Source organism: Microbulbifer sp. CnH-101-G, from assembly GCF_052466775.1.
In genome coordinates this window covers 3,626,483-3,710,000 of the sequence record NZ_CP174292.1, presented here as the reverse complement: position 1 = coordinate 3,710,000, position 83,518 = coordinate 3,626,483, and the positions used below count along the sequence as shown (strand labels likewise).

76 protein-coding genes and 2 rRNA genes (2 of these 78 cut by a window edge) are annotated in these 83,518 nt (G+C 53.3%); 36 read left to right on the top strand and 42 right to left on the bottom strand.

The genetic code is table 11. From position 1 onward, the window contains the following. Both ACJJID_RS16400 and rrf read left to right on the top strand, forming a co-directional pair. Positions 1-1,901 (top strand): 23S ribosomal RNA (locus ACJJID_RS16400) (it extends 981 nt beyond the left edge of the window). A 204-nt stretch (positions 1,902-2,105) separates the two neighbouring features. Continuing rightward, positions 2,106-2,221 (top strand): 5S ribosomal RNA (gene rrf, locus ACJJID_RS16395). 2 nt (positions 2,222-2,223) lie between these two features. Here rrf and ACJJID_RS16390 read toward each other — a convergent pair. Further along, a complete protein-coding gene (locus ACJJID_RS16390; protein ID WP_444920409.1) occupies positions 2,224-2,475 on the bottom strand; it encodes a hypothetical protein in 252 nt (83 codons plus the stop codon). A 571-nt stretch (positions 2,476-3,046) separates the two neighbouring features. On the opposite strand from ACJJID_RS16390, the gene ACJJID_RS16385 reads away from it, so the two are divergent. Further along, positions 3,047-4,045, top strand: a complete 999-nt coding sequence (locus ACJJID_RS16385) for a YVTN family beta-propeller repeat protein (protein WP_444920408.1) — start codon at positions 3,047-3,049, stop codon at positions 4,043-4,045. Between the two features lie 33 nt (positions 4,046-4,078). Here the strand turns inward: ACJJID_RS16385 and ACJJID_RS16380 are convergent, their stop codons facing one another. Then, positions 4,079-4,600, bottom strand: a complete 522-nt coding sequence (locus ACJJID_RS16380; protein ID WP_444920407.1) for a GNAT family N-acetyltransferase — start codon at positions 4,598-4,600, stop codon at positions 4,079-4,081. A gap of 128 nt (positions 4,601-4,728) precedes the next feature. Continuing rightward, entirely contained in the window at positions 4,729-5,166 is a 438-nt protein-coding gene (dtd, locus tag ACJJID_RS16375) for a D-aminoacyl-tRNA deacylase (RefSeq protein ID WP_444920406.1), read from the bottom strand. An 86-nt stretch (positions 5,167-5,252) separates the two neighbouring features. Between dtd and ACJJID_RS16370 the strand changes: the two genes are divergently transcribed. From ACJJID_RS16370 to ACJJID_RS16335, 8 genes are all read left to right on the top strand, one after another. Next, positions 5,253-7,361, top strand: a complete 2,109-nt coding sequence (locus ACJJID_RS16370; protein WP_444920405.1) for a prolyl oligopeptidase family serine peptidase — start codon at positions 5,253-5,255, stop codon at positions 7,359-7,361. 225 nt (positions 7,362-7,586) lie between these two features. After that, positions 7,587-8,576, top strand: coding sequence for an SDR family oxidoreductase (locus tag ACJJID_RS16365; protein ID WP_444920404.1), 990 nt, complete (start codon positions 7,587-7,589; stop codon positions 8,574-8,576). 181 nt (positions 8,577-8,757) lie between these two features. Beyond that, a complete protein-coding gene (locus ACJJID_RS16360; protein ID WP_444920403.1) occupies positions 8,758-9,351 on the top strand; it encodes a DNA-3-methyladenine glycosylase I in 594 nt (197 codons plus the stop codon). Positions 9,352-9,452: 101 nt separating this feature from the next. Beyond that, entirely contained in the window at positions 9,453-10,334 is an 882-nt protein-coding gene (locus ACJJID_RS16355; protein WP_444920402.1) for a mechanosensitive ion channel family protein, read from the top strand. Positions 10,335-10,465: 131 nt separating this feature from the next. Next, positions 10,466-12,358, top strand: a complete 1,893-nt coding sequence (locus tag ACJJID_RS16350; protein WP_444920401.1) for a DUF885 domain-containing protein — start codon at positions 10,466-10,468, stop codon at positions 12,356-12,358. A gap of 80 nt (positions 12,359-12,438) precedes the next feature. Further along, entirely contained in the window at positions 12,439-13,059 is a 621-nt protein-coding gene (locus tag ACJJID_RS16345; RefSeq protein WP_444920400.1) for a hypothetical protein, read from the top strand. A 13-nt stretch (positions 13,060-13,072) separates the two neighbouring features. After that, positions 13,073-13,852 carry a hypothetical protein gene (locus ACJJID_RS16340; protein ID WP_444920399.1) on the top strand — a complete coding sequence of 260 codons (780 nt, stop codon included), beginning with the start codon at positions 13,073-13,075 and terminating at the stop codon, positions 13,850-13,852. Between the two features lie 155 nt (positions 13,853-14,007). Next, positions 14,008-14,778 carry a VIT1/CCC1 transporter family protein gene (locus ACJJID_RS16335; protein WP_444920398.1) on the top strand — a complete coding sequence of 257 codons (771 nt, stop codon included), beginning with the start codon at positions 14,008-14,010 and terminating at the stop codon, positions 14,776-14,778. A gap of 1 nt (position 14,779) precedes the next feature. On the opposite strand, the gene ACJJID_RS16330 is transcribed toward ACJJID_RS16335, so the two are convergent. After that, positions 14,780-15,856 carry a diguanylate cyclase gene (locus ACJJID_RS16330; protein WP_444920397.1) on the bottom strand — a complete coding sequence of 359 codons (1,077 nt, stop codon included), beginning with the start codon at positions 15,854-15,856 and terminating at the stop codon, positions 14,780-14,782. 167 nt (positions 15,857-16,023) lie between these two features. Here ACJJID_RS16330 and ACJJID_RS16325 point away from each other — a divergent pair, with 167 nt between their 5' ends. The 3 genes from ACJJID_RS16325 (at position 16,024) to ACJJID_RS16315 (ending at position 18,428) form a co-directional block, all read left to right on the top strand. Continuing rightward, on the top strand, positions 16,024-16,542 hold the full coding sequence (locus ACJJID_RS16325) for a macro domain-containing protein (RefSeq protein WP_444920396.1): 519 nt from the start codon (positions 16,024-16,026) through the stop codon (positions 16,540-16,542). Positions 16,543-16,747: 205 nt separating this feature from the next. Beyond that, positions 16,748-17,722 carry a phenylacetaldoxime dehydratase family protein gene (locus ACJJID_RS16320; protein WP_444920395.1) on the top strand — a complete coding sequence of 325 codons (975 nt, stop codon included), beginning with the start codon at positions 16,748-16,750 and terminating at the stop codon, positions 17,720-17,722. A gap of 79 nt (positions 17,723-17,801) precedes the next feature. Further along, positions 17,802-18,428, top strand: coding sequence for a class I SAM-dependent methyltransferase (locus ACJJID_RS16315; protein ID WP_444920394.1), 627 nt, complete (start codon positions 17,802-17,804; stop codon positions 18,426-18,428). A 17-nt stretch (positions 18,429-18,445) separates the two neighbouring features. Here ACJJID_RS16315 and ACJJID_RS16310 read toward each other — a convergent pair whose 3' ends face one another. Beyond that, on the bottom strand, positions 18,446-18,766 hold the full coding sequence (locus tag ACJJID_RS16310) for a hypothetical protein (RefSeq protein ID WP_444920393.1): 321 nt from the start codon (positions 18,764-18,766) through the stop codon (positions 18,446-18,448). A gap of 77 nt (positions 18,767-18,843) precedes the next feature. Here ACJJID_RS16310 and ACJJID_RS16305 point away from each other — a divergent pair, with 77 nt between their 5' ends. Beyond that, a complete protein-coding gene (locus ACJJID_RS16305; RefSeq protein WP_444920392.1) occupies positions 18,844-19,404 on the top strand; it encodes a hypothetical protein in 561 nt (186 codons plus the stop codon). A gap of 143 nt (positions 19,405-19,547) precedes the next feature. Here ACJJID_RS16305 and ACJJID_RS16300 read toward each other — a convergent pair whose 3' ends face one another. Together ACJJID_RS16300 and typA are read right to left on the bottom strand one after the other, a co-directional pair. Beyond that, entirely contained in the window at positions 19,548-21,569 is a 2,022-nt protein-coding gene (locus ACJJID_RS16300) for a glycosyl hydrolase family 18 protein (RefSeq protein WP_444920391.1), read from the bottom strand. A gap of 511 nt (positions 21,570-22,080) precedes the next feature. Then, positions 22,081-23,889 (bottom strand): translational GTPase TypA, encoded by a 1,809-nt coding sequence (gene typA, locus ACJJID_RS16295; protein ID WP_444920390.1) that lies wholly within the window; start codon positions 23,887-23,889, stop codon positions 22,081-22,083. A gap of 279 nt (positions 23,890-24,168) precedes the next feature. Here typA and ACJJID_RS16290 point away from each other — a divergent pair, with 279 nt between their 5' ends. The 3 genes from ACJJID_RS16290 to ACJJID_RS16280 are packed head-to-tail and all read left to right on the top strand — an operon-like array spanning position 24,169 to position 26,785. Then, on the top strand, positions 24,169-24,978 hold the full coding sequence (locus ACJJID_RS16290) for a TonB-dependent receptor plug domain-containing protein (protein WP_444920389.1): 810 nt from the start codon (positions 24,169-24,171) through the stop codon (positions 24,976-24,978). Then, entirely contained in the window at positions 24,906-26,288 is a 1,383-nt protein-coding gene (locus tag ACJJID_RS16285; protein WP_444920388.1) for a TonB-dependent receptor plug domain-containing protein, read from the top strand. The genes ACJJID_RS16290 and ACJJID_RS16285 overlap by 73 nt, the downstream gene beginning before the upstream one ends. A gap of 2 nt (positions 26,289-26,290) precedes the next feature. Next, positions 26,291-26,785 (top strand): TlpA family protein disulfide reductase, encoded by a 495-nt coding sequence (locus ACJJID_RS16280; protein WP_444920387.1) that lies wholly within the window; start codon positions 26,291-26,293, stop codon positions 26,783-26,785. A gap of 320 nt (positions 26,786-27,105) precedes the next feature. On the opposite strand, the gene thiI is transcribed toward ACJJID_RS16280, so the two are convergent. Continuing rightward, positions 27,106-28,590, bottom strand: coding sequence for a tRNA uracil 4-sulfurtransferase ThiI (thiI, locus tag ACJJID_RS16275; RefSeq protein WP_444920386.1), 1,485 nt, complete (start codon positions 28,588-28,590; stop codon positions 27,106-27,108). Between the two features lie 319 nt (positions 28,591-28,909). On the opposite strand from thiI, the gene glnA reads away from it, so the two are divergent. From glnA to ACJJID_RS16250, 5 genes are all read left to right on the top strand, one after another. Next, positions 28,910-30,316: a glutamate--ammonia ligase gene (glnA, locus tag ACJJID_RS16270; protein ID WP_152456470.1), complete on the top strand. Its 1,407-nt coding sequence runs from the start codon at positions 28,910-28,912 to the stop codon at positions 30,314-30,316. 218 nt (positions 30,317-30,534) lie between these two features. Beyond that, a complete protein-coding gene (locus ACJJID_RS16265) occupies positions 30,535-31,185 on the top strand; it encodes a DUF4124 domain-containing protein (RefSeq protein ID WP_444920385.1) in 651 nt (216 codons plus the stop codon). A 350-nt stretch (positions 31,186-31,535) separates the two neighbouring features. Beyond that, positions 31,536-32,618 carry a nitrogen regulation protein NR(II) gene (gene glnL, locus ACJJID_RS16260; RefSeq protein ID WP_444920384.1) on the top strand — a complete coding sequence of 361 codons (1,083 nt, stop codon included), beginning with the start codon at positions 31,536-31,538 and terminating at the stop codon, positions 32,616-32,618. Between the two features lie 3 nt (positions 32,619-32,621). Then, positions 32,622-34,028 (top strand): nitrogen regulation protein NR(I), encoded by a 1,407-nt coding sequence (gene ntrC, locus ACJJID_RS16255; RefSeq protein WP_444920383.1) that lies wholly within the window; start codon positions 32,622-32,624, stop codon positions 34,026-34,028. 124 nt (positions 34,029-34,152) lie between these two features. Next, positions 34,153-34,485, top strand: a complete 333-nt coding sequence (locus ACJJID_RS16250; RefSeq protein WP_444920382.1) for a PAS domain-containing protein — start codon at positions 34,153-34,155, stop codon at positions 34,483-34,485. A 60-nt stretch (positions 34,486-34,545) separates the two neighbouring features. Here ACJJID_RS16250 and ACJJID_RS16245 read toward each other — a convergent pair whose 3' ends face one another. From ACJJID_RS16245 to ACJJID_RS16195, 11 genes are all read right to left on the bottom strand, one after another. Further along, complete coding sequence (locus ACJJID_RS16245) at positions 34,546-35,085, bottom strand: peroxiredoxin (protein ID WP_444920381.1); 540 nt, start codon at positions 35,083-35,085, stop codon at positions 34,546-34,548. 233 nt (positions 35,086-35,318) lie between these two features. Continuing rightward, positions 35,319-36,431, bottom strand: coding sequence for an AI-2E family transporter (locus ACJJID_RS16240; RefSeq protein WP_152455593.1), 1,113 nt, complete (start codon positions 36,429-36,431; stop codon positions 35,319-35,321). Positions 36,432-36,511: 80 nt separating this feature from the next. Beyond that, positions 36,512-37,222 (bottom strand): D-Ala-D-Ala carboxypeptidase family metallohydrolase, encoded by a 711-nt coding sequence (locus ACJJID_RS16235; RefSeq protein ID WP_444920380.1) that lies wholly within the window; start codon positions 37,220-37,222, stop codon positions 36,512-36,514. A gap of 3 nt (positions 37,223-37,225) precedes the next feature. Beyond that, positions 37,226-37,918: a hypothetical protein gene (locus tag ACJJID_RS16230; protein ID WP_444920379.1), complete on the bottom strand. Its 693-nt coding sequence runs from the start codon at positions 37,916-37,918 to the stop codon at positions 37,226-37,228. A 211-nt stretch (positions 37,919-38,129) separates the two neighbouring features. Beyond that, positions 38,130-39,677, bottom strand: coding sequence for a phosphoenolpyruvate carboxykinase (locus ACJJID_RS16225; protein ID WP_444920378.1), 1,548 nt, complete (start codon positions 39,675-39,677; stop codon positions 38,130-38,132). A gap of 280 nt (positions 39,678-39,957) precedes the next feature. Further along, on the bottom strand, positions 39,958-40,836 hold the full coding sequence (hslO, locus tag ACJJID_RS16220; RefSeq protein ID WP_444920377.1) for an Hsp33 family molecular chaperone HslO: 879 nt from the start codon (positions 40,834-40,836) through the stop codon (positions 39,958-39,960). A 121-nt stretch (positions 40,837-40,957) separates the two neighbouring features. Then, complete coding sequence (locus ACJJID_RS16215; protein ID WP_444920376.1) at positions 40,958-41,395, bottom strand: DUF4124 domain-containing protein; 438 nt, start codon at positions 41,393-41,395, stop codon at positions 40,958-40,960. Positions 41,396-41,423: 28 nt separating this feature from the next. After that, entirely contained in the window at positions 41,424-42,914 is a 1,491-nt protein-coding gene (locus ACJJID_RS16210; RefSeq protein ID WP_152455581.1) for a S1C family serine protease, read from the bottom strand. An 88-nt stretch (positions 42,915-43,002) separates the two neighbouring features. Continuing rightward, complete coding sequence (locus tag ACJJID_RS16205; protein ID WP_444920375.1) at positions 43,003-43,380, bottom strand: RNA-binding S4 domain-containing protein; 378 nt, start codon at positions 43,378-43,380, stop codon at positions 43,003-43,005. Positions 43,381-43,428: 48 nt separating this feature from the next. Further along, positions 43,429-44,106 (bottom strand): GMP/IMP nucleotidase, encoded by a 678-nt coding sequence (yrfG, locus tag ACJJID_RS16200; protein ID WP_444920374.1) that lies wholly within the window; start codon positions 44,104-44,106, stop codon positions 43,429-43,431. Positions 44,107-44,186: 80 nt separating this feature from the next. Then, positions 44,187-44,861, bottom strand: coding sequence for a lysoplasmalogenase (locus tag ACJJID_RS16195; protein WP_444920373.1), 675 nt, complete (start codon positions 44,859-44,861; stop codon positions 44,187-44,189). Positions 44,862-45,172: 311 nt separating this feature from the next. Between ACJJID_RS16195 and cysK the strand changes: the two genes are divergently transcribed. The 5 genes from cysK to ACJJID_RS16170 all read left to right on the top strand — a co-directional run bounded on the left by cysK (position 45,173) and on the right by ACJJID_RS16170 (position 48,605). Continuing rightward, positions 45,173-46,090: a cysteine synthase A gene (gene cysK / locus ACJJID_RS16190; protein ID WP_444920372.1), complete on the top strand. Its 918-nt coding sequence runs from the start codon at positions 45,173-45,175 to the stop codon at positions 46,088-46,090. A gap of 37 nt (positions 46,091-46,127) precedes the next feature. Beyond that, entirely contained in the window at positions 46,128-46,967 is an 840-nt protein-coding gene (cysQ, locus tag ACJJID_RS16185) for a 3'(2'),5'-bisphosphate nucleotidase CysQ (protein ID WP_444920371.1), read from the top strand. Between the two features lie 90 nt (positions 46,968-47,057). Continuing rightward, complete coding sequence (locus tag ACJJID_RS16180; protein ID WP_444920370.1) at positions 47,058-47,261, top strand: hypothetical protein; 204 nt, start codon at positions 47,058-47,060, stop codon at positions 47,259-47,261. A 298-nt stretch (positions 47,262-47,559) separates the two neighbouring features. Next, the gene (locus tag ACJJID_RS16175) at positions 47,560-47,817 is read left to right on the top strand and encodes a type II toxin-antitoxin system HicB family antitoxin (RefSeq protein WP_152455569.1); all 258 of its coding nucleotides are present in this window, start codon (positions 47,560-47,562) and stop codon (positions 47,815-47,817) included. A gap of 149 nt (positions 47,818-47,966) precedes the next feature. Further along, positions 47,967-48,605, top strand: a complete 639-nt coding sequence (locus ACJJID_RS16170; protein WP_444920369.1) for an outer membrane beta-barrel protein — start codon at positions 47,967-47,969, stop codon at positions 48,603-48,605. A 90-nt stretch (positions 48,606-48,695) separates the two neighbouring features. On the opposite strand, the gene ACJJID_RS16165 is transcribed toward ACJJID_RS16170, so the two are convergent. From ACJJID_RS16165 to ACJJID_RS16120, 10 genes are all read right to left on the bottom strand, one after another. Beyond that, complete coding sequence (locus tag ACJJID_RS16165; protein ID WP_444920368.1) at positions 48,696-50,852, bottom strand: TonB-dependent copper receptor; 2,157 nt, start codon at positions 50,850-50,852, stop codon at positions 48,696-48,698. Positions 50,853-51,084: 232 nt separating this feature from the next. Then, complete coding sequence (locus ACJJID_RS16160; RefSeq protein ID WP_444920367.1) at positions 51,085-51,525, bottom strand: hypothetical protein; 441 nt, start codon at positions 51,523-51,525, stop codon at positions 51,085-51,087. Positions 51,526-51,709: 184 nt separating this feature from the next. Further along, the gene (locus tag ACJJID_RS16155; RefSeq protein WP_444920366.1) at positions 51,710-52,327 is read right to left on the bottom strand and encodes a 2OG-Fe(II) oxygenase; all 618 of its coding nucleotides are present in this window, start codon (positions 52,325-52,327) and stop codon (positions 51,710-51,712) included. A 110-nt stretch (positions 52,328-52,437) separates the two neighbouring features. Continuing rightward, on the bottom strand, positions 52,438-53,835 hold the full coding sequence (locus ACJJID_RS16150) for a DUF58 domain-containing protein (RefSeq protein ID WP_444920365.1): 1,398 nt from the start codon (positions 53,833-53,835) through the stop codon (positions 52,438-52,440). Then, positions 53,832-54,836 (bottom strand): AAA family ATPase, encoded by a 1,005-nt coding sequence (locus ACJJID_RS16145; protein WP_444920364.1) that lies wholly within the window; start codon positions 54,834-54,836, stop codon positions 53,832-53,834. The genes ACJJID_RS16150 and ACJJID_RS16145 overlap by 4 nt, the downstream gene beginning before the upstream one ends. Next, positions 54,833-56,146, bottom strand: coding sequence for a DUF4350 domain-containing protein (locus ACJJID_RS16140; protein ID WP_444920363.1), 1,314 nt, complete (start codon positions 56,144-56,146; stop codon positions 54,833-54,835). Before ACJJID_RS16140 ends, ACJJID_RS16145 begins: the two co-directional genes overlap by 4 nt. After that, positions 56,136-57,734, bottom strand: a complete 1,599-nt coding sequence (locus tag ACJJID_RS16135) for a DUF4129 domain-containing protein (protein WP_444920362.1) — start codon at positions 57,732-57,734, stop codon at positions 56,136-56,138. The genes ACJJID_RS16140 and ACJJID_RS16135 overlap by 11 nt, the downstream gene beginning before the upstream one ends. Then, the gene (locus ACJJID_RS16130) at positions 57,724-58,695 is read right to left on the bottom strand and encodes a stage II sporulation protein M (RefSeq protein ID WP_444920361.1); all 972 of its coding nucleotides are present in this window, start codon (positions 58,693-58,695) and stop codon (positions 57,724-57,726) included. The genes ACJJID_RS16135 and ACJJID_RS16130 overlap by 11 nt, the downstream gene beginning before the upstream one ends. A gap of 6 nt (positions 58,696-58,701) precedes the next feature. Beyond that, entirely contained in the window at positions 58,702-59,385 is a 684-nt protein-coding gene (locus tag ACJJID_RS16125; protein ID WP_444920360.1) for an RDD family protein, read from the bottom strand. A 35-nt stretch (positions 59,386-59,420) separates the two neighbouring features. After that, entirely contained in the window at positions 59,421-60,179 is a 759-nt protein-coding gene (locus ACJJID_RS16120) for a hypothetical protein (protein ID WP_444920359.1), read from the bottom strand. 168 nt (positions 60,180-60,347) lie between these two features. Between ACJJID_RS16120 and ACJJID_RS16115 the strand changes: the two genes are divergently transcribed. Then, positions 60,348-60,965: a DUF2939 domain-containing protein gene (locus ACJJID_RS16115; protein WP_444920358.1), complete on the top strand. Its 618-nt coding sequence runs from the start codon at positions 60,348-60,350 to the stop codon at positions 60,963-60,965. Positions 60,966-60,967: 2 nt separating this feature from the next. Further along, positions 60,968-61,345: a DUF2237 family protein gene (locus tag ACJJID_RS16110; protein ID WP_444920357.1), complete on the top strand. Its 378-nt coding sequence runs from the start codon at positions 60,968-60,970 to the stop codon at positions 61,343-61,345. 83 nt (positions 61,346-61,428) lie between these two features. Here ACJJID_RS16110 and ACJJID_RS16105 read toward each other — a convergent pair whose 3' ends face one another. From ACJJID_RS16105 to ACJJID_RS16045, 13 genes are all read right to left on the bottom strand, one after another. Further along, complete coding sequence (locus tag ACJJID_RS16105; protein ID WP_444920356.1) at positions 61,429-62,445, bottom strand: AgmX/PglI C-terminal domain-containing protein; 1,017 nt, start codon at positions 62,443-62,445, stop codon at positions 61,429-61,431. 1 nt (position 62,446) lies between these two features. After that, on the bottom strand, positions 62,447-62,968 hold the full coding sequence (locus ACJJID_RS16100) for an ExbD/TolR family protein (RefSeq protein ID WP_444920355.1): 522 nt from the start codon (positions 62,966-62,968) through the stop codon (positions 62,447-62,449). A 1-nt stretch (position 62,969) separates the two neighbouring features. Next, the gene (locus ACJJID_RS16095; protein ID WP_444920354.1) at positions 62,970-63,497 is read right to left on the bottom strand and encodes an ExbD/TolR family protein; all 528 of its coding nucleotides are present in this window, start codon (positions 63,495-63,497) and stop codon (positions 62,970-62,972) included. An 11-nt stretch (positions 63,498-63,508) separates the two neighbouring features. Continuing rightward, entirely contained in the window at positions 63,509-64,177 is a 669-nt protein-coding gene (locus ACJJID_RS16090) for a MotA/TolQ/ExbB proton channel family protein (protein ID WP_152455539.1), read from the bottom strand. 235 nt (positions 64,178-64,412) lie between these two features. Then, positions 64,413-64,691, bottom strand: a complete 279-nt coding sequence (locus ACJJID_RS16085; protein ID WP_444920353.1) for a hypothetical protein — start codon at positions 64,689-64,691, stop codon at positions 64,413-64,415. Next, complete coding sequence (locus ACJJID_RS16080) at positions 64,691-65,341, bottom strand: tetratricopeptide repeat protein (protein WP_444920352.1); 651 nt, start codon at positions 65,339-65,341, stop codon at positions 64,691-64,693. Before ACJJID_RS16080 ends, ACJJID_RS16085 begins: the two co-directional genes overlap by 1 nt. Continuing rightward, positions 65,328-68,195 carry a tetratricopeptide repeat protein gene (locus tag ACJJID_RS16075; protein WP_444920351.1) on the bottom strand — a complete coding sequence of 956 codons (2,868 nt, stop codon included), beginning with the start codon at positions 68,193-68,195 and terminating at the stop codon, positions 65,328-65,330. Before ACJJID_RS16075 ends, ACJJID_RS16080 begins: the two co-directional genes overlap by 14 nt. Continuing rightward, a complete protein-coding gene (locus ACJJID_RS16070) occupies positions 68,188-70,284 on the bottom strand; it encodes a hypothetical protein (RefSeq protein ID WP_444920350.1) in 2,097 nt (698 codons plus the stop codon). Before ACJJID_RS16070 ends, ACJJID_RS16075 begins: the two co-directional genes overlap by 8 nt. A 6-nt stretch (positions 70,285-70,290) precedes the next feature. Further along, positions 70,291-70,815: an AraC family transcriptional regulator gene (locus ACJJID_RS16065; protein ID WP_444920349.1), complete on the bottom strand. Its 525-nt coding sequence runs from the start codon at positions 70,813-70,815 to the stop codon at positions 70,291-70,293. 113 nt (positions 70,816-70,928) lie between these two features. After that, positions 70,929-71,927 carry an FAD:protein FMN transferase gene (locus tag ACJJID_RS16060; protein WP_444920348.1) on the bottom strand — a complete coding sequence of 333 codons (999 nt, stop codon included), beginning with the start codon at positions 71,925-71,927 and terminating at the stop codon, positions 70,929-70,931. Positions 71,928-71,939: 12 nt separating this feature from the next. Next, a complete protein-coding gene (locus tag ACJJID_RS16055) occupies positions 71,940-73,511 on the bottom strand; it encodes a hypothetical protein (protein WP_444920347.1) in 1,572 nt (523 codons plus the stop codon). Between the two features lie 155 nt (positions 73,512-73,666). Beyond that, complete coding sequence (locus tag ACJJID_RS16050; protein ID WP_444920346.1) at positions 73,667-76,189, bottom strand: LamG domain-containing protein; 2,523 nt, start codon at positions 76,187-76,189, stop codon at positions 73,667-73,669. Positions 76,190-76,194: 5 nt separating this feature from the next. Next, positions 76,195-77,421, bottom strand: coding sequence for a hypothetical protein (locus ACJJID_RS16045; RefSeq protein ID WP_444920345.1), 1,227 nt, complete (start codon positions 77,419-77,421; stop codon positions 76,195-76,197). Between the two features lie 226 nt (positions 77,422-77,647). Between ACJJID_RS16045 and ACJJID_RS16040 the strand changes: the two genes are divergently transcribed. The 6 genes in view from ACJJID_RS16040 to ACJJID_RS16015 are tightly spaced (at most 33 nt apart) and all read left to right on the top strand, a layout consistent with a single transcriptional unit that may run on beyond the window. Then, positions 77,648-80,260, top strand: coding sequence for an HzsA-related protein (locus ACJJID_RS16040; RefSeq protein WP_444920344.1), 2,613 nt, complete (start codon positions 77,648-77,650; stop codon positions 80,258-80,260). Between the two features lie 3 nt (positions 80,261-80,263). Next, positions 80,264-81,160, top strand: coding sequence for an SH3 domain-containing protein (locus ACJJID_RS16035; protein ID WP_444920343.1), 897 nt, complete (start codon positions 80,264-80,266; stop codon positions 81,158-81,160). Beyond that, a complete protein-coding gene (locus ACJJID_RS16030) occupies positions 81,130-81,783 on the top strand; it encodes an outer membrane beta-barrel domain-containing protein (protein ID WP_444920342.1) in 654 nt (217 codons plus the stop codon). The genes ACJJID_RS16035 and ACJJID_RS16030 overlap by 31 nt, the downstream gene beginning before the upstream one ends. 33 nt (positions 81,784-81,816) lie before the next feature. Further along, positions 81,817-82,293: a TlpA family protein disulfide reductase gene (locus ACJJID_RS16025; RefSeq protein WP_444920341.1), complete on the top strand. Its 477-nt coding sequence runs from the start codon at positions 81,817-81,819 to the stop codon at positions 82,291-82,293. 5 nt (positions 82,294-82,298) lie between these two features. Beyond that, positions 82,299-82,517 carry a DUF4266 domain-containing protein gene (locus ACJJID_RS16020; RefSeq protein WP_152455513.1) on the top strand — a complete coding sequence of 73 codons (219 nt, stop codon included), beginning with the start codon at positions 82,299-82,301 and terminating at the stop codon, positions 82,515-82,517. Next, positions 82,504-83,518, top strand: the 5' portion of a protein-coding gene (locus tag ACJJID_RS16015) for a DUF3570 domain-containing protein (RefSeq protein WP_444920340.1). It continues 146 nt past the right edge of the window; the window shows 1,015 of its 1,161 coding nt (coding positions 1-1,015); its start codon is at positions 82,504-82,506; the stop codon falls past the right edge of the window. Before ACJJID_RS16020 ends, ACJJID_RS16015 begins: the two co-directional genes overlap by 14 nt.

Genomic DNA, 83,518 nt, shown 5'->3' with positions numbered 1-83,518 from the left:
TAAGGTCCCAAATACCAGTTAAGTGGGAAACGATGTGGGAAGGCCCAGACAGCTAGGAGGTTGGCTTAGAAGCAGCCATCCTTTAAAGAAAGCGTAATAGCTCACTAGTCGAGTCGGCCTGCGCGGAAGATATACCGGGGCTAAAACTGGTAACCGAAGCTGCGGATGCTCTTAGGAGCATGGTAGAGGAGCGTTGTGTAAGCCGTTGAAGGTGGATCGGGAGGTCTGCTGGAGGTATCACAAGTGCGAATGCTGACATGAGTAACGACAAGGGAGGTGAAAAACCTCCCCGCCGGAAGACCAAGGGTTCCTGTCCAACGCTAATCGGGACAGGGTTAGTCGACCCCTAAGGCGAGGGCGAAAGCCGTAGTCGATGGGAAACAGGTTAATATTCCTGTACTCGCTATTACTGCGACGGAGTGACGGAGAAGGCTAGGCCAGCATGGCGATTGGTTGTCCATGTTTAAGGTTGTAGGCTGGGGACTTAGGCAAATCCGGGTCCCTAAGGCTGAGAACTGATGACGAAGCCCACTTAGTGGGTGAAGTGGTTGATGCCCTGCTTCCAGGAAAAACTTCTAAGCTTCAGGTAATAGTGAATCGTACTCTAAACCGACACAGGTGGTCAGGTAGAGAATACCAAGGCGCTTGAGAGAACTCTGGTGAAGGAACTAGGCAAAATGGTACCGTAACTTCGGGAGAAGGTACGCCGGTTTTGGTGATGGGACTTGCTCCCTAAGCTGAGGCCGGTCGAAGTGACCAGGTGGCTGCGACTGTTTATTAAAAACATAGCACTCTGCAAACTCGTAAGAGGACGTATAGGGTGTGACGCCTGCCCGGTGCCGGAAGGTTAATTGATGGGGTTAGCTTCGGCGAAGCTCTTGATCGAAGCCCCGGTAAACGGCGGCCGTAACTATAACGGTCCTAAGGTAGCGAAATTCCTTGTCGGGTAAGTTCCGACCTGCACGAATGGCGTAACGATGGCCACGCTGTCTCCACCAGAGACTCAGTGAAATTGAAATCGCTGTTAAGATGCAGTGTACCCGCGGCTAGACGGAAAGACCCCGTGAACCTTTACTACAGCTTTGCACTGAACTTTGAGCCTACTTGTGTAGGATAGGTGGGAGGCTTTGAAGCAGTAACGCTAGTTACTGTGGAGCCGTCCTTGAAATACCACCCTGGTATGTTTGAGGTTCTAACTCTGGTCCGTTATCCGGATCGAGGACAGTGTATGGTGGGTAGTTTGACTGGGGCGGTCTCCTCCCAAAGAGTAACGGAGGAGTACGAAGGTGCACTCAGCATGGTCGGAAATCATGCAATGAGCATAATGGTATAAGTGCGCTTGACTGCGAGTCAGACATGACGAGCAGGTACGAAAGTAGGTCATAGTGATCCGGTGGTTCTGTATGGAAGGGCCATCGCTCAACGGATAAAAGGTACTCCGGGGATAACAGGCTGATACCGCCCAAGAGTTCACATCGACGGCGGTGTTTGGCACCTCGATGTCGGCTCATCACATCCTGGGGCTGAAGCCGGTCCCAAGGGTATGGCTGTTCGCCATTTAAAGTGGTACGCGAGCTGGGTTTAGAACGTCGTGAGACAGTTCGGTCCCTATCTGCCGTGGGCGTTGGAGATTTGAGAAGAGTTGCTCCTAGTACGAGAGGACCGGAGTGAACGAACCTCTGGTGTTCCGGTTGTCACGCCAGTGGCATTGCCGGGTAGCTATGTTCGGACGGGATAACCGCTGAAAGCATCTAAGCGGGAAGCCTCCTTCAAGATAAGATCTCCCTGACTCCTTGAGAGTCCTAAAGGGCCGTGGAAGACTACCACGTTGATAGGCTGGATGTGGAAGCGCTGTGAGGCGTTGAGCTAACCAGTACTAATTGCCCGTGCGGCTTGACCATACAACAGAGATGGTTACTAACGACTAGCTAAGCTAGCGGATTGTGAGTTAGAGACATACAATCGCTTGCGGTGTATTACTACAGATTGTTTCACCGAATTATTTGGGTTGATTGTTAACTGAGAAAAACTCAGTGGCAAACGAACAGTCAAACGGCAGCGCAGGGCAAACGCCCATAAGACCAACGCCAACCCAAGCCAGTTTGCCTGACGACAATAGAGTTGTGGAACCACCTGATCCCTTGCCGAACTCAGAAGTGAAACGCAACATCGCCGATGGTAGTGTGGGGTCTCCCCATGTGAGAGTAGGTCATCGTCAGGCTTCTAATCCGAAAGGGCCACCCATTGGGTGGCCCTTTTTTTATGTGTGAAAAAATAGTTAATAAAAATAATAAAAACAGAAAATAAAAAAAGAGTTGGAAGAAAAATGTGCTCTGGAGAAAAATAAAAACTCCGTTCAAACCCCAACCGAATTTTTACTCGCAATACTTCCGCCGAAAAATCCAGCTCGACAAAAACCCCAGAAAAATACAAAGTCTCTGAAAAAGTCCGAACGGCTTCCAGCCCTTTAAACAAAGCATTTTTCTCAATATTTACGTCAAGCAAAAAATAAGAAATACAGAAAAATACGCCACGTTATTTAATCCGCATCTCACATACCGCAAAAAAATCCTCCGAAATGAAAAAATGATATCCAGTACAAAAAAGTCATTGCACTAAAAAACTGACCAGAAATATCAATAAAAAGTTCGGTGATTTTTTGCACGTTTTGGTGAGCCTGAGCAACCACGGGCCCTGGCGCGGATATACCGCAGTTATGCACAAGTCTATCCAGGCTTTCTGTTAGTAAAGCCAGCCTGTGGAAAGTGGATAAATGGCTGGTGCTTTTTTACCCGCTGAAAAGGGCCCCACGTAAACAGGGGCCTGAGCGTGGATATCCCGGAGTTATACACAGCTCTATCCATGGATTCTGTTAGTAATTAGCTCAAATAACACTAGAGCTTATAAAACTATACAGTCAGAGCCTGTTTCTAGGCCCTGGCCAGAGGGTGTCTTGCACTTTTAACTATACTGACAGGTCATAGGCGCCTAAATAGTTGTGCCATGTGAATAACTTGCAGTTGGGACCAAGTGGTGAGGTGCTCTAATGCGCTGGTCGATTCTTTCTAGCTTGATTCTCCTGAGCCTGTTTCTGGGTAGTTTTACATTTGCCAGTACCCTAATCGTGGGTAACAAATATGAAGGTACAGTCAGCTTTATTGATTTGGAAAATGGGAAGGAAATCAAGCGAAGGGAAACTGGTGGCTCTCCACACGAACTTGTTTTGTCCCCAGATAAATCAAAGGTTGTGGTGGTTTCCTATTTGGAAGATGGCTACGTTGGCGAAGAGTTAAATGTCTTTGATGTGGCTACGGGCAAACGCTTAAGTATTATCGATATTAGCCCGCATATGGGCCCTCATGGTATTGCTTGGCTGGGAAGTGGTGATGACCTTATCGTGACCACTGAAGAAACTCATGATGTGATTAAGGTTGATACTGTCGCAGGCAAGGTGCTCGGTTCTGTATCAACGGACCAGATAGGTAGTCACCTACTGGCTTTATCTCCAGATAATAAAACCGCTTACGTCACTAGCCGTGGCTCGGATACCTTCAGCGTGATCGATACGGACACTATGACTTTAAAAAAGACTCTGCCTGCCGGTGATGGTCCTGAGGCGGTATGGGTCAGTCCCGATGGGAAAGAGCTATGGATAGGTAATAATCGCTCAAAAAATATTTTCATCTTTGACACGGCTAGTTTAAAAAAGAAGGATGTCATTGATGTTGGTTACCTTCCCATTCGCATAAGTTTCCATCCCAAAGGGAAGCTGGTTGCAGTTGCGGATCTACAGGGAAACCGGGTGGTGATTTACGATGCGGCAACCCGCAAAGAGCTTAAGAGTATTGACTTAGGCACTGCCGCTGCACGGGAACCGGCTTCACTACTCTTTACTCCCGATGGTAAGTTTCTATATGCCGGATCACAGAGAGACGGGAAGGTGGTCGAAATAGATACCGACAAGTGGGAAATCAAAAGAATTTTTAGGGCTGGTCAGGGGGCTGATGGCTTGGAGTGGAGTCCGGTAACGATTCAGCCCGAGTAAATTCTATATAATATATTTTAATGGTGGATGTTGTTAGAGGGCGACGGTGTAGATCATTAGATCCTGGGACTTTCCATCGATCGTAAGGTATGCGGGGATGGTACTACTGTGGATTCCACCGGCCCGTCTTGCAACCGCAATGCTAGCGGTATTTTCAGAAAGGCAGTGTATTTTTATCTGGGCTACACCAGCTTGTCTTTTTAGTTCTTCGCAAATCCTCGCCACAACTTTCGCCATTACACCTTTGCCCTGGCAGTGAGCCGATAGCCAGTAGCCAATTTCGGCACTCTTGTTTTTCTGATCAATTTCTTTGACACCGATTATTCCAGAGAGTTGGTCATTAAAAATGATCTTGTACCAGGCAGAGCCATTGTGTTTACTATAAATACGCTGGCAAATATATTGTTTGGTCGACTCCATATCCTGTACTGACTTTGCCCAGTACAAATATTTTTCCAAAAGTGGGCGGTTATCTTCTATTAGATCAAAAAGCTCCTGGGAATCTTTCTCCTGTAGAAATTCCAGATAAATATCTTCTGTTACCGTTAACCGCATGCGGTTTTTCTCCTTGGTGGTGGAATCTCTCAAGTGAGACGATGTTATAAAAATGCAGTTTTTACTTAATAAGTTTACGAGGATTTGCCCCGGCACTTCAGACTTAGCGAATGAAACTCTTAAGGACTTTAGGTTTCCAGCAGAAAGGTAACCGGGCCGTCATTGAGAAGAGACACTTGCATATCTGCGGCGAAGATTCCGCTGGCTACCGGTGTAAATTGGGCATTAGCGCGCTCAAGAAAATAATCGTACAGGCCCTCGGCATGCTGTGGGCTGGCGCCTCGGCTAAAACTGGGACGAAGGCCGCGTTCTGTTTCAGCTACCAGGGTAAACTGGCTCACGACAAGAAGCCCACCGCCGGCTTGTTGCACGTTATGGTTCATACGGCCGTTTTCATCGGGAAAAATCCGATAATTCAACACCTTATGTAGTAATTTGTCTGCGCTTTCACGGTTGTCTTTAGACTCCACTCCCAACAGCAAGAGTATGCCGTGCTCAATAGCCCCCACCGACTGGCCGGCCACCTCTACGCGGGCGTGGCTGACCCGTTGGATTAATCCTTTCATCTCAGACCTCTCTGTCTCTCTGGAACCCTGCCAGTAAATCGCCTAGATTAGCGGACTGATTCATGCAGAGAAACCGAGAATACCGTATGAAGAAACAGTTAATGGCACTTCTGGCTGGGGCCCTGGCCACAGCCGGTGTGCAGGCGGTGGAGACTTACCCAAAGAGTCAGTCCATTGAGCATGTGGATGAATACTTCGGTGTCGAGGTATCCGACCCCTATCGCTGGATGGAGGATATGTCTAGCGAGGAGGTGAAAGAGTGGGTCAAGGCACAAAACAAGCATGCGTTACCACGCCTGAAGGACTTGCCAGGTTGGCAGAAGATCAACGATCGCCTTACGGAGCTATGGCGCTACGAGCGCTATGGCGTGCCCTATAAGAAAGGCGATAGTTACTACTACGACTACAACAACGGTGACTGGGACCAGAATATTTTCTATCGCACCGGGGAGCTTGCCCAGGAAGGTAAGCCCATGCTGGACCCGCGCAGTCTGAGTGAGGACGGCACCATCGCTGCCAAAAGACTCAAGGTCAGTCCCAAGGGACGTTACCTAGCCTACGGTATCTCCGATGGCGGCACTGACTGGACAGACTATCGCATTCGCAACCTAAAGACCGGCAAGGACCTGGAAGAGCAACTCACCGGCATCAAGTTTAGTGATGCCAGCTGGGCACCGGACGAATCGGGCTTCTATTACAGCCGCTACCCGTTCAACAAGGATGGCGGTGCCGATGATAGCAAGCAGGTAGCGGTCTATTTCCATCGCCTGGGAGACCCCCAGGAGCGCGACCAATTGGTATACCGCATTACCGACCATCCCACCCGCAACCCCGATGCCGAGGTGAGCGATGATGGTAATTATCTGCTGTTCAGCATTTTCGATGGATACGACTCCAACGGCTTCTACTACCGCGATCTGCGCAATGATAGCGGCAAGGTCATCAAGCTGCTGGATGACTGGGATGGCCTCTATCAGTTTCTCGGTAATAAGGGCAGTACCTTCTTCTTCGAGACCAGTGCGGGTGCGCCGCTGGGCCGGGTAATCGCTATTGACCTGGCGAAGCCGCAGCGCAAACACTGGCGTGATCTGGTGCCGCAGGCAGACAGCGCCCTGCAGAGTGCCAGCTATATTGGCGACCGGTTCGTGCTGCACTACTTGAAAGATGCCAAGTCGCGGGTCCTGGTAACCGATACCAATGGTAAGAAGCAGTACGAGCTGAAATTGCCCGGCGTGGGTTCTGTGAAGGGCTTTTACGGTGAGCCGGATGAGGTGGAGACCTTTTATTCTTTTTCCAATTTCATTACCCCGCCGAGTATCTATCACCTGAATGTGCAGACCGGTGAAACCAAATTATTTAAACAGCCAAAATACGCGGCGGACTTTTCCGACCTGACTGTGAGCCAGCACTTCTACAAGAGCAAGGACGGTACCCGTGTGCCTTTGTTCCTGGTGCATAAGAAGGGTATGAAGCGCGATGGCTCCAACCCCACGCTGTTGTATGGATATGGTGGATTTAATTCTGCCCAGCTGCCGCGCTTCTACAATCGTTTCGTGGGCTGGTTGGATATGGGGGGCACCCTGGCACTGGCCAACCTGCGCGGTGGCAGTGAGTACGGTAATGCCTGGCATCAGGCGGGCACCAAGACTCAAAAGCAGAATGTCTTCGATGACTTTATCGCCGCTGCCGAGTGGCTGATCGAGGAGAAAGTTACCTCTCCGGAGAAGCTGGGTATCAGTGGGCGCTCCAATGGCGGATTACTCGCAGGCGCGACCCTGGTGCAGCGTCCGGACTTGTTTGCCGCGGCACTGCCGGTGGTGGGCGTGCTCGACATGCTGCGCTACCACACCGCTTCCGCCAACGCGCGCCAGTGGTCTAGTGACTACGGCCTGAGTGAAAACCGTGAGGAATTTAAGGCGTTGCACGCTTACTCTCCGGTACACAATACCCGCGAGGGCACTTGCTACCCGGCTACCCTGATCACCACCGCCGACCGCGATGACCGTGTGGTGCCCTGGCACAGCTACAAGTTTGCCGCCGCCCTGCAGCGGGATCAGGCCTGTGACAAGCCGGTATGGCTTGCGGTGGAGACACGGGCAGGCCATGGTGCTGGCAAGCCAGTGTGGATGCAGGTGGAAGACTTTGCCAACCAGTGGAGCTTCCTCGCCTACCAGCTGGGCATGAAAATCGAGTAGCCTCGCGAATTAAACCAATTTATGGGATACCGGGGGCAATTAAAGGCTCCCGGTGAATACTCTCAGATTGGCTTTAATTAAGGGCTGTTTCATCATTAATGTTGGTGCGCAGCCCACTCTGCCGAAACTGTAGTACTGCCTGCGGTTTGCCCTACCGGGGAGCGGAAGTCTTGGTGGAGGCTATCACTGGGTATGAATAACAAATAATAATCATCCGGTGGATCTATGAAACATGCATTTGTAACCGGAGGAAGTGGTTTCCTCGGGTCCAATCTGATCGAGCAACTGAAAGCCGATGGCTGGCACGTAACCGCCATGCACCGCAAGACCTCTAAAACCGACAGGCTGCGCTCCATGGGAGCAGATCTGGTTGAGGCCTCACTGCACGACCCTGACTCACTGCGCGCGGCTATTCCGAACGATGTCGATGCTCTTTTCCATATGGCGGCCAACACCAGTATGTGGCGCGGTGGCAATGCTCAGCAATGGAAGGATAATGTCGAGGGCGCGGCGAATATTGCACTGGTCGCGAGAGAAAAAAATGTTGGCCGCATGATTGTGACCAGCTCAATTTCCGCCTACGGCTATCATCAGGATACGATCACCGAAGAGAGTGAAAAGCGCGCGGATGATCCTCGCCATCACTATCTATATACCAAAAAGCGAGAGGAAATCGCGGTACGAAAAGAGATCGACAAGGGGTTGGATGCGGTATTTCTCAACCCCTGTGCAATCGTGGGAAAATTCGATACCAGCAGTTGGGCACAGACGTTTTTTCTGATCGATAAAAACCAACTGCCGGGTGTGCCGCCGGGCTGGGGTTCTTTTTGTCACGCGGGTGCGGTGGCGCGAGCGCATATCGATGCGGTAGAGAAGGGTCGTTGTGGAGAGAATTATATTCTCGCCGGCACCGACGCCAGTTTCCTGGAATTTTTTGGAAAAATTGCCGAGTTATTGCACAAGCCTGTGCCCAGGCATACAACCCCGGCCTTCGTTATTCAGTCTATCGCCTGGTTTTCCGATGTCTGGTCGCGGATGAGTGGGAAGGAACCGATAATTACCCCGGAGAAGGCCACTCTGGTTACGCGCCGGGTCGTGGCCAGTAGTGCCAAGGCCGAGCGGGAACTCGGTTATCAATCAAAGGTGGAACTGGATACCATGTTGTGCGAATGTCGCGACTGGTTGGTAGAGCAAAATTTATTGGAGATAAAGTGAATCGCAGTAATATTATTTTTATCCTGATTTCTCTATTGCTGGTTCTGCAATTGATCCAGCACTATTTCTTTTCCGGGGCGCAATAGCGCTCAACCATCTCCTTTTTAGTTGACGGCGTTCGGTTTCTTGCCGAGCGCAGCCATTTTGTGAAATTAAGGAAAGTGAGCTTTAGGAGCCGATTATGGAAGAGAAGCGCTGTGGCTGGTGCCTGTCCACCCCGCTGTATCAAAGATACCACGACGAGGAGTGGGGCCGCCCGGTAATCGATGAGGCCACCCTATTTGAATTTCTGTTGTTGGAGGGGGCCCAGGCGGGGTTGTCATGGATAACCGTATTAAATAAGCGGGAAAACTATCGCCGCCTTTTCGATAATTTCGATGCGGAAAAAATTGCGCGCTATACGCCGCGTAAAATAGAAAAATTATTGCAGGATCCGGGAATTATTCGCAATCGCCTCAAGGTGGAGTCCGCGGTCAAAAATGCCCGCGCAACTTTGGCCCTGCGGGAAAAGGGGCAATCACTCTCTGACTTTCTCTGGCAGTTTACCGACGGTAAGGTCATAGTAAACCGCCCCCGCTCTCTCAAGCAGGTACCGGCCAGCACAGCCGAGTCGGATGCGATGAGCAAGGCGCTTAAAAAAGCCGGTTTTAGTTTTGTTGGCTCTACCATCATGTATGCCCATATGCAGGCGACAGGTATGGTTAACGACCATTTGCATACATGCCCCGCTCGCCAGCGCTGCCTGGATGAAGCCGAGGCAGCTGGGTTACTCTAAAAAGAGCATATCCGTTTAGGGGTAAACAATTTCCAGCCTGTATTCTCTGCGTTCTCAACGCATTCGCCATTGACGCATTGGCTATTTAATAGGAGGCCGCCATGAGCCTGGAAGCTATTGTCGATAATTATTGGCCCTTATTCACGGTTGGATTTTTGCGGCTGGCGTCCGCGCTTCTGGTTATAGCGGTGACTCTGGGGGTGGCTCACCTGGCGAGGCGTGCCATAGGCCGATTAACCGGACGGCTCGATGCAACCCTGGTGCCGGTATTGCGCAATATTGCCACCTGGGCCATTTATATTATCGGGGCGCTGGTGGTCCTGGATGTGTTTGGGATCAATACCACGAGTCTGATCGCCCTGCTGGGTGCCACCGGTCTGGCGTTGGGACTGGCTTTGAAGGACACCCTGCAAAACATTGCGGCCGGTTTTATTCTGCTGAGCTTGCGTCCTTTCCGTGTCGGCGATGTGATTCAGTTCGGCCAGACTATGGGTACGGTGCGCCAGGTGGGTCTTTTTACCACCGCGCTGGATACCAGCGATGGCCTGCGTATCACTGCGCCGAACAGCGCCATTTGGGGGCAGACACTCACCAATTACAGTCACAATCAGACCCGCCGCATCGAAATAGTGGCGAGCATTGCCTACGGGGATGATATCGAGATAGGCATGGAGGTATTGCACCGGCTGGTAGCCGATGAGCCGCGTATCCTCACAGAGCCGCAACCCAACTATGCGGTTCGCGCCCTGGGAGATAGCGCGGTCAACCTGCACCTGCGCGCATGGACTTCGACCGTTGAGTATTGGGATGTCTATTGGACTCTAATGAAGCGCCTGAAACCCGCGCTGGAGGCTGCGGGCCTGACGATTCCCTTTCCCCAGCGGGAACTGCACATAGTGCAGGAGCCCGCGGCGCGATCCGGGCAGGACTCTCCTGCCCAGTCAAAGGCTATAACACAGGACCCCGGCAGTCCCGCCAGCTGAGGTGAAATTCCCCCCAGCCCCTCGGCTCGACGCATAGATATAGCGTTTGGAGGAGCTCGAATCGACAGTTCTAAGATTTCGTGTCAAAGTTAGCGGCGTTTTTTTGTACAACTTTTGACCGAGATAGGAAAATGCCGATTAAGCTGAACAACCCTTTGATCCCCAGCCTGCTGGCTGTCGCTATCCTTGCGGGCTGTCAGGGCGATAAGAGCGCTCAGGCAGGAGCGAATGCCGACAAAGCTCAAAGTGCCGTTGCCGAGGCCCCTGTCGCCGTAGATGCGGTGGCAGAGACCAAGCGCCTGACCGAGTGGCTGGATGCGCGTTACGAAGAGCAGCTGCAGTTCAGCCCCATGCAGTTGTCCTATCTCGGCCGCAAAGAGCAGTACGACCAGATCGACGATATGAGCGAAGCCGCAGAGGCGCGCCAACTGGCCTGGCAGGAAAAGACTGTTGCCGAGCTCAAAAAGAACTTCGACTACGACAAGCTCAGCCAGGAAGGGAAAACTTCCTACGATATCTGGGTTTACCAGTTTGAGCAGGCCAAAGCCGCCGAGCCCTTCAAGAACCACGGCTATATCTTCGAGCAGATGGGTGGTGTGCAGTCACAGCTGCCAAACTTCCTGCTGAATTTCCACAAGGTAGACAATATCGAGGATATGCAGGCGTATATCACTCGTATCGGCGGTATCTCCCGCGCTATCAATCAGCTGCGCGAGCGCGCCGAGAAGTCTGCCAAAAAAGGCATTCGTCCGCCGCGCTTTGCCTATGAGGGCGCGATTGAGCAGTCCAGCAAGCTGATCGACGGTGCTCCTTTCACCGATGGTGAGGACGCCCCCCTGTGGGCTGGTGCGAAAGGCAAAATCGCTGAGCTAGTGGAAGCTGGCAAGATCGATCAGAAACAGGCCGATAAGCTGACCGCTGACGCGCGCAAGGCTCTGGAAACCGAGTTCCTGCCCGCTTATCAGAACCTGATTGCCTGGTTGAAGAAAGATGTACAGAAGGCCTCTGCAGAGCCTCAGGGCGCCAGCAGCCTGCCGAATGGTATGGCCTACTACAACCAGCGCCTGGCAAATACCACCACTACCAGCCTGACCGCTGATGAGATCCACAATATCGGTCTCAAGGAAGTGGCGCGTATCCGCAGTGAAATGGAGACCATCAAGGAAAAGGTTGGCTTTGAGGGCAACCTGCAGGAGTTCTTCACCTTTATCCGCGAAGACGGCCAGTTCTACTACCCCAACACCGACGAAGGCCGCCAGGGCTACCTGGATGACTCCACGGCTTTCCTCGACAATATTACCAAGAAGCTGCCGGAATACTTCGGTCTATTGCCGAAGGCCGAGCTGGTGGTTAAGCGCGTAGAATCCTTCCGCGAGCAGGATGGTGGCGCCCAGCACTATTATCCGGGCACCCCGGATGGTTCCCGTCCGGGTATCTACTATGCGCACCTGTCTGACATGAGCGCCTACTCCACTACCGATATGGAAACTGTGGCTTACCACGAGGGCAACCCCGGCCACCATATGCAGATTTCCATCGCCCAGGAACTGGAGGATATCCCACAGTTTCGTACCCAGGCGCACTTCACCGTATATGTAGAAGGCTGGGCCCTGTACTCTGAGAAACTGGCTAAGGAGATGGGTGCATTCGAGGACCCCTACAACCTGTTTGGCCATCTGACCGCAGAAATGTGGCGCGCCATCCGCTTGGTAGTGGACACCGGCATGCACGCCAAGGGTTGGAGCGAGGAGCAGGCGGTAGAATACTTCCTGGAAAACTCTGCGATTCCCGAAACAGCCGTGCGCTCCGAAGTACGCCGCTATCTGGTGTGGCCGGGTCAGGCTACCGCCTACAAGATCGGGATGCTGAAGATTCAGGAGCTGCGCAAGCAGGCCGAGGAGCAGCTGGGCGATAAATTTGATATCCGCGGCTTCCACGATACCGTGCTTGGCGGTGGCGCCCTGCCGGTACCGGTTCTGGAGAGCCGAGTGGCTGCTTGGGTCGACTCTGTTAAGAGCGCTTAAAACCAGCCTAACTGCTGAAAAAAAGCCGGGCACTGCCCGGCTTTTTTAATGGGCGTATTTTCAGTCCAACAATTAAAAAATTGTTAATGGGGTTTTCTCAGCTTTGTTTGAGGACCAAAATGGATAGCAACATCTATAGTGCTCCAGAGGCCAATCTGGAAAATGATTCTGCCGGAGGGGCAGAATTTTATGTGGTGACGAAGGCCAAATTTCTGGTGTTATATTTTGGCACTTTCGGTATTTATTCTATTTATTGGTTTTACCGTCACTGGAAAGAATATAAGCGTGCTAGTGGTGAAAACATGCTACCAGTAATGCGCGCGATATTTTCTGTGTTTTTTGCCTACCCTCTGTTTATCACTATCCAGGCTCGTCTCGAAGAGGCTGAAAGGCCTTACAAATGGCGGCCAAAAGTGATGGCCATTATTTATATCGTGGCTGTCCTACTCAGTTATTTTAGTGATCGCTTGTCCTCGGTTTCTGAGGAATTGACGATTCTGGATTTTATTAGTGTGATCATGGTGCCGGTAATTGCATTGCCATTACTCTCTGCGCAAATGGCCGCAAATATTGCTTGTGGAGATGAGAAAGGAGGGGCCAATAAAAAATTCACACTATTGAATTGTCTCTGGTTATTCTTTGGTGCTGTGATTTGGTGCGTTTTCTTTTTTGGGGCTTATATAATCTTTTTTGTGATTTAGATAAGGAATTTAAATGAAAAAAATAGCCATATTTCTCTGTGTTTTTATTGCTCAGATAGCTGCTGCACCGCTATGGGCCAATACAACTGCCCAAGCAACAACTACAGAGATCACCGTGCGCGCCAAAGCCAAGGACGCCAAGTTTATCGGTTCCTCAATTGGGGGTGCCATGGTCATTATCCGTGCGGCAGATACCGGGAAAATTCTCGCTCAGGGCCTTACCCAGGGGAGTACCGGCGATACAGGGACGATTATGAAAACCCCGCAAGAGCGCTATGTGCCTATCGCCGAGGGGGCCGCTAAATTCTCCGCTAACCTGGATATCAGCGAGCCGGTGTTTCTCACCGTTGAAGTACTGGCGCCCTATATTAAGAAGCAGGCTCGCGTAGTGGCACAGACTCAGACTTGGCTGGTGCCGGGTAAGCCCATCAGCGGTGAGGGTTTGATTGTAGAAATCCCCGGTATGGTGGTGGACCTACTCAGCCCGCAGACGCACTTCTACACCGGTTTGGATAAGAGCCCTTTTGAGATTCGCGCCAATGTGGTGATGATGTGCGGCTGTCCTTTCACCGATGGCGGCCTGTGGGATGGCAGCAAGGTCGAAGTCACCGCCCTGATAAAAAAAGATGGGCGTGAATTTGCCACAGTACCGCTGAAAATACAGGACACTATGAATACCTTCAGTGCGCCCTTTGCCACAGATTTACCCGGCGTCTATGAAATACTGGTTTACGCTTATGACGCAAAAACCGGAAATACCGGTGTCGACAGGGGTAGTTTTATCGTGAAATAAACCGGGCTGATTGAGGCCAAGGCAATGTGCGGAAATACGGCAAAGGGTTCTGAGTTCATCGGGTGCTATGAAGTCGCTCGGCAACTCGGCTTTTATAGCTCCGTCACGAACCTTGGCCCTGCACTGTTTCTGTATCCTATTACCGGGTCCGCGGAATGAAAGATACGGATAAAGAGGGCGAGACATTATCCCGGCGCGCCTTGCTTGAGGAGCATCGCCCGGAGCGCATCCACGCGCGTCTGGGGCGTGAGCCCAGATCCCAGCGCGTCTCCGATTTTGTTCTCGGAGCCATTGATGGCTGCGTCACCACCTTTGCCATTGTGGCCGGCGCCTTCGGTGCGGGTTTCTCTGAGTCGGTGGTGTTGGTGATGGGGTTCGCCAACCTGATTGCGGATGGCTTCAGCATGGCGGTGAGTAATTACGAGGCCGTCAGCGTGGAGCGTGAACAGGCTGCAGCGGCGACGCGTATCGAACGCGAGCATATCGAGTTGGTACCCGAGGGGGAACGAGAGGAGATTCGCCAAATATTCCAACGCAAGGGGTTTCGCGGACAGGTGCTGGATGAGATTGTTGCCACCATTACCGCAAACCGCCAGTTGTGGATAGAGACCATGCTGGCAGAAGAGTACGGAATCGGCCGCATAACACGCAAACCTATGGGCAGCGCCCTGGTGACTTTTTTTGCATTTATCGGCATCGGTACTGTGCCGCTGTTGCCCTATCTGCTTCCACCACTCAATTCGTCGCAACAGTTTTACAGCAGCGTTATTCTGGCGGCTTTTACCTTCTTCGCCATCGGCCTGTGCAAGGGGATGGTATTTTCCCAAAGGGTTTGGATGGCGGGGCTCAAAACCCTGGTGTTTGGTGGTGGCGCCGCCGCACTGGCACTCGCCGTTGGCTTCTTCCTGCGCGACGTTATTAACTGATTTAGGCTGCCACCACCCGGTTGCGGCCGCTATTTTTTGCCTGGTACATGCGCCTGTCTGCTTCCGCTAACAGTTGATTGTGGGGGTTGCCGCTGCCCTCCACTACGCCAAAGCTGATTGAAACTTTCACCGGCTGTACGTAACGGCGGCTTAGGGCCTCTACCTTGCGGCGTAGTTTTTCTGCCAGCACGCTGCCACCGCGCACATCGGTATTTGGCAATAGCAACAGAAATTCTTCTCCACCCCAGCGGGCGACAATATCTTCCGTGCGGGTGTTTTCTTTTAGGATTTTGGCTACGTCCTTCAGTATGCGGTCACCAAAGCCGTGCCCGTAGGTATCGTTAATACCTTTGAAGTTATCCAGGTCGCCAATCAATATCACATACTGGCCCTGCAGTTCTTTGTTGCGCCGCTCCATATCGTGGATTGCCCGGTAGGCCTCGCGACGATTCGCCAGCCCGGTGAGGGCATCGGTGGAAGCACTTTTTTCCAGTTCGCCGGTCAGGCGCTCGAGTAACTCCTGGGTATGGTGGCGGCTGCTATCGAGTAATGCGGTGAGCGCAGTGAGTGCGCCAAATACCGCAATAAAACGTGCGCGATAGGCGGTATCGTATTCTGCTTTGAGGCCGGGAAAATCCGGGTAGAAAAGCGCCATAGCGGTAACCAGGCCGATGGCGATAAGTGCGACTGTGCCGGTCTTATAGCCGTACAGATTGATAAATCCAGGGACCAACATCACCGCCCACATCAGGCCAGTATTGTTAACTCCACCGGATAAGAGCAGATAAAAGTAGAGCACCAGCAAAAGAATGCCGACCAGCAGCGGCGTTTTTTGGCTCGGGCCCATCACATTAATGGTGACATAGGCGCAGAGAATCACTACTGCAGCGGCGGAGAGGGTCGTGGCCTGCAGAATATCGGTGGCGCTCAGGGCTATCACCGCCATGGCACCGGTTACCGCCATGGCAAAAATTAACATGTAGGAAGAGGCCATGATGCGGCGGCGTAGATCGATGCGCTCCAACTCTTCCACGGGCGTGTTCAGAGAGGGGTTATGCTTTTTATACCCTGAGTTCATAGTCGTCTCTGTTGCTGTACAGACTGCAACTTCCGCCGGTGGTGAGCACCATACCTGTCACCCTTTTCAGCGGCGGAGTGAAGTAGCGCCGAGTATAGGAGGATTCGCCCGGCGACCAAAGCCGCGAGCTACAGTATCTGTAAAGCAAACGTTAGAACTGAGAAGCCGTGACACAAATTCATCTGACTTGGGGCAATATCCTGAAGTTACGCGGTGATGCGCTGGTGTGCCCCGCACACAAACATCTGATCCGTGGGCGCGGCCTCTCGGCCCAGGTCTATGCCCAGGGTGGAACTGAGCTTGCGACCCAATGCGACAAACAGCCGGAGTGTGCTGTTGGTGAGGCGCGGTTAACTAACGCTTACCACTTGTCGGTGGACTACCTATTGCACACGGTAACCCCTCAGTGGAGTAGCGGTGATCAATGGGGAGCCCTGGCAATTGGTCAGCTAAGGCGTTGCTATGAGAGTGTGCTGCGCTTGGCGAAGGAGCGGGGGCTGAAGTGCATTCTCTTTCCCGCACTGGGCGCGGGTACCAACCGGTTTCCCCATAGCATTGCTGCACATCAAGCCCTGGAAGTGCTTAATGAACATACCACGGAGTTTGATCAACTCACTGTTTGCCTGCATTCCCCCGCCGCCCTTGGAGAGTGGAAGCGGATAGAGCGACGTTTTTTCACAGTGTAAGAATCAAAATTGTACGATCGAACTAATTACTTCTAGGACAACTTAAATCTCTTCACAGACCTTTAAATGTGGCCAAAGGTTTTAAACCACATAATAAAAGTATTAACGGCGAGAGAGGCATAAACGAGAGGGAGGAGTAGAAAGAGGGATAGAGAGAGGGGTAAAGGGTGAGGAGTGAGGAATATAGGGCGAAGGGGAAAGAGTTTTGAAAAAGTGTCCAGACAATTTCACACCGCCTTATCCCGCCTGGGAGTTAGATCTTCCGCCTAGCACTTGGTATGTCCAATGCCAAGTTGCCTTACAGTTTGCGAATGGTCAGCGTGACGAATCACTGTTTCGGTTGTTGGCCCGGTCTTTATCCAACGCCAAAGGTCTACTGCACTTTGAGCGAGCGGGTCATATCGATACTCAGGGCGCATATAACGATATCGCAGTTGCCTACTGGAATAATCAGGAGTCAATGGGGCAATGGCTGAGGGAGGGCTCTAAAGAAGTACAGGAATTTATTCGGGGCAAGTCGGGTTTTTGGTATGAGGCGCTAGCCGCTCCGCGCTCGCATTTTGAAGTTTCCTCCTCTACGCCTGCAGCTGACTGGGGAATATTCCGACATTTTGATATCTGTGAACAGCATGATCATGCCTACTGGGGCGCAATGCGAGACAGAATTAGCGCCGCGGAAAATGATGGGCTTCTTGGTCAATTGCAAGACCTGCAGCCAATAGCGACTCGAGAGCGGGCGGATAAAGAAATACCCCTGCCCGAAAATTTGTGCATGATTCGTACGGTTCAGGGCTATTCGGCAGCTAGCCTCGCTGAGCGAAATGCCTATCGGGAATCCCTGTGCTCTGAGTATGAGCAGGGAGTACGCTACTTGCAGGAAAAACCAATAGCATCGCGTTGCCTTAGCGCGCGCCTTTTAAATGATGATCAACCGGGTTTGGGTCGGCCGGATACGGAAACTATCGCCTGGTTTGCCTCCCTGGCAGATCTGGAAAACTGGGTACATCATCACTCCACCCATAAAGCTATCTATGCCGCCGCGCAGCAATATGCGAGTCGCTTTGCTCCTGGGATGCAGCTTTTATTGAGCCACGAAGTGGCCGTAGTGCCCCATGGACAGGGATGGGCTCTCTATCATGAATGCCACCCAGAAACAGGATTGCGACGTTTCCTTAGCTAAAAAAGATCTATATAAGAATTAAAATGGTGTGCTTGGTACCATAGAATACGCACATATAAATTATTTAGTGTAATGCGTTATGGAATTTAAAACAGTTCCATACGAAATAGACGACATAATTCGCAAGGTTTATCAATACTCCGGTCTTGGTGAATATCTCGATGAAGAGAACTGCATTCTAAAGAATCTGGTTTTAAAAGGGTCGACCCTAATTGACTTTGGCTGTGGTAATGGTCGTCATCTCAGGCTTTTGAAGGATCGCCTTCTATTCGGCTTGGGTATAGATAATGATCCTGGGCATATTAAGAGTGCACGAAACCTCAGTCTGGGAATAAGCAATCTCCAGTTTCTACTTGCCGATGCGAAGACTTATACCTCTGAAAGTAGATACTCTATTGCCATATCCATGTACAACACGATTGGCAATATTAACCCCGCAAGTAAAGTTATCGAGGTTATGCGGAGTGTATGCCAGCATAACGGAAAATTGATTGTCAGCGTTTTCTCAGAACAATCTATTGAAGAAAGGGTAGAGTTTTACCAGAAAATTGGCTTTGGTATTAAACGGGTATCAGAGAAGTCAATTCTCACAGACAAAGGTGTGGAGTCCTCTCATTACAGCAGGGTACAAATTTCCAGGCTGATTCCTGGAGCTGAAATTATACCCTGTAGCAAATTTGGATGGCTGGCGATTAAGTCAGTTTAAGTGACTCTGATGATCGATTATCTCTTGTTAGATATTTCTTGCCACTGGGTTTTGTAACCATTTTTAACCATATAACCGTACACTTTGTTAAAAATTTTCTGCATCCAGAACTCGATATTGTCAATGCCTTCAATAGATTTATTGCTGGTATGGTCTTCAATTGACAAGTCGGTCATATCCCAAAATCCCAGGGCTATTAAAGTGGCTTCCTCAGAGGACTCTATTCCTTTTCTGGATGATACAAACTCTAGAAGGAGGTGATTTTCGAGTTTTTTGGCATAGTGAATAGCGAGTACCTGTGATTCTTTGGTGCTTTTGTTAAATTTAAGTATCTTCATGGGGGTCAGTTTTGATTTATTGTTGTCGGGAAGTTGGCTACTTCGGAAGTTGTAAAAACTATAAGGTATAAATGTTAATGAAGGTAATTGTTGTTTCTGACATTTGGGGACGGACAGAAGCTTTGAGCGTCCTTTACTTGCGAACTTTTAAGGATTACATAATCCTGGACCCATACTCCGGCAGTGAGAAGAACTTTGAGAGTGAGGGAGATGCTTATAAATATTTTATCAATGAATGCGGCATGGAAAAGTACTATGCTTTTGTAAGTAGTTATATTCAAGAGCAGCATTATAGTTGTAATTTGCTGGGATTCAGTGTAGGGGCAACGGTAGCTTGGTTGTTAGCTTGTAGAATTACTGCTGGAACAATTAATAAAACGGCTTGTTTCTATGGTTCAAGAGTTCGTGATTTTCTCAATGAGAGGCCAAAGCAGAGAGGTGTAGATTTTTTTCTTGCAGTAAGAGAACCTTCTTTTAATGTCTTGGATTTCTCTCGCCAACTCTCCGCCATGCCGATGGTGACTTTACATAAAACACGGTTTTCGCATGGATTTATGAATAGTTGTTCTGAAAATTTTAATCCTGAGGCTTACAGGCATTACCGTGATTGGCTGAAAATTTGGGCTAACGGCGCCTAGACAATTGAGTGCGGAGAAGAAAAGGATTGGAAGTTGAGGGTTGAAAAGGGAGGGCTAAGAAAAAAGGCCTGAATATTATATGTAAAAAATAAAAGGACCCGAAGGCCCTTTTATTTCCTGGAAAAGTAAAATCTTAAAGATATTTACTGACAGGAGCTCGCTTCCCAATACTGCGGTGCTGCGGCCGGGGACCACCAGTTGGGTCCGAAGGTAGAGACGTACACCTGGCCTTCAAAAGTCACCCGATCACCAACTTCATAGCCGGCGTCACCCGCGTAGGGCTGTTGGAACTCGGGGCAGGAGGCTGCTGAACCTTCGTCGCCATTGGTGTTGTCATCCGAGCTGTCATCGGCACCGCTATCGGTGCTGTCATCAGAGCCATTATCGGAGCCGGTGTCGGTGCTGTCGTCAGACCCTGTATCGGAGCCGTTGTCAGAGTTGTCGCCGCCTGTTTGACAGGTAGTTTCACTCCACAACGATGGTGCCGCACTCGGAGACCACCAGTTTGGCGCATGAGTGGATTCGTAGGCGACACCCTCGAAGACAACAACATCACCGACCGCATAGCCTGGATCGCCAGCATAGGGCTGTTCAAACGCTTCGCAGGCAGAGCTTCCAGTGCTGCCGCTATCGCCAGTGTCTCCAGTATTTCCTGTGTTGCCGCTATCGCCGGTGTCACCCGTATCTCCGGTGTCCCCGGTATTTCCAGTATCCCCGGTATTTCCAGTATCCCCGGTATCACCGGTATTTCCAGTGTCACCCGTGTCGCCAGTACTTCCAGTGTCTCCGTTGCCATCATCCCCAGAGCTCGATCCGCCTTGTCCGAAGACCTCTAGCGCCGCATCCAGAAGTGGATACTGGTATTGGTTATTCTCGCGCAGCATGCCGCCCCGGAGTTGCCAGATCATTACACCGCCCAGGTCTTGCTCGATCACGTAACGGGAGCGCTCGGCGATTGAGGTGGTGTCCTCGAAGGAAATGAAACCGCCATCCGGGAACCACCCATAGTGAGTTACCGCCTCCGGATCGTATGCCGTCTGGAAGGATGAATCATTTTGCATCTTTTCGACGATTTGGTAGTAGCGCGTTTCGGTGTCGGAGCCCCAGTGAGCGACATCCTGCCCCGCTGCAGCTTCACCGATCGCGGTGGCGCTGGCGACGCTGCGGCCGTAGTGAGACATACCCAGGATGATTTTCTCGGACGGAATATTGCCTTCGGTCATCCACATGTTGCGACAGCTGTCCGCGTCGAAGCCTTCGTTGACCTGGCCGGCATAGGGGTACAGCGGAGAAGTATGCTGAGCTACCGAGTCCCAGTCGCCACCGAAGTCGTAGGTCATCAGGTTGACGTAGTCGAGTGTTGCGCCGACCTCGGCAAAATCGTAGCCCTCTTGTGCAATCGATGGGCCGCAAGCAACGGCGGCGGTTAGCTCCAAGCGCTTGCCGGTCTCGGCTTCGACTTCATCGAAGCGCGCACGCAGCTCCTTCAGCAGTGTGGTGAAGTTGTCTTTGTCGATGGAGCGTCCGCCATTGGGCGCATAGCCCGGATATTCGAAGTCGAGGTCGAGACCATCGAAATCCCAGTCGGTTAGCAGGGTTACCGCATTTTCGATAAAGGCCGCACGGGTGCTGGCGCTCTCCATCATCTCAGAGACTTTATGGGAGAGAGTCCAACCACCTACGGAGAGAATCGCCTTGGCGCCATCGTCGTGTACTGACTTTACGAAACCGGATTCGTGATCGTTCCAGCTTTGGCAAACCGCGTCCTGCTTGCTTGCATCGTACTGGCTGTAGGGATGCCAGAACGGCGGCGAGCATTTGACCGGACCATTGCCGGCGCCGCCGGAGAAGGATTGAGCCCCCATTCCGTAGAAGACATAGGGATCTGTGAAGTAGATGGTGCCCTCTTCATCATTCCAGGCAAAGGCGTATTGCACATGGGTTAGTTTGGAAAAATCCACGTTATCGTGGGTGAAGGAGGAGTCGGCCCAATACTCCCAGTCGGCCCAATAGGCCGAAACACGTTTGGTCTCCTGAGCGCTGACATTAGCACTCAACACGAGTGCTGCGGCAAGTGTTGCTACTTTTTTTAATCCAAATCCGCGCTCATTGCGGCACCCCACTAACATCCCTGTTCGATCCTGAGATTGCAGGAAAGAAAACATTACAGTGACCTCCCATGGGCCTTAATTATGATGAAATTTAGTGTTATAGAACTGAACTTTATCGTTGAGCAAATTGGAAGAAATTGGGGAGGTAAAAGTTCCGTTTGAAACTGAGAAAAACGTTATAAATAGAGCGTTATTCTCGGTAAATTGTGCAAGAAAAGTGAAAGAATAAAGATGTAAATGACTTTTTGCAGGATAAAATCTGTTTCTGTCGCCCTGGCGTTTATGTAGTAAATGCCTGGTGATGATGGTCGAATTCTTGGATATATTTAAGAATTAATTTTTATGATTTTGGCCAAAAAAATAAAAATAGTATTGGTCCAGGTGATACCTAGAGGCAGCTTTCTATGTGTGGCTGTTAGCGCTTTCAAAAAATAAATGGCGATAAACGCTATTTGCCCGAATAAAGCATTTTTTCAACTTGCTTAAATTTTAAATGCAGCTTGTCGCCAAAAGTAAAAACAAAAAAGGGCCCTGAAGGGCCCTTTTTAGCTGAAGAAAATTTTAATTATTTCTTCGTGCGCTTACGCATATTTTCCTGCAGGATTTTTTTGCGTATGCGGATATGGTTGGGAGTCACCTCAACCAGCTCGTCCTCTTCGATAAACTCCAGCGCCTGCTCCAGGGTGTGGCGGATGGGCGGAGTGAGGGTCAGGGCTTCGTCGGTACCGGCGGCACGGATATTGGTGAGCTGCTTGCCCTTGGTGGGGTTCACTACCAGGTCGTTGCCGCGGGAGTGGATACCAATCACCTGGCCTTCGTAGATATCTTCGCCGTGGCCGAGGAACAGGCGTCCGCGGTCTTGCAGGGCGAACAATGCATAGGCCAGAGTCTTGCCGTTTACCATGGATACCAGCACGCCGTTGATGCGCTTGGCCACTTCACCCTGTTTTACTGGGCCGTAGTGGTCGAAGATACTGGTCATGATGCCGGAGCCGCTGGTCAGGGTCAGGAACTGGTTGCGGAAACCGATCATGCCGCGGGAGGGCACGATAAAGGTCAGGCGAACGCGGCCTTTGCCGTCCGGCTCCATATTGGTCAGTTCGGCCTTACGCAGACCCAACTCTTCCATAATCGGGCCCTGGTGCTGGTCTTCAACGTCGATCACCACCTCTTCGTAGGGCTCTTGGATCTCGCCGTCCACTTCCTTCTGCACCACTTCCGGGCGGGAGACGCCCAGCTCGAAGCCTTCGCGACGCATGGTTTCGATCAGTACCGACAAGTGCAGCTCACCGCGGCCGGAAACGCGGAACTTGTCTGGGGAATCTCCTTGCTCCACACGCAGGGCCACGTTGTGGATCAGCTCCTGATCCAGGCGCTCCTTGATATTGCGCGAGGTGACGAACTTGCCGTCCTGACCGGCAAAGGGAGAGTCGTTGACCTGGAAGGTCATGCTCACGGTGGGCTCGTCCACGCTCAGGGCGGGCAGGGCTTCAGGGGTGTCCGGGTCGCACAGGGTATCGGAGATATTCAGTTCGCCCACACCGGTAATACAGACGATATCGCCGGCGCTGGCCTGCTCTACCTCGGTACGTTCAAGGCCCAGGTAACCCATCACCTGCAGAACCTTGGCCTTGCGGGATTTGCCTTCGCGATCCAGTACTACCACCTGCTGGTTGGGGGTCAGGGTACCGCGGGTAATACGGCCAACGCCGATAACGCCCACATAGCTGGAGTAATCCAGGGCGGAAATTTGCATCTGGAAAGCGCCTTTCGGGTCTACCTTGGGCGGCTCTACCTTGTCCACGATCATCTGGAACAGCGGGGTCATGTCGTCGGCCAGTTCGGTGTCGTCGAGGCCGGCGATGCCGTTCAGGGCGGAGGCGTAGACAACCGGGAAGTCCAGCTGCTCATCGGTGGCGCCGAGGCTGTCGAACAGGTCGAAGACCTGGTCCATTACCCAGTCGGGGCGTGCGCCGGGGCGGTCGATCTTGTTGATCACCACGATGGGGTTGAGGCCCTGCTCAAACGCCTTTTGGGTAACGAAGCGGGTCTGCGGCATGGGGCCGTCCACCGCGTCTACCAGCAGCAATACGGAGTCGACCATGGACAGTACGCGCTCTACCTCGCCGCCGAAGTCGGCGTGCCCTGGGGTGTCCACGATATTGATGCGGTAGTCGTTCCAGCGAATGGCGGTGTTCTTGGCGAGGATGGTAATGCCGCGCTCTCTCTCCTGGTCATTGGAGTCCATGACCCGCTCGGCGCCTTCGTCGCGGCGGTCGAGTGTGCCGGACTGGGACAGCAGCTTGTCCACCAGGGTGGTTTTGCCGTGGTCTACGTGGGCAATAATCGCAATATTGCGCAGATTCTCTATCACTGGGGGCCTCTGGGCGTTAAATCTTGGTAAATCGGGGCGGGGGCCTGCGGGGTTTCTACAGCAGCATTCCGGCCAAAGGCGGCGATTATAGGGGGGCCGCATGACAATTGGGAGTGATTTTGAGTAAAAAATCACCGGTCTCTATTAGTGGATGGGGTTTGCGAGTGGGTAGATCGGCTATTGAAGGTTTTATACCTCTATTGGAGGATGGAAAACAAAATGATAATGATTAACATTTGCATATGTAAATCAAATTGAATTGGGATTCCGGAGATTACCATGTCTGTTTATCGTCACACCGTGCTGTCATCCGCTATTTTTGCTGCGGCCCTGCCGACGGCCTTTGCGGCTGGCCCGCTGGCTGAGGGGCCCCGGAGCGACGTTATCGAAGAGACGGTGGTTGTGGGAGTGCGTCAGCGCCTGTACGACGCAGGTACACTGCTGGATGCCATCCAAAAAACCGAAGTGGTGGATGAATCTCAAATCAAGGCGATGCAGGCGGTCAACCTGACCCAGGCCATTGAGAAATCCCCCGGTGTGAGGGTTTCGAACGAGTGCTCCATGTGCGGCGTCAAGCGCATTATGTTAAACGGGATGCGCGGTGAGCATTCCACTATCCTCACCGATGGCATTCCTCTGCACACCATGATGGCTGGTTATTATGCGGTGGACGCTCTTGCCACCACCGGCGTGGAGCGCATCGAAGTGGCGCGCGGTGCCGGAGCCTCGCTGCTCGCCCCCGAGGCCATAGGCGGCACTATCAATGTGATTTCCAAGGAGCCGCAGGAAAGTGCTGTCAGCTTCAATGCCTCCTGGGAGGATAATGACAGTTTCTTCGTGGGCATGATGGGCAGCCATGTCAGCGATGACGACCGCACCCGCACCAGCCTGCTATATCAAAACGACAAGCATCACCAGGCCGATAACGACGACAATGGCGTCAGCGAAGCCCCCTCCAGGAAAACGCCAGCTATGTCGGCCGTATCTCCCATGATTTCAACGAGCGCGATAATCTGGTGCTGCGGCTGGCTTACACCGACTCCACTATTTTTGGTGGTCCCCAGGGCTACTCCATCGGTGAAGTGCTGAGTGGTTACGACGGTATCGAATCCGAGCACCTGTTTGTCAATGATGATGTGCGCGATGAGTATATCGGCAAGCCCTGGGAAACCACCGAGTGGATTGATACAGAGCGCACAGATGCTTCTGCCAACTGGTTGCGCGAATTCAATGAAAATTACAATGCCATGCTCACCCTGGCTTGGTCTGAACACCAGCAGGATTCCTTCTACGAGGGTTTTGACTACACCGCTACCGATCGCCTCTTTTATTTTGACCTGCGTAATAATCTGCTAGTGAATGAGGAGCATACCCTGACTTTTGGGGCAGACATGCGCGATGAGGCCATGCGCTCCGACTCTGTTGCCGGGGCAGAGAGTGCCAACTATGTGGAGGACAGCTTCGACTACCGCACCGGTGGCCTGTACCTGCAGGATACCTGGCAAGTCTCGCCAAAACTGGAGGTGTCCGCCGCCGTGCGTCTGGATACGGTGCGCGCCGACTTTATGGCCGAGGAGAAACCCGGCACCGAAATTGAAGAGACCCTACTGGTTCCACGCATCGATATGCGCTATCTGCACAATGATCAGTGGACATCGCGGCTGGCATTCGGGCGAGGCTATCGGGCGCCGCTGTCATTCTTTGAAACGGACCACGGGATTCTCGATGCCGGTGATGGCTTTTCCATTGCGGTCGATAAACTGGAAAGATCCCTCTCAAGTACCTATGCGCTGAGCTATGAGGGTGAGCGCTTGAGTAGCACTCTGTCACTGGCACACACAAAAGTTGAGCACCTGGCCGCACTGAGTGAAACGGAAGCCGGCGTCCCGCTGCTGGCGCAAATGCAGGAAGATGCTGCGGTTAGCGCCGGGGATATCAGTCTCGGCTACAAGCTGAATGAGGCCCTCAAGTTCGGCCTTACCCTGGAGCGCTACGCCTATGACCGGGTTTTCAAGGAGTCCTACGCTATCGCTCCGGTGGAAGAGCGCGCCCTACTGAGCTTGGACTACGGTAACGGGCCCTGGATGGTTTACGCCAGCGCCAGCTGGGTGGGCCAGCGGGATCTGCAAGACTACGGTTATGAGGGCTACAACCAGCCCAATGGAGAGCAGAAAAGCCTGACAGCGGAAGGCTACTGGACGGTGGATATGAAAGCCTCCTTCGACGTCAGTGAAAATCTGAGCGTCTACGTTGGCGGCAACAATCTCACCGACTACACCCAGGTTAACAGGGCCGAATCGCCGCTGTTTTGGGATGCCACAGGCGCTTACGATGTTGCTTATATCTACGGCCCGCTGCGCGGTCGGGAGTTCTACCTGGGCTTTGACTGGAATCTGTAGTCGTGCGCTGCTTTTTCCTGTGGCTAGTCCTATTTACCCTGTGTGCACCGGCTGCTTCTTATGTTGCGCAGGGAGAATCACTGCTGGACTTGGAGTTGAGAAGTCTCGCTAGCCCCGAGCGGATCGATCTTTTGCGATACCAGGGAGAGGCGACTGTGATGGTGTTTTTTGAGCCCGAGTGCTCCTGGTGTTTTCGCCAGGTCAGGGCGCTCAATCAGCTTTTAGCCCAGTGCCCCAGCCAGTTTCAGCCCCTGGCAGTGGGTACCAATGGCTCCCGCCGGGCGTTGCTGGCGGAATACCGCAGGTTGCGTCCGAACTTCCCCGCCTTTCAGGTGAGTAGCAAGCTGCTCGATAAGGTGGGCTCCATTCCCGCCACCCCTTTCACTTTACTGATCAACCGCTCCGGCGCGCCCGGAGGCTGGCTGAGGGGCTTTATGTCGCAGGAGAAGTTGCGGCTGGTATTGGCAGAGCGCTTAGCGGTCACTTGTGAGGGTTAAGTTATTGCGGGCCAGGTTCCCGGCTATCCGGCTATAAAGATAAATTCGGAGTCGAAGCTTCGAGGCTTTTGGGGCGCTTTCACTGCTTATCCCTAAGCTGCCCGGCGTTGATGCTCCAGCTGGGGTGCCTCTGGCGCGAGTGTAAAACGCTATTTCCAAGCTTTGCCAAAGGCGGCGATTATAGGGGGGCCGCATGACAATTGGGAGTGATTTTGAGTAAAAGATCACCGGTCGTGTGCAGAATGGCGACCTGGTGAAGAACGCGAGAAGAAAGCGAGAAGGACGCGGGCGACAGCTCTGCCCGCGCCAGGCAATGACTGCTACTTCTTGATACCGTCGGGACGGTGCGGGATCTGTGGGCGCAGCACGCCTACATTGCGGAAGCCCTCGTCCAGCAGGTGGGAGGCATGCAGGCGGCTCATCACGCCGCGGGCACAGTAGAGCAGGTACTCGCGCTCCTGATCCAGCTTGGCAAAGCCGTTATTGAGGCGATAGAAGGGGATCGTCTCTACTTCGACGCCCTCTAGCTCCAGCGGGTCCATCTCCTCTTCATCCGGGTGGCGGATATCGATGACTACCGCGTTGCCGGCCTCCTCGCGGATTTCCACTTCCGGCGCTTCGCCGTCCACCTCTTCGATCACCTCGTCGATATTCTGAATCGAACGGTTGCCAATGGCGCGGTCGAGGATGGTGAAGTCGAAGCGGTTCTCCTCGGATTCCACTTTCTCAATTTTGGCGCGGGTGGTGGGCTTCACTGAAATTACACCGCAGTATTCAGGCATATTTGCGGCGAATTCCTCGGTGCCGATCTCCCGTGAGGTGCGGATGATATCGGTCTTATCGCTGGTGATCAGCGGGCGCAGTACCAGGGTGTTGGTGACGCTATCGATCACGGACAGGTTTTTCAGGGTCTGGCTGGAAACCTGGGCGATGGCCTCACCGGTTACCACGGCATCCACTTCCAGCTCTTTCGCGATAACGTCTGCGGCGCGCAGCATCATACGCTTGAGAATCACGCCCATATGGGAGTCATCCACGCGCTCGAGGATTTCTGCCACTACTTCGTCGAAGGGCACGGTAACAAAGCGCACCCGGTGGGAGGCGCCGTATTTGTTCCACAGGTAGTAGGCCACTTCCTTAACGCCCAGCTCGTGCTGGCGTCCGCCCAGATTGAAGAACAGGAAGTGGGTGCGGATTCCGCGCTTCATGGTCAGGTAGCTGGCCACAGTGGAATCGAAACCACCGGAAACCAGCGACAGCACCGGGTCCTGGGTGCCCAGGGGGAAGCCGCCGAGGCCGGCATGCTGTTCCTCGACCACGTTGAGCTTGTCGTGGCGGATCTCCAGCTTCACCGTGATGTCCGGGTTTTTCAGTTTCACCCCGGCCGCTTCGGTATTTTTATTGAGGCCGCCGCCCACGTACTGCTCCACATCGAGAGATTTGAAGTCGTGGTCGCCGGTGCGCTTTACCCGCACACAGAAGGTCTTGTCCTTGAGGGCGGGGCCCCACACCGACAGGGTCTTCTCGTACATATCGTGCAGGTCGCCCAGGGGGAACTGGCGCACGCGGGAGAAGTTGGCGATGCCGGGGGTGTGAGAGAGCACCTCTTCGATGCGGCTGCCAAGGTGGGCCACGGCATCCGGGGCGATCACATCGATCTTTTCCCAGTCTTTGCGCACCTGGATTCGGTCGTCCAGCTGGCGCAGCAGGCGCTGTAGGTTGTCCTTGAGCTGGCGCGACATACGTTTGCGCACCGGGTTGCTCTTGATGGTGATCTCGGGAAAAAACTTGACGACAAAGTGCATGGGAATCCGTGGGGTACCGCATGTTGATAGAAGGTGCGGCATTATAAACTAGCCGGAGGCAAGTTGGTTGTGCACTGTTTCTGCGCGAGCAGGAGAGCAAATGTGCCAAATTGGTGCATTTAGCTGTGGCTGCACGGCCACAATACATCTATCCTGCCCCAGTCGGCCCAGTGCTGGGGCCCGCACCGGCACCAGTCGCGGCTGTGACGCCACTGCCCTAATTTGGCACACTCTTTGCTTTATTTCACGCCAGGTAAAGAGCGAATGCCGGCAGCAAAGGCATAGCGACCAAATACTTTTTAAGACCTGGAGGACAGCAATGTCAGCGAAAACGCTCGGTTTGATTAATGAGAGTGAGGCTAAGTGGATAGACCTGCGCTTCACCGACACCAAGGGTAAAGAACAGCACGTATCTGTGCCCGTGTCGGAGATTGACGACGAGTTCTTCGAAGAGGGCAAGATGTTCGATGGCTCCTCTATCGCTGGCTGGAAAGGCATCAACGAGTCCGACATGATCCTGATGCCGGATGACGAGACCGCTTTCCTCGACCCCTTCACCGACGAAAGCACCGTGATTATTCGCTGTAACATCGTCGACCCGATCACCGGTCAGGGCTATGAGCGCGACCCGCGTTCCATCGCGTTGCGCGCCGAAGAGTACCTGAAGTCCACTGGCCTGGGCGATACCGCACTGTTCGGTCCCGAGCCCGAGTTCTTCGTATTCGACGACATTACCTGGGGTGCCGAAATGGGCGGCGCCTTCTACAAGATCAACTCCGAAGAGGCAGCCTGGTCTTCCGGCCACAGCTTTGCCGAGGGCAATATCGGTCACCGCCCCGGTGTGAAAGGCGGTTACTTCCCGGTGCCTCCGGTTGACTCCCTGCACGACGTGCGTGCCGCCATGTGTTCCGCCATGGAGCAGATGGGCCTGCGCGTTGAAGTGCACCACCACGAAGTGGGCACTGCCGGCCAGTGTGAGATCGGCGTTGCCGCCAACACCCTGACCAAGAAAGCGGACGAAGTACAGATTCTCAAGTACGCCGTGCACAATGTAGCGCACGCCTACGGCAAGACCGCAACCTTTATGCCCAAGCCGCTGGTAGGCGATAACGGTTCCGGTATGCACGTACACCAGTCCTTCACCAAGGACGGCGTCAACCAGTTTGCCGGCGACGCCTACGCGGGCCTGTCCGAAACCGCCCTTTACTACATCGGCGGTATCGTGAAGCACGCGCGCGCCCTGAATGCGATCTGTAACGCATCCACTAACTCTTACAAGCGCCTGGTGCCTGGCTTTGAAGCCCCGGTTATCCTGGCCTACTCCGCGCGCAACCGCTCCGCTTCCATCCGTATCCCGTATGTGACTTCGCCGAAGGGCAAGCGCATCGAGACCCGCTTCCCGGATCCGACCGCAAACCCATACCTGGCGTTCGCAGCGCTGCTGATGGCGGGCCTCGACGGTATCAATAACAAGATCCACCCCGGCGACGCTGCCGACAAGGACCTGTACGACCTGCCGCCGGAAGAGCTGGCCGAGTACCCGACTGTTGCCGCCAGCCTGGAAGGTGCCCTGGATGCACTGGATCAGGATCGCGCCTTCCTCACCGAAGGTGGTGTATTCACCGACGACGCTATCGATGCCTACATTGACCTGAAGCGCGCCGAGGTTGAGCGCCTGAACATGACCACTCACCCGGTTGAGTTCGATATGTACTACTCCGTGTAATGGCGAGCGGCATCACGCCGATGCCGCCGAGCCGTTCTCGAAAAGCCCGCCCCTCTCTGGTGCGGGCTTTTTTATTGGGGGTACACTGTCGGTTGAGGGGGTTACTTTCGCCGTCTGTGGCCGATACAGCGTTTGTGGATTAGAAAGCCTGCCCCTCTGCAGATTGGAGCCCGTTTGTAGGCAAGCACAAGGAGTACCGCTTCGCGGCTGATTGAGCTATGGGATATTTAAAACTGTTGCAGGCACTTTTTCTTGCCGTTCCCCTGCTGGCCCTCGCCGGCACCGATGGCGGAACCACCTCCAGTACCATTTACAAGGTTGTCGGCCCCGATGGCCAGGTGACGTTCAGCGATACGCCGCCCCCCAATGGGCAGGCGCAAAAGGTCGAGTTGGCCCCAATTAATGTACAGCCAATCGCTCTGCCGCGGACCCTGCCGACCCGCAAGCTGTCGCCAAAAGATGAAAGTGACAAGGCCAAGGACGGTTATTCTGGCCCGTTTTCTATTCAGATAGTGAGCCCCTTAAATGACGCCACCATCCCTCCTGGGCAGCGTTTTATCCCGCTGCAGGTGGATGTGCAGCCGGTGTACCCGGAAGGGGCGAGTTTCTTTGCAGTGGTGGATGGCAAGCCCTGGAGTGGTCGCTCCTCGGGAGCGGGCCTGGATATCTCCCTGCTCGAGCGGGGTACCCACACCGTGCAGGCGATACTTACCGATGCCAACGGCCAGGTACTGGCCAAATCCCAAGTGATTACGCTCTATGTGAAACGCCCTGGCGGCAAGCTGCCAGATAACCCGGCGCCGCGTGCACCGCAAGCTCCCAAGGCTCCGCTGGGACCGGGTATTCCCCAGGCTCAGCCCACTCCCTGATCCACTGCCTTAGCCGCTCCTTAAGCGGCTTCCTTACATGCCGCCACTGCAAATAACTTTTTTTGCGGCGGTGGCTTCCACCCCAGATCCGCCTGGTTAAATTTTGCTCTACGCACTAATATGGTGCGCACACGATTTTGTCTCAGCAGTTTTGCCTGTGCCTGCGGCGGCTTAACCAGTCTCATGGTCGTGCACGCTTGGAGGTTGGGGAGAACCCTGGGGCCTCTGGGCGCGCCCCCCGATAATTCTGTGCGCCATTTTGGTTTGCTTTTTGCACTGGCTAGAGACAAGGGGTTATCGCGCCGGACGCAGGAGAGTGCCCGGGCCCGTTAGAAAGCGGAAACGATTGAATGCTTAATGATCGCCAGCTGCGTCAGCTTTTAGACAGTCTTACTTCAGCGGTACTGGTACTGGATGACCAGTTATTGCTTTGCTACCTGAATAATGCCGCTGAGGATCTGTTGGCTGCCTCCAGTGCGCGGGTCGAGGGTATGCCACTGCAGGAGGTAGTGCGGGAGTCCGTCGCCGCAGAAAAGGCGCTGCACAACGCGCTCCTCACCGGGGAAAAGTTCACCGTGCGTCGCGCCCGCTGGCGCCTGCATAACCTGAAAACGCGGACCGTGGATTACTCCGTGAGCCCGGTGCCGGAGCTGGGGGTGTTGTTGGTGGAGGTGCAGCCGATGGATCGCCTGCTGCGCATTGCCCGTGAGGATGCACTGCTCAGCACTCAGGAAACCGCACGCAACCTGGTGCGAGGCATGGCCCACGAGGTGAAAAATCCCCTCGGCGGGATTCGCGGTGCCGCACAGTTACTGCAGCGCGAACTGCCTGACGCCTCCCTCGAAGAGTACACCCAGATCATCATCGAAGAGGTGGATCGCCTGCGTAATCTGGTCGATCGACTACTGGGGCCCCGCCAGCCAGTACAACTGGTGCCCAGCAATGTGCACGAGATACTCGAGCGGGTGGCACAACTGGTCGAGGCCGAATGCGGGGGGCAGCTGCAAATTCGCCGGGATTATGATCCCTCGATTCCCGATGTGCCGGCAGACCCAGAGCAGTTGATCCAGGCCCTGTTGAATATCGCCCGCAATGCCATGCAGGCCATTGATGAGAGCATCGGCCTCGCCAATGGGGAAATCGTGTTGCGCACGCGCGTGCAGCGCCAGTTCACCATTGGTCGACGCCACTGCCCGCTGGTTTGCCGTATCGAAATTGAAGACAACGGCCCTGGCATTGCCGAGGAGATCCGCGAGCGCATTTTTTTCCCGATGATTTCCGGTCGTGCCGAGGGCTCGGGACTGGGGTTGTCTATCTCGCAAAATATTATCAACCAGCACCGTGGCCTAATTAAATGCGACAGCCGACCGGGTCGCAGTGTCTTCCAGATTTACCTGCCACTTGTTACCGAATCAGCCAATACAGGAACCTAGAGAATGGGCAATCGCGTTTGGATTATTGACGACGACCGATCAATCCGCTGGGTACTGGAGCGGGCGCTGTCGCGAGAGGGGATTGAGACCCAGTGCTACGAGAGCGGCGATCGCGCCCTGGATGATTTTTATAGCGACTCCCCGGATGTAGTGATCAGCGATATTCGCATGCCCGGTTCCGATGGTTTTAAATTGCTGGAAAGATTTCAGGCGGAGCGTCCGGGCCTGCCAATCATTATTATGACTGCGCACTCCGATCTCGACAGTGCGGTTGCTGCTTACCAGGGTGGGGCCTTCGAATACTTACCCAAACCCTTCGATATCGATGAGGCTGTAGCAGTCACACGGCGCGCATTGGCGCACGCCAAGGAGCAGGTCCAGGAAGAACGGGCTGAGCCGGATAATGGCACCGGTAACAAAGAAATCATCGGCGAAGCGCCGGCCATGCAGGAAGTATTTCGCGCTATTGGACGCCTGTCCCATTCAAATATCACCGTGCTGATTAATGGCGAATCGGGAACTGGTAAGGAGCTGGTGGCCCAGGCCCTGCACAACCACAGCCCCCGCCGTGACAAGCCGTTTATCGCCCTCAATATGGCCGCCATCCCCAAAGACCTGATGGAGTCCGAACTGTTCGGGCATGAGAAGGGCGCCTTTACCGGCGCCAGCGCCCAGCGGGCCGGTCGCTTCGAACAGGCCAATAGCGGCACTCTGTTTTTAGATGAAATTGGCGATATGCCGGCGGAGACCCAGACCCGGCTGCTGCGTGTTCTGGCGGATGGGGAGTTTTATCGGGTTGGTGGTCATACTCCGGTAAAAGTGGATGTACGTATCATTGCCGCCACCCACCAGAATCTGGAAGAGTTGGTGCGCGAGCATAAATTCCGCGAGGATTTATTCCACCGTCTGAACGTGATTCGAATTCACATCCCGCGCCTGGCGGACAGGCGCGAGGATATTCCGCGGCTGGTGCGCCACTTCTTCAATGCCGCCGCCGCAGACCTCGGTGTAGAGCCAAAAATTCTGAGTAAAGATGCCGAGGAATATCTCTCCGGCCTCGATTGGCCCGGCAATGTACGCCAGCTGGAAAACACCTGTCGCTGGATTACCGTAATGGCCTCTGGCCGCGAAGTGCATATCGAAGACCTACCGCAAGAATTGCACCAGCAGAGCAATGAGACCGAAGTACCGCTGGACTGGCAAAAAGCCTTGCGCATCTGGGCCGATCAAGCGCTCAGCGCCGGACGCAAGGAAATTCTCAGCGAAGCCGTACCCGCCTTCGAAAAAGCTTTGATAGAAATCGCGTTAAAACACACCGCCGGGCGCAAGCGCGATGCTGCGGATCTGCTTGGCTGGGGACGCAACACCCTGACGAGGAAGTTGAAGGAATTGGGGATGAACGGAGAGTAATTTCGGGCTTTTAATCGGCAAAAAAATAGAGAAGCCAAAAAAGGAAATATTCTTTTCAGCACCTAAAATTCTCATTAGCGTGAATTTGTAGCTCTTATTATTGAAACGATAAGGGAGAGTTTTTGTGAAAATTGAAGAGCTTTCTGTTGTTGAAAAAGTGCCATTCCTGTTTTGGGTAAAAGACCGGCAGGGAAAATATCTCTGGGGAAATCGTAAAATTTGTGAGTTGGCCGGTGAGGAAGTGGAAGGCAAGACCGATGCGCAGCTGCCCTGGTCGGATAACGCTGTGGAATTACGAGATGATGACTTAAAGGTCTTCGCCTCAGGAGATCCCATCTATTCTCATGAATTTATCGATAAATCCTCTGAGGGCAGGGCCAACTTGAGTGTTTGCAAGTGGCTCGACGACTTTGAAGGGCAGCAGTGCTGCTTCGGCATTTCGTTTATTAGTGACTGAGAGAAGTACTGTAATCTGCCTTATGAATCCGGTTCAGGGGCGACCGGGCTTGCATGCGGATTACTGTTTTACCCTCTCCGCATTTTCTGTTTTCTCCACGCCAAGTTTGGCCAGATTACTGGCGATATCCTCTGCGCTGGTGGCGGGATTGATATCTTTATCGATTTTTAGAATATTGCCATCTTTGCCGATATAAATAGTGACGCGCCGGGCGAGTTTGATAATAGGAATGAGTACACCGTAGGCTTTCGCAACCTCTCCCGTGGGGTCGCTGAGCAGGGGGAAGTCGGCGGAATTGTATTCAGAGAATCGGACATTTTCGTCGAGCTTATCGGTGCTGGCCATAAAGTAGGTGACGTTAAAGGCACGGATTTGGTCACCGTTTTTAGCCAGGGATTTGCACTCTATTGTGCAGTTTTTGGTAAAAGCCCTGGGATACCAGGCGATAACCACCGCGGTCTTGCCCACATAGTCTTTCAGCGAGTGCGTCTTTCCATCTGTGCCCCGCAAGGTGAAGTCGGGCGCTTTTTGCCCGACTTCCAGTGCCATCAGCGGCAAGCTGAGCATGGTGGCGACAATCAGGGTTAACCAATATTTCATAGGGACATCCGCTCTGGCAAAAGTGGCGTCTAATCTATTGCCATTGTGTGCCTCACATCAGTATATGACGCTTATATGGCTAAGACCTGCCGCATCTTCCATCTTCACCAAATATGACTGACCAGTGCTCACACTATGAGTCAGCTCAAGTACTGTTCGAAAGCGCTGCAGTACACCGAGTTCAGGTTTCGACAGCGCGGTTAAATAGCGTAAAAAAAGAAAGTGATCTCAAATTACTCGCTATCTTTCTTTGGCTGCATCAGCATATCGTTGCCTTCGGGTTTCGGTGGCATCAGCATATCTTCCGGGTGGACAAACTCCCGCATAAAGATTTCCCAGAAAGCGAGGAACAATGCGGCTAGCAGAGGGCCCATGGCGAAGCCACTGATGCCAAACAGTATTAGGCCGCCCACGGTGGAAAACAGCACCAGGTAATCTGGCAGCTTGGTATCCCGCCCTACCAAAATGGGGCGCAGCAAGTTGTCCACCAGGCTGATTACGGTAAATCCGTAGGCCAGTAGTATGGTGGCCTTGACTGGCTCGCCAACCCCATACAGATAGATCGCCGCAGGAAACCAGATCAGTGCCGCACCAACGGCGGGCAGTAACGATAATAGGGTCATCAACACACCCCACAACAGGGGGGCGGGCAAATCGAGTACCCAGAAAATAATGCCGCCCAGGCTTCCCTGGGTAATTGCGACTACCAGGTTGCCTTTAATAGTGGCTCGGGTGACTTCGGCAAACTTAGCCAGTAGCAGGTGCTCACGCTCATCACCAAGTGGCAGTGCGTGAATAATCAAGTTGACCAGTCTCTCCCCATCGCGAATTAAAAAGAAAGTGAGGTAGAGCATCAGGCCGAGCATGACAAAAAAATTGACAGTGTTCTGCCCCACTTCTATTGCGTTTTTTGCAATAAAACTGCCAGCATTCATTACCCCGCCAAGTAAACGCTTCTTGGCCTCGTCGATATCTACACCGATACCCTCAAGGAAATCGTTGACGCGCGGAAAGGCGCTGCGTACCTGTTCTAGGGATTTAGATACATCAATTTGTCCCTCCTGCACCTTCTGATAAAGCGTTACCGCTTCATTGATAAAGGAGGTGGCCACCACCAATACTGGTATCACCAATAACACGATGCACATAAAAAGGGTCAGCAGCGCCATGGAATTGGGAGAGCTGGGAAAGCGCTGCATTAATAGGCGGTACACGGGATAAAAAATGAGGGCGATAGCACAAGCCCAAAAAATTGGTGTGAAGAAGGGTTTAATCAGCACCATAAAAGCCACTGACACCAAGATCAGCGAAAGAATAAATGAGCGCCTTTCTAATTTTTCCTGCACTGGAACTCCCTCTACTTCTGCAAAGCCCTGTGGTATCGGGCGCCTAATTTGCGATCTATCTAAGCAGAAGCAAGGGGGATTTACCAGCGCCTGTAACCACAGGTGTCTACATGAAAGCGAATACCTTTATAAATGCCCAGCCCCATATTCCATTGCTTGCCTTTGTGTTTGTGGATATCTCTCAGGACAGGAACTAATTGCTCGCGGGTGAATTTTTTCTGCGGCACTATATCCAGGCCGCAAAAGCGCAAATGCTTACTGCCTTTGGAACCGCCGGCCTTACTGTTGTAGCTGGTGGTACGCCAGCCGGAGACTACGGTAACGGGGCCGATGCGTGGCACTATTTCCCGTTGCAGCACCCTCAGGGTGTAAATCATTAATCCCCAGTTTTCCACCGGCGGAATAGCGAAGGCAGGTTCATCCAGATCTCGCCAGTCGCTGCCCTGGCGCAGGAGTTCAAAGGGGGCTACTACCTGGTCCACCCGATTGATGTGCAGGTAATTCTTTAGCTTGGCAAATAGAGCCTGGTTTTCCTTCTGCTTGAGAAAGCGGCTAAAGACCCGCTCTGAGGCTGCAGGGTATCCCTGGATATCGTAAACCTCTGGGGTTCCCGGTAGTGGCAGTAATTCAATGGGACTGAGGATTCGCTCGCCCAAATCGCGCGTTTTCTCCGAAGTGAATAGCAGCGCAATCATAATGGCGATGAGCAGCAGCCCACCGAGAAGGAGTAGCCAGCGGCGCCGGGTTCGAGAGATGCCTGATTGACGATTACTGTTGTCTTGTATAGCCATGCTTCAATCCACCAGTTGCCATGAGCGATAGCCACAGGTATCGATATGAAAGAGCAGTCCTTCACCGAGACCCAGGCCGAAATTACTTTCTGGCCCCAGGCGCGCGTGCAGGGCTTGCAGCTCTTCCACAAGTTCACCGTGGCTGATATGGGATGTTGGAATCAGGTCGAGGGCGCAGAACGCCCGGTGACGGGATTTATCGGTGTGCTCCAGCTCGCGGTTATAGCTGTCATTGCGGAACCCGGTGACCACCGCGACCGGGCCGATCAGAGGCACAATCTGCTCCTGCAGTAGCTTTAGGGTGGCGACTATTTTGGGCCACTGATCTTGCGGGGGGAGAGAGAAGGGGGGCTTCTCAATTTCCAGCCATTCGCTACCTTGGCGCAAAAGATCACTTACCGCAGTGACTTCGCCTATTCCCTGGCTCTGCAGGTAGTCACTGAGTGCCTGCACCCGTGCACGGTTGTCGTTACTGCGCAAAAAACTCTCGAAACTCTCTTCGCTGGCGATGCGATAGCCGCGAGTTTCCACATAGGGTTTTTCCTGCGACTTGAACCACAGCCACAACCAGAGGGCCGCTAGCACGCCAGCAAGTAGCAGGGTCAGGCTGGCCACCACAACAAAGTTGGTGCGCCGGCCGGGAGGCTGGTGGGGGTAGAGTGTCCTGAAGCGAGTAAAGGAATTGCCTTCAGACATGGGGTGCGGCTACAGCTCCGAAATTTGGCCTGAGACGTGTAAGTCTGCGCACGGACGTCTATTTCGTCGGCGCTTCTTTAAACACTATAGCCGCAAAAATCGACACGCTGCTTAAATGCCGCTCCGCTTAAGAAAAGGCAAATAAAAAAGCCCCGCTACCTTGCGGCAGCGGGGCTTTTTTGTGCTTCTAAAGAAGGCTACTTAAAAGGCATTAGGCCTTGGGGCCGGCACTTTTCACTTCATCGCTGACATTGAATTTTTCAATGTTTTCGGCGAACAGCTTGGCCAGCTTACCGGCCTGGTCGTCGTAGGCGGCCTTGTCTTCCCAGGCTTCGCGCGGGTTCAGGTAGGCCTTGTCGACGCCCGGTACTTCCAGAGGAATATCCAGGTTCAGGGTTTCCAGGTGCTCGGTGGCAGCGCCTTCTAAGGCGCCGCTCTGGATAGCGGCTACCACAGCGCGGGTAACCGGGATCGGGAAGCGCTTGCCGTTGTCGCCAGAGCCGCCGGTCCAACCGGTGTTCACCAGGTATACCTTGGAGCCGAAGTCCTCGATACGCTTCATCAGCAGGTCCGCGTACTCACGGGGGGCACGGGGCATAAACGGGGCGCCGAAGCAGGTGGAGAAAGTCGGGTGAATACCAGCCTCTGCACCCAGCTCGGTAGAGCCGACGCGCGCGGTGTAACCGGACAGGAAGTGGTATGCCGCAGCCTCTTTGGAGAGGATGGATACCGGAGGCAGTACGCCAGATACATCGCAGGTGAGGAAGATAACGTTCTTCGGTTCGCCGGCGCGGTTCTCCAGCTGGCGCATTTCAACGTGCTCCAGCGGGTAGGAGCAGCGGCCGTTCTCGGTGAGGCTGGTGTCGCAGTAGTCGGCGGTGCCGTTTTCGTTGGTCACTACGTTCTCGACGATAGCGCCGAATCGGATAGCGTCCCAGATTACCGGTTCATTCTTTTGGCTCAGGTCGATGGTCTTGGCGTAGCAGCCACCTTCCATATTGAATACTGCACCCTTGCTCCAGCCGTGCTCGTCATCGCCGATCAGGTAGCGCTCGGGGTCTGCGGACAGGGTGGTCTTGCCGGTGCCGGACAGGCCGAAGAACAGGCAGGTATCGCCGTCTTCGCCAACGTTGGCGGCACAGTGCATGGGCATAACGTCTTTTTCCGGCAGCAGGAAGTTCTGCACGGAGAACATGGCCTTCTTCATCTCACCGGCGTAGCGCATGCCCGCCAGCAGCACACGGCGCTGGCCGAAGTTGATGATAACGCAGCCTTCGGAGTTGGTACCGTCGCGCTCAGGCTCACACACAAAGTTAGGCGCGTGCAGGATGCGCCACTCTTCCTTGCCTTTGGGGTTGTACTTCTCGGCGCGGATAAACATGTTGCGGCCGAACAGGTTGTGCCAAGCGGTCTGGGTGGTTACGACAACCGGCAGGTAGTGATCTTCGTCCTGGCCAACGTGCAGCTGCTGTACAAAGCTGTCGGCGCCGGCGACAAACGCTTCTACGCGGTCCCACAGGGCATCGAACTTGTCCTGCGGGAAGGGGCGGTTCACATTGCCCCAGGCGATGCTGTCGGCGGTGGAGGGTTCTTCCACAACAAAGCGGTCCGCCGGGGAGCGGCCGGTGCGGGCACCAGTTTCAGTGACCAGCGCGCCGGTGTCGGAAAGTTTGCCCTCGCCGCGCGTAAGAGCCTGCTCTACCAATTGTGCTGGTGAAAGGTTCTTATAAACCAGCGCGGTGTCGTCGATCTGTGCCATTCGTCGATTACCCGTGAATGTTGGATAGTAAAAAAATTAGGGCCGCCCAAGTATTAGACAGCCAGGCAAAATTAGGGGGGCGCATTATGGCAAAATTCAAAATAAGCGGATAGCAAACACGATCACTTTTTGCGCTTTGACAGCGCTGTCATTGCAAATTAGAGCGTTTTAAATTCATGCAATCTATGTAGTATTTTTACCCTATAGATTATATGAATTTTTGTGCGAAAAAGAGGGTGTCACCGGCGGCGGAGAGAGCTCCTCACCGGCGACGATTTCTCTAGTGCAGGGTATGGGGCGGTGCATTGAGCAGAGATTCGACCTGCTCCCGATCAAAGCGGTACTGCGCGTTACAGAACTGGCAATCACTGATAATTTCACCGTTCTGCTCTTCCAATAATCGGTAGACGTCCTCGGCGCCGAGGGAAACCAGGGCACGCGCGCTGCGCTCCCGCGAGCAGCTGCACTTGAAGCGGATACTGTCGGTGCCCAGGGTAGCCGGTTTCAGCTGGTGGAACAGGCGGTGAATCAGCTCATCGTGGGGTACATCGTAGAGCTCCTGGGCGGTCACGGTGTTTGCCAAGTGCAGGGCGGTTTCCCAGGCGTCGCTATTCTCTTCGGCACTGGCGGCATTATTGCCGGGTAAAACCTGCAGCATTATGCCGCCCACGTTGCTGCCATCGCACTCCAGCCAGAAGCGTGTTTCCAGCTGCTCCGACTGGGCAAAGTAATCCTCCAGGCACCCGGCCAGGCTGCCCTTCTCCAGAGGCACCACCCCCTGGTAGCGCTCCCCGCGCTTGGGTTCCAGGGTGATGGCGATGACGCCGCGGGGGCCGATCATGTCCATCAGACTGGCGTCCTCGCTGATTTGTGCGCCCTCGGCGATACGGGCTATGCCGCGCAGATCGCTGTGGTGGGTGCACTCGGCCATAATCATCGGCACATCGCCCTCACCGCGGGCCTGCAGGCTCAATATGCCCTCGAACTTCAGAGTTGTGGAGAGCAGGCAGGCGGCTGCGAGAAACTCTCCCAGCAGATGTGCTACCGGAGTCGGCAGTGGATTGTGCTTCAGCACTTCGCGGTAGGCATCGGTGAGGGTCACCATCTGCCCGCGAATATCGTGTTGGGAAAAGATAAAGCGTTCCAGCTGATCGGACATAGATCGAGTGCCTCGGTATTAAAACCGCGGGATTTTAGAGGTGGATATGTCTAAATGGTAGCCGGCCCGGACAATTATGGCGCCGGCAAGTGGGATGCCGGCGTTGGGGATGGGGTGCGCCTCAGCCGCAGCGGCGAGCGATCTCCTGCTTGAGCTTTTCGGCCATCTGCTGGCGCTCGCGCTCTGAATAACGCACCTCTTTGCCATTCTTGTCGATAAAGGCCACGCGCCCATTGATCGAGCGCAGGCGCTGGCGAGCATTGCTGCAAATGCGTTGCTGTTCCTGCTGCTGCGCCCGTTGTTCCTTTTGCTGACGCTGCTGGAATTCGCGATCTGCGCTGGTGGTTCCGGAGGTGGTCAGGCTCGGTCGTTTCCTGGTGGCCTCAGCGGCATTGATCGGGCCCAGTTGCCCGGAGATATCCTGGGCCTTGACCTCTGCAGGTGGGCGGTCACTGAAGTGTACCCGCCCATCGGCATCGACCCAGCGGTAGAGTTCACCGGCACTGGTGCTGGCAGCCACTAGCAGGCTGCCGAATAGGATTCCTCTCAGTTGTTTCACGGCTTCTCCCTAGCCCATACTGCGGGCCTTACTCCTCTTTATTGGCCAGTCTGCTGAACAGCCCCTGCGAGTGGCGCTGGGGGATATGGTAAGTCTGCAGAATCAGCGGTTCCTGTTCCTGGGCTTCGGCGTGATCCAGCACCATGCGGTAGCCGGAGCGGTCGCGCAGCTCCACAAAGTTTTCTTTGTTGGTTTCCATCAGCTGCGCAAACTCATCGAAGTCCGCGACATTGTGGCCATTCACCGAATCGATAATCCAGTTCTTCCAGTCGTGGTAACCCAGGTTGACGTTGGCGGGCAGCACCTTGAGGGCGACCACCAGCTCGCGCCGGCTTTCTTCGCCCCACTGGTTGCGCGCATAGAGATAATCGATTGGCGCTTTGGAGTGCCAGCTCTTGCCCCAGCGCTTGATCAGATTCATGTTCAGGGGTACGAAGACCACGCCGCCATAGATGTAGTAGCGCGGTTGTCGATCGAACTGTTCACCCACCACCAGGGCACGTGAGGGCGGTGCGGCCGCTAAGGCCACTTGCGCGGTCTGCTCTTCGCCATTGCGGGAGAAACGGACCGGCAGTTTGTCGCCGACATGGTGGCGGTCTACAGCGTAGTGGTAATTGGTGCGCTGGTTCTCGCGCCACTCTACGGTGCGATCGGCGGCGACCTCGAAGCCATCCACTTCGAGCAGTACGTCGCCGGGCTGGAAAATCTCAGCGGCGGGGGAGTCGCTAAAGACCTTGACGATCATGGCGCCGTCCTGGTCTTCATCGAGACCGGCCGCCTTCTTCATGGAGGGGCTCTCCAGGCTCTGGGTGACCACGCCCAGCTCGGGGAAGCCCTGGTGCTCCCCGTCTTCGGAATCTTCCAGTACGTGGGCGATTACGCTGGGAGGAACGAAGTAACCGAGGTTTTCGGCACTCTGGTTGGTCTGCATGGCCACACCGACAATACGCCCGCCGGAGATCACCGGGCCGCCGCTATTGCCGGGGTTGATGGCCGCATCGATTTGGCCGGCCATCAGGAAGCTCTCGGCGTGGGCGTAGTACTGATGTTCCACTCTGGACAGCACGCCGCGGGTAATCGACAGGGACTTGCCGCCGATGGGGTAGCCGTACACGGTGACCTCTTCTTGTAGGTCTGGCAGTTTGCCTAGCGTTAGGGGACGGGTGTCATTGAAGAAGTTGTCGTCGTCCACGGTGAGCAGGGCCAGATCCGCATCGTGAGAGATAAACTTTACGCGGGCGCGGAATTTCTTGGCATCGCCATGGCGCTGAACCTGAATAAAGCTGCCATTGGCTACCACATGGGCATTGGTGAGTATCTGCTTGTTGCGGATTACCGCACCGGAGCCGGATAGCTGCTTGGGGTTCAGCAGTGCCCAGGGATTGAAGTAATCCGGAGCAGCGGCTGTGGTGTAAATCTTGATAATCGAACGCTTGAGTTGCTCGTGTTCACGGCTATCGGCGAGGGCCGTCTGCACTCCGAGCAAAAGCAGCAAAGAGATGGCGATCAGTCGTTTCATCGTGGCTGTTTTCTATCGGGTTAAGTGGGGGCAGTTTAGCAGCTATAGATAAAAATGGCGGAAATTTCACCAATTTTGTCATTTGCCGCTACTCCTGTTCTCGCAGGAAGCGGTGAATCTGGCGGCGCTGTTTTTTATTGGGACGCTCGCGCTGGATTCCGGCATTGGCCGCCTGGCGCTCACTGCGCTCCTTTTCGCGTCGGGCAATGCTGTCCTCGGTCTCGCGGTAGAGGGTGCGGGCGACCTCGGCGCCGCGGCGCTGGTCAGAGAGGTCGATAACCTCCACTTCAATCAGGTCCCAGCCCTGGCGAATACTTAAGAGCGCACCAACGGTGAGGTCCTTACTGGCTTTGACCCTGTGTCCATCGGCGTGCACCTTGCCGCCTTCGATAGCCTGTTTGGCGATGCTGCGAGTCTTGAAGAAGCGTGCGGCCCAGAGCCACTTGTCGATACGTACTTTTTCCATCGAATCCTGTTGATCAATATAAACTTGGGCCCGGGTTATACGGGCTTATTACTGCTGCGTTTTGCTGCTGTGTTGCAGCGACATAATTTCATCGAAGTGGTGAATCGCCGGGAAGTCGCTGATCTCCCGTTTGGGTCCGCGGCTGTCCGGCTGGCGGATACACAGCAGGTGGGCAATGCCGTAATCCTGTGCGGCGGCCAGTACACTCTGGTTGTCGTCCATAAACAGGGTGCGCCCGGGATCGAAAGCCACCTCCTCGCGCAGGGCATGCCAAAAGCTCTCACTCTCTTTGGCGTGTCCATAATCATGGGAGGAGATGATGTCGTCAAACCAGTGCTCGAGGCCGGTGATTTGCAGCTTGTGATCGAGCCCGTGGCGGTGTGCATTGGTGACCAGGTATGTGGGCTTGCGCAGTTGCCGCAGCCCTTGCAGGAAGGCCTCGGTGTGGGGGCGCAGGGCAATGCGCTCCTCGATCTCGCGCAGTATCGCGAGGATGTCCAGCCTCAGGGTTTCCGCCCAAAAATCCAGACAGTACCACTCCAGGGTGCCGCGGCGCGCATCGATTTCCCGCTGCAGTTCCACCTGGGCCCGCTCGGGGTCGAGGCCGTGTACCTCGGCGTAGCGTTTGGGCAGGTGGTCGAGCCAGAAGTGGTTGTCGTAGTGCAAATCCAGCAGGGTGCCGTCCATATCCAGCAGCACGGTGTCGATACTTCGCCAGTCGAGCATGGGGCCTGTCTACCTCTCAGTGGTGGGGTGGGAAGCCAAAGTGTAGTTCTCCCAACATATCCCCAGTATGAAGGTTGGCATTATGCCTGGGCGCGGCGTATGCCGTACAGGATGGCAATCTGAGCGCCGTAATAGGTGAGCATAATTGCCGTATCGGCCAAGGGTAGCGGTGCAATAAATTTGTTAACGGCGATCAACGTGTCGGACAGCATGAAAGTGAGTGCGCCGGCGAATAGCAGCCCGGAATTGCCCCGGTGAGCCCCGGCGCCAAGCGCCATGGCGACAATGGCAAGTAAGTAAAGAAGCACTGCTGGCGCCAGCTCTCCCGCAGCGGGAAGTATCCAACGGGCCAGTCCCACTGCGACCAAAATCACCGGTAGGATACGTATCAGGCTGCGGCGATTGCGGAAGTCGGCACAGCGTAGGAAATTAGCCGCGTAAAGGAGTTGTGCCACCAGAAAGGCGCCCAGGCCGAAGATAAACTGCTGGGCAAATGTCATTTCCAATAGCACATCGCCGAGTGCGGAAAAAGCCAGGGCCGCCAGTGTCAGGCTGCGGCTGAGCCCCTCTAGATGGCGCATGGCCATCAGGGCAAGTATGGCGATTGGCAGTGCTTTCAGCGAAGCCATCCACAGCCCTTGAATCGCCAAACCATCGAGCAGCATAAAAACAGCGGCAAAGAAAAAAAATGCGGTGGGCATAAATGGACTTGTGTGGTTTGCACCACGGGCATCGGAGGTCATATTCGGATTCATAGCAGCGCCTTTAATACTGGTTTTTATGGTTATTGGAATGAAGCTAGCCACTAACTAAATGTGGCACAAAGAAGTGTTGCCACCAACCGGGTCGCCATAAATTCATAGATCTGCGTGAAACAAGCTCCGAAAACCAGCCCCTGTTGATGACGGCGACTATTTGCAGGGAGGTTTACGCGCATGTTGTGTCACTTGGATTTTCTTGTGGGTCTCTTGGGGCAGTGCACATCTGGGTTACTATCTGCGCACAGGAAATTATTTGTCGGCAGGCTGCTGTCTGCCGGGAGAGTCAATAACGGAGAGCTTCATCGATGAAGGCAGCCAATATTCTGGAAACCATCGGCAATACCCCCCATGTGCGCATCAACCACCTGTTCCGCCCGGATATCGAGGTGTGGATGAAAGTGGAGCGCTTTAACCCCGGCAGCAGTATCAAGGACCGTATTGCCCTGGCGATGATTGAGGATGCAGAGCGCCGCGGCGCTTTGCAGCCCGGTGGTGTGATTATCGAACCCACCTCCGGCAACACCGGCATTGGTCTGGCCATGGTAGCGGTGGTGAAGGGCTATCGCCTGATTCTCACTATGCCGGAATCCATGTCGATGGAGCGCCGCCAAGTAATGAAAGCCATGGGTGCAGAGTTAGTTCTCACTCCTAAGGAGCAGGGCATGGGCGGTGCAATTGCCAAGGCCGAGGAACTGCTGAAGCAGCATGAAAATAGCTGGATGCCACAGCAGTTCTGCAACCGCGCCAATGTCCAGGTGCATCGCGAGACCACCGCCAGAGAGATCCTCGCAGATTTCCCCGAGGGACTCGATTATTTGATTACCGGTGTTGGCACCGGAGGCCATATTACCGGTTGCGGTGAAGTGCTTAAGGAGTCCTTCCCCAAATTGCAGGTCTTTGCTGTCGAGCCAGAAAATTCTCCAGTGATCAGCGGTGGCGATAAAGGCCTGCACCGACTGCAGGGGATTGGGGCTGGGTTTATTCCTGAAGTGCTCAATACCAAGATGCTCGACGGCACTATTTTGGTGAGTGGGGAAGACAGTTTCGAGATGGCGCGCAGGTGCGCTTTGAAGGAGGGAATTTTTGTGGGCATTTCCTCCGGTGCCAGTCTGGCGGCATTGAAAAAACGCGAGGGCGAGTTCGCCCCAGGCAGCCGTGTGCTGATTTTCAGTTATGACAGCGGTGAGCGTTATCTGTCTGTAAAAGACCTCTTTTCCGCGTGAAGCCTTATACTCACCAGCTGAAAGTAAGGGAGTTTTAATGAATAAGGCATTATTGGAGCAGGTGATTGCTATCTGCAAAAACGCCGGCGAGGCAATTCTGGAGGTTTACCACAGCAGCGCTGAGCTGGAGGTGGATACTAAAGCGGATGATTCGCCGGTGACTGCTGCCGACCTGGCGGCCCACAAAATCTTGGCGCCGGCTCTGGCGCGATTGATTGAGGGAGTGCCGGTATTATCCGAAGAGCAGGAAATGCCGTCATTTGCCGAGCGCAGCCAATGGCAGCGTTACTGGATAGTGGACCCGCTGGATGGCACCAAGGAATTTATCCGCCGCAACGGCGAATTCACGGTAAATGTGGCTCTTATTGAGAATGGTGAGCCCGTGCTGGGGGTGGTACATGTGCCGGTATTGGGTATCACCTATGCCGGAGGCAAGGGCGATGGTGCCTTTAAACGCACCGAGTCTGGGGATACCGAAATTCGCGTGCGCCCACTGAAGCCGCGCCTGGAGGCAGGCGAAGCGGTGGAACTGGTTGCCAGCCGCAGTCATGGTGCCGGTGCCGTGGATCAATTGGTAGAGCGTATCGAATCCAGGCTTGGTGCGGTGGCTTGTAAAAATATGGGTAGCTCTCTCAAACTGTGTCTGGTGGCTGAGGGGGATGCTGATCTCTATCCGCGACTCGCGCCCACTTGTGAGTGGGATACAGCCGCGGCCCAGGCGGTGGTTGAGGCTGCTGGTGGCATCGTGGTGGACGATTCCTTCAAGCTATTGCGTTACAACCGTAAAGACTCATTGCTGAATCCATTTTTCTATGTAATCGGTGATGCATCTTACGACTGGCAGGATTTGCTCATTGCAGAGTCCCCTGTAAACTAAGCTTGCCTCGCCCTCACTTCGGTGGGGGCGAAAATTATTCTCTTCCTTTATTTTCTAAACAACTTTTTCACCAGCTTAAAAGGCCGGACCATGCCTCTCCAGGTGAGCAGCAAAGCGCTCGATCCCAATGAAATTCGCTGTTTGCGCAGAGAGCTGGAGCAGGAAATTGCCTGGTTACAGCGGCAACAAGAAGCTTTGGCAGATTCCGAATCGGAAAATCAACAATCCCTGCGGCGCACGCTAGATGGCATGATCTTTTCCCGCCGGGCGCTTCTCGGAAGAATGCCGCGCTAATTTTCCTGTCAATCTCACAACATATCGTTTTTATATCTTTCAACAGCAATCGTATTTTATCCATTCCTCTAATACGTATTCCAGGAAAACGTGCAATTCCCCGAAATGTATTTCAATTTAAATCCAGAAATTTAATCCGAGTATGAATGGTTTTCTCTTTATATTTTCTCTGGGTAGTAAGAATCGTTGCGCAGGATTAATTGCATTGGGGAAATAATTGATTTTACTTGCCATATTTCCTTCGCAGTATTGAAACCCGTCTACGCTTTGGAAAGCCAATGTATAAGAGAATTTTCCAATGCGCTATCCGGTTGTGCTTCACAACATCGAATACGCCGGCTTTGGTGCCATAGCACCGGACCTGCCGCATTGTCATTGCTATGCCGAAACCTTGGATGGCGCCCTGCAAAAAATGGCGGAAACTATATTTCAGCGCCTGGAGGAGTTACGTATAGCCGGGAAACCAATGCCTCAACCTCAGGAGGTGGATGATTTGCGTGATAACCCCGCTTTTGCCGGCGGAATCTGGGCCATTATTGATGTCGAGAGTGTATAGGGTTGTCTTGCTGCACAAATTGGAATTGTTGTGCATGGCCTATTTTTTCTACCAAATAATCCTGATAGCGCCATAAAGGTAAAAAGATAAATAGGTTTGTTGAACGAGTTTGGTGAGCGAATAGGTATCGAGCTACAAGGATGGATTGAATGAAGACAGTGTTATGTATCCTGGCTCTGCTGTTATCGTCAACAGTCGCTGCGAAGGAGTGGAATAATCCTTTCGATGGTATTGAGTCGGGTGAATATCGGCTTATTACCACGTTGGGATTGGGTTCTGGAGAGCTGCAGCTCAATGATCAACGAGATTTTTTTGGCTATGTCAGTGTAGGAGTGACGCCCGCGGGGGGTGTTTGGCAGGTAAATTTACAATTTTCCCGCTTCAATGATAACCATGTGCGAATCAATCAGGTGGGTCTGAATTTTAAGGTGGATTTTACCTTAAATTGCTATGTTCAGTGCCTCTACTGGATGGCGGGCTGGAACTATGCCGACGTGGATCTGAATGATGTGCGTAAACATGGTTATTGGTATCACCATAAAGATAAGTGGCATCAGTATGATGTTTATGACAAGGGAAAAGACTGGTATTACGACGGCCATTATTACCATGTGATAGACGCCAGTGGCAGCGATTCTTTCTGGAACTTAGGGCTTGGCTACCGATTTATGTGGAACCAGGATTTTGATACCTCTATCGAATACAACTACAACGATATCAACTCTGTCTATAGAGTGAACCTGGGTCACCTGCGTACTTTAAGTCTGAATTTTTCCTATCGTTTTTAAAAAAATTTTATGTTAAACGGGAAATTCGAGTAGTTTCCCGCTTAACATGCCATGGCCGGTTTTTTAGGCCGGAAAAATAATCAGCACATTTTAAATACGATAAATGGTTTTAATCCATAAGGTTCTGCCGGGCTCATTGACCCTATCCAGCTGCGGAAAATTGGGGATTTCCGCTCCCGCACGGCTAATATGTTCGGCATAGGTCTCATCCAACAAATTGTCGATACCAGCGGTTAACAGCAGTCGCTGGTTTGGACGCCAGCCGGCATTGATGGACAGTACATCGGCAGAATCCGTGGGACCAAAGTCCTGCCCAATAATATTACCCTTGCCGACATCGACGCGATCCTGGCTGGCAATGGCCCGCCACAGAATACCCGCCGACCATTGAGCCTGCTCATAGTGCAGCCCCAGGCGTGTTTCCAATGGGGGTAGCTGGGCCAGGGTGGTCTTGTCCGTATCGTTGGCACCGCGCACTGAAGTGACGGTGAATTCGGTGCGCCAGTTATCGTTCAATTGATAGCTGGCATCCAATTCCAAACCCCAGGTACGTGCCTGGATATTGCGTATTACCGCAACAGTCCGACTATCTGCCGACTCTCCCATATCCATTGCAGCATCCATGGATGACATGGTGTCCATACCTGACATCAACGCCGGCTTCTGGTAATCATTCTGTACTAATAGATAGTCGCGGATATCACTGGCAAATGCGGAAATACTGGCGGACAACTTTTCGGTGCGATAGATAGCGCCAATATCTAGCTGACTGGTTTTTTCCGACTCTATATTGAGCGCGCTGTAGGAGTCCGCCGCTTCGCGGGAGAATAGTTCCCAGTAATCTGGGAAGCGCTCGCTGTATCCGAGTCCGGCATAAAGAGTGGCGGAACTATTGGGAGCGCTCGGCAGGGCTAACTCGTAGCGCATAAAACCGCTGGGCAATCGCTCGGAGCGGCTTTCGCCGGCGGTTGGGTTATCTACTTTGGCCATCATGGAGACCGCGATGGTCTCGCGCAGATCTTTCACTTCCCAATCGTCCAGCCTGGCGCCGGCGATCCATCGTTGGTTGGGGGCAAACTGCCAACTGGCCTCGGAGAAAATGCCCAGCTGGGAAAATTCCGCATCCGCATCCCACTTTAGTGAGCGATAATCCACTATCGACTGGTTCATACTCATGCGGCCGCGGTGACGGTTTTCCCAGGTATCCAGGCCTGCTGTCAGCTCAATGTTATCCGCAGGATTCAGCTGCAGGCTCAGCTTGGCACCCATGGTTTCGCTGTCTAAATTCATGACGACTGGGGTAGTCGTCATTCCCGAGGGTTCACGCAGGCTGTAATTATCCATGATGTGATCGATGGTGTTGTAATAGATCTGCACGTCGATGGTATTCAGCAGATTGCCGATATTGCTGCGGCGGTATTTGGCTTTGTAGCTTTCGCGCGCAAATTTACTGCCATCTACGCCGCGGTCGGCATAGGCCGCTTCGGCATCGCTAAAAGCAGTTTCGAATTCCAGACGATTGTCATCGTCAGGGGTCCAGGCCAGATTGGCCTTGCCACTCCAGCGCTCGTAGTTCGAATGTACCGGATTACCGTCGCCATCTTCGTAATCATCCGCGGAGGCAGAGGTCGCCGAACCGCGCAGGGAAAATTCCGGGGTTTTATAAGCCAGATCAAAGAGTCCGTCTTTTCGATCAGCGCTGCCGCCGAGCAGGCTCGCATGCATATCCCATTCGGATTCGGTTGGACGGTCCTGTAGCTGATTGAAAAGTACAACCCCAGCGGAATTACCCGGTCCGTGAGCGACGCTCTGGGGGCCCTTAATTACCTCTATTTCATCGAGGCTTTCGGGGAAAATATAGGCGGTAGGCGGGTCCATACGGCCGGGACAACCGCCCATAAGAGACTCTCCATCCAGTAACATGCCCAGGCGTGAACCACCCATGCCCCGCAACAGGGGATCGCCACTGGTGCCACCTTTGCGTACCACGGAAAATCCGGGAATGGTTTTTAGATAGTCGGCGCCGTCATTGGCAGGCAGAGGCTGGCGAGGCATTTTCGGGTCCGTCAGCAGATTTAGTGGCTGCTCGGTTTTTACTCCGGTGACCACCATCTGCTCCATTTCACGCTCTTTTTTTTCATTGACCTCGCTGGCCATTAAGGCTGCGGGAAAGGTGCAGCCGGCAATAATTGCCAGGCTCAATGGAGTGTGTAATGGCTTGTTCTTTTGGGATTTAACTTTTCGCATTCTGACTTATCCGTTTCTGGGCCGAAGGTCGGGTCGGCCATGAGGAGCGCGGTAAAAAAAGCGCGCACAGGTTTGCCCCCGCTGACTGAGTCGCGGGAATTACAGTTGTCGCGAGGTGGGTCTACGGCTGTTGCAGCACCCTAAGCGGCAAGAATGCGGGCAAAGGCAGTACAGCGAAGCGCAGAAACAGGCCTCGAATATTGTGTGGTGAAAAATAAGGAAAACTGTGGTTTTAAACGGGAGGAGCGCGGATAAGGGGACGGCTGTAGTGTAAAGAAAGAGCGGGGTTAATGCCTTTGCTGCGAGGGGGGAGAATATTCCCCTCGATGAATAAATGCAGGTCTAATGCTGGTGCTTGGGCAAGACTGGCAGCGGCGGAAAAATTACAGTAGTTGTCGGCAAAGGAATGGGCAGTCAGTGCATCGTGGTTGTGCCCACTGTGGTTATCACCAAGGTTGTGATGATGATCCTGCGCCTGGCTGGTCAGGCTATTTAATAACAGGGCGCTGCGGCTGTCGCCGTGACAAAGACCGTAGGGGGTGCCCGCAGAGAAATCGGCGGGCATAAACCCTGCGGGAACCAAACCGCGGGCACTGAGAAAAACCAGTAAAAGCAGCAGTGCCTGCCACTGGGACAGGTGTGGACGGTTTTTACGGGTGCGCGCGCGACTCATAAATAGCGTTCTTGAAGTTATCGGGGTGGACTTAATAAATCCCCGAGGGCAAGTGGCAACAGATTACCCTTTGGCTGTAAAAAGTGCCACTACCAATAACGAATTTTTAGGGGCCGCTTTTGGCTATTTTTTAGTTCAATTATTTTATGTTGCTGCTATCAAATAAAAATATTAACCGATATTTTTACCGCAAGAGAGACTTCAATCGCGCGCTGATACCATGAAAAAACTGGTGTTTTTTCTTGGCCTTGTCGCCGCTTAGAAAATTGATTTGGATCGCCTGTCGTTTACCGACAAAGCTGGGGTAGCCGTGCCAGCAATTATCGGTCACCTTGAAAGCCACCAGAGAACCCGGCCCGGGTAGCAGTTCATCACTGTAGTCGTCCAGGCTTTTGCCGCTGCGCAGGATACGCAGGCGTCCAGTAGGTGCCGACCAGTCGCTGTTCAGATAGATCAGCACGGTAATAAGTTTGGTTTTGGAGTCTGTATGAATGCGTCCATCTTTAGCCCGGGAGTATCCACGTAAGGTGGCCATCATCGGTTTATCAGACAGATCCAATGCGAATTTTTCACCGAGAATACGCCGCACCTCGGTACTGCCAAATTGCTCGACAAAACTGCGCAGGCGCTCCGAGGTTTTGACATCCTTGATGTTGAAACTGCCGCCTTTGTGTAGAGGGGGGAAGTCTGCGATCAGGGCGCTGGCCTCGTCGGAGGCCAGGGAGCGCTCTAAGTAGAAATGGGGGAAGGGGGAAGGCTTTACTTCGGCACTGCTGAGCCGCTCGATAGTGACTTGGGACATAGTCAATTTTATCTCCCTATAAAGTGGGATTATTTTTATTGGAACATCGTAAACATCACTCTTTTTTACTTCTTACATCCACTTATTTGGATCCCCGACCTGATAGCCGGTCAGATTTTGCCGCTGCGCTTGAGCTGCCAATAAGCTTGCACCAGTGCCTGGTGCAAAAGCTCCGGACGGGAATCCACCACTAGTACATTACAGGCCTGCAATTGTTGCAATAGGCGCGCACGTCGGCGCAGAAAATCCCGCGCGGCAGCGCTCTCGACTGCCTCGGAAAAATCTCCAATAGGCTTTTGTGCCACGCGGTCCACGGCGGTCTCGCGCAGGCTAGCCACCATCACCAGGTGGTTGCGGGTGAGCAGGCGCACGGCGGTGAGCAGTTCGCTACTGTCTTCGTCGCGCAGGTTGGTGATCAGGATCACCAGTGCGCGGCGCTTGTGGGTCGCCAGCAACTTCTGGGCGGCGCCGCTGTAGTCCGCGCTGCCGGTGCCGGAGTGCAGATCGTAGACGTTGTTCAGCAACAGGTTGATCGCACTCTCACCCTTCACCGGCGGCAGCTGCCCACCGGAGCTGTCCTGTGCGGCGGCGAAGGCCTGTAGGCCAACTGCATCCCCCTGCTTGATCGCCACATAGGCGGATAGCAGCAGGCCGTTAAGGGCGTGATCGAAATGGCTCAGCTCACCGTCTTTGGCACGCATGCGCCGACCGCAGTCGAGCATGTAAATAATTTCCTGGTCGCGCTCGTCCTGGTATTCGCGGCTGATGAGTTTGCGCAGCCGTGAACTGGCGCGCCAATCTACCTGACGCTGGCTATCTCCCTGGCGGTATTCGCGCAATTGGCGGAAGTCCATACCCTCGCCGCGGCGCTGCTGTTGGTGCAGGCCGAGATGGCGCAGGGTCTGCTCGGTGGAGAGCGCCTGCAGGGAGGAGATGCCGAGAAAGTTGGGGTAGACCTTCACGGTTTGCTCACTGCCGAGCCATACACGAGTCTGCCACAGACCCCAGGGAGAGTCGGCGAGCACTTCGATTCGGCCGAATTCGGCACTGCCACGGCGGTGCGGCACCAGGGTGTACTCAATGGCAACTTCCTGATCTGGCTCCAGCAGCGCCTGGCGCGGTAATCCTCTGCTGCCCAGTTGTTGCGGCACACTGTCGCACACCGATAGTGTGAGGCTGCGCTGGCCGCGATTGTGCAATTTCAATCGCGCACTGTTGCGCACGCCCAGGGCCAAATTACCGGGCAGTTTGCGTTCGCCCTCCAGGCCCAGAACCCTGCGACCGGTGAGGAAATCCAGCAGGGCCGCGCCGATTAACAGCGCGCCAGCGGTCCACCAGAGAGTCTGCAGCAGCTGTGCAGATTGAGGCAGCCAGATACGTGCAGCACTCACCGCCAGAGCGGCCAGGCACCAGTAACCGAGTAGTTTCACCAGGCGGCGGCTGGGGCCTGCTCGCCCGAGACTGGACTTTGTGCTCGGAACTTCAGTGGCGACGGCGCTTTGTGTCACAGTCGCGGCGCCTCGACGCTATCGATAATCATGGCCAGGGCACTGTCGGTGGTCTCGCCGTCGATTTCCATATCCGGGGACAGGCTGACGCGGTGGCGCATGACCGGGATCGCCATGGCTTTGATGTCGTCTGGCAGGACAAACTCGCGCCCCTGCAGCAGGGCGCTGGCGCGCGCTGCCTGCAACAGGCCGATACTGGCGCGGGGACCCGCTGGGCTGCGCAGCTGGTTGGCTTCACGGGTGGCGCGCACCAGGCGCACGGCGTAGTCCAATACCTGCTGGTCCAGGGCTACCTGGGGCACCAGGGCCTGCAGTTGCTGCAACTGCTCCACGGTTATCTCACCGACAGCTTTCTCCCGCAGGTGCTTCTCTATGCGGCCGCTACTGGCAGCAGCGGCCAGTTGCAATTCGGCTTCCAGGCTGGGGTAGTCGATCAGAACCTTAAGTAGGAAGCGGTCCAGCTCTGCCTCTGGCAGTGGGTAGGTGCCCTCTTGCTCGATGGGGTTCTGAGTGGCCAGCACCATAAAGGGACTGGGTACGGCAAAGGCCTTGCCGTCGATAGTGACCTGCTTCTCCTGCATCACCTCGAGCAGGGCCGCCTGGGTCTTGGCCGGGGCGCGGTTGATTTCATCTGCCAGCAGCAGATTGGTAAACACCGGCCCACGGCGCACTTCGAAGCGGCTCTCGCCCATGTTGTACATGGCGTGGCCGGTAACATCCGCCGGCATCAGGTCCGGGGTGAATTGGATGCGGCGAAAGTGGCCGCCAAAACAGCTGGCCAGGGTGCGCACCAGAAGGGTCTTGCCGAGGCCGGGGACGCCTTCCAGCAAGATATGGCCGGAGGCCAGCAGAGCCACCAGCACCTGCTCGACGACCTGTTCCTGACCGATCAACAGGCGGTTGATATTGTTGCGCAGTAGCTGCAGTTGGGCGGCCGCGGCCTGCCAGTCCGGTGCTTCGCTGTGGGTTTGGGGTTCTGGATTCAGGGTAGTATCGCTCATAGGGCTGCCTCAATTCGCTGCAGGGTGCGCATTTGTTCGGTAAAGGATTCTTCGCTGGTCGCCGGTTTGCCCCACAGGCTGGCGATGATGCTGTGTTCGCTGAGATTGGTTGTGGCGCTGAGTCTCTTGCTCAGAGTCTGGCGCGCAGACGAGCTGGCGTCCGTCGCTCCCAGGCGACGCAACAGCTCCTCGCGCTGCCCGCGGAGTAGCCGCTGGCACTGATCGTCTCGCCAGTAGTAGTGGCCGCAGGCGGAGATATGCTCTAACAGGGAGCGCCGCGCTATCTCCGGGGATGGTTGTAATGGGCCGAAGCGGCGCGCACGCAAAATCAGCCAGCCCAGCAGGGCGAGCAGGCCAGAGATAAAAAATTCGGCAGCGTACTTGCGGGCGAGAAATCCCAGCGAGTCGAAGCGTGGCCTAGTGAGGAAAACAAAATCACCGCTTCCGGCCAGCAACTGTAAAAAGTAGGCGTGGTCAAAGTGGCCGATTCGGTGTGACTGCCACATGGTGCTGTCTGTCATCAGGGTGATAACGCCTTCCCCCTGGGCAAACTGCATAAAGGGCACGCCCTCGTCGTCGCGCCAGACTTTGGCAAAAAATACCGGTGCGCCCTCAATGGTGTTGTCTTCGATGCCGGGATGGTAGAGCAGGTGGCTGGCGTCGAAGTGTAATTGAGCTTCGTTCCCGCCAGCGGTGGGCAGGGTGATCAGATCTTCGGGGTCCACGTCGGGATTGCGCGGCTTTTCCTTTTCAGACTCCGCCAGCTCTCCTTCCAGTCCCTCTTCAATGCGGCGGTTGTATTCGCGCAGGGCCTCTCCCGGGCTCTGTTCGGGTTTCAGCTCGGCATCCTCTCCCAGCAGCGGTTGCAGTGGATGCTCAAAATAGTAGTCCCCATGCCCTTCCAGCATGGAGACGCCGAGGGCTTCCAGCAGCCAGTCGCGCTCTTCGCTGCGCCCCTCCTCGAAATCAAAGCCTTCGGTGCGCGCGACGACGATGGCATGGCCACCGCCTCGCACCCACTGCAGCAGTTCCTCGACCCGCTGGGGGTTATAGACCTGGCTGGAACTGGCGATAAACAGAGTGGCGTCCACTGGCAGGGTATTCAGCACGGAGATATTTTCTGCCTGCTGCGGTTCCAGCCCTACTCCGGAGAGATACTGCTCGGCAGCCAGGAAGGGATTGCGCCGCGCCTCCGCTCCCCAGCCGCGATCCTTTTCTTCTGTATAGCGTTCAAAAAAAGTGAGGAACAGCCATACCAGCCCGGCACACAGCAGTAAGGCGATTCCGATCAACAGGCGTTTAGTGGTCATTGCCAAATACCTCTTGCCACTGCTGGCACAACTCGCTTACCTGTGGGTCTGCGGGGGGGCGGTGGGCATAGGCCAGCTGCTGCCAGCTGCCAGTGAGTTGCTGTACAAACTGGCTCAGCGGGGCGCTTACCGGACGCAGCGTATCGTCTGCGGTCCCATGACGCCGGCTTACCAATTGGGCGCATTCACTCTCGGTGAGATGATCGCCAAAGTGGAAATGGAAGTCCTCAATCAGGTGAGACAAGGTGGCGCGGTACAAAAGGCCGAGGCCGGCGCGCTTTTCGCCGGCCTGCCACAGGCGCAGCACCTCTGCGCACACGTCGTCGGGCAAACTCGATTGACGTACATCGAGGCCAAACAGGGTCTCTGGCACCTCCACTTTCTTCTTGGGAGTGTGTTGCCAGCGCAGGCTACTGAGAATGGCTTCACGGTGGCGCCAGCCCAGGTAAATCAAGCCCGCGATTACAGCAATCCACAGCAATAGCTCGATGGGTTTGGCGATCAGCGATCCCCAATTGATCTCTGAGGAATCGTCACTCTCGGGAGGGTTTTCCATAAGCCACTTGAACAGCCACTCGAACAGTTCGATAAGCCACTCGGGTATTTTTTCCTGCTCTTCTTCGCCGAGGTCTTTAAGGCGCCAGCCGCTCACCTGCTCAATATTGTGGAAGTCCTCGCCGGCGAGCACTTCGTCGATACGCTGTTGCGCCTGTTGGGGGCTTTCCTGGGATTCCGCCTGGGCCTGTGGCGCCGGTGTCAGAGTCGTGCAGGCGAGCGTGCACAACAGTAATACCGAGGCCAGGGGGGAAGATCGATTGTGAGCGGATTTACTTGCCTGCAGGCTGCGTTGGTGGCGCTCGGCCAAGTCGCGGAACTGGATTTCGATATCCCAGCCCTCCAATTCAATACGCCGGCCGATATACAGGCAGAAGCCACTGACGATATAAAACGGCGCCACTGCGGCCATGATCAGTACGCAGAGAACGTTGGAAACCCACTCCAGCGCCAGGGTTTCACCGCGAAGCAGCGGAGCCCAGTCGATGTTTGCCGCAACCTGCTCGGGAATAAACAGATAAATCAGGATAAAGGCGGCAATCAGGAGGAAGCCCTCCAGATGGATACCGGTTAGGGTCAGCCAGGTGGCTGCCCCGGAGTGTTTGCGGTGCAGCACGCTGAGACGCGCACTGCGGGCACTGCCTTTTGATTGCTCCAGCACGGTCACCGGCATATCGAAGGAGCGGGTGGCGCTTAGGCGGCGAATGGTGATCCAGGCGAGCCAGTCGGTGCGGTTGTGTTTGAAAAATTCCTTCAGGGCCGCCAGTGCAGATACCGGTGTACCGAATAGGGCGCGGCTGATCATAAACAGCGGCAGGCGGTCGAAAACGGGTTTTAACCACCAGATTGCGAACATCGACCATCCGGGGTGGCCGGGAAAAGCCCAGGCCAGGGCGCACAGCAGTAGTGCCGCCGGAAGCAGCCAAACCAGAAACATCGGCAGCCAGTGCTTGCGTGCCAGAGCGATACCCAGGTCGATGGATTCCCACGGCGATCGCAGGCGTGCGCGCACCGCCAGGTTTTTAACTTGCATGGCGGGACTCCCCGCGCCCGGCCAGGGCGAAATAGGCGAATACCAGCAGCCATAGAAGAGCACCGAAGCCGAGTTTGATCGCTATGGGTGTGGCAGCGCTGGATGACCAGAAGGCTTCGAGGAAGGCGGCGATCACCAGCATCAGGAAAGTGCCGTACATAATTTTCATGGCTTCGACACTGGCCAGGCGCAAAGCCACCGAGCGCCGATGCTGTCCCGGATCGACAAGGGAGCGGCCCAGTAGTAGCCCGGCGGCACCGGCCAGCACGATGGCGGTCAGTTCAAAAGCGCCGTGGCCGATGACAAAGGGGTAAAACGTAGAGACAAATCCCACCCGAGTGATGTGTCCAAACACAGCGCCCAGATAGAGACCATTGAAAACCAGGAAAAAAATAGAGCCGAGGCCAAACAGTATGCCGCCGGCAAAAGTGCGGAAGGCGATACCGATATTGTTCTTGATATAGAAACCGAACATGGCCAGATCGGTGTCCGAGCCGCGCTCGCGTCCCAATACCCGGTTGCCGGGGTCGTACATGGATTCCAGCGAGAGCACGTCTCCCGGCGACATCATTGCGTAAATCAGGGCGTCGTTGTTATAGGTGCCAATGCCCATCACCAGGGCCGGCAGTAAAAACAGTGCAGAAGCCAGGGCCACCACGCGACCATTGGCGCGCACGGCTCGGGGGAAGCCGGCCAGTAGGTAGTGCAACCACCCCTTACGACGCAAGGTCTGCTGGCGGTAAACCCGGTGGTGGGCGGCGGTAACCAGCTGGTTGAGATGGTCGATCAAACGGTTGGTGTACTGGCGTTCTTTAGCTACTGCCAATTGCTGACACAGTTCCCGGTAGGCGGCGGGCAAGTCCAATGCGGCCACTTCGGCGCTGTGGTGGTCGTTTTTCAACCAGGCTTCCAGCTGCGCCCAACTATCGCGGTGACGATTTTCGAAATCTCTCTGTCTCATGAATTTCTAGCCCCTGCCACCCAGCAACCAACTGCCCACTGAGCGCAGATACTCCAGCGCGGCACTGTCTCTCTTGGCGGTGATAGGTTCGAGCAAGTTGGCGAGTTCTTGTTGGCGCGCCTCGCTCAAATCCTCATGGCGTTCCAGCAGGCTGATCAGCGCAAGCTGGTCTTGCTGTTTGAAGTCGCGCGGCGGTGGAAGCGGTGTTGCATCCGGTAAAGCCATGGGCACCTTTTTCGTATCGCGATAGACCACCAGAGTGCCCGCGGCCAGGTCGCCCAAGCGCTGAAAGTTACGCCCCAGTGTCATGGCGATTATGCCGGTGGCGTAAGCGAAAGGTAGGAAATCGGCGAAGCGCAAAAGGTTGCGCACGATAGAGGCGCCCCAGGAGATGGGGGTGAGGTTATCGTTCACCACCATCAGGCCAAAGGCTTTTTTGCCCGGTGTCTGGCCGCCGCGCAGCACCTCGAAAAACACCGGGTAAAACCACTCCAGCAGGAAGGAGCAGACCAGCCAGATCCCCATACCGGCAGTTTTGGCAAAGGCCAAGCCTATACCGAGAGCGGCCAGTATCAGCGTGCGATAAAACACATCCACGGCAAAGGCGAGGATGCGCGGCACAGGCCCGGCGGCCCGTGCGCGCAGATCGATACCCTCTGGGGTTTCGACGTTATAGGTGGTATCCAGCAAGCCACCGCTCCTGTTGGATTGATAAAAAACAAGCCTTATTGATTGGGGCTGCCGAAGATTTTGCGATAGGCAACTCCGTAAGCAATGCTGCACAGAGGTAGCGCCCAAATCAAACCAATTAGTAATGCCAAACCGCCGGCCATATAGATCAGCAGCAGCACAATCATCAGACCAAAGAAAGAAAACCAGTTTTTGGAGATCGCCTTGCGCGATGTTTCCAGCGCCTGCCATGGGCCTAGATTGCGGTCAGCGATCAGGGGCATTGCCAACAGGTAAGCGATTAATAGGTAAATGCCGGGAATGATCAGTAGTAGTGAACCGAGGAATACCAGCAGGTACATCAAAATCGTAGCAACGCCTAATGGCACGATTTTGTCGAAGTAGGAAAATACTTCTGTGCCGGAAGTCTGTTCTCCCCGGGCTACCTTAATACCAATCATCGCCATACCAACTGCCAAAGGAGCTGCAGCGATAATTGTGATCAGCTGGTAAATCAGAGCGGCAATAATTGATGGGGATGTCTGATCCGCACTACCTGTTCCCAACGCTGCAAGACCACCGGCACCAGTAAGCAAAGCAGCCACAATGCTGATGCCGATCGAACCCACCATATAAAGCAATGCACCGACCCATATAGTGCCTTTGTTACCACTGGTGCGCTTCCAGGCCTCACTGATGATATCCCCAATCGCAAACGAATAATCACCGGCAATGCCTTTCTCAATGGAGCCAAAGTCACTACCCTCCTCTCCTTTGGCGAGCTGTGCCTGGGGAGCCTGATAAATATCACTCATCCTGTCTGATGTCCTTATTAAAAGTTAACTGGTTGGATGTGCAGAGTCTTGAGGGCGAATATCTCATAGGCGTGATTTAGGAACAATGCCACGCCAGTACAGGGACAAATTAGGTGATGGATCTTTCTCAGCATAAAATTCCCTCTAGACGTAAAAGGAGAAGTAATAATGAAGAAAACCCTTTGGGCGGGGATTGTGGTACTGGCGTTAATCGTTGCTGGATATGTGGCTTTGCCTTTTTATGCGATGGAGCAGTTGCAGCGTGCCGCACAAATGGCGGGTGCCCAGGAGCCAGAAAAAAGGCGTGAAAGTATCGATACTCTGGAACGCTATGTGGATTTTCCGGTATTACGTGACAATTTAAGAGTGCGACTACAAGAAGAGCTGCGCTCCTCTATTGGTAATTCGATCCCTCAGGAATTCGATGAACTGCTGACCGCTGGTGCGAATTTTGTTATGGGGCCGTTGATGCAACAATTTGTCACCCCGGAAGGGATAGCAGCCTTGCTGCGGGGCGGCGAGGACCTGGAGGGGATGGAGCGAAGACTGTTTGGTCAGTATGCCGCCCCGGATGCAGATCTCTATCCACAAGCCCAGCAGGAATCTGAAAAAAAGCCTGAGAGCAGCTGGAGACGTCTCAAGTGGCGTTTTACCGATATTAACCACCTGAGTGCGGATTATGGTGAGGCTGACCGAGCGGAGCTGCGGCTGACTATGCAGCGCAACGGCTTGCACTGGCAGTTGGTGGATATCGAGTTGATCAATGGCACCGAGGCAGAGGGCTGAACATGGAAATGGACAACTCAGTAAATGTATTTGGTGATCCTCTTATTCCCTGCAGCTTGGAGCCGATGACCGGTTTTTTCCGCGATGGCTGCTGCAACACCTGCAAGGAGGATCAGGGCTCACACACAGTTTGTGTGGAGGTGACTGAAGAGTTTCTAGGTTTTTCCCGCAGCCGTGGTAACGACTTGAGTACGCCGATCGAGGAGTACGGTTTCCCGGGATTGGCTCCAGGAGACCGCTGGTGTTTGTGCGCCGCCCGCTGGTTGGAGGCCCAGCAGCAGGATAGGGCTCCGCGCGTTTTTTTACAGCGTACCCATGTGAAAGCTCTGGAGATAGTACCCCTACAGTTATTGCGACAATACGCTGCAGATTTGAATTAATTAGTGCGAAAGAAAAATTGGCACAGCGGGCAAGCTGTAAAGATTTGCCCCGCTGTGCCAATGTCAATTATCTAAAATCCCGATCAGGATGGCAGGAAGTCGATAGAGTAATTGCGGGTTGTGGCTTTTACATCCGCAGCACCAAAGTTAATCATGCGGATTCTCGCCAACAGCTTGCGCTCCAGGGCTGGGTTGTTCAGCTCACTCTCAATTAATTTGATAGACGAAATGGTGCCATTAGCTTCAATGACCAGCTGCACAGTAATTTTACCCTGCAGGGTGGGATCACGACGCAAGGCGCGGTTGTAGATCGCATTGATCGCCGACTTGTTAGCCTCCATTATGCCGCGAATGGCATTATCGGTACGCGCCAACTTCTCACCTCTGACTCTCCTCGCCGCCTGTTTGGCGGAGCCCTTCGCCTGAGCCTGCTCAACTCGGGTGGTTTGTCGGCCCGCCAGTGATACGCCTCCGGTGTCAGTGCTGATACTCCCGGCCCTGACTCCGCCACTCGAAGTTTTGGATTTATCGCTGATCATATTGCGTTGTGTTTGTGCGGCAGTGGCGCTGCCGGTACTGAGCTGACCGCGGGTAACTTCACCCGTATCAAAACTCTCACGCATGTCCAATAGATCGTCGGCCAGGGCATTGATGCCGCTGCTTGCCGCTTTTTCCCGCGCTCTTTGTATAGTGGCAACAGGGGGTGCCTCTACTTTGCTGGGCTCGGGTTGGGGAGCCGGTTTAGGCTTTTCCTTCTCGACTTTTTTAGGTTCTGGTTTTTCTTTGGGTTTCTCTTTGGGTTTTTCTGCGTCAGGCTTTTTCTCCTCAGGCTTCGGTTTGGCCTTGGGTTTGGGCTTCGGCTTGGGGAGCTCCTTTTTCTCCAGGATAACCTTGGCCAGTTGTGGTGGCACTCGCTCTGCTTGTTCTCGGGTCAGCTCCGGCACTGGAGCAAAGGTAACGATGGAACCACAAACGGCGAAGACAATAAGCCCTGCACGCAGGAACTTTATAAAGCGCTGGTCTTCCTGATTGGAAGCAGACCAGGGCAACAGGGTTTCCTGTAGTTGCCAGGGGGCATAGCGGCTGGTTGCAGTGCTCATATCAGCTTTCCACCCCCGCGGGATCTATTGGTGCTGTCTGCTCCACAGCAAAAGAGATATCGCGGTAATCTGCCTGGGCGCAGGTCTGCATAATCTGTTTGAGCAACTCATAGGGAACCTGCTCGTCGCCCATAATGGTAACCGAGCGTCCCCTTTGCTTTTGCTCGTTGCTGAGCTCACCGGCGCGTTCGGCGCGGTACTCCAGTTCCTTAAAGAGGGGCTCGATATTTTCCTTACCAGCGTCAATATCGTTAATGCTGACGATCATGCGATCACCAACGAATAGTTGCTGGTTATTCACCCTCACGACGGTAGTAACTTCCGGCTTTTGCTGAGAAGTAGACTTGGGTAGCTTGATGGTTTTGTCTGTTTGCAAAACCTGTACATCGCTAGTGGAGTTCACCAATAGGAAAAATACCAGAATGGTGAAAATGTCCATTAGAGAAACCAGATTGAGCTTCGATTGCTGTCGTTTCTGTCGCTGACGCCGCTCCTGTAATTTGGCGGCTGCGTTAAACATCATTTTATTTCCCCACTACGGTTGTTTGCTGGGGGGCATCGCCCAGGGAAATTTGTGGGAACAACTCGGCATCGACGACTGATGCGGCAACTACTGCCCGATAACTGCGTGCGGTATCCATTGCTGCCACCAGGGTTTTATACGGTGTACCTTTTTCCGAGAGAATAACCAAGTCGTCTTTCTCGATGGATTTTTCCCGTAAGCTACGCTTTATCTGCTGCAATATCAGGGAAACCGTTTCCATATCTGGTTCACCATCGGTATTCTCCACTCGCCTGACTAGTTGCCCGGCCGGGTAATTGATATCAACATGTGCGGTGCGTAATACCAGTTCCAACTGTCGATTTTCCTGTTCAGTTGCACTACTGCTTCCATCACTGATGCCTGGAAGATTGAGTTTTAAAACTGAGATATGGGAAAACACCATATTGAGCAGCAGTACCGGAACCAGGATAGTCATCAGGCTCATAAAAGAGGTGATGTCCAGTTCTGCTTCCTCGTGTCCACGGCGACGAATTTTTAATTTCAACATGGCGAGAGCCCTCAGGCATTCACTGCGCGCTGCTGTTCCGTTTTTTGTGGGCGGCCCATAGTCAACAGGTTTAGGAACTTGACTCCGGCCATCTGCAGGCTATCTACAATTTCATTGGTCTTGTTTTGCAGCATGGAATTAAATAGCAGAAGGGGAATTGCTGAGATAAGCCCGAAAGCGGTGGTATTCATTGCTACGGAGATACTGGTAGACAACATTGTGGCTTTTTCCGCAGGGTCGGCAGCGGCTACAGCGGTGAACGCTGCGATAAGGCCCATAATGGTACCTAACAAACCGAGTAGGGTGGCAATATTGGCCAGGGTAGCCAGATAGTTGGTGCGCTTTTCCAGGCGTGGTACCGCTTCGAGGATGCCCTCTTCGATTGCCAATGCAATATTTTCCTCTCGCTTGGCGAATTGCAGGGTATTAATACCGGCGGCGGCAATACGACCCATCGCAGCATCGTTGTCCCGGGCCAGTTGTAATACATTTTGATAACTGCGTTTTTGCAGTAGCGGTAATACCTGCAGATAAGCGCGGCGATTGGCGCTCTTAGCACGGGAAAGAAAAATCCAGCGTTCCACTACCATAGCGAGGCCGATAACCAGCACCAAGGCAATAGGATACATAAAAGGGCCGCCATTCTGGAAAAAGCGCAATAACGCCTGAGTAAATTCCATGATAAGTGTCTCCACAGAAGTAAGTGTTTAATTAGTGATATTTTTTGCCAAACGGCCATTCCATGGACATTGGGCATGATGATGAATATTGTGGAGCCGGATGAGGGCTCTACAATAAATTCCTGATAAGTGAAATACCTGCGGTGGCTTATCCCTGCTCCACTGGAGTGCTGAGTTTCAGCAAAAAAGCATGATTACATTAGTTTGTGGTGCTTTATGAGTATTATTATTTTTTCTATTCATTTTTTTCTTCAACAACCGGCTTGGCACTGAGCAGTTGAATTTCCCGTTTGAATTCTGAGAGCTCCTGGTGCTTGAAAACGGTATTAAAATTCTGGGCCAGAGAACTATCAAGGCGCTGCAGGCTGTCGGCTTGCTTCCAAGGAATGATATACAGCACCTTGGGCTGTTCCTGACTGCCGATTACCGTGGATTCCAGTGTGGTAATTTCTTCTGCACGGGCGGTGAAGCCGGTGCATATTACGGACATTAGAATAATTAATTTATCTCGCATCAGAGTCTACGCTCCAGTTCCAATATCCAAGCGCCGAGTAATTTGTCTTCTTGTTCACGACTGCTCTGGGCCAAACGGTATTGCTGTAATGCCTCTTCCGGCCTGTTTAGATAGAGGTCATAGAGAATACCCAGGTTGCGGTGCGCATCGCTAAAGTCGGGCCAAAGGTTTAGCGCCTGCAGGTAGCACTGTTCAGCCTCTTCGAAACGGCCTGCGTCGCGTAGTAGGGCAGCCAACTGATTCCAGGCAAATACATTACTGTCATTGACCTTAATCGCCTTGCGAAAGCTATTTTCCGCATTCTCAGCCTGTTCACTTTTTTGCTGTACTATCCCGAGGTTTAGCCAGGGGCCAGAGAGTTCTGGCCAGCGTTCAATGACCTGCTGTAGCTGCTGCACTGCGGTTGAGCTATCTCCGTTGTTAAAGCTCTCGTGTGCCTGGGCCATAGCGACGCTGGCCTCTTTGGGAACCCGCTTGGCATTCGCCAAATAAGGATTTTCCGTAACTGCATGTTCAATTGAGGCGTCCTTCGGCTGAGCATTTTTACCCAACGGAAGGCTGCCACAGGCGCTGAGGGTCGCCAGAATCAGTAGTGTTGCTGTGAAGCGAAAGATACCACTGGGGCAATTGCGCAAATCAATGCAGTGCATGGCTCCACTCCAGGGTTGCTTCCGGTTTTTTGTAGCGTGCGGGCAACAGTTCGCCGAGGGAGGCAAAACTACGTTTGACCCAGTCGTCGTAAATTCCATCACTGGTGCGCTGAATATTGGCCTGATGCAGCTCTATCGCCTTCTCCTCGAAAGGGAAGGCCTGCTCTTCGAGTAGGATTTCGTACTGCTCTAACTCAAGGTCAGTCAGATTTTTGGGGCGCTGAGATTCCATCAGGTCATGGCTGAGCTGTCGATAAACTTCAGCTAAACGGAAATTAGCCTGGGTGGTGAATTCCGCAATTTCCAGCTCGAGAACCTTGCGATAATCGGCCACGGTGGTTTTCATCGCGCGCTTTTTATTGGCGAGACTGGTTTTCAGCGGCAAGTGCAATTTTAATGAAGCGAATTTTTCATAGCTCTGCTCTGCCAATGCGCTTTGGGAATAGGCGGACAGGTAGCGGCCCCGAGGGGATTTTTCTGAATTTTTTGCTAATTGCTGTAGCCAATAATTCTGTTTATTAGGTTGATTGGTTTGCCCGTACAGTTGCACCAACTGATATTGTGCTTCCAGACGCTGTTCAGCAGGCTTTGGCCAGAGCTTGTTGTAGTTACGGTAACTCTCAATGGCACCTTGATGCTCACCTGCTTTTTGCAGGCTTTCCGCCGCGAGGAATAAGGATTGGCGACGCACTTCTCGGTCGGGATCATTTTGTGCAAGTTGCAGTAATTCGCCCGCCGCAGCGGCAGGCATTTTCAAGGCTTCAAAAATAACGACCGCCTTGGCGGCGAGGGTAGGTGCCAGCTGATGTGCAGGATAGAAACTCCGGAAGTCTGCAAGTTCAGCACTGGCACGCTGCCATTGCTGTAATTCCATCAGGTAATTGATCGCGTCATACTGGGCGGTGGCTGCAATTTCGCTGCGGCCACTTTCCCTGATTCGCAGCAGGTGGCGCAATGCCTCCTCACTGGGAATTTCTCTGCCATCCTCGGTGAGTGCTGGTTGCGCAAGTGCCAACTCTGCCTGCCTATAGATGGAAAGTTGAAGTTGCTTGCGTGTGTCCTCGCGCAAATGGCTATCCTTAGGCTGTATATTCAGCGCACGGGTATAGGCTTCTTCCGCAGCCATATAGTCTTTCAATGAAAAGTGACTGTGAGCCAGGATCATCGCGATATTTAATTGCTGAGCCTTATTCGCTGGTGGCTTCCACTGATCTGCCGCTTGTGCAGCGGCAATAGCCTCGGCAAAACGTGACTGTTGTAGCAGCTTATCTGCGGCAGATAGTTGTACTGGTAAGGCTCTTTTATCCTGTGGCCAGCTCTGGGCAAATTTAAGGCTGGCCTCAATGTTGCGATCCATCCACAGGATTTTTTCCTCGGCATCCTGATCCGGTGTTTCTTTATGCACTTGTGCAGAGCTAAGAATGGCTGCATAACCAGCCTCCGCACCATGCTCCTTATCTTGATATTCCCAGGCTACCTGGCTGTATGCGCGCCAGGCTCCAGCGTAGTCGCCAGCCTGCTCGAGGCATTCGGCCATCAGGAAGACCATTGGTGGAGTGCGGGGGTCCTGTGGAAAAGTCTGGGAAAACTGCCGGTAGAGTTCCGCTGCCGCTAGGTAAGCTTTGCGAGACTGAGCTTTTAGCTGCTGTTTTTGTTTACTTTTATTAGCCGGTGCCTTGCTTGCTAGCTGAGCAAGTTCCTGCGCGCGCGCGTGGTCAAATTGGGCTAACTCCTCAAGCCAGGGGCGCAGTGACTGTGCCAGGGCTTCGCGCTGACTTGTCTCTGCCTCCTGCCAATACTCACTGCGAATGCCATAGTGTTGTACAAATTCCCGCTTGGTTGGAAGCACCTCATCGTGTAAGCCGCCATTTTGCAGTGTTTCAATAGCTTGCAAATGTAATGATGGCGCCTCAGTGCTATTGGGGTAGTGCTTAACAAAAGCCAGATAGGTATCCGCGCTGTTGCGGAATAACTCTTTTTCTCGATACCAATTGCCCAGAGCGCTGTACAGCAGGTGCTGATAACCTCGTGGTTTGCCATCGGGATTAAAGGACTCGATAGCTTCGGCACCGCCCAGGTAACTAAAATTCAAGGCCAGGCCGCGAAGGCTATCCTCGCGCAGGCGCTTCTGGCCCAGAGGTAACTCTGCTTCGCTGGCACGCCGCTGCAGAATATTTAGAGACTCGAGAAATATCTCCGTGGAACGGCGGTAATCGCTGGATTTAAACTCTGACCAGGCGAGCATATAGCGGGCATTATCGGAAAATGGACTTTCGCCCTTTTCCAGCAATGCGCGGAAGTCCCGTGCCGCTGCCGAATACTCCTTGCGATTGAAAGCCGCTTCGCCTCGGCGGAATAAAACCTCCCCCATAAAAGGTGAGTCAGGTGTGCTCTGGGCGATGCGCTCCAGTGCTTGCAGTGCGCCTGGCATTTCGCCATCCATAGCACGAGCTCGCGCCAGGCGATAGAGAATATAGTCGTCTCGAGGGCTCTCTTTGGCGAGTGTCTGGTAGTGCTGCACCGCACTGGCAAAACCGACTGAAACTTCCGGGTTATCCGCCTGATGTTGCTCCAGTCGCTCCATTTCCAGATCGGCCAGGCGCAAACGAATCTGTGCGCGAATCTGCGGGTCTGGCTGGCTGGCCAGTGCTTGTTGATAGCTCTGCACCAGAGTGGCGAGATCAACCGATATCAACCCAGGGGGCGCTGATACAGGTTCTTCTGTGGAAGTAGCCGTGGCCGTGGGCAGATCTGCAAGTGTCAGTGCGGACTGATTGCTGCAGGCGGTACTGATACAGCAGATAGCGGCAGTGAGCAGGCGCAGGGAAAAGCTTCTGGAACCAAACCTATTCACTCTGCCCCCCTTCATTATCGGGCAATAGAGCTTCTGCGGTCTTTTCCTCAGTTATTTTCTCTACTATGGCATTGCCTTTTTCGTGAGTATTTTCGCCATGTTGCGTTTCCACCTGAGTATTTTTCTCAGGGTTTTTTGGCGGAGGCTGGTTGGCGGCCTCTAGCATTGAGACATCCTGTAAGCGCGCGATAGCGAGGCGGGTGTGGGCCTGGTAACCGTGAATCCGCGACTGCTCTCGCCCCAGCTCAGCAATAATATCTCGGCGAAGGGCAGCCTCAACCTCTGAAGCCGTTTTGGCTATGGCTGCGCGTTGGCCGGATAATTGCGCCGCAGTGCTAGCCAGACGCTCTGTAAGCTGGGTCAATTGCGGTGCGCGCCCCACTTCTACAGAGGTTTTACCTAGCTGCTTCTCACCATTGCGCAAGCTGGATTCGAGTAGTTGCAGAGTTTTGCGCTGTTGCCACAAGCGGTGATGATACTGTTCGCTGGCTTGCCACAATAAAATGCCACGGGCTTTAGCCAGGGTCTCGCCCTGGTAGTCGGACCCCTTACCGTTACTGCGTAGCAGTTGATAGCGTTGCTCAGCGCCCTGGAGTATCTCCAGCATCTCGAATATCTCACTGTGATTTCCGCCCTCCCCGTTGCCGGTAGCTTCGAGCAGAGTCAGTACGTCACGCTCCTGTTCTATTTGGGCCAGGGCATCGTTGAGATTGCGGTAGTGTTGCTTGGCGATTTGCAGTTGCTGGTCAAACTCAGCGCTCTGGTACTGCCCGATAATGCCGGTGCGCCTTTGGTGACGCTCTTCGATCAATGAATGCCATTGTGGAATTTTTTGCGACCAGTCATAGAGCACCCTATCCATCTGCTGCAAGTCGCGCAGCTCCGACAGGCGCAGTTGGAATTGATCGCTCTGTAAAATGGGTAAGAGAAAATGCTGGTTGTCCCGCAGTAAGGGTGCGGCTTGAGCCAGCTGTAGCCAGCCGTAGCGTTGTGACTGGCTAAATTGACTGGCGTCTGCCAGCGGTTCTGAAGACAGTGCCCGCTGTAGGTACTGCAGCTGCTGCAAAGTGCTCTCGAAATATGTGGCTGCATCACTATAGGCGCTTAGGGCTTTATTGCGTTCAGTCTGCTTTTCATAGGCATAGGGCAGGGCGACCCTGGCCTCCCGTGCGGAGGGACTGTGTTGGTGTTCTGCCAATAAAAAAAGCAGGGCATCTACACCCTTCTGGTATTGCTCGCTATTGATCGAAGACCAGGCGAGCCCGAGCAGGGCTTTGGTTGCCCAGGGGGTGTGCAGGCGCACTTGGGAAAATTCAGCTTGGGCCTGGGAAAACTGCTCTGACAATGCCAGAGCGTAGCCAGCGCCGATATGCGCTTTGTCCGCGAGTATCAGGATATCCTCTGAGGGTTCGTCCTGCTCAGTTGCCAGTGGGCTTGCGAAGCGATATTCCTCGGCGGCGGCAACTAACTCCCCTCTTCGGGCCAAGGCTGCGCCTAGATTGATATGCCCGAGTAGGCGCTCTGCCAACGGCAGATTAGCTCTTTTAAGGAATTCCCGGGCTGAGGTGATTTCTTCACTGCGCAAGGCCAGGTTAAGGGGGAGGGTGGAGGAATCTATGGCTCCAGATTTTTCCAGATTTTTTGCCGCTAAGGAAAAGTCACCCTGCAAATAGTTCAGCTCTGCCAGTTTCAGCCAGGCTGCCTGGTGCAGTTTGGAATCTGTATTTTGGTTGCCGGTTTGAAGCTGTAACTCAAAAAGTTCGGCAGCGCGCCGATGCAGACCAAAGCTGAGGCTGATTCCCCCCTCAATCAACGCGGCACTGTCGCGGTGAACTTTAATTGAATCACGTTGCTTGGCGACAAGCAGGGTGCTAAGGGCATCGAAGTTATTGCCCTGAAAGTACTCATACAGGGTTGCTCCATAAGACATATCCTGAGCTTGGCGATACTTTTTGTCTTCGGATTGCGCCTTTTCCTGAGCAGCTATTTTTTCAGAGGTACCTTCGGTCTCTGCGCTGTAAGCCGGCAGATTGGTACCTAACAGAGCGATACTCAGGAAGATTATGTGGGAGAGAGGCCGGTAGCACATGGGTAATCAGGGCGTAGGCCATTGGATCAGTTTAAAGTCCGGCTGCTGTTTACCGGTTTTATCTGAGATGCGTAACTCGATAACAACGGGCTCGTCGGTCTTTTCCAGCTCTAAAGTAGCACCCCGCTTATACTCACGTCCTTCGGGCCCAAGGCCAGTAAAGAATGCGGAAATGTTGTAGTTACCAGATTTTAGGTTGCCTTTGTGCAGGGGTTGAATACCACCGCGAACAAGGGCATTGCGCTGATGTTCGGTATACAGGTGGCTAGCCGTGAGTTTATTGTCGATATGTAATTTGACTGCGTCCAACTGGAAATAGTGGCCAATATCCACAGAAACATAAAAAGCCACTTGGCTTTGTGCCGGGTAGAGTAGGTCCTCTTCCAGGATTAACAAATCCCGGTTTAACTTAATGACATCGCGCTTTAGATTTTCCAGCTTTTCAGCGGAAAAAGACTCTGGCTGAGCCTGAGACGCTACGCTCAACACGAGGACGAGTGAGAAAATAAGCAGCTGGAGAACGCGTCCCATGGAAGGCCTTTCGATTGTTTTTGGCTTTATTGTGTAATGGCGCAAATTATGTCAGGGGCGCAGCTATCTGGTGTGATCCCGTTGGCAATTTTTTTATGACGTTGGAACGTTTATTATGGATTTATCAGTCCCTGGCTGAAAAACAGGCGTTTGTTGCTGTCGATAACCACCGCTTCAAATTGGGGCAGGCGATCAATGAGTGCCAGTCCTTTTTTCTTACCCAGGACAAAAACGCTGGTGGAAAGCGGGTCGGTATCAAAACCCCTTGGGCCGATAATGCTGACACTGATCAATTTATCGCTGTCTCCAACTGTGGTATCAGCTGGCTTTCCGGTATTTGGATTAAAAATATGATGAACACGCTCTTGTTGTTCATCAATAAAAAAACGCTCGTAATCACCGGAAGTTGAAATGGCAGTGTTACTTAGGGGGATCACAGCGGCATTTTTGCTTTTCTCTCGTGGATGGCGAATGCCTACCAACCAGGGTTCACCGTGTTTATCACCGAGCATTCGTGCATCGCCACCGGCGCTGATACTGGCGCAACAGACTTCAGCCTGTTCGAGAATCTGAATGGCTTTATCCACAGCGTAACCCTTGGCAATGCCACCTAGGTCAATTTTTGTCTCCTTGTGACCATATCGTAGGGTTTTTGACTTTTTATTTAGATGCAAGTGACGGTAATTCAGAGCTTCCAACAGAGAATCGGTAAGGGCCGTGTCAGCCCTTTTTTTATTGCGGAAATCATAATGCTTGCCGAGAGTAGCGTAGCTGATATCGAAGGCTCCATCGGTCAGGCGGCTAAACCAGAGAGACTTATCCACCAGAGAAAGCAGCTCATCAGAAATATTGACCGCTGTTCTACCTGCTTCGCGATTGACTTGGGACAATTCACTCTCTGGTTTGTAGGGTGACAGTTGGTTATCCAGGCGGTGGAATTCTGCCATCACCTTCTCAATCAGGTTTTCCGCTTCACTGGCATCTTCATGCCAAAGCTGCAGGCTGACTTCAGTCCCCATAATTGCACGCTCGGCATAATGCCACTCGGCCAGTGCCGGTGCTGCACAGAGAGCGGCACTGCCTATTAGGATGGATCGAATAAAACGCAGCATTTCGATTTCACATTATCTTATGGGGGCAAAAGCGGTCATGCTGTCTATGAGAGTGCCGTTTCCGAGTCCATTGTTGGGGAAGAGGCTGGCAAAGTTACCTTGTTCACCATGTAGGGCCAGGTAGTTCAACACTACAGTTTCCACCAATAGATTGACGTTGTTGGCGGCGGGGCTTGAGGACGTTTCTACATCCCCGGAGGAACGCATATAACCCAGCTGTTGGTGTCTTGCCTGTTCGTCGGCACTGCCACCGAGTAATTGCGGGCGCCCCGCAGGGTTGTATACCAGGAAGAAAGAAGCAGCGGTTTGCTGATCGTCCCCGGTCCACACGCCCTTGCCACGACCTTCGACAGAGTCGTCGATCATTCCGTTGGAGAAAACCGAACCATCGCTGAAGACATAAATCATCAGCGGCTGGTTGCGACGTGCAGCATACTCCAGACAGGCGCCAATACAGCGGCCGGCACGCAGGTCGCGCATTTCACCGGTGGCGCGGTCGCCGGTATGGTAGTCGTAGCCGCCTATGGTGATAGTGCCGGCACCGGCATAGCCATCCACCACTAGTTTCATCGCTGAGGCGGTTTTGCGGAATTCCCCATCCCCACTCAGTTCAGCGCTGGTAAAAATACCGGAGGGACCGACAATATCCGGGTCGGCCTCGGGGTTTAGAACGGCGGGGTTACCGAAGCGGTCGGCCAGGTCGGCGCTCTTCATATAGCCGCAGCGAATCATTTCCTTGATAACTGCATCGGTTCCTACGCGAGTGTTTACCTTACTCAGCTTGGCATTAGAAATACGGTACATGGACTCCATGACTGCTACGGTATCGTCCTGGCTGAGCAGGCCCACCAGGTCGCCCACATCTACGAGGCCGGTAACATCAGAAGGCCTGTCCACTTTGGTGGGGCGAACTTCAGGGTTGATCATTGCCAATGGAGCCATGGAGTTACCACCGGAATCACTGGAGCGAGAGCCGATCAGGGCCAGTAGGGAACCATTGGCCCCGGCCTTGTTGATTCCGTACATGGGGTTATGGGGGTTATTGCCGGTATCGTTTTCCGAGCGCGCCGGGATCACCGCACCGTTGGTAGCAGTAGCAGTGCCGGAGCTCACTTTTTCCAAGATACCGCGCAATATGCCGCTGTCGCTATGGAAGGCGAGGCCCAGGTCGGTGTTGACAAAACCTGCACCCGCAGAGGGGATCATATCGCCCGGCAGGCCCTGTTTGTTGTAACCGGCCGTGCCAAGAAAATCCATTTGGCCACCTTGTTTGCCTACCAATACATTGGAGCCAGCGATATTGGCTCCACCGGCGAGGTCGAAACAGATAAAGGGGATTTTACCGGCGCCGAAAGCGCTTACATCACAAGGGCCACCGTTGCTCTTGCGCAGGCCTTCCAGATCGGAAGATAGAGCTGCATGGGCATTACGTGGATTGGCGAACATGCTGAATATCGAGCCGCCGAGGATGGTAGCCATGCCCGTACGAAAACCCTGGCCGAGAAAATCGCGTCGGCTTACTGGACGATGGTGGTCCGGATGCCGTAGGGGTTGGTCCAGCTCAAAATGTTTTTTCTTGCTCATAATCTTTGCGGATTTTTATCCGGGATGCCGGTAAATTATTTTTTGAATTTTTAGCAGATTGTTAAAATTTTTTTCAACAATCTTGTCTAGGCTGTGATTAATTTTCCCAGGTACGATGCTTAAAACCGTACCTGGGTGCCAGCCCGTTTTTTTAATCAGTGAATCAGGATCATAGCGCTGCCCATGGCAGCGGCGCATACCGCCTTGACCGTGGTTTCGGTGCGATCTGATGCACAGTTATTCCCGCAATCGGTCATAGTGTTAATGAGTCGATTCAACTCATCTTCCAACCCTTGTATTTCAAACTTTCCATCCTGATCTAAATCCTGGTCAAATAAAGGGGGTGCACTAGCGAGCTGTGAATGACTACCGTCGTGCCAGGTCATTTCGTGACCGAGTAAGTTCTGTTTCAGTGGATCGATAATTAGTGCTCGTTTACTAGCGCTGTCAAAAGCTGTATTAGCGGGAGCATTAAAATCAAAACCTGGGAAATAACTTCCGCGCGCATTGGAATCCACCAGGGTGCTGCAGTATTTCACGGCAAGTTGGGTGATACCCATTTGTTGTGCAGCCAGGAATCCGGTGATATCACTGGAGACAGGTAGCTGGCGCTTCACGGCTTCCCAGGTTTCCATCACATCCGGGTGGGCGCTGGAAATGCCGGTGGCGCGAGAGAGACTGGCGTTAATCTGCTCGAAGCGGCGCAGGCCAATACGCGGTTGGGCCTCCAGATCTGCTGGCTCCGGTGGTTCGGCAGGTGTGGGCTCTACACGAGTAAAGCTAGCGTTGCCGATACGCTCGAAAGTTAGGAAAAACTCATCTTCCAGGGGGCCTTTATCGAGGGTAATGATAGTGCCAAGCCTCGACAGCTTTTGGCCTTGCAGGGGCACGTAACTATCATCGATTTCGGCGGATAATTTAGCCCAAGACTGGCCCACTTCCGCTTCGCGACCATTAATACCGATACGCATGCCTTCGATCGCGATACCTTTCGGATCGACACTTTCATCCAGGCTGATAAAGGTAGGTTCACTGAACAGGTAGGCATAGTTGTCGAACTGCTGAACGGTAAACATTACATAGCTTTCAGTAATGCCGGTGTGTTCTTCAACTTTAAACAGCAGGAAGTATTTTTCTCCGACACCTACTTCATAGTTGGTGGCAATATCCTCGGCAGAGAGTGCGCGAGAGTGAATCGCCAGCATGCGGATAGAACCCTGCCAGCTATTTCCGTTACTCACTTCACTACCAACCGCTAGGGCAAAGGTGTCGTCCCAAGTGCTGAGTAGTCCCGCTTCGCTGGGGTCTATTTCTCCGGTATCGGCGCCGTTTACATAGAGTTTGCGCCCATTGATGGGGTCGTAGGTCGTGACCACATGTTGCAAGCTGGCTTGTACCAGTTGGTCTGCATCAACAGTCATTAGCGCTGGCATGCCGTCCGCATCAGTATTGTCACTGCGGTTCTGGAATGTGTAACTGTACTGCGCCTGGCCAAGGGTGAAGTTGCGAATATCGTCGCCGCCGGAATAGGTGATTAAACGCGCGGGACCTTCCTGGGTGACATTGGCCGGCGCGGCCCAAACCTCAATGGAGTATTCGCCGGTGGCTGTGAGGGTTTCGTATAACTTGCGACTCGTAGCCGTAGCGCCCTGGGCCTTACCCCCTTTCAGCTGTAAACCCCAGGACTCGATCCACTCCACATCGCCTGAAAGAGCTAAATCAATGGCTGGGTTTACCCCGGAGGTGTCATAGGCCGTGGTGCCGCTGCCGGTTTTGAATTCATACAGGGCGATCGCATTATTTTCTATGCGGCCTCCACTGCTGGCGACGATGCCATCGGTGAGAAGCAGGGCTTTACTAAGGACCCAATCTGGATTGACCTCAGTAGGAGCAATACTGTCGGCAAAGGCCTGGATGGCAGCTGTCATCTCCGTTTCGTTATCTGAGCAATCATCCCAGCAGTTGTGGAATTCACTACCCAGACGGACGGAGAAGCGTGAGTCCGCGGGGGTGTCCAGGTTCATTTTGCTTTTCGCCTCTTCGTAGGCGAGATCCAAATCGGAGCTGGCAAAATAAGGTTTTTGTGTGAGCGCGGCATCCTCACTGTGACAGTTGGCACAGTAGTTACGTAGTACCGGGTAAACGGTAGTACCGAAGTTACTACTGGAGACCGGGAAGCTCTTACTCGCACCCACATCGCGTTCAATAGGGGGAGTTAATGTGACGGTATTACTGAGGCCGCCGCTGGCTCGGGCCCACTCTTCAATATAATTGGTAATAATTTCAGCGCAGGCGTCGTCGCTGGAGAGCCAACAGTTGTGCCCACCACCTACTTTAGTCACCAGGCGAGATTCCTCTGGGAGGCTCAGATTTACTAATTCGCGACCAACATCGTAGGCTGCATTAATATCATCACCACGCACAAAATGGGGGCTCTGTGCGCCTTCTACGTGGCAGCTACCACAGCGATTTTGTTCGGCCAGATTATCCCAGATATAGCGCTTGTACTGTTTGACATCTTCGGTTTCCGGTGCAGGCCCTGAATAGCTGGCGCCATTATTGGATTGGTTGGTATTTGGCTGCTCTTCCGTATCCTGGCCACTGCCGCCACTACAAGCGGCAAGAAATGCGGCTGTGCACAGGAAGGTGAATATCTGCAGGCTCTTAAAAGTTTTCATTGTTATTAATCCCCCGCGCAATAAACTGCAGTGTCGGCGTATACCTGCTTCAGTTTGTAACCAGAGCTACTGAAGTTGTCCGTGATGGTTTCTATGCGAGCGCGATCACTGGCATCTTCGGGTTCACGTAAGCACACTTGGCGAAAAACTTTGGTGACTTGGCAGGTGGCGAAAGCGCGACTATTAGCGAATTCTTCACCGAGTGACTTTGCCCCGTTACCGCTACCGGGCAGAGCGTTGCTCCACCCCAGGTGAAGGTTGGGCCCTTCACGCCAGTAGTTATCCCAGCGATCGTCGGGTAGCTGATATCCGTGGGGAAAATTTGCCGCATTAATATGGTTTTTGGCTTTCACGCGACTGCCGGTTTCCGGGTCTGTATCTCCTGCGCCGTTATAGTCGAGGGCTCCGTTATTACCTTCCGGATCATTGTCCGCATCGTAGACATAATCGTAATAGGAGAATGCTTGAGCCATAGGGTCCATGCCGCTATGACAGCTGACGCAGTTGTTCTGGAATACCCGGCTATCCCCACCTGGGCTGCGACTCACATCTTGGCGAATTCGATCCGGTGGCCGAGTGCTGTCTTGCACTTGTTCCATATCCCGGCACATGTGGTTGAGCAGAGTAAAACGGAACATGGCTCGGTTGGTGCCAGCACTAAAAAAGGCTTTTGCTGCGGCGCGACTGGTAATCACCCCAGCGGTGGCGCTGGCAGGGAGTCCATTGAGGGATGACTGACTCTGTTGGGTGAGATTTTCTTTCAGGGAATAACCACCAGCTTCCAGAGCTTCGTAGTGATCATTATTACTGGTGCTGTAGCCTGGTAGCCCGGAAACATTCCCGGTATACAGAATGTTTGCCGATAGCAATTGGCGAAAATCCATATCGTCCCGCACCATGCCGATAACGGTTGCGCTGTAATCGTTCAATGGCGCAAACACATCCTGCTCTTCGTTAGTCCAGGGAGTGGCCAGATTTTTAAGGGTCACATTAAAGAAATCATCGTGTTGCATCGCTGTATAGGCAGCGCTGGCAGGATCGCCGTTAGCAATGTCCTCGGCCATATCCAGCAATACACTTTCAGAGGGAATAGTGCCGGTGATACGACTATGAATTTGCAGGGCCTGATCCTGTGGGGCAGCGAGTGCTGGAAGATTCCAAAGGCCGGCCCCAATTATTGCGCCTACCACTGTGAGCTGGATCTTACGCGCTCGGGACGAATTATTTTTCATTGGATTATTTTGTCGATGGGGTCAGTGGGGTATGTCAAGGCATACTAAAAGCGAATTTCGATAATGTCAGAATGACTTTTAATATTTGCGTCCCAGTTGGCAAACTTTTTGTGCGCAACTTGCGAGAATTACCCTCAGCGGTAATAACCGCGCACAGAATAATGAAGGGCCTTCAGCAAATATTACCGGCATATTGCTGGTGCCTATGCCGGGTGGATAAAAAATAATGAAATCTTTGCGTGCAGTGCCGCTACTGCTGTTGGTAGCTGCTTGTAGTGGCGGTGGTTCCTCAAGTGGTGGGGAGCAGGCGGAAGATCCGGTGGCAGTGGATTACCCTATTGCCTTCGTGCGTCGCCAGCTTATTAAGGGTGATGAAGGTACCCTGGAGCCAGACAGCGTATACAAACCCCAGGATTTTTTCGCTGGAGCCGAGCTGGTCCTTAAGGATCGGGCTACAGCAAGTGCTGCAGAGAAGGTAATTACCGCAGAAGTTTTTACCGGTGACTACGATGTTAAAGACCTGAATACCTCAGCAGATGGCCAGCGCCTGATATTCTCGATGCGCGCACCGGAATTGGAAGATGCTGATGACGATGAGCAGCCCACCTGGAATATCTGGTTATATGATCTTGAAACCAAAGAACTGAAAAGAGTCATACAATCCGACCTTGTTGCAGAGGAAGGGCAGGATGTTGCCCCGGCTTTCTTGCCAGATGGACGTATAGTTTTTTCTTCTAGTCGCCAACGCCGAGCGCGTGCTTTGTTACTGGATGATAATAAGCCTCAATTTTCTGCTCTGACAGATGATCAGGATGCCCCCGCTTTTGTATTACATGTGATGGAGGCGGATGGCAGTGATATTCGTCAGATCTCATTCAATCAAAGCCACGATCTCAATCCCACTGTACTGAATAATGGGCGTATCCTGTTTAATCGTTGGGATAATGCCGCCGGTGTAGATCGTTTAAGCCTCTATACCATCAAACCAGATGGTAGTGACCTGTCATTCCATTATGGTTACCACAGCCAGGAAACCGGAACCGAAAACTCTATTGCGACTTTCTCCAAACCGCGTGAAATGCCTGATGGACGTTTACTGGTAAACCTGCGTTCACCTGCGGGAGTAAGTTACGGCGGCGACCTAGTGGCTATCGATGGAATAAATTACAGCGAAGCCTACAGTGAGGCCGGCGGCGAGGGTGAGCTGGTTGGTCAGCACTCTATCTCCTTTGCTGAAGTCACCACTGATGGGACATTCTCATACCATGGCACATTCTCTGCAGCGTGGCCTTTCTACGATGGCACTAGCAGACTGCTCGTCTCCTGGAGTGAATGTCGTACTGTGGAGGAAGAAACGGAGCTACTGCGTCCTTGCCCGGAAACAATAGGGGAAGAAGAGGAGCCGGTTTTAGCTGATCCTCTTTTTGGCCTGTGGATCTATGATTACGAGGCCGGCACCCAATTGCCAATTATCGTCGCAGAAGAAGGCGAAATGATTTCTGAGGGTGTGGCCCTGGAGCCCCACACGGAGCCAACTTATATTCCCGACCCAATTCCTGGAATAGACGTAGATGGCGATCTAGTGCAGGAATCTGTGGGTATTTTGGATATCCGTAGCGTCTACGATTTTGATGGTGAGGATATAGCGGGAATAGAAACTCTCGCTGATCCTGCTATCACTACTGCCGATGAGCGTCCCGCGCGTTTCCTGCGTATCGTTAAAGCGGTGGCGATTCCAGACGATGATATTCTGGATTTTGATGGTTCGGCTTTTGGGCGCAACCGTCGACAGGGTATGCGTGAAATCCTGGGTTATACACCTATACAACCCGATGGTTCTGTACGAGTCAAAGTACCAGCTGATATTCCCTTCGCAATTTCAGTAGTGGATGCTGAGGGCAAGAGAATTTTTGAGCAGCACAATAACTGGCTGCAGTTGCGACCTGGCGAAGTACGTAGCTGTAATGGCTGTCACACTAGCGAGAGTGAAGTCGCGCATGGTCGCGAGGATATGCAGCTGGAATCTGCCTGGAAGGGAGCCCCGACTTCTGCAGCGCCCTTTGCCAATACCGAGCCCGCGCTGCAGGCAGAAATGGGTGAAACCATGGCGCAGTTATTGGCTCGGATTGTTGGAGAAGTTGGATTAAAAGGGGATATACACTTTTCTGATGTCTGGACCGATCCAGCAGTTCGCGCCAAAGATACTGATATATCCCTGACCTACGCCAATTTATTGACTGAAATCCCTGCGCCGCTGGTCTGTCTAGATAATTGGAATAGCAATTGTCGGAGTGTTATTCACTACGAACAGCATATTCAGCCAATCTGGGAGTTACCACGTCAGGTTGTGGATAACACCGGCACAGTGATTAGTGACAACACCTGTATAGCCTGTCACTCCCCAGTAGATGCCGCTGGCGCTACACGAGTCCCCGCTGCGCAACTGGATCTCACCGCCAGCGCATCCAATGCAAACGATGCTTGGTTTACCTCTTATGCCGAGCTACTGGTTGACAGTCCGATATTGGATCTTGTCGGCGGAATTTTAACTCCGCGGATGCGACAGGAGACGGATAACCAGGGCAATCCGGTGTTTGAAACCGATGAAGATGGCAATTTAATTCTCGATGCGAATGGTAATCCTATTCCGGTGATGGTTGTTGTAACCAGCTCTTCAGTTCTGGCTGAAAATGCGGCAGAAAGTACTTTTTTTCCAGTGTTCTCTCCCGGTGGTGCGCACGCGGGATTATTGCAACCAGCTGAATTGCGCCTGATTGCTGAGTGGTTGGATATCGGCGCCCAGTACTATAACGATCCTTTTGCTGCGCCGGCTGATTGATCTATGTCCATTATTAAAAAATATGTTTTAACGACCCTACTGTTGGGAACCAACTTGCTCTCTGCTTTGGTATTTGCAGATGGTGCCAACGCTACACAAGCCGTTGAGGGGGTAGAAGTTGAAGTGCAAACAGCTTTGGAGAATTTACCAGAGGGACGCCCAGCAGAAGAAGAAAAAGCGAACCGAATAAATCCCATTGTTATTGATGCTCAACCCGACATACCTGACGACGCTGAGCGGGTTACAGTGGGTAATGCATATATCAATATTTATCGAGGCCCCGGTCGTGGCTATCCGATTTTTCACGTAGCTGAATATGGCGAAAAAATCTGGTTGCTTAAGCGCCGTACCGATTGGGTAAAAGTGTTGGCACCGCGTAATAAAACCGGTTGGGTACGGATTTCGGATCTGCAGGAAATTTATGGCGAGGAAGGTGAGCTGGTGCGAGTTCCCCTACCAGATTTCAGGGACGTGGATGCAGGTTTCTTTTATCTGGGTTTCTCCTATGGCGATTTTGCCGGAGCCAACTCTTTGGGGACAACGCTCGGCTACCAATTTACCTCTAATTTAGCTACCGAATTGCGGGCTACTCAGGCTGTCGGCGAGTTTTCTGATAGCCAAGTGTATCAAATGGCAGTAGTACATCAGCCGTTCCCACACTGGCGAATGTCTCCTTATTTTCTACTTGGTGCTGGTCTGAATATCACATCGCCTAACGCAACTATTATCGCTACAGAAGATCGCCAGGATACAGTCATGCTGGCAGGCATAGGGATAAAAACCTATTTATCGCGCCGTTTTGCCCTTAAGGCGGAATACGCCAATCACTACCTGCTCACCTCGCGGGAAAATAATCAGGAGATAGTCGAGTGGAAACTTGGTTTCGACGTATATCTGTAGGCACTGCAACCCTATCCGCACTGTTTAGTGCCCAAGCCTGTGTTGCCCAGCAAGGTGAGGATATTATCGCAGATATTGTCGTTTCAGATTTGGAGCGTCGTGAGGTGCGTGATGCACTGATTGATAGTGAAAATATTGAGCTGGGTATTTTTGCCGGGGTTATTAATGTAGAAGACTTTGGCTCCAATGCACTTTATGGTACATCAGTTTCCTACCATATTACTGAAGATTTATTTATGGAGGGCACCTATGCGCAAACTGAGTTAGGTGAGTCCAGCTTTGAGCGTTTAAGTGGTGCTGCTCCTCTATTGACCGATGAGCAAAGGGAGCTGAGCTATTACAACTTCTCACTGGGCTGGAATATTTTTCAAGGAGAATATTTTATCTCGGATGACTGGGTATTCAACACTGACTTTTACTTGGTAAGTGGCGCCGGAAATACCTCTTTTGCAGATGAAGAACATTTTACCTACAACTTCGGTGTCGGGGTGCGTTTGTTGGCCAATGATTGGTTGGCATTACGTTTTGATGTGCGTGATCACGTATTTGAACACGAATTATTTGGCGAGGCACAAACCACCCACAACCTGTCTAGCCAATTAGGATTTACTGTATTTTTCTAATTATTTTAAAAATAGTCGATAAGGATTTTTAATATGTTACGGTTCGTTGTCTCATTTGTATTACTTGTATCGTCGATAGGAATTAGTGCTTCCGAACCTTCTAGAGATTTCACTCTGGCTTCTAATCAAGGAGCAAACCTGCGCCTGGCGGAACAGCGTGGTGAAGTGATTATGCTGAACTTCTGGGCATCCTGGTGTGGGCCCTGCCGGCAAGAAATGCCTTTACTGGATCAGTTACACGAGCGTTACTCTGCAGCTGGTTTTCAGGTTTGGGGGGTAAATGTGGATGCACATCGATCTGATGCTGAGAAATTATTGGGGAAAATACCGGTGGATTTCCCCATCTTGTTTGATAGCACCAGTGAGGTGAGCAAAATGTACGGTATTGATGCTATGCCGAGCACCGTTTTTATAGACAGAGATGGCAATGTCCGTCATATCCATAAAGGCTATCGCGACGGTGATGAGGCAGCCTATAAAAAGATTATCAAAGAATTAATCCGAGAGTAATAGTTATGTTGCGCTACTTGTTGCCGCTGTTGTCGGTATCGCTATTCAGTGGCTGCACAGTAACACCCTGGATTGCTCCTTACGAACGTCAATATCTGGCGGACCCAATTATGAGTTTTGAAAGAGATCCGGTTGCCGCCAGTTATATGAACCATGTCTATGAAGCTCGTGAAGCGGCCAGGGGAGCCGAAGGTGGTAGTGGAGGCGGATGTGGTTGTAACTAAATTGTTGCGCTATTGCCTCGCTTTAGGGGTATTTTTTCCGGCCTACGTTTCTGCTGCTGTGTTACCTGAGGAGCGGGCCGATAATATGTATCATGCCTATAGTGGTGGAGGCGTGACCATTGATGGCCCCTCGGTATTGATTCGCAAGAATATTGGTAGCAATGTCTCCTTCTCTGCAAATTACTATGTGGATATGATTTCCGGGGCCTCTATTGATGTGGAAGCAACTGCCAGTAAATACTCTGAACAGCGAGATCAATACTCTTTCGGTGCAGACTATTTGCTAGATAAAACAACCATTAGTGTGGGTTATACCAATAGTTCGGAAAATGACTATGAGGCAGAGACAGTTGCTTTTGGTATCAGCCAGGGATTTTTCGGTGATCTTAGCACCGTTGATCTACGTGTCAGCTATGGTAGCGACGATGTATATCGAAATGGCGACGATAATTTTGCTGATGAAGCGGAACATCGCCGCTACGCGTTCAGCTGGAACCAGATACTTACTCAAAAGTTGATTGCTGAGTTGAGTGTCGAGACGGTCTCCGATGAGGGATTTCTCAACAATCCCTACCGCAGCGTACGCTACTTGGACCCTGCATCTGGTACAGGTTTTAGTTACCAGGCTGAACTTTACCCAAGAACACGCAACAGTGATGCCGTGTCTATTCGGGCTAAATATCGGCTGCCCTACCGTGCATCAATAAAAGGTGAGTATCGTCGCTATGCGGATAGTTGGGGGATAAATGCGGATAATATTGAATTTCGTTATACCCATCCCTTGGAAGAGCAAGATGAGTGGATTCTAGAAGGCAAGATCCGCTATTACCAACAATCCAGCGCCGATTTTTATAGCGACTTATTTCCTTATCTGAATGCCACTAATTTCCGAGCGCGAGATAAGGAAATGAGTAATTTTACCACCCTGGCCTTTGGTTTGGGGATTTCCTATGAGTTGCCACAACGCTGGTCGCTATTCAACCAAAAGAACAGTATTAGTT

Bases quoted from the DNA above. Each gene is read 5' to 3' on its own strand.
- ACJJID_RS16385 (WP_444920408.1), top strand. From the start codon at position 3,047: ATGCGCTGGTCGATTCTTTCTAGCTTGATTCTCCTGAGCCTGTTTCTG.
- ACJJID_RS16380 (WP_444920407.1), bottom strand. From the start codon at position 4,600: ATGCGGTTAACGGTAACAGAAGATATTTATCTGGAATTTCTACAGGAG.
- dtd (WP_444920406.1), bottom strand. From the start codon at position 5,166: ATGAAAGGATTAATCCAACGGGTCAGCCACGCCCGCGTAGAGGTGGCC.
- ACJJID_RS16370 (WP_444920405.1), top strand. From the start codon at position 5,253: ATGAAGAAACAGTTAATGGCACTTCTGGCTGGGGCCCTGGCCACAGCC.
- ACJJID_RS16365 (WP_444920404.1), top strand. From the start codon at position 7,587: ATGAAACATGCATTTGTAACCGGAGGAAGTGGTTTCCTCGGGTCCAAT.
- ACJJID_RS16360 (WP_444920403.1), top strand. From the start codon at position 8,758: ATGGAAGAGAAGCGCTGTGGCTGGTGCCTGTCCACCCCGCTGTATCAA.
- ACJJID_RS16355 (WP_444920402.1), top strand. From the start codon at position 9,453: ATGAGCCTGGAAGCTATTGTCGATAATTATTGGCCCTTATTCACGGTT.
- ACJJID_RS16350 (WP_444920401.1), top strand. From the start codon at position 10,466: ATGCCGATTAAGCTGAACAACCCTTTGATCCCCAGCCTGCTGGCTGTC.
- ACJJID_RS16340 (WP_444920399.1), top strand. From the start codon at position 13,073: ATGAAAAAAATAGCCATATTTCTCTGTGTTTTTATTGCTCAGATAGCT.
- ACJJID_RS16335 (WP_444920398.1), top strand. From the start codon at position 14,008: ATGAAAGATACGGATAAAGAGGGCGAGACATTATCCCGGCGCGCCTTG.
- ACJJID_RS16330 (WP_444920397.1), bottom strand. From the start codon at position 15,856: ATGAACTCAGGGTATAAAAAGCATAACCCCTCTCTGAACACGCCCGTG.
- ACJJID_RS16315 (WP_444920394.1), top strand. From the start codon at position 17,802: ATGGAATTTAAAACAGTTCCATACGAAATAGACGACATAATTCGCAAG.
- ACJJID_RS16310 (WP_444920393.1), bottom strand. From the start codon at position 18,766: ATGAAGATACTTAAATTTAACAAAAGCACCAAAGAATCACAGGTACTC.
- ACJJID_RS16305 (WP_444920392.1), top strand. From the start codon at position 18,844: ATGAAGGTAATTGTTGTTTCTGACATTTGGGGACGGACAGAAGCTTTG.
- ACJJID_RS16300 (WP_444920391.1), bottom strand. From the start codon at position 21,569: ATGTTTTCTTTCCTGCAATCTCAGGATCGAACAGGGATGTTAGTGGGG.
- ACJJID_RS16290 (WP_444920389.1), top strand. From the start codon at position 24,169: ATGTCTGTTTATCGTCACACCGTGCTGTCATCCGCTATTTTTGCTGCG.
- thiI (WP_444920386.1), bottom strand. From the start codon at position 28,590: ATGCACTTTGTCGTCAAGTTTTTTCCCGAGATCACCATCAAGAGCAAC.
- glnA (WP_152456470.1), top strand. From the start codon at position 28,910: ATGTCAGCGAAAACGCTCGGTTTGATTAATGAGAGTGAGGCTAAGTGG.
- ACJJID_RS16265 (WP_444920385.1), top strand. From the start codon at position 30,535: ATGGGATATTTAAAACTGTTGCAGGCACTTTTTCTTGCCGTTCCCCTG.
- glnL (WP_444920384.1), top strand. From the start codon at position 31,536: ATGCTTAATGATCGCCAGCTGCGTCAGCTTTTAGACAGTCTTACTTCA.
- ntrC (WP_444920383.1), top strand. From the start codon at position 32,622: ATGGGCAATCGCGTTTGGATTATTGACGACGACCGATCAATCCGCTGG.
- ACJJID_RS16245 (WP_444920381.1), bottom strand. From the start codon at position 35,085: ATGAAATATTGGTTAACCCTGATTGTCGCCACCATGCTCAGCTTGCCG.
- ACJJID_RS16235 (WP_444920380.1), bottom strand. From the start codon at position 37,222: ATGGCTATACAAGACAACAGTAATCGTCAATCAGGCATCTCTCGAACC.
- ACJJID_RS16230 (WP_444920379.1), bottom strand. From the start codon at position 37,918: ATGTCTGAAGGCAATTCCTTTACTCGCTTCAGGACACTCTACCCCCAC.
- ACJJID_RS16225 (WP_444920378.1), bottom strand. From the start codon at position 39,677: ATGGCACAGATCGACGACACCGCGCTGGTTTATAAGAACCTTTCACCA.
- hslO (WP_444920377.1), bottom strand. From the start codon at position 40,836: ATGTCCGATCAGCTGGAACGCTTTATCTTTTCCCAACACGATATTCGC.
- ACJJID_RS16210 (WP_152455581.1), bottom strand. From the start codon at position 42,914: ATGAAACGACTGATCGCCATCTCTTTGCTGCTTTTGCTCGGAGTGCAG.
- ACJJID_RS16205 (WP_444920375.1), bottom strand. From the start codon at position 43,380: ATGGAAAAAGTACGTATCGACAAGTGGCTCTGGGCCGCACGCTTCTTC.
- yrfG (WP_444920374.1), bottom strand. From the start codon at position 44,106: ATGCTCGACTGGCGAAGTATCGACACCGTGCTGCTGGATATGGACGGC.
- ACJJID_RS16195 (WP_444920373.1), bottom strand. From the start codon at position 44,861: ATGAATCCGAATATGACCTCCGATGCCCGTGGTGCAAACCACACAAGT.
- cysK (WP_444920372.1), top strand. From the start codon at position 45,173: ATGAAGGCAGCCAATATTCTGGAAACCATCGGCAATACCCCCCATGTG.
- cysQ (WP_444920371.1), top strand. From the start codon at position 46,128: ATGAATAAGGCATTATTGGAGCAGGTGATTGCTATCTGCAAAAACGCC.
- ACJJID_RS16180 (WP_444920370.1), top strand. From the start codon at position 47,058: ATGCCTCTCCAGGTGAGCAGCAAAGCGCTCGATCCCAATGAAATTCGC.
- ACJJID_RS16175 (WP_152455569.1), top strand. From the start codon at position 47,560: ATGCGCTATCCGGTTGTGCTTCACAACATCGAATACGCCGGCTTTGGT.
- ACJJID_RS16170 (WP_444920369.1), top strand. From the start codon at position 47,967: ATGAAGACAGTGTTATGTATCCTGGCTCTGCTGTTATCGTCAACAGTC.
- ACJJID_RS16165 (WP_444920368.1), bottom strand. From the start codon at position 50,852: ATGCGAAAAGTTAAATCCCAAAAGAACAAGCCATTACACACTCCATTG.
- ACJJID_RS16160 (WP_444920367.1), bottom strand. From the start codon at position 51,525: ATGAGTCGCGCGCGCACCCGTAAAAACCGTCCACACCTGTCCCAGTGG.
- ACJJID_RS16155 (WP_444920366.1), bottom strand. From the start codon at position 52,327: ATGTCCCAAGTCACTATCGAGCGGCTCAGCAGTGCCGAAGTAAAGCCT.
- ACJJID_RS16145 (WP_444920364.1), bottom strand. From the start codon at position 54,836: ATGAGCGATACTACCCTGAATCCAGAACCCCAAACCCACAGCGAAGCA.
- ACJJID_RS16140 (WP_444920363.1), bottom strand. From the start codon at position 56,146: ATGACCACTAAACGCCTGTTGATCGGAATCGCCTTACTGCTGTGTGCC.
- ACJJID_RS16135 (WP_444920362.1), bottom strand. From the start codon at position 57,734: ATGCAAGTTAAAAACCTGGCGGTGCGCGCACGCCTGCGATCGCCGTGG.
- ACJJID_RS16130 (WP_444920361.1), bottom strand. From the start codon at position 58,695: ATGAGACAGAGAGATTTCGAAAATCGTCACCGCGATAGTTGGGCGCAG.
- ACJJID_RS16120 (WP_444920359.1), bottom strand. From the start codon at position 60,179: ATGAGTGATATTTATCAGGCTCCCCAGGCACAGCTCGCCAAAGGAGAG.
- ACJJID_RS16115 (WP_444920358.1), top strand. From the start codon at position 60,348: ATGAAGAAAACCCTTTGGGCGGGGATTGTGGTACTGGCGTTAATCGTT.
- ACJJID_RS16110 (WP_444920357.1), top strand. From the start codon at position 60,968: ATGGAAATGGACAACTCAGTAAATGTATTTGGTGATCCTCTTATTCCC.
- ACJJID_RS16105 (WP_444920356.1), bottom strand. From the start codon at position 62,445: ATGAGCACTGCAACCAGCCGCTATGCCCCCTGGCAACTACAGGAAACC.
- ACJJID_RS16100 (WP_444920355.1), bottom strand. From the start codon at position 62,968: ATGATGTTTAACGCAGCCGCCAAATTACAGGAGCGGCGTCAGCGACAG.
- ACJJID_RS16095 (WP_444920354.1), bottom strand. From the start codon at position 63,497: ATGTTGAAATTAAAAATTCGTCGCCGTGGACACGAGGAAGCAGAACTG.
- ACJJID_RS16090 (WP_152455539.1), bottom strand. From the start codon at position 64,177: ATGGAATTTACTCAGGCGTTATTGCGCTTTTTCCAGAATGGCGGCCCT.
- ACJJID_RS16085 (WP_444920353.1), bottom strand. From the start codon at position 64,691: ATGCGAGATAAATTAATTATTCTAATGTCCGTAATATGCACCGGCTTC.
- ACJJID_RS16080 (WP_444920352.1), bottom strand. From the start codon at position 65,341: ATGCACTGCATTGATTTGCGCAATTGCCCCAGTGGTATCTTTCGCTTC.
- ACJJID_RS16070 (WP_444920350.1), bottom strand. From the start codon at position 70,284: ATGTGCTACCGGCCTCTCTCCCACATAATCTTCCTGAGTATCGCTCTG.
- ACJJID_RS16065 (WP_444920349.1), bottom strand. From the start codon at position 70,815: ATGGGACGCGTTCTCCAGCTGCTTATTTTCTCACTCGTCCTCGTGTTG.
- ACJJID_RS16060 (WP_444920348.1), bottom strand. From the start codon at position 71,927: ATGCTGCGTTTTATTCGATCCATCCTAATAGGCAGTGCCGCTCTCTGT.
- ACJJID_RS16055 (WP_444920347.1), bottom strand. From the start codon at position 73,511: ATGAGCAAGAAAAAACATTTTGAGCTGGACCAACCCCTACGGCATCCG.
- ACJJID_RS16050 (WP_444920346.1), bottom strand. From the start codon at position 76,189: ATGAAAACTTTTAAGAGCCTGCAGATATTCACCTTCCTGTGCACAGCC.
- ACJJID_RS16045 (WP_444920345.1), bottom strand. From the start codon at position 77,421: ATGAAAAATAATTCGTCCCGAGCGCGTAAGATCCAGCTCACAGTGGTA.
- ACJJID_RS16040 (WP_444920344.1), top strand. From the start codon at position 77,648: ATGAAATCTTTGCGTGCAGTGCCGCTACTGCTGTTGGTAGCTGCTTGT.
- ACJJID_RS16035 (WP_444920343.1), top strand. From the start codon at position 80,264: ATGTCCATTATTAAAAAATATGTTTTAACGACCCTACTGTTGGGAACC.
- ACJJID_RS16025 (WP_444920341.1), top strand. From the start codon at position 81,817: ATGTTACGGTTCGTTGTCTCATTTGTATTACTTGTATCGTCGATAGGA.
- ACJJID_RS16020 (WP_152455513.1), top strand. From the start codon at position 82,299: ATGTTGCGCTACTTGTTGCCGCTGTTGTCGGTATCGCTATTCAGTGGC.